The organism is Klebsiella oxytoca NBRC 105695 (genome assembly GCF_001598695.1).
GTDB classification, from domain to species: Bacteria; Pseudomonadota; Gammaproteobacteria; order Enterobacterales; family Enterobacteriaceae; genus Klebsiella; species Klebsiella oxytoca.
Genome location: NZ_BCZK01000013.1, coordinates 1 through 115,343 on the forward strand (window position 1 = coordinate 1; position 115,343 = coordinate 115,343).

Consider the following 115,343-nt stretch of genomic DNA (forward strand, 5'->3'; position numbering starts at 1 on the left):
GGACAGGCGCGTCAAGCGCCGCCTCCGGGAAAAACCTACCGCCCCACAGTTCAGTCCCCCGCCCTTCGGGGAGAGGGGGACCAGCAAAATTAACTCACCTTCTCTTCGCTCCCGACCGCCACCCGCGCGCCGTGGCGATAGCCTGCACCCGGATGCGGCGCAGCCAGCCGCGGGCCGGCGCCGAACAGCTTCTCGCGCAGGGTTCCTTCGCGATACTCCTGCTTAAACACGCCGCGCTTTTGCAGCTCCGGGACCAGTAAATCCACCACGTCGCGGAAGGTTTCGTGGGTCACCGCATAGGCGAGATTAAACCCATCGACGTCGGTCTCTTCGACCCAGGACTGCAGCTCATCGGCGACCGTCTGTGGACTGCCGACCACCAGCGGCCCGAAGCCGCCAATCCCCGCCCAGTCCGCCAGCTTCTGCACGGTCCACTGGCTGTTCGGATCGGCAGTGGAAAACGCCTCCACCATCGACTGAATCGCATTGGTATGCAGATACTCCAGCACCTGGTCCGGCTGATACTGGCCAAGGTCGATACCGGTCCAGCCGGAGAGCAGCGCCAGCGCCCCTTCGTAGCTGACGTACGGTTTATACTCCTGCCATTTAGCCTGGGCTTCACGGTCGGTTTCGCCGACGATGACCGTCTGCATATTGAAGATCAGGATGCTGCGCGGATCGCGCCCGGCTTCCTCGGCGCGACGGCGAATATCCGCCACCGTCTTTTTCAGCAGTACCTTCGACGGCGCGCCGACAAATACGCACTCCGCGTGGCCGGCGGCGAACTGCTTGCCGCGGCTGGAGGCGCCCGCCTGATAGAGCACCGGCGTACGCTGCGGCGACGGCTCACAAAGGTGGATCCCCGGTACCGAGAAGAAGTTCCCCTGATGGTTGATCGGATGAATTTTTCGCGGATCGCTGAAGATCTTGCGCTCCCTGTCGCGCAGCACCGCGCCGTCTTCCCAGCTGCCTTCCAGCAGTTTATAGACCACCTCCAGGTATTCATCGGCGTAGTCGTAGCGGGCGTCATGGTCGGTCTGCGCTTTTTGCCCAATGTTCCGCGCCCCGCTCTCCAGATAGGAGGTCACGATATTCCAGCCCACCCGCCCCTTCGTCAGATGGTCGAGGGTCGAAAGACGGCGGGCGAACGGATAGGGATGCTCAAAGGAGAGCGAAGCGGTCAGGCCGAATCCCAGATGCTCCGTCACCAGCGCCATCGGCGTAATCAGCGCCAGCGGATCGTTGACGGGCACCTGCGCCGCCTGGCGGATCGCCGCATCGCCGTTGCCGTTCAGTACATCATAGACGCCCAGCACATCGGCGATAAACAGCCCGTCAAACTTGCCGCGCTCCAGCAGACGCGCCAGGTCGACCCAATATTCGAGGTCTTTATACTGCCAGGAGCGGTCGCGCGGATGGGCCCACAGCCCCGGCGACTGATGGCCGACGCAGTTCATATCAAAAGCGTTCAGACGAATTTCACGTTGTGATGACATAGCGCTTCTCCACGGCGCGCCCCGCTGTCGGGCCGCGCGCATAATCAGTTAAGGGAATCAGGGGATAAAAGGCGTTCAGAACGCCGGACATCGGACGGATTGTTTGACGCCCAGAGTCTGCAGCGCTTCGGCGGCCACGTCAGCGGCATGGTCAGCCACCTGCGGTAGCCCCATCAGCTCTCCGAAGCGGGCCCGCGCGGCAGGGCCGGAAACCAGTAGTTTGGGATTAGCTTGCCCTTCCCGGCCAATGGCTCGCGAGCGAAGATCGACGTCCAGGCCGAGGCCGAACGCGTCGGCGCGAATCAGCCCATCCTGGCTTAGCTGGCGCAGCAGCGGCTGGCTATCGGTCAGCGCCCCGTGCGCCGGGCCGGTGGTTAAAATAACGTGGTCAGCGCTCACCCGCTGTGCTTCACCGTACCGGAGCGCCAGGGTTAACGTCAGCCTTTGCGCATCGCCTTCCAGCGCCGTCAGCCGGGCCGCCAGCACCCGCAGGCTGCCGTCGCGCTGGCGCTGCTCAATAACCCCGGCGACCTGCGGAGCGATACGGTAGCGGTGAACGTCCCAGTAGCTGCGCAAATGACGCAAGAAGCGCTGGCGATCGGCGACCGTCAGCCCCTGCCAGATGCGTTGTCCCTGATTACGTACCGCGTCCATCACCACCTGCCAGGCCAGCCCCTGCTGCTCCGCGCGAGCGATATCCTCGCGGATCTGCCGCAGCCGCTGGCGCAGCGATCCGCGATCGTATTCGCCTGGCCAGGGGTCACCGCTGCCGCTCAGGTTGCTGCGGGACAGCAGCCCGCGGCGTGAAAATGCGGTTATCGGCCCCCGATGGCCCAGCCGCGTCAGGGTGGCAACGGTATCCGCCATCGTCAGGCCGGTGCCCACGATCGCGACGCTCGCTTCCGGTGCGATAGCTTCAAGCACGCCCGCTCGCCAGGGATTAGCAATGAGCGCCGGATGAGTCGCAAACGGCATCGTCAGCGTCGGCAGAGAGGGGGGCGGATGGCTAATGGCCAGCACCAGTAGATCGGCCGACAGTCGCCGACCGCTGTCGGTAACGACCTCGCCATGATGAATGCTCAGCGCCTGCTCGCGCAGATGCGTCAGCCGCCCTGCGCTGGCGCGCGCCTCCTCGGCGAAACGCTGGGCGACGTAGCGGCCAAACTGACCGCGCTGCGGATAAACCGCGCCATCCTCCAGCAGCGCCTGCGGATCTTCTGCAAAAGCAGGCTGGCTGCGGTACCAGCGATCGAACGCGCCCTCCTCTTCACCGGCAAGCTGCATTCGCGCGGCGGGAACGTTGATTCTGTGACTCGGTTCGGTCGTGGAGTAGGCCACGCCCGCGCCGGGCACCTCTCGCGGCTCCAGCAGCGTGACCCGCACGCCAACCGGCGCCAGGCGCAGGAGATGAATCGCCACCGCCGCGCCGCTAAATCCGCCGCCGACAATCACCACGTGCGGTTCAGTTTGCATAGCCCACCGCCTTCAGAAACCTGTGCAACATACGGTCCCCCTCAGCTTGCGCTCACCTGTTTCACCGGACGTTTATCGCCGCCGATAGTTTCGCCGAACGGGCCGGTATTGACGCTACGCGCCTTCGGCTGCTCATGGCCTGCCAGCGGCAATAACGGCATGACCAGGTCGGCAAAGCGATGGGCCTCTTCCAGATGCGGATAGCCGGAGAAGATAAAGTTGGTGATACCGAGTGCCTGATATTCACGGATGCGTTCTGCTACCTGCTGCGGATTGCCAACCAGCGCCGTTCCGGCCCCGCCGCGCACCAGCCCCACGCCCGCCCACAGATTCGGGGCAATACGCAGATTGTCGCGCGATCCTTTATGCAGCGAACTCATTCGCGCCTGGCCGGTAGAGTCCATACGGGCAAAAATTTTCTGCGCCTGGGCGATAGTCTCGTCGTCAAGATGAGAAATCAGCCGATCGGCGGCGGCCCACGCCTCTTCTTCGGTTTCGCGGACAATCACGTGCAAACGAATCCCGTACTGCAGCGTACGGCCCCGGGCGGCGGCGCGCTCGCGCACCACAGCCAGCTTTTCGGCCACCAGCGCCGGCGGCTCGCCCCAGGTCAGGTAGGTATCAATTTGATCGGCGGCGACGTCGATGGCCTCCTCGGACGATCCGCCAAAGTAAAGCGGCGGGCCGTTTTCCTGCACCGGTGGAAACAGCACTTCAGCGCCTTCCACGTGGATATGCTCACCGCGATAGTCCACCTTTTCACCTTGCAGCAGGCGCGAGTAGACGTCGAGAAATTCGCGGGTCACCTGATAGCGTTCGCCGTGGCTGAGGAAAATGCCGTCGCCTTTGTTCTCCACCGGATCGCCACCGGTAACGACGTTAATCAGCAGCCGGCCGCCCGACAGGCGATCAAGCGTCGCCGCCATTCTCGCCGCCAGCGTTGGCGGCTGCAGGCCAGGACGAACGGCCACCAGATAGCGCAGGCGGCGGGTCAGCGGCGCCAGGGCCGATGCCACCAGCCATGAGTCTTCACAGCTTTTCCCCGTCGGGATCAGCACCCCGTAGTAGCCGAGACTGTCGGCCGCCAGCGCCACCTGCTGCAGGTAAGGCAGGTCAACCGGGCGGCCGCCTTCTGCGGTACCCAGATAGCGGCCATCGCCGTGGGTAGGCAGAAACCAGAACACATTTATTTTATCGTCGGTTTTTTGCGTCATTATCCATTTCCTATATAACCATATCCGATATTTATCGAAGAGATGTTTTAATTTGGTTATATGAGTGTTAGCGATAATCATGCCAATGGTGAATAAAAAATTTACATATTTAAATCATGGAGTTAAATAAAAGTTAGTTTTATAACGCTGTCGCAAATGCAGCAGCCAATGCGTTCAGGCTGCCGCCTTTGCAGCAGCACGACAGGTTTGCCCTCTGGTTTCCGTCTCCGGCACAGGATAAGTTCAAGACATCACATACCGGAGGTCACCCATGCTGAATCCGCAAACCCCAGCCGCCACGCCCGCGCTCATCGATCCGGCGTCAAAAGCCTTTCAGAGCCTGCTGGATAAACTGGCCCCCACCGAAGCGACCGTGCTGATCGTCGGCGAAACCGGTACTGGTAAAGAGGTTGTCGCCCGCTATCTGCATCATCATAGTCCGCGTCGTCAGCGGCCGTTTCTCGCCGTTAACTGCGGCGCGCTCAGCGAAAGCCTGGCGGAAGCGGAGCTGTTCGGCCATGAAAAAGGCGCGTTTACCGGCGCGGTGCAAAGCCATCCCGGCTGGTTCGAAGCGGCAGACGGCGGCACGCTGCTGCTGGATGAAATCGGCGAACTTAGCCTGGCGCTCCAGGTGAAGCTCTTGCGCGTCCTGCAGGAACGCGAAATTACCCGCGTCGGCTCGCGTAAAGCGATTAAGGTCGATGTCCGGGTGATCGCCGCCACCCACGTAGACCTGATGCAGGCTATCCGCGAGCGTCGTTTCCGCGAAGACCTCTACTATCGCCTGAATATCGCCATCGTCCCGCTGCCGCCGCTGCGCCAGCGCCGCCAGGATATTCCCGTTCTGGCGGACCATTTCCTTACGCTCTACGCCCGCCGCCTGGGTCGGCCGGTTCGTCGTCTGGCCCCGGAGACGCTGGCAAGGCTGATGGAGTACCCCTGGCCGGGCAATATTCGCGAACTTGAGAACACTCTGCATAATGCGGTATTGCTGAGTAAAGAAGAGGAGATCGCCCCCGCTCAGCTCCGGTTAACCACCCTAAGCGACGCCTCACCGGCGGTAAGCGATAACGAACTGGACGACTTTATTCGTCATCAACTCTCCCTGCCGGGCGAGCCGCTGTGGGAAAGGGTCACCGGGGCGTTGATTCGCGGCGCGATGGCGCAATGCGACGATAACCAAAGCCAGGCCGCAGCGCTGCTCGGCATTAGCCGCCACACGCTGCGCACGCAGCTGGCCAATTTTGGCATCATTAAAAGCCGCCGCCGCCAGGAACCCCTCTTCGGAGCGGCGGTCAATAACGTTTCTCGCGATCGGGAACTGCGCATCGGCTTCCAGCGTTTTGGCAATCTTGGCATTCTGAAGGCGCGGCAAAGTCTGGAGAAAGCCTTTGCCAGCCGCGGCGTCAGCGTGCTGTGGAGCGAGTTTCCCGCCGGGCCGCAGCTCCTGCACGCGCTGGCCTGCGATGAAATCGACTTTGGCACCACCGGCGAAGCACCGCCGGTTTTCGCTCAGGCCAATAATAGCGAGCTGGTCTACGTCGCCTGGGAACCGCCCGCGCCGCAAAGCGTGGCCATGGTCGTCCCACAGCACAGCGACATTCGCACCATTGCCGACCTGCGCGGCAAGCGTATCGCGCTGAATAAAGGTTCGAACGTGCACTGGCTGCTGCTGCATATTCTGGAAGAGGCTGGGCTGGGATTAAACGACGTTAAAGTGGTCTATATTCCGCCAAAATATCCGCTGACCGCCAGCGACTACCTGGCGGTAGACGCCTGGATGATGTGGGATCCGCTGCTTAGCGACGCGGAAGATAGCGGCGAATTACGGGTAGTAGCCAGCGGCGAGGGGCGCGTCAACAACCATCAGTTCTATCTGTCGCGCCGCGACTACGCCAGCCGCAATAGCGATATTATGCAGCGGCTATTCGCCGAGCTGGCGCAGACCGGGCAGTTTATCGACCAGCATCGGGAAAAAGCCGCGGAGCTGCTCTCCGCCGAGCTGGGTCTTAACGCCGCTTCTCTGACCCGAGCCCTGGCGCGCCGCAGCCATCGCCCGCGCACAATGGACCTTAAAGTGATTCGCGCCCAGCAAAGTATCGCCGATCGGTTTTACGCGCTGGGCCTTATCAACAAACCGGTTTCAGTGCGCGAAGCCGTGTGGTACGGCGAAGCCACCAATAGCGATCTCGGCCTGCTGATGCACGTCGATTAGCCGGAAACTGCGAGTCATCTTCCTGATTTTACAGGCGCCAATAGCCTCATCGGCGCGGCGATGTTACCCTAAAAAGCATTGAGAACAGGAACCTAACCCACCAGGCATCATCGTTGCAGACAGTTTGGCCCGAAGAGCGTGCAGAAGCCGGAGCGTAGAGGTAGTACGTGAGGCTTTTGCGCACTGCCCGGCGTCAAACCAGCAAATAAAATAGCCTGATGGGCCAGGCTTTAAGGGGAGAATCGTGGCCGTTCATTTACTCATCGTCGACGCACTTAATCTGATTCGCCGCATCCACGCGGTGCAGGGTTCACCCTGCGTCGATACCTGCTTACATGCCCTCGAGCAGCTGGTGCTCCATAGCCAGCCGACCCACGTGGTGGCGGTATTTGATGACGAAGATCGCGGCCACGGCTGGCGGCACCAGCGCCTGCCCGATTATAAAGCCGGGCGCGCGCCGATGCCGGAAACCCTCGAGGCGGAAATGCCGGCGCTGCGGGCGGCATTTGAGCAGCGCGGGTTTCGTTGCTGGGCGCTCAGCGGCAGCGAAGCCGACGATCTTGCCGCGACTCTGGCGGTTAAGGTGGCGCAGGCCGGGCACCAGGCGACCATCGTTTCAACCGACAAAGGCTACTGCCAGCTGCTGTCGCCGACGATCCGCATCCGCGACTATTTCCAGAAACGCTGGCTCGACGCGCCGTTTATCGCCAAAGAGTTCGGCGTGACGCCGGAGCAGCTACCCGACTACTGGGGGCTGGCGGGCATCAGCAGCTCCAGGGTTCCCGGCGTGGCGGGCATTGGGCCCAAAAGCGCAGCCCAGTTATTAACCGATTTTCAGGATCTGGAAGGGATCTACGCCCGGCTGGCGGACGTGCCGGAGAAGTGGCGTAAAAAGCTGGAAGAACACAAAGAGATGGCCTTCACCTGCCGGGAAATCGCGCGCCTGCAAACCGATTTACAGCTGGATGGCAACCTGCAGCAGCTGCGGCTGGCACGATAGCATCAGGCTACGGAGCACACAGCTTCCCGGAGGCGATGCTGCGCATCTGTCCGGGCTACCCAATCGCAGACGGCGGTGAATGGTGGGGACTATCGGCCCGCAGACGGCGGAGTACCTGTAGCCCGGGCAAGGCGCGTCAAGCGCCGCCCCCGGGACCAAAGTGCACTGTGGCTGAATTTCCCGGAGGCGATGCTGCGCATCTGTCCGGGCTACCCAACCGCAGACGGCGGTGAACCGTGGGGGCTACCGGCCCGCAGACGGCGGAGTACCTGTTGCCCGGGCAAGGCGCGTCAAGCGCCGCCCCCGGGACCAAAGTGCACCGTGGCTGAATTTCCCGGAGGCGATGCTACGCCTCTGTCCGGGCCCCCCAACCGCAGACGGCGGTGAATCTGTACACCGCAGCCGGCAGAAACGTTCGCTTACGAGATCACTCTTCGATACGCAATCCGTAGGTTTTGAATTTCTCCAGCACGATGGCGATAGCCTCATCATCAAGCACCGGAACCGGGTCGATGATGGCCAGGGTGCTGAGATAGAGCTGCGCCAGTACCTCAACTTCATGCGCCAGCCACAGGGCCTTTTCCAGATTATCTTCACAAGCGATCAGGCCATGGTGCTGCAGCAGGGTCGCTTTGCGATTTTTCAACGCCACGGCCACATGTTCAGACAGCTCACGAGTACCAAAAGTGGCATAGGGTGCGCAAGGAATGGAGTTACCACCGGCCGCCGCAATCATATAGTGAATGGCGGGAATGGGACGATTGAGGATCGATACCGCCGTGCAGTGAACCGCATGATTATGCACCACCGCGTGAGCATCAGGACGCGTCTGATAAGCCGCCATATGAAAACGCCACTCGCTGGACGGCAGTTTGCCCTGTTCATGCTGACCTTCGGCATCGATATAAACAATGTGCGCTTCCGTCAGCTTTTCATAAGGTATACCGGTTGGTGTGATCAGCATCCCCCCCTGGTACCGCACGCTTACGTTGCCTGCCGTCCCCTGATTTAACCCCAGGCGGGTCATCTCCAGGCAGGTATCAATAATCTGCCGGGCCAGTCTATTACGTTCCATTCTTTACCTCTCTTAATAATGCGCAATACGACAACAGACCGCTCGCCGGGCATGGCGCGCCGACGCTGTTGAATAACTCAAATAATTGCTCACCATCATCATCCCGAATAATCAGAAAGGAATTTACATCCACTGGTTCTGTGATACCCCTCACTTATTTCAGCTTAAAAAAACCGTTTGCTCATTTTTACGTTGTGAAAAAATGCCCGTTATCATCAATAGATTTAAAAACGGTCATTTTACCGATAATGTTAACAACTGACCGTTTTCCACATTATAAATTAAATCGGGCATTCGTTCTGTGGGTTTTAGAATTATCTTTCTCAAACGGTCATGTTTTCCTGATTATAAAAGTGATGATAATCACATAAAATCACTCACCGCATACTTAGTGTGACCGCCATCATATTAAAAGGCATTTTTTATTTGAAAATGAATTCATGAGTTCATCCCGCGATGTTTATTTCATCATCGTTCTCGTCACAGGAACTCACCTGATTTTTGCGGTCTGGTGGGCAAAGCCGGCTGCTGAATACGCTTCTGAACCAATGAGGATGCTATGGGAAACACAACGATACAAACGCAGAGTTTTCATGCGGTCGAGACAGGGCAAAGCAAGCGCTACATTATTCCCTTTGCCCTGCTGTGCTCGCTATTTTTTCTTTGGGCGGTCGCTAATAATCTTAACGATATTTTATTACCACAATTTCAACAAGCCTTTACCTTAACTAACTTCCAGGCTGGTTTGATTCAATCCGCTTTTTATTTTGGCTATTTTGTTATTCCGATCCCGGCCGGGATCTTGATGAAAAAACTCAGTTACAAAGCCGGCATTATTACCGGGCTATTCTTATACGCTTTTGGCGCCGCGCTATTCTGGCCCGCCGCCGAGGTCATGAATTATACCTTATTCCTGATCGGCCTGTTTATTATTGCGGCGGGGTTAGGCTGTTTAGAAACTGCAGCAAACCCTTTTGTTACCGTGTTAGGGCCAGAAAGCGGCGGCCACTTCCGGCTTAATCTGGCGCAGACCTTTAACTCTTTTGGCGCCATTATTGCGGTGGTCTTTGGGCAAAGCCTTATTTTGTCTAACGTGCCGCATCAATCGCAGGATGTACTCGATAAAATGGCTCCGGAGCAGCTTAGCGCTTATAAGCACAGCCTGGTGCTCTCGGTGCAAACCCCCTATATGATCATCGTCGCGGTTGTCTTACTGGTCGCTCTGTTGATTATGTTGACCAAATTTCCGGCCCTGCAGAGCGACGACCACAGTGATGCCAACCAGAGTTCCTTCTCCGCTTCTCTTGCCCGCCTGGTGCGCGTTCGCCACTGGCGCTGGGCGGTGCTGGCGCAGTTTTGCTACGTCGGCGCACAAACCGCCTGCTGGAGCTATCTGATTCGCTACGCCATCGAAGAGATCCCCGGCATGACGCCCGGTTTCGCCGCCAACTATTTGACCGGCACTATGGTGTGCTTCTTTATCGGCCGTTTCTCCGGCACCTGGCTCATCAGCCGCTTCGCGCCGCATAAAGTGCTGGCGGCCTATGCCCTGCTCGCCATGCTCCTGTGCCTGATCTCCGCTTTCAGCGGCGGCCATGTGGGCCTGCTGGCCTTGACGCTGTGCAGCGCCTTTATGTCGATTCAGTATCCGACCATCTTCTCGCTGGGCATCAAGAATCTGGGGCAGGACACCAAATACGGCTCCTCGTTTATCGTCATGACCATTATTGGTGGCGGCATCGTCACTCCGGTTATGGGCTTTGTCAGCGACGCCGCCGGCAACATCCCTACCGCCGAGCTGGTACCGGCGCTGTGCTTTGCCGTCATCTTCATCTTTGCCCGTTTCCGTTCGCAAACGGCAGCTAACTAAACATTTATCCGCATAACGTGAGGGATCTGGAATGAAAAAAATCAGTTTACCGAAAATTGGCATTCGCCCGGTGATCGATGGACGCCGCATGGGGGTACGCGAGTCGCTGGAAGAGCAAACCATGAATATGGCGAAGGCTACCGCTGCGCTGATTACGGAAAAGCTGCGCCACGCCTGCGGCGCGCAGATCGAGTGCGTCATCGCCGATAGCTGCATTGCGGGGATGGCGGAATCCGCCGCCTGCGAAGAGAAATTCAGCAGCCAGAACGTCGGCGTCACCATCACCATCACCCCCTGCTGGTGCTACGGCAGCGAAACTATCGATATGGACCCGATGCGGCCAAAAGCTATCTGGGGCTTTAACGGCACCGAGCGACCAGGCGCGGTTTACCTTGCGGCAGCGCTGGCGGCCCACAGCCAGAAGGGCATCCCGGCGTTCTCCATATACGGCCACGACGTACAGGACGCCGACGACACCTCCATTCCGTCTGATGTTGAAGAAAAACTGCTGCGCTTTGCCCGCGCCGGTTTAGCGGTCGCCAGCATGAAGGGCAAAAGCTATCTTTCCGTCGGCGGTGTATCGATGGGAATCGCCGGTTCTATCGTCGATCACAACTTCTTCGAGTCCTGGCTCGGTATGAAGGTACAGGCGGTGGATATGACCGAACTGCGCCGCCGTATCGATCAGAAAATCTATGATGAAAGCGAGCTGGAAATGGCGCTGGCGTGGGCGGATAAAACCTTCCGCTACGGCGAAGACCAGAACGCGCAGCAGTATAAACGTAATGCCGAGCAGAGCCGCGCGGTACTCAAAGAGAGCCTGCTGATGGCGATGTGCATTCGCGACATGATGCAGGGCAACAAGAAGCTGGCGGAAAAAGGACTGGTCGAAGAGTCGCTGGGCTACAACGCCATTGCCGCAGGCTTCCAGGGCCAGCGTCACTGGACCGATCAATACCCTAACGGCGACACCGCCGAAGCGCTGCTTAACAGCTCGTTCGACTGGAATGGCGTACGCGAACCCTTCGTTGTCGCCACGGAAAACGACAGCCTCAACGGCGTGGCGATGCTGATGGGCCATCAGCTGACCGGCACCGCCCAGGTGTTTGCCGACGTGCGTACCTACTGGTCGCCGGAAGCGGTAGAACGCGTCACCGGCCAGCCGCTCACCGGGCTGGCGGAACACGGCATTATCCATCTGATCAACTCCGGTTCGGCGGCGCTGGACGGCGCCTGCAAACAGCGCGATGCGGATGGCAAGCCAACCATGAAGCCGCACTGGGAAATCAGCCAGCAGGAGGCCGACGCCTGCCTCGCCGCCACCGAATGGTGCCCGGCGATTCATGAATATTTCCGCGGCGGCGGCTTCTCCTCTCGCTTTCTGACCGAAGGCGGCGTGCCCTTTACCATGACTCGCGTGAATATCATTAAAGGCCTTGGCCCGGTTCTGCAAATCGCCGAAGGCTGGAGCGTGGAACTACCGAAAGAGATGCACGATCGGCTGGATGCCCGCACCAACTCCACCTGGCCCACCACCTGGTTTGCGCCGCGCCTGACCGGTAAGGGCCCGTTCTCCGACGTCTACTCGGTGATGGCGAACTGGGGCGCTAACCACGGCGTGCTGACCATCGGCCACGTTGGCGCCGACTTTATCACTCTGGCGTCTATGCTGCGGATCCCGGTATGCATGCATAACGTAGAAGAGGCGAAAATTTACCGCCCGTCCAGCTGGGCTGCGCACGGGATGGATAGCGAAGGCCAGGATTACCGCGCCTGCCAGAACTACGGCCCGCTGTATAAACGTTAAAAATGCCTGATGGCGCTGCGCTTATTCGGCCTACGGATGATAACGTCTCCGTAGGCTGGATGAGGCGTTTACGCCGCCATCCGGCAACGTCTCGGGAGAGATTATGAAGAATGAAGTCATCCTGGTTCTCGACTGCGGCGCCACCAACGTCAGGGCGATTGCCGTTGATCGCCAGGGGAATATTATCGCCCGCGCCGCAACGGCTAACGCCAGCGATATCGCCGTGGAGAACAGCGCATGGCACCAGTGGTCGCTGGAGGCCATCCTGCAACGCTTCGCCGAGTGCTGTCGGCAGATTGGCGATGCGCTCTCATCCTGCACGGTTCGCGGCATCACGGTCACCACCTTCGGCGTGGACGGCGCGCTGGTGGATGAACAGGGCAAGCTGCTCTATCCGGTCATCAGCTGGAAATGCCCGCGAACCGCAGCGGTGATGGACAATATCGGCCGCTTTATGCCCGCGCAGCAGCTCCAGCAGATCGCCGGCGTCGGCGCATTTGGTTTTAACACCCTCTATAAGCTGATATGGCTGCAAGAAAACCACCCGCAGCTGCTGGAGCAGGCCCATGCCTGGCTATTCATCTCCTCGCTGATCAACCAGCGCCTGACCGGGGAATTCACGACCGATATCACCATGGCGGGTACCAGCCAGATGCTGGATATCCACCAGCGAGATTTCAGCGCGCAGATTCTGCAGGCAACGGGATTGCCGCGCCGCCTGTTTCCCCGGCTGGTGGAGGCGGGCCAGCAGATTGGTACCCTGCAAAACGATGCCGCGAAGATGCTGGGATTACCCGCCGGGATCCCGGTTATCTCCGCCGGGCACGATACCCAGTTCGCGCTGTTTGGCGCCGGCGCGGAGCAGGATGAACCGGTGCTCTCTTCCGGTACGTGGGAAATTTTGATGGTGCGTAGCGTTCAGGTGAATACGCCGCTGCTCAGCCACTATGCGGGATCGACCTGCGAACTGGATAGCCAGCCGGGATGCTATAACCCCGGTATGCAGTGGCTGGCTTCAGGCGTGCTGGAGTGGGTACGCCAGCTGCTGTGGACGGCAGAAACGCCGTGGCGCACGCTGATTGAAGAAGCGCGCGTCATTCCCGCCGGTTCTGAGGGGGTAAGGATGCAGTGCGATCTGCTCTCCTGCCGGAATGCGGGCTGGCAGGGCGTCACGCTGAATACCACTCGCGGCCATTTCTATCGCGCCGCGCTGGAAGGATTAGCCGAACAGCTGGCGCGTAACCTGCAAACGCTACAAAAAATCGGCCATTTTAACGCCAGCGAACTGCTGCTGGTCGGCGGCGGTAGCCGCAACGCGCTGTGGAATCAGATCAAAGCCAATACGCTCGATATGCCTGTCAAAGTACTGGATGACGCCGAAACCACCGTGGCTGGCGCCGCCATGTTTGGCTGGTACGGCGTCGGTGAATTCCACAGCCCTGAACAGGCCAGAGCGCAGGTGAGCTATCAGTATCGCTATTTTTACCCGCAAACCGAACCCGAACTGATTGAGGGAGTATGAGATGCTAAAAACGATTTCCCCGTTAATATCGCCGGAGCTACTGAAAGTCCTGGCGGAAATGGGGCACGGAGATGAGATCGTCTTTTCCGATGCCCACTTCCCGGCGCACAGCATGGGTCCACAGGTCATTCGCGCCGACGGTCTGCGGGTAAGCGACCTGCTGCAGGCGATTATTCCGCTGTTTGAGTTAGACAGCTACGCTCCGCCGTTGGTGATGATGGCCGCCGTGGAAGGCGACACCCTCGACCCGCAGGTCGAAACGCGCTATCGCGAGGCGCTTTCCGCCGCCGCGCCCTGCCCTGAGATCGCCCGCATTGACCGCTTTGCTTTCTACGAGCGGGCGCAAAAAGCCTTTGCGATCGTTATCACAGGTGAGCGCGCTAAGTACGGGAATATTCTTTTAAAAAAAGGAGTAACGCCGTAATCTCATGCCGCAGCGCCCGTCTGGTGCGGGCGCTCAGCGAACGCCAGGGTGAGAAAAATGAAAGCGGCACGACAGCAAGCGATACTAGACCTGCTCATAAACCATAATAGTCTGACCACCGAAGCCTTATCGCTACAGCTTAACGTCAGCAGAGAAACCATCCGCCGCGATCTCAGCGAGCTTCAGTCCCAGGGAAAAGTACTGCGTAACCACGGTCGGGCAAAAGTCATTCACCGGCAAAGCCAGGACAGCGGCGACCCTTTTCATATTCGTTTAAAAAGCCACTATGCGCACAAAGCGGATATCGCCCGCGAGGCGCTGGCCTGGATAGACGAAGGGATGGTTATCGCCCTCGATGCCAGTTCCACCTGCTGGTACCTGGCTCGCCAGCTACCTGATCTCAACCTTCACGTTTTTACCAACAGTCAGCCGATATGCCAGGAGCTAAGTAAGCGAGAGAATATTCAGCTCACCTGCTCCGGGGGGACGCTTCAGCGTAAATACGGCTGTTACGTGAGTTCATCGCTTATCTCCCAGCTCAAATCGCTGGAGATCGATCTGTTCATTTTTTCCTGTGAAGGTATCGACAGCGGCGGCGCGCTCTGGGATTCAAATACGGTCAACGCCGAGTTCAAATCGCTGCTGCTTAAGCGCGCCTCGCAATCGCTTTTGCTGATTGATAAGAGCAAGTTTAATCGTTCAGGGGAGGCCCGAATTGGCCATCTGGATGATGTGACGCATATTGTTTCGGACGTGTCGCAGTCGTAACGGCTATTGCAGCGCCGGATAGCGGCTTAGAGCCTATCCCAATAGGCGTTATTGGTGCAGTCAGTTTGAACACGGACAGCGCGGAAGAACCGGAGCGTACACGTAGTACGTGAGGATTCTGAGCACTGCCCAGGTTCAAAATGGCAAACAAAATAGCCCTAATGGGATAGGCTCTTAGTGCCTTATCCGGCCTACAAAAGCGGCTAAACTAGCGTTCGTCGCGGCGACCGCCGACGGCAGCCCACAGGCGACGAACGTGAACCGTCACCTCTTCGCGATCGTGATACAGCTGGCGCGCCTGGATTTGCGCGTTGATGCCGTGCTCATCCAGCTGCTCCTGGATATAGGCCAGGTTGCGCGACAGCTCTTCATAGCGCTTTTTCATCGGCAGCTTAAGGTTAAAGATGGTTTCACGGCACCAGCCGTTCACCAGCCACTGCGCCATCAGCGCAGCCACTTTCGCCGGCTTCTCCACCATATCGCACACCATCCACGAGATGTTGTTGCGCGTTGGGCGGTACTTGAAGCCATCTTCGCGCAGCCAGGTCACCTGGCCGGTATCCATCAGGCTTTGCGCCATCGGGCCGTTATCCACCGAGGAGACCCACATATTGCGTTTCACCAGCTGATAGGTCCAGCCGCCGGGGCAGGCACCGAGATCCACGGCGTACATACCGTTCGCCAGGCGCTCGTCCCACTCATCCGCCGGAATAAAGACGTGAAACGCCTCTTCCAGCTTGAGAGTCGAGCGGCTCGGCGCATCGGCCGGAAACTTGAGGCGCGGAATGCCCATATAGAACGGTGAGTTGTTGTTAGACAACGAATAGCCGGTGTAGCAGCAGCCCGGCGCGATAAAGAAAACGTGCACCACCGGACGTTTTGTCGTTTCATAGCTGGTCAGCACGCCCGCTTCGCGCAGCGCAGCGCGCAGCGGTACCGTAAACTTGCGGCAGAACTTCATCAGCTCTTTGCTTTCGTTGGTATCGGCGACCTCTACGCGCAGCTCGCCGCCCTTTTCCACAACGCCCTGCAGCATACCGACGATTGGGGAAATCCTGTCCTCCGGCGGCAGATCGCGCAGCAGTTCGCCGACCACAAACATCTGGCGGGCAAATACCAGCGAGCTGAACGGCAGTTCGCGCACCAGCTTTTCGCCATCTTCAGCCTGATAGCACTCAAAAATCACATAGCCGGAGTCATCTTTGACCCGGGCAAAACCAAATACTTCAAGGCGCGAGGCCTTATCGGTAATTTCTGCTGCGCACTCTTTCTCAAACCCAGGGCGACAATAGAGGACAACTTTATTCATGAACAACGCCCTTACGTTTCAGACGAATTGCACCAATTAACATTAATACCCAACCGGCGAGGAAGCAGACGCCCCCTACCGGCGTAACGAACGCCCACAGGCGTAAATGCGATAGCGCCAGGCAGTAGAGGCTGCCGCTAAAAAGAACGGTACCAAGCGCCATAAAGACGCTGCTCCAGTAAAACCAGATGCTGATGCGGCGCTGCATCGCCACCGCCAGGCCAAAAATAGCCAGCGTATGGAAAGCCTGATACTGCAGGCCGGTGTGGATCCAGCCCATTTCCGCAACGCCCATCGTTTTACTTAAAACGTGCGCGCCAAACGCGCCCAAAGCCACAAAGATAAAACCGCTTATCGCGGCGAATATCAGCATAAAACGGCTGGTCATGTGTTTATCCTACGATGATTTATTGTTCATAACGAAAGCGAAATTTTTCTTGTTCATTAGCCGCTTTTGCCAGAATCCACTGGCGGAAGGCGGCTATTTTACCCAGTTCTGCCTGACTGTCATGACAAACGAGATAAAACGCATTCTTACTGACCAGAACATCATTAAACGGGCAGACCAGTCGGCCTGCCTCAATCTCGGACTGCGCCATCACATTGTTGGCCAGCGCGACCCCCTGTCCATGGATTGCCGCCTGCAGCACCATTGCGCTGTGGCTAAAAATAGGTCCCTGTTGAACATTGATATGGTTTAGACCCAGCTGACGGGTATAAGTTTGCCAGTCGCGGCGGGAAGCGTCGTGCAGCAGGGTATGTTGCGCCAGATCGGCAGGCGTTTTCAACGCTTTATCACCGGTAAGTAAGAGTGGGGAACATACCGGAAGCAGATATTCGGCGTACAGTTTTTCCACGCGCAGCCCCGGCCAGTTGCCGCGGCCATAAAAAATCGCCACGTCGACATCGTCGGCCAGCTTATCTTCCTGGCGGTCCACCGCCTGGATTCTGACATCGATTCCCGGATAAGCTGAATTAAAGCTTGTCAGCCTCGGCACCAGCCACTGGATGGCAAAACTGGGGAGCATACTGACGGTTAAGGCCCCTTTTGCGCTTCGGGCCTGAAGCTTGCGGGTCGCTTCGGTGAGCTGCGAAAAAATCTCTTTGATATCCTGAAAATAGCTCTGCCCCTCCTCCGTTAAAAGAAGAGAACGATTGCGTCGACGGAACAGCTTGAGGCCGAGGAAATCCTCCAGGGACTTGATTTGGTGGCTGACTGCGGCCTGCGTCACAAAAAGCTCATCGGCGGCGCGAGTGAAGCTAAGGTGGCGGGCGGCTGCATCAAAAACACGTAATGCATTCAGAGGTGGCAAACGCTTGGACATAGTTATTCTGGCTTAGATGTTAAGGCAATTTAACAAACAGGAAACAACAGTTAACCTATTAGTTTTTTTTATCTGAGCTATTATAATTTGTCCGTTGAGCTTCTACCAGCAAATACCTATAGTGGCGGCACTTCCTGAGCCGGAACGAAGAGCTTTTTTTGGAATGCGTGTTCCAACAAGCTTTTGGCTTACGGTTGTGATGTTGTGTTGTTGTGTTTGCAATTGGTCCGGGTTTGCGGACCATGGTAGCGAAGCTACCCCTTTTCACTTCCTGTACATTTACCCTGTCTGTCCATAGTGATTTAATGTAGCACCGCACTGCGCGGTGCTTTTTTTTGCCTGCTATACCTGAATCAGTTATCCAGCTCGCCCAGCTGTTTGACGTCAGAACGGTTAATCTGCTGCTTGTTACCCCAGGCATCTTTGTACGAAATCATGCCAGTATCATTGTCCGTTTGCGGTTTACCGTCGGTGACGATGGTGCGCCCATCGTTAGTGTGCATCACGTAGTTAGAGGAACAGGCGCTCAGGCCAAAGGTCAGCACACAGGCAGAAATAATGGCGGCAGTCTTATTCATTTTCATCTTTCTCTCCTTACGACTATTTATACTGTTTATGATTCGTTCTGTACCAGGTTAAAACACAAACCCAACACTATTTAGCATAACCATCTTTCACGCCGGCGAATTCATATTCAGAAAATTCCAGTAGTTAGCAGAAAACTTGTATCACCCGCTGATTTGCGCGACGATCCTGGTATCGATACGAGGAGTCTCATGAACGCATTCAACCCCGCCCAATTTCGCGCTCAGTTTCCGGCGCTGGCCGACGCTGGCGTCTATCTTGATAGCGCAGCGACGGCGCTCAAGCCGCTGGCGGTCATTGAGGCCAGCGACCAGTTCTATCGCCTCAGCGGCGGTAACGTCCACCGTAGCCAGTTTGCTGCCGCCCGGCAGCTAACCGACCGCTATGAAAACGCGCGCGAACGCGTGGCGGCGCTGCTCAACGCCCCTTCCGGCCAGGATATCGTCTGGACGCGCGGCACCACTGAAGCCATTAACATGGTGGCGCAATGCTACGTGCGCCCGCGCCTGAAGCCCGGCGATGAGATTATCGTCAGCGAAGCGGAACATCATGCCAATCTGGTGCCGTGGTTAATGGTTGCAGAGCAAACCGGCGCGAGGATAGTGAAGCTACCGATCGCTCCCGATCGCCTGCCGGACGTGGCCGCGCTTGGCGCGCTCATCACGCCGCGCAGCCGGGTGCTGGCGATTGGCCAGATGTCCAACGTCACCGGCGGTTGTCCGGATTTGGCGCAGGCGATTCGCCTGGCCCACGATGCCGGGATGGTGGTAATGGTCGACGGCGCGCAGGGGGCGGTGCATTTCCCGGCGGACGTTCAGACGCTGGATATCGACTTTTATGCTTTTTCGGGCCATAAGCTCTACGGGCCGACCGGCATCGGCGCGCTGTATGGCAAAAGCGAACGGCTGGCGAAAATGTCGCCGTGGCTCGGCGGCGGTAAAATGATCGCCGAAGTCACTTTCGACGGCTTTAAAACCCAGCCCGCGCCCTGGCGCTTCGAAGCGGGAACGCCCAATATCGCCGGGGTGATTGGCCTGAGCGCAGCGCTGGAGTGGCTGGACGAGACGGATATCGCACAGGCGGAAAACTGGAGCCGTGGGCTGGCGACGCTGGCGGAAGAGGAACTGGCGAAACGTCCGGGATTCCGTTCATTCCGCTGCCAGGACGCCAGCCTGCTGGCGTTTGATTTTGACGGCGTTCACCATAGCGATATGGTGACGCTGCTGGCGGAATCGGGGATTGCGCTGCGCGCCGGTCAGCACTGCGCTCAGCCGCTGCTGGCGGCGCTTGGCGTCAGCGGTACCCTGCGGGCCTCATTCGCGCCTTATAACACGCAGGACGATGTTTACGCGCTGGTGCACGCCGTGGACCGCGCTCTGGAAATACTGGTGGATTAATGACGACTTCTCACCCTTTTGGTACCCGCGTCACCGAAGCGACCCTTCTCCAGACGTTTACCCCGCTCAGCCAGTGGGAGGATAAATACCGCCAGCTAATTTTACTGGGTAAGCAGCTCCCTGCGCTGCCGGACGACCTCAAAGCGCGGGCCAAAGAGATTGCCGGTTGTGAAAACCGCGTCTGGCTGGGACACTTCATTGACGTCGACGGCAAGCTGCATTTCTTCGGCGATAGCGAAGGCCGTATCGTACGCGGCATGCTGGCGGTGCTGTTGACCGCCATTGAAGGCAAAAGCGCCGCTGATCTGCTGGCGCAGGATCCGCTGGCGCTATTTGATGCGCTGGGGCTGCGCGGCCAGCTGAGCGCCTCGCGCAGCCAGGGGCTCAACGCCCTGAGTGAGGCGGTGCTCGCCGCCGCCCGCGAGGTTGAGGTTTAAGCTCATCCCGGGGGCGGCGCTTGACGCGCCTTGTCCGGGCTACGGGTTCGTGCGGTTTTGTCGCCCGGACAGGTGCGCAGCACCGCCTCCGGGGAATTGTCTTGTAGCCCGGGTAAGGCGCCTGCGCCGCGCCCCGGGAATTTACGCCGTCTGCCGCTCCGCCTTCGCCAGCATTTTCTTCAGCGCATGGGAGACGGCGACAAAGCCAAAGGTTGCGGTCACCATCGTCGCGGCGCCAAACCCGGATGCGCAATCCATTCGCTTCGGCCCCTCAGCGGTGCTTTTCATCGCACAAACGCTGCCGTCCGCCTGCGGATAAACCAGCGCTTCGGTGGAAAACACGCAATCCACGCCGAGCTTACCTTTGCTGTTCTTCACCACCCCAAACTGGCTCTTCAAACGCTCACGCAGCTTTGCCGCCAGCGGATCCTGGATGGTTTTCGCCAGATCGGCGACCTGGATTTGCGTCGGATCGATTTGTCCGCCCGCGCCGCCGGTGGTGACCAGCGGCACCTTATGGCGACGACAGTAAGCGATTAACGCCGCTTTCGGGCGCACGCTGTCGATGGCATCGATCACATAGCTAAAGCCAACGCCCAGATACTCGGCGACGTTTTCCGGCGTGATAAAATCGTCCACCACCGTCACCCGGCACTCGGGGTTAATCAGGCGAATGCGTTCCGCCATCACCTCGGCTTTCGCCAGACCTACGTTGCCGCCAAGGGCGTGGATCTGGCGATTGGTGTTGGTCACGCAGACATCATCCATATCGATGAGGGTAATCGCGCCAATTCCGGTTCTCGCCAGCGCTTCCGCCGCCCATGAGCCTACGCCGCCGATGCCGACCACGCAGACGTGCGCGTCGGCAAAACATTGCAGCGCCTTTTCACCATATAAACGCGCCGTGCCGCCAAAGCGCTGGCGCCAGGCATCGCTAATTACAACAGACATATAACCTCAAAATAAGTGGACATTCCCGGGTCGCGAGGCAAGGGCCTTACCCGGGCAACAAAATCAGCCGTCGCTCCGGGAAATATTCCCGGATTACGTCGTCAATGGCTTATCCAGGCGACCGTAGCCCCGGTAAGCGCAGCGCGACCGGGGAAAATGTGAGAACTAGCCGCTAAAGACGTTGCCTGCGCCCGGGGCGTTTTTCAGCACCCATACGCGGCCATAGTGGTTATACCAGCCGGCACGGTGCCCGGCATCCGGGCCAATGCCCTGGTAAATATCGAAGTGCTGGCCTTTAATCGCCCCGCCAACATCAAGTGCCACCATTAAACGCAGCTCGTACTGGCCGTTAAACTTACCGTTATTATCCAGCAGCGGCACCTCCGCCAGAAGCGTGGTGCCTGCAGGAACAATGGAACGGTCGGAGGCCACCGACGCGCGACCGATCAGCGGCACCGCGCTGGCGCCTTTCACCGGCGCGAAGGACTGCGGTTTAAAGAAGACGAACGACGGGTTCTGCTCCAGCAGCTCGCGGACTTCCGCCTCGCTGTGCTTTTCGCCCCATTCGCGAATTGCCTGCATCGACATATCTTCGCGCTTTACTTCCCCGCGGTCGATCAGCACTTTACCGATGCTGTAATAGGGCCAGCCGTTTTTCCCGGCATAGCTAAAGAAGTTCAGCGGCGAGCCGTCGCCAAAATCAATGTAGCCGCTGCCCTGCACGTCCATGATGAAGTTATCCATCAGCGAGTTGCTGTAGGCCAGGATGTAGTTGTCGCTCAGAGCCCCGGCGTAGATGCTGGCGCGGGACGGCAGCTTGCCGCGCTTCGGCGGCATCCGGTAAATCGGATACTGGAACTCGCCCTGGCGAGTATGGCGCGCCTGAACCACCGGCGTGTAGTAGCCGGTAAACTGGACGTTACCGTAGTTATCCGTTCCCTGCATCTGCCAGGCGTCGATACCAAACTGGCTCAGCGTACGGGTATCGCCGCCGGAACGCAGCCACTCCTGAACCGCATTGTAGACGTTGCTCTGGCTGGTATAGAGGCGCGGAGAGGCGCTACGAATCTGTCTCACCTGCTCGGAGAAATCGCCGGCGTTGATCGGCGAACCTACCGCATCAGGTTGGTTAACCAATGAAAACGGCTGGGTGAGTTTACCTTCATTATACTGCTGACCGCGATCGGTCGGTTTTGAGGAACAGGCGGCCAGCATTGCCAGCATTGCGCCTGTTACTGCATATTTTGCCCAACGTCCTTTCATGGTATCTCTTCTTTATGCTGCTAAGCCCGGGTGCGTGATGAAGATAACAAACCCCCAGGGCTAATGAAATGCGCTTAGGTACCGCAAAGGCAATTTTGCGCAAAAAATAGGCTGGAAGTGATTCTATATGCACCATTTTTTACAAAATTGATGATTTCTGCCAAAAAGGGTTGCATCAAAACGTTAGCGGAGTATAGTGCGCTTCCACGGACGCGGGGTGGAGCAGCCTGGTAGCTCGTCGGGCTCATAACCCGAAGGTCGTCAGTTCAAATCTGGCCCCCGCAACCAATTAAAATTTGATGAAGTACAAGCAGTACGGTGACGCGGGGTGGAGCAGCCTGGTAGCTCGTCGGGCTCATAACCCGAAGGTCGTCGGTTCAAATCCGGCCCCCGCAACCAATCAAAATTTAAGACAATATAAGCAGTACGGTGACGCGGGGTGGAGCAGCCTGGTAGCTCGTCGGGCTCATAACCCGAAGGTCGTCGGTTCAAATCCGGCCCCCGCAACCAACATCATAAACACCCTCAAGGGTGTTTTTTTGTTTCTGCGATTCGCAAAATCTTATACCTGATTCAGGGAACGGCTAAGCGCCGCTCCCTCACCTTCTCAGCCCTTCGGCAACACAATATTGCTCGCCGCCAGCATCCCCATTTCGTGATACATCGCGCAGGCCGCTTCAACGATCGGCATCGCCAGCGCCGCGCCGCTGCCTTCTCCCAAACGCATTCCCATATTCAGATAGGGCTCCAGCTCGAGATGCATCAGCGCCGTACGCGCCCCCTTCTCCGCCGAATAGTGCGACGGGATAAGATAGGGTTTCACCTGCGGCGCAATTCGGCACGCCGCCAGCGCCGCTGCGTAGGAGAGGAAGCCATCGAGCACCACCGGCAGACCGCAGGAGGCCGCGCCCAGCATCACACCCGTCATCCCCAATAAATCAAAACCGCCCACTTTTGCCAGCACGTCCAGACCATCATGCGGATCGGGGCGGTTAACGGCGATGGCCCGTCGTACCACCTCAACTTTATTGCCGACCTTCGCCAACGGCAGATTAGCGCCAATTCCCACCACCTCCTGGGCATCGCTGCCGGTCAGGACGCTGACGATTGCCGCCGCCGGGGTGGTATTGGCCATTCCGAGCTCCCCGACGCCAAACAGCGTGACGCCATCCTCCGCCAGCCCCCGGGTATAGCGCATCACCTCCAGCAGCAGTTCTTCCGCCTGGCTGCGGCGCATTGCCGGACCAACGGCGATATTGCCGCAGCCGCGCGCCACGCGCATGTTGATGACGCCCGGTATCAGCTCGGCATCGATTCCAACATCAATCACGTGCATCTTCGCGCCCGCCTGCGCCGCCAGTACGCAAACGCCGGTTTTGCCCAGCGTCATATTCGCCGCCTGAATCGCGGTCACCGCTTTTGGCGAAATGGCGACCCCTTCGTCCCACACGCCGTGGTCGGCGCACATCACCAGCAGCGCCTTTTTTTTCACCTGCGGCACACCTTCAAGACCGGGCATACCCGCCAGCTGCACGGCAAGATCTTCAAGGCGTCCAAGGCTTCCGGGCGGTTTCAGCAGACCATCAATATGAAGCCGGGCGCGCGCCATCGCGTTTTCATCAGGCGCAGGGATCGCGCCCAGTAGAGAGGTTAAGCTTTGCATAGAGGTTCTCGTCTTGTTGGCTGACTCATAGCAGAGCCAGCAGGAAGAATAACGCCCGTTACGGCGCGCCTGGCCTATTTGATTTTTACGCCAATGCCCGACACCACCAGCCACACCTCGTCTGCCGCCGCCGCAAGGCGCTGGTTGACGCGTCCGGCGATATCGCGGAAATGGCGGGCAAGACGGTTCTCCGGCACAATCCCCATCCCTACCTCGTTGGTCACCAGCACCACGCGGGCCGGGCAGCGCTGGCAGGCGGCAATCAGTACCGCGATTTCGGCGTCGATCGCCCGCTCCATCGCCGCATAATCCCAGCCGTCCGGCGAGCTGTCGCCCCCCAGCGCAAACAGCAGGTTGGTCACCATGGTGGTGATGCATTCCAGCAAAATCGCCTCCTCTGGGGCGATATCCGGGGTGATCAGCTCATCAAGCTGCTGCCAGCGCTCGGCGGTGCGCCAGTGCGCGGGCCTGCCGTCGCGGTGGTGCTGGATCCTCGCCGCCATCTCGTCATCAAAGACCTGCGAGGTGGCGATATACAGTACCTGCGGCGCATGGGCGATCAGCGCTTCGGCATGGCGGCTTTTACCGCTGCGCGCCCCGCCGGTCACTAAAGTCAGCATACGGGCTCCTGATGTTGGCGCATGATGGCGTAGATTTTTTCGATATCAATATGCTGACGCATCGTATCCGCCAGCAGATCGAACTGGCGCGATTTATACTGCGCATACTCGAAATCGCTATCCAGCGCCGCCAGCCCTTTACGCTGGCGCAGGCCGTTAACCAGCGCGCGGGTAAATGCATCGCTATCGAACAGGCCGTGCAGATAGGTGCCAAACGCCAGGCCGTCATCGCTGACCGCGCCGTCCGCCACGCTCAGGCTGCCTTTATGTAATTGCATCAGCGAACGGCAGCCGTCGCGCAGCTCGGTTTCGCCCATATGAATTTCGTAGCCGCTTACGGTCAGCCCCGCCGTCGCCGCCAGCCACGCCGGCAGCGCTGTTGCCAGGGTCGCCGTTACCTGGGTCGTCGTCTTGCTTTGCGCAAAGTGGGTGACGGTATTTAGCAACCCCAGCCCCGGCTGCGTGCCAAGCCCCGACTCTACCTCATCGATAATGGTTTCGCCGAGCATCTGATAGCCGCCGCAGATCCCCAGCACCGGTACGCCCTGACGCCGGGCCTGCACTACCGCATGCGCCATGCCGCTCTCGCGCAGCCAGCCGAGGTCGCCGAGCGTATTTTTACTGCCCGGCAGGATCACCATATCCACGCCCGCCAGCTCCTGCGGCTGGCGAACATAGCGGACGCGGACGTCCGGCTGCGCCGCCAGCGCGTTGAAATCGGTAAAATTGGAGATGTGCGGCACCTGAATCACGGCAATCTCAATATCGCGCCTGTCGGTGCGCAGATATTTCCCTTTTTGCAGCGCGACGCCGTCCTCATCTTCAAGATCGACGTCCAGCCACGGCATGACGCCGAGCACCGGGACGCCGGTGAGCGTTTCTATCTGCTCGATCCCGGAATACAGCAGCGCCACGTCGCCGCGAAATTTATTAATAATCACGCCCTTGACCCGCGCGCGCTCGCGATCGTGCAGCAGCGCGAGCGTGCCGTAGATAGAGGCGAATACGCCGCCGCGATCGATATCCGCCACGAGGATCACCGGGCACTGGGCCATCTCGGCCATGCCCATATTGACGATGTCGCGATCGCGCAGATTGATCTCCGCCGGACTTCCTGCCCCTTCCAGCACCAGCACATCATGTTCGGCGGCCAGGCTGTTATAAACCGCGAGGATCTGTTCCCGCAGGCGCGGTTTATATTCGTGATAGCTCACCGCGTCCATATCGGTCGCCACCTTGCCCATCAGCACCACCTGCGCTTTGCGGTCGCTGGTTGGCTTAAGCAGCACCGGGTTCATGCGCACATCCGGGATAATACCCGCCGCTTCGGCCTGGAAAATCTGCGCGCGGCCCATCTCTTTGCCATCCGGCGTGATACCGGAATTAAGCGCCATATTCTGCGATTTAAACGGCGCGGTGCGCTGCCCGTCCTGATAAAAGATGCGGCACAGCCCCGCGACCAGCACGCTTTTGCCGACGTCAGAAGCGGTGCCCTGTAACATAATTGCCAGCGTCATGACGCCTCCTTCATCGCGTTGCTTCGCATCCGCGTAAAAAATTCTTCTTCGGTTTTACACAGCGGCAGCCCGAGCTGCGCGTGCAGTTTCACCAGCCACGGCTGGGTGAGCCCGGCCTGGGCCATCAGTTCGCTGCGGGCAAACACCTCCCCGGGTTCGCCGTGCGCCAGCACTTCGCCGCGGCGTAACACGTAAACCGCATCGCTGATTTCATAGATCAGATCGATATCGTGGCTGGAGATCGCCACGTGGTTGCCCCGATCGGCAATACGCTTAATGATGTCGATCATCTGCGCGCGTCCCGAAGGATCGAGACCCGCCGTCGGCTCGTCGAGCAGTAAATAGCGCGCCTGCAGCACCAGCGCGCCGGCTATCGCCACGCGCTTTTTCTGCCCGTGGCTCAGGCACTGAATCGGCTGGTGACGAAACCCCTGGGCATCGACGAGAGTCAGGGCATCGTCCACCCGGCGGGCAATTTCCTCTTCCGCTACGCCCAGGTTCCGCAGGCTAAAGGCGATATCGCTGTCGATATCGGTATAGAAAATCTGCTGGTCCGGGTCCTGGAAAACGGTCGCCACCTGCTGACGCAGCGCCAGCAGGCCGCGCTTGCTGTAGTCCAGCGGTTTTCCTTGCCATAGCACCGCCCCGCTCTGCGGGCGCAGCAGACCGCTCAGGTTCATAAACAGCGTGGATTTTCCGCAGCCGTTCGCCCCTACCAGTCCGGTCACGGCGTGATGGGAAAAATCCAGCGTCAGCCCCTTCAGCACCGGCTCGTCCTGATAGCGAAACCAGAGATCGGTCGTGGCAAGCATACTTATCCTTAAAGGTGAAAATCACCCTGATACAGTTTGATATCCAGCGTGGTGCTCATCTGCTGGTAGCGAATCATCACCCGGGTAAACAGCAGTCCTACCAGCATCGCCAGCGAACGATAGCCCTTCGGCACGCTACGGTAGCCAAAACGTAATGTTTGCGCACGGTGAATCGCCAGCGCTTCGTCTAAAAGAATAAAAATAAAACGCCAGGTCAGCAGGATTTGCTCGGTCAGCAGCCGCGGTACCCGTCCGCGCTTGAGCAGCAAAATAAGCTGCGGGAACGGCAGATTCAGCACCAGCCAGAAGGTGGACGCCAGCGCCGCCAGGCTGCGCCAGAAGGTCTGATTGGCGGTCGTCAACCCCTCCGACGTCATGCCCAGCCAGACGCTGCCCAGCGGCAGGCTCACCAGCAGATCCTGCGGATTGCGGCTAACGCTGAACAGAATAGTCAGCACACCGATCAGCAGGAAGCCAAACGGCAGCGCCATCCAACGGCACCAGCGCCACGGCGAGACCCGCAGCAGCCAGCAGGTTAAGGCGGCAATCAGCGCCATTTCGATACCCTGCCCCAGCGGAGGCAGGGTAAAAGCCAGCACCATCAGCAGCAGCCAGAACAGGAACTTGCGCTCCGGTGCGACGTGAAACCAGCGGCTCTGATAGCTGAGTCGGTCAAACCCGGTCATCACGGCGCTGTCTGCCTTTGCTGTAGCCCAGAATATAGAAAATTACCGCCGCGCCGAGAGAGCCCTGGAGCGTAAACAGCAGGCTCTCAATTTCTCCGCTAGCCGGTTCGTACAGCGGCTGGAACCACGGCTCATAATGCGGCGCGACCACCTGAATCTGGCTCTCCGCCTCGCCGTCTGAACCGCCGAATTCGCCGCCGTGATCGACAAAGAACGGCAGGATCACCAGCGCCACCACCATGGCGAACAATATCAGCGTCTTTTTCATGTTAATGCCCCTGTGCGGTAATCAGCTGACGTTTGGTCAACTGGTCGTAGATCATGACGGTTAACAGTCCTTCAGCAATGGCGATCGGGATCTGCGTCAGGCAGAAGATCCCCATAAACTTGACGATCGATCCGGTCGCGCCGGCGGCGGGATCCGGAAAGGCCACGCCGAGCTGTACGGAGGTGACAAAGTAGGTCACCAGATCCGCCAGCATCGCGCAGAGAAACACCCCGACGTCGCGGCGAATGCCCGCGCGGCAGGCCATTTTCCACACCATGTAGCCGACCACCGGCCCGATGACCGCCATCGACATCCCGTTCGCGCCGAGCGTCGTCAGCCCGCCGTGCGCCAGCAGCAGCGCCTGGAACAGCAGTACGATGGCGCCAAGGATCGCCACCACGCCAGGCCCGAAGAGAATCACCGCCAGGCCGACGCCGGTCGGGTGGGAACAGCTGCCGGTTACGGAAGGAATTTTCAGCGCCGAGAGGACAAAAATAAACGCCCCGCACAGCGCCAGCAGCACCTTCTGATTGTTATCTTCCTGCACAATGCGGCGCAGGCGCACCAGCCCGTACCACAGGCAGGGTAAAAACAGCAGCCACCATGCCAGGGCCCACATCGGCGGTAAAAACCCCTCCATGATGTGCATCGCGAAAGCCTTTTCGGGAACCACTATCAGCAATAGCGCCGCAGCTAACCCGCTGAAAGACAGCTGTTTTAGCTGTTGTTCAAGTTTCATTCTGCATACTCCCACTGTTTATTGACCAGAATGGTCGAGAAATAGGGCAGCGGCTGGTCGTCGCTGACGTCATTGAGATGGCGCCAGCACTGCTCGCCCGGCAGCGTGGCTTCAGACATCATCAGCGCGGCATCCAGCAGACCGTTTTTCGCCAGCAGCGCTTTGATGCGGGGAAACCGCCCGTACACTTTCATCAGCACCAGGCTTTCATGCTGGCGCAGCGCCTGCTCGATTTCCGTTTCCGGCGCGGTGCAGGAGATCACTGCCAGCGATTGCTGCTCCATGGCCAGCGGCGTTTTTGAACGCGCGGCAATGGCGGCAAAAGAGGTGACGCCGGGAACAATCTCCAGCCACTCCGGGCAGCCGATACGCTGGAGTAAGAACACCCAGGTGCTGAACAGCATGGCGTCGCCGAGGGTAATAAAGCCGACCTGCTTGCCCGCTTCCACTTCCTGAACCAGCGCGGCGGCAACCTCATCCCACACCGCCTCTTTTTCCGCGCTGTCGGCGCTCATCGGGAAATGGCAGCAGCGTACTTCGGTCCGTTCGCCGATATACTCGCGCACGATGGAGAGCGCGAGGCTGTCGCCGCCTTTACGTCCGGCGGGCGCGTAGAGAATGTCCAGCGTGCCCAGCACCCGCGCCGCGCGCACGGTGATCAGGTCGGCGGCGCCAGGGCCGGTACTTAAGGCATATAGTTTGCCGCTCATGCCGCCTCCTCCATTGCAAGGCTCAGCGCCTGCTGCAGGTGAGCGACGAACATTGCGCGCACCGCCGGATTCTCTCCCAGCCCGTTCAGCCAGGGCGTCGCCGTGATACCGGCGGCGTTGAACAGCGTTTTCCAGGAGTCCTCTTCGTCCGAGGCCATATCGTTAATGGCGTGATCGCCGGCCACCAGCATCAGCGGCATCAGGTGTACGCCCTTCACCCCCTGCTGGCGCAGGCTATCGATAAGAATATCGACTTCCGGATAGCTCTCGACCGCGCCGACCCGCGCCGGAAATCCCTTCGCCGTCATCATATGATCCAGACAGGCGTAGGCGGCGAAAGCGTGATGGCTGGCGCCGTGGCCCATAAAGACCACCGTTTCATCGGCGGCAAGCGGCGGCATCTGCTGGCGCAGCGCCTGCATCAGCTGGACATAATCGTTATGGCTGCTCAGCAGCGGCGCCCCCAGCGTCAGGCGGAGGAACAGCGGGCGCAGGCTTTGCACTTCGCGGACGATCTTTTCATACTCATCGCCGTTGATAATGTGCAGCGACTGAATCGCCACATCCTGGTAGCCCTGCTCGGCCAGCTTCTGCAATGCCTGCAGCGGCGTATCAATCTCAATACCGTCGCGCTGTTTGAGCTTGCGGATAATCATCCCGGAGGTGAAGGCGCGAAACGTGTCGCGGTCCGGACAGCTGGCCGCCAGCTCGCGCTCGCAGGCGACGATGTTCTTTTCACAGGTGTCGGGATAGCTGGTGCCAAAACTGACCACCAGAAGCGCTTTTTTCATTTCTGACTCCTTAAGCAGCGGCCAGCCAGCGCGATAAGCGCCGGGCAAAGGCAGCCTGACTTTCCAGTAACTCTTCACCCGTCACCAGCGGCGCCGGGCGCGTAATCACGATGCAGGGGATACCGGCATCCAGACAGGGTTGTACTTTTTCCTGATAGCCGCCTTCGGCCCCGGAGGCTTTGGTGATCACCACGTCGGCCCGGCACTGGCGGTAGAAAGCGGCGTTGAACGCGGCGCTGAACGGCCCGCACAGGGCGAAAATCTCGCCTACGCCAAACCCCAGCGCGGCGCATTGCGCGATGACATCGGCGACCGGCAACACCCGGGCCAGCAGCGTTTTGTCACCTAATCCCGCCCGCCAGCGCGCCAGATCTTTACTTCCCGTGGTGAGCAGCACGCGCTGGCCGAAACGCCGCGCCACCTCGCAGGCTTGTTCAATGCTCTCCACGGTATAGAGCAGCGGATGCGTCAGGCCGCTCAGCTGCTCTGGGCGCTGATAGCGGCTCAGCAGCACGCCGGCGGTTTCACAGGCCCGGACGATATTGCGGCTTACCGCTTCGGCGTAGGGGTGCGAAGCATCGATCACCCAGCGGGTCCGGTTAGCCTTCAGCCAGGCGATCATCTCCTCCAGCTCGAGGCGCCCGCAGCGCACCTGGCCGCGAATATCCCCCGCCAGCTGCTGACCGGTGGGCGTCGCCACCGACAGGGTGTAGGGGACCTGCGCCGCGTCAAGCTGCTGACACAGCGCCCTCGCGTCGCTGGTTCCGCCCATCACCAGCACCTCGCCGTGGCTCACAGCACGTAGCCTCGCGGCGTGATCATCAGGCCATCCTGGATATACGTCGCTTTGTTGCCGACGATCACCAGGCTGGTCATATCGACCGGTGCAAAATCCATCTCCCCCAGGGTAGTCAGCCATTTCTCCTGTTTTTTACGTCCGGCGGATTTCACGACTCCCACCGGGGTCTGCGCGCTTTTACTGGCCGACAGCAGCTCAAAGGCGCGCGCCAGATGGCCCTCGCGGCCGCGGCTGCGCGGATTGTAAAAACAGATGACGAAGTCGGCTTCCCCGGCGGCGACAATGCGTTTTTCAATCACCGGCCACGGGGTCAGCAGGTCGCTGAGGCTGATATGGCAGAAGTCGTGCATCAGCGGCGCGCCCAGCAGCGAGGCGGCGGCAATGCTGGCGGTCATCCCCGGGATCAGGCGGACTTCCACATCCAGCTTCTGCTTGCTGACCAGTTCAAGCACCAGTCCGGCCATGCCGTAAATACCGGCATCGCCGCTGCTGATCAGCGCCACGTTATGTCCGGCCTGCGCCAGCTCAATCGCCGCCTGGCAGCGCTCAATCTCTTTGCACATTCCGGTTTTAATCACCTGCTTATCGCCGGTAAAGGCTTTCACCAGGTGCGTGTAGGTCTTATAGCCAACGACGATTTCCGCCGCCTGCAGCGCTTCAATGGCCTCCATGGTCATCATGGACTGCGAGCCAGGGCCGATTCCGATTACGCTTAACATCAGTGTGAAACTCCCAAAGTAATAGTGACGCCCTGTTCGCGCAGGGTTTCGCCTAACAGTTGCCCATGGCTCAGCAGCCAGGCCGCCGGACCGGATACGCTCCCCACGCCGACGGTTTTTCTGACGAACGATGAAGCGGGAAAGTGATGCTCATGCTCGCGCAGGGCATCAGCGGGAAAGGTTTCGAACGGTACGCGACAGCAGGAAGCCAGCTGAATCAGCCCCTGCTCGTGCTTCTTCAACGTGACGCTGCCGATAGCTTTCAGCGCCAGCGGATCCAGGCGCTGCGCCTCAAGCTGGCGCGCCAGCAGCGCCGCTAATAGCGGGAATGGCGTATCGCGGCGGCAGCCAATTCCGGCGACCACCCGCTGCGGCACCAGCTTCCAGTGCGGCACGGCGATCGGCGGCAGTTCGTTGCGCAGCGTGACGCAGACCAGCGCATCCAGCTCGGGAAGCTGGTGCAGATCGGCCACGGTGATAAACCCCCGCCGGTCGCAGTGGCGGACGTCTTCATCCAGCTCTTCGTCCCACCACAGACCGACGCGCTGATGGCTGACCAGCATCTGGTTGACGGTTTTCACCGCCGCGCGGAAGTCGCTCATCCGGGCATTAAGCTGGAATGCCAGCGTATCCAGGGCCGCCAACTCGTTGACGTCGGTGGCGGTGGTGATCACCGGGTCGGCGCCGAGCATCCCGGCCAGATAGCGGCTGAGGGCATTCGCGCCCCCCGCATGGCCGGAAAGCAGGCTAATGACGTGCTGGCCACGTTCGTCGATCACCACCACGGCCGGATCGCTGAACTTATCATTGACCAGCGGGGCCAGCACGCGTACCGCGATCCCGGTGGCGCCGATGAAAATCAGCGCCGAATAGCTGCTGAAGGCCTCCCGCGCGGCGCTGGCAAAACCGTTTTCAAAAGGGAGAAAACCCTCTTCCAGCAGCTTCTCGCTGGTAAAGCAGGTTAACGGCAGCATCGTCGCCAGCCGTTTCGCCAGCCGAACGCCCCCTGGCGTCAGGCAGAAAAGTGCGATTGATTCAGGCTTTACGGTATTCATGGCTAAAGTCCGCCGCGTAGAGTTTTGAGTAGTGATACTCAGAGCCCAGGAAATTCCCGACCAGAATGAGCGCCGTTTTGCGGATCCCCGCCTCGCGTACCTTGTCGCCGATATCCGCCAGCGTACCGCGTACGGTCTGGCTTTCCGGCCAGGTCGCTTTATAGATCACCGCCACCGGCGTGGTTGCCGGATAGCCGCCTTCAATCAGGCGCTCCGCTACCCGGTGAATGCGCTGCACGGAAAGGTAAATCGCCATTGAAGTCTGGTGGCTGGCAAATGATTCAAGCTGCTCGCGCGCCGGCACCGGCGTGCGCCCTTCAAGGCGGGTGATGATCAGGCTCTGGGAGACTTCCGGCACGGTGTACTCGACGCCCAGCTCCGCCGCCGCGCCCAGAAACGCGCTGACGCCCGGCACCACCTGCCAGTCGATACCGCGTTTGGTCAGCTCTTCACCCTGCTCGCGGACCGAGCCATACAGCGACACGTCCCCGGTCTGTAAACGCACTACCGTTTTCCCGGCTTTAACGCCGGCTTCCATCAGGTCGAGAATTTGCTCCAGATGCAGTTCGGCGCTGTCGTGACACTCGGCGCCGGGCGGACAATACTCCAGCAGCTCGGTGTTTATCAGCGACCCGGCGTAGATCACCACCTGGGCCTGCTGCAGCAAGCGGTAGCCCTTGAGGGTAATCAGCTCACGGTCGCCCGGCCCTGCGCCAACGAACCACACACTACGGGGGTCAAATGTCTCAGCCATGGTTTTCTTCCTTCTGACAGGCGATAACAAAAACGGGATTATTCGGTTTGAAATAGTGGCCGCTGCCCAGCGCGGTCAGCGATGAAACGTTCAGCAGCAGGCAATCAATCTGTGTAATCCCCCGCTGCTGCAGATAGTCGAGAGCCGCGTTCAGGTTCTCCTGCAGGATAAAAGTCATCACCAGACGGCCGCCGGGATAGAGCTGCTGCCACGACCAGTCAATCAGTTCGTCGAGACGGCCGCCGCTGCCGCCCATAAAAATGGCGTCGGCCCGCTCGGTAATCACCATCGGCGCTTCACCGGGCAGGATCTCAATATTGCCGCAGGTGAAATGCTGGCGATTTTCGTCCAGCAGCCGGAGAGCCGCGGGGTTGCGTTCGATGGCGGTTACCTGCAAAGAGGGATACTGCAGCGCCGCCTCAATCGACACGCTGCCGGTACCGGCGCCGATATCAATCAGGTGGCTTGCCCGGTGCAGTTCAAGTTTGGCCAGCGCCAGCGCGCGAACCGCTTCTTTGGTCATCGGCACCTTCTCGCCGCGCAGAAAAAGCTCATCTTTCATCGAGGATCACCACCGCGTTCATCTCATATTCGGCATCGACCTCACTGACCGGTAGCCAGTGGATCCGCTCGTTATCCATCGCCAGATTTTCGCCAATCACCATCCAGCGATACCCTTTACCCCGCGCCGCCAGCTGGGCGGCGATTTCCCGCGGCCCGCAGCACCCGTCGGTCACCATCGCCACCTTGCGCTGACGCGCCAGCTCATCAAAACAGACGTCTCGCCCGTGGCTGCTGGTCAGCCAGATATCGTTCATATCGATACCGGCCTTCGCGCAGAGATACTGCACCGCGCTGATGCCGGGAATAATGCGCACGCGATCGATGCCAAAGTGGGCTATCAGCCGCGTGCCGATCCCGTAAAAGAGCGGGTCGCCTGAGGCCAGCACCACCACCTTCTGCGCTGCGCGTTCGCCGAGCCAGACCAGCAGTTCGGCAATATTGGCGCCCAGCGCAAACCGTTCGCCGCGAAATCCGGGGAACTGCTGCAAATGCCGCTTACCGCCTACCAGCGCATCCGCACTGGCGACCGCATCTTGCGCCGCCGGCGTCATCAAATGCAGGCCTGACGGCCCCATGCCAACCACCGTTAACATGACATCTCCCGCGCAATCTCGGCCACCGGGCGATTGCTGCCGAGGACCTTGTTATCAAAGGAGAACATGATGGCGTCGCAGACGGGCGGCGTTTTGGTAAAACGCAGCATCTGCATCACCCGCAGGCAGATGCGTTCAGCAAGATGGTTATAGATAGGCTGAAAACCGTACGCGTCAATGTGCTCCATCGCCGCTTCGGTGGTATCGCATTCGCTCACCAGTTGCAGCAGCGCCAGCGGCGCCCCCAACAGCGCCAGATGCGCGACCAGCGTTTCCATGCGCGCATCGGCGATATGGCTGTGGGTATGGAAGATCCCGGCGGCGACTTTAATCAGCTTGCCGGGATGGCCAATCAGCACAATCTGACGGAACCCGAGGCGGACGGCCTCTTCAATCATGTAGCCGACGAAGTTGCTCATGGTGACCACCACCTGCGAGTCGATGCCCATCTGCTCGCGTACGAAGCGTTCACCGTGGTTGCCCGGCACCAGCACCACCCGCTCCAGCCCCGCCGCGCGCTTAATTTCCAGCTCCAGCGACAGCGAACGCTTCCAGCTCTCTTCCGACATCGGCGTCACGATACCGGTGGTGCCGATAATCGAGATACCACCCAGGATCCCCAGCCGCGAGTTATAGGTTTTCTGCGCCCGCTCCTCGCCCTCCGGGGCGAAAATCTCTACCGTCGCCCCGCGCGACGGGCCTATCGCTTCGCGCACCGCCGACTCAATGGTGTGGCGCGGGGTGCGGTTTATCGCCGGGCTGCCGATAGGCAGGCCGATTCCTTTACGGGTGATGGTGCCGATACCTTCGCCGCCGCGCAGGGTTATCTCGCCGGAGTCGTCGAGCGTCACGCGAGCGAAAATCAGCATGCCGTGGGTGGCGTCAACGTCATCGCCGCCGTCTTTACGAATCGCGGCGATCGCCTGCTGCCCTTCGACGTGCGGCGATTCGACGTTAAGACACAGGGTGACGCCGGAAGGAGTCACGATGGAGATCTGATGAATGAGGTGCTGGCGCATCACCATCAGCGCCGCGACCTTTGCCGCCGCCGTCGCGCAGGATCCGGTGGTATAGCCTTTACGCAGCGCCTTGCCGTTGTGCCACACCGGGGCGTCGAAGGATTGCTCGCTCATCTCGCCCCCTGTAAGTGGTATAAAATGGCGTTGACGATAGCGGCAGCGACGTTGCTGCCGCCTTTACGACCCAGCGCGGCAATGCCCGGCAGGCCGCTCTGCGTCAGGGCGTCTTTCGACTCCGCCGCGCCGACGAAGCCGACCGGCACGCCAATCACGCCGTTGACCGCGACATCATGCTCCAGCAGACGAAACAGCGCGGTGGGCGCATTGCCGAAAACAAACACCTTCTCGCCCTCTTCGGCAACCGCAATATCGACCGCCGCCATCGAGCGGGTCATCCCCTGCGCTTTGGCCTCCGCCACCACGCGCGGATCGCTGATATAGCAGCGGCACTCGCCGCCGAATTTCGCCAGCAGAGTTTTATTGATCCCGGAAAGGGCCATGGTGGTATCGGTATAAAGCGTGCAGGGCTGGCTCAGGGCGGCGCTTAAGCGAGGAAGCACGTCGGGAGAGAACCACAGGATATCCAGCCAGTCAAAATCGGCGGTGGTGTGGATCACCCGCTTGATAATGGCTTCGTGTAGCGGGCTGGCAAAGCGGTAGTCCGGGCGGGTCTGCGCAATAATGTCGCCAATAATGTCGAAGCTTTTCGCCTCAATCGCCTGCGGTTGCTGGATATAGTGCATTCATTTGTCCTCAGGCTGCGCCGACCAGCCAGAACCGGATCGCCATAAACAGCGCCAGCGCCAGGGTCGAAGACACCCACATCAGTCGAATCGTTCGGGAAATATCGTCTACGGAAACGTCGCGCGTCGCCTCGCCAATCCACGGCTTCTCCACGCGCTGACCAAAGTAATCGTTAGGGCCGCCAAGCCGAATGCCGAGCGCCCCGGCGACGGCGGCCTCCGACCATCCGCAGTTTGGGCTGCTGTGGTTGTAGCGATCGCGCCAGCCGATGCGCAACGCGCGGCCACTCGCTTCACCACAGAGGAGAGCGGCGAGGCTGATAAGCAGCCAGCTCAGGCGAGCGGGGATAAAGTTGGCGACATCATCAAGGCGGGCGCTAACCATGCCGATGGCGCGGTATTTTTCGTGCTTATAGCCGACCATCGAATCCAGGGTGTTGACCGCTTTATAGGCCATCGCCAGCGGCGCGCCGCCGAGCAGCAGGAAGAAGAGCGGCGCGATAATCCCGTCAACGGTGTTTTCCGCCACCGTCTCAACAACCGCGCGATTAATCTGCTGCGGCGCAAGCTGCGACGTGTCGCGCCCGACAATCCATGACAGCTTGCTACGGCTTTCCGCCAGATCCCCCGCGCGCAGCGGTCGCTCGACGTCCCGCGCCGACTGCGCCAGACAGCGTCCGGCCAGCACGGTGAAAATCATCCAGACCTCAACCAGCCAGCCAAGCCACGGATGAATCCTCTGCGCCAGCGTCAGCACGCCCCAGCAGACGCCCCACGTCAGTCCGACTACAACTATCCACATCACCCCGCCGCCGATGCGCAAGGCAACCTCGCTACGGCAATAGCGGCGCACGCCGCGCTGAACGGCGGCGATCAGGTTGCCAATCCAGCGCACCGGATGCGGCCAGCTTTGCGGATCGCCGATGATAAAATCGAGAAGCCAGGCAACGCCCCATGCCAGTAGCGTCATAGCGCGCTCCTTGCCGCAGCCAGCCAGTGTTTGAGCATGGTGGGGCGCTGCGCAAAGTGCAGGTGCAGATAGCTGGCGAACGCGTTGCCCACCTGCCAGCCGCCGGACCACTGCTGAAGGGTCATACCGTCGCGGACCTTGCGGCAGGCCAGAACCGCCGGGGACTCGGGAGTAAAATCCGAGTAGTGAAATTCATGTCCGCGCAGGGTTTCGCCCGGCGCCGCCAGCAGCGTTTTGCGCATAGCTCGCGCCTCGCAGTAGCCAAAGCGGGTAAGCCGTTTGCCCATTTTGCTATGGCCGGGAATAAGGTTGGCCATCGGGTAGATATCACCGTTGGCGTCTTCCAGGGAGCTGCCGAGATACATCAGACCGCCGCATTCAGCGTAAATCGCCACCCCGCGCCGGTGCGCCTCCTGCAGCTGCGCCAGCATCGGCGTATTGGCCGCCAGCGCGGCAGCATGAATTTCCGGATAGCCGCCGCCGAGCCAAATCATCTGGCACGGTGGAAGCTCGCTATCGTGCAGCGGGCTGAAGCGCACGATATTCACTCCGCAGCGTTCAAGCAGCGAGAGGTTATCCGGGTAGTAAAAGTTGAAGGCCTCGTCGTCGGCCAGCGCCAGCGTCAGGCCCGCGCCAGCATCAGGGGACGGCAGCGTCGGCCACTCCCCGGCGGGTAGGATGGAGAGCTGGCTGAGGGTAAGAAGCTGTTCAATATCCAGCGTTTGCGCCAGCGTTTGGGCAAAATCGCGCCACGGCTGCTGGTTAACCAGCGACTCGCGGGCGGTAACCAGTCCCAGATGGCGTTCGGGTAGCGCCACCCCTTCCACTCGCGGTACGTAGCCGAGCACCGGCAGCTCGCAGTAGCGTTCAATGGCGCCTTTGAGAAGCTGATAATGGCTTTCGCTGTTGACGCGATTGACGATAACGCCGGCAATGTTAAGACTGGGGTCGAAGTGTTGAAATCCCATCACCGTGGCGGCGATGGAGGTGGAAACCGCTTTGCCATCTACCAGCAAAATGACCGGACAGCCGAGCTGTTTAGCCATCGCGGCGGTGCTGCAGTAGCCTGGGTCGGTACCGAAGCCGTCATACAGCCCCATCACGCCCTCAATGACCGCGATATCCGCCCGCTGCATCTGTTCGCAAAATAGCGCGTTAAGCACCGGTTCCGGGAGCATAAAGCTGTCGAGGTTGCGGGAAGCGACGCCGCTGACGGCGGTGTGCCAGCCGGTGTCGAGGTAGTCCGGGCCGACTTTGCAGGGCTGAACCCGCATGCCGCGCTGCTTCAACAGGCTGAGCAGGCCAAGCGTGACCGTAGTTTTACCACAACCGCTGCCGGTACCTGCAAGAATGAATGCGTGCTGCCTGGCTGCCATACCCCGATCCTGTGCCGGGTGGTAGGGCTGCGTGCATTCCCAGTCTTTCGACTGTACGCATCTGAGCAACCCACTTCCCACCGAAGTTGTTGATTATTACCGACAGGCAGGTCTTCTGGCTTAGCGTCGTCCTCCCCCATCCTTCCCAATCCGGTAAGCAGATCAGTGGCTAAATATGGGTTCGTCAGCATCACAGCAGCGGGGGCTGCGGGGGATTCACACCCCCTTCCCTGGCGCCTGTCGGTTTTATCGAGCGGGATGAAACCCACTCGAATGATTCCCGGAACATCTTACGGAAGCAGGATGGCTCCCGTCGTGTTTAATTTTTAATTACCAAAGCCGTTTCATTACGCCGATGGCGCGCTGAAAGCCATTTCGGATATCACTCTATCTCATCAAATAAATAAAAACTGGTGCAGCTTATCGTTCTCTCATTATTAATTTGTTGCGCTATGACAATTTATTGCTCTGAATGAGATATTTTCATTTTATAATGAGCCAGATACGCGGATATAACAAAAATCGGCAATAACAAATTATTGTCATTTAAAATGGCTCAGTTTGTGATCTGGCGTTAATTTGCTGGCGATAGGCCTGCGGAGTCACCTGATAGGCCTGGCGAAAAACTTTGCAAAAATAACTGGTTTGCGAAAATCCTAAATTCCGCGCAATGCTGGCGATGCTCCAGTCGCTGTGGCAAAGCAGCTCTTTGGCGCTCACCATCCGCTGATGGTTCACCCAGGCATTAAAGCCAATACCCTGATATTTTTTGAACAGCTTACTGAAGTAATAGGGGCTGAGATAAACGTGAGCGGCGACGTCTTCCAGGCGAAGCTCGTCGGATAAATGGGCATCAATGTAGCGCAGCGCCTTCTTCATTTTGCTGTCATGAGGGCTGGCAACGCGGCTGGCGCGCGCAGGTTCCGGCTGCTGGGGATTATCTTTAATCACCACAAAGTTGAGCTGTTTTTTAAGGCAGTTTTCGACGATGAGCTTCAGTAAATCAGCAGAAGCAATCACTCTGGAGTAGTCCATTTCCGGCACGTCGCGAAACGCTTTAAGCAGCTCAGGGTCGGCCTGCCAGCGGTCATCCACGTTGAGGATATCGACCAGTTCAACATCGTTGCTTAAGCGCACCTGGCCGCAAAGCACAAAGCCCACAAGGTGCCCGGCAATGACCAGAGGAATGGAGAAATCGGTTAACCCGGCGTGGCAGCGGTAGATACAGAGCTGATCGGTTTTAGACGCCTCAAGCCCGCCGCAGCGGTCGCTCATTCGACAGCGGGTGCTGTGCTGGGGATGCTGGCGCATCAGCTGGCAAAAAGGTGTGAAGTTAAACAGTTCAGATATTTCATCACCATGAATATTGACGACCACCACCGCCAGACTGGTGGCCTGCGCAAAATCCTGTGCGATTTTATTAATGAGTTCTGAGTTCAGTGTGCTCGCAGAAATCATGATAAAACCTCTCAGTTAATTTTTTGTTATAAATAAAACATTTCTTTAATATTTACTTCCTTTCATCATCAATTGCCGCCAACGATAAAAGAATAATACGATAGCAAAAGTCTCCCATCCGTGGGAGACGTTTTTGGCGAGTTCGTGATACCGGTTCATGAAAATTTTTGGCTATTTCAGCCGTGACCTTAATCCTCTAATTTACAGGTATTACACGGTAGATTATTACCAATCAGATAACGATAGATGGCCGCGCCGAGACAAGCGCCGATCAGTGGCGCAATAATCGGCACAATAAAGTACGGAATATCCCTTCCGCCGGTCATCGCGATATCGCCCCAACCCGCCATCCACGTAAACAGCTTCGGCCCAAAATCACGCGCCGGATTCATCGCAAAGCCGGTCAGCGGCCCGGTTGAAGCGCCAATTACCGCCACCAGCAGGCCGATCAGCAGCGGGGCCAGCGGCCCTTTCGGTACGCCGTTGCCGTCGTCGGTCAGCGCCATAATCATCCCCATCAGCATGGAGGTGATCACCACTTCAACCAGCGCCGCATGCCAGATGCTCAGCGATGTCGCCGGGTAGGTGCTGAAAATACTCGCCAGCTGCAGGCTCTCTACGCTGCCGCGCGCGATATGGTGGGCGGATTCAAACTCGGTAAACATCGTGCTGTACAGCACATAGGCCAGCACCGCGCCGCCAAAGGCGCCGGCAACTTGTGAAACGATATAGGGGAAAACTTTTCGTCCGGGAAAGCAGGCAAACAGCCATAAAGCGACGGTCACCGCCGGGTTGAGATGCCCGCCGGAGATCCCCGAAGTCAGATACACGGCAAGCGAGATCCCCAACCCCCAGATAATGCATATCTCCCACAGTCCGAGGCTGGCTCCCGCCACCTTTAACGCGCTCAGGCAGCCGATGCCGAAAAACAAAAATAGCCCGGTGCCCAAAAACTCGGCGGTACATTGCGCTTTTAACGAATCATTCATTATGACACCTTCTTAGCAGAGTTCGTGTCCTGACCAGCCAACATCCTGCTGGCAGTAGAGTACAACGGGCACCACTATATGAACTCCCGTCCGCAAATTGTTGGCAACCTGCTGACGGCAGCCTCCGGAAAATTCGGGCATCAATAACAAATTATTGTCATTAAATAACTCAGAATTGCATTGCTCACGCGCGGCTTTCGCAATTATGCCAGCGCCATGGCATGCAAAAATATTGCTAAAACCAACTCATCGTTTTCCAACAAACATCACAAATCAGTTTCTCGCGCATAGCAGATAAAATTAAAATCGTCATGAACAAATTTGTAAATATGGAATAAACAAAACAAGATAATCACATCAGCACAAATAAAAATAACAAATAACATCAAACAGTTAAATAAATAAACGACAATTTTATATTATCCAATACCCACTATTTTTTCACCATCAAATTGAAGTCAGCCATTCTTTTTCCTCGCATCTTCTTATAGTCCCAACTATCGGAACACTCCATGCGAGGTCTTTATGCAACAAGAAGCACTAGGAATGGTAGAAACCAAAGGCTTAACCGCAGCCATAGAGGCCGCTGATGCAATGGTTAAGTCAGCCAATGTGATGTTAGTGGGCTATGAAAAGATTGGCTCCGGGCTGGTAACCGTCATCGTGCGCGGCGATGTTGGCGCGGTAAAAGCGGCCACCGATGCGGGTGCCGCCGCCGCACGTAACGTGGGTGAAGTGAAAGCCGTACACGTCATCCCACGCCCTCACACCGATGTAGAAAAAATCTTACCGAAGGGAATTAGCCAATGAGCAGCAATGAGCTGGTTGAACAGATCATGGCTCAGGTGATTGCCCGCGTGGCAACGCCGGAACAGCAGGCCATCCCTACTGAAAACCATCCAATACGAGAGACGGCTATGGCAGAAAAAAGCTGCAGTTTAACGGAATTTGTCGGGACCGCCATTGGCGACACCCTGGGCCTGGTTATCGCCAACGTCGATACCGCCCTGCTGGACGCGATGAAGCTTGAAAAGCGCTATCGCTCCATCGGCATTCTCGGCGCCCGTACCGGCGCAGGCCCGCACATTATGGCGGCGGACGAAGCGGTGAAAGCCACCAACACCGAAGTGGTCAGCATTGAGCTTCCGCGCGATACCAAAGGCGGTGCAGGCCACGGTTCGTTGATTATTTTAGGCGGCAACGACGTTTCCGACGTTAAGCGCGGGATTGAAGTTGCGCTGAAAGAGCTCGACCGCACCTTCGGCGATGTTTACGGCAATGAAGCCGGACATATCGAGCTGCAGTACACCGCCCGCGCCAGCTACGCCCTGGAAAAAGCCTTCGGCGCGCCGATTGGCCGCGCCTGCGGCATTATCGTCGGCGCACCGGCCTCCGTTGGCGTGCTGATGGCCGATACCGCCCTGAAGTCAGCCAACGTAGAAGTCGTGGCGTATAGCTCTCCGGCGCACGGCACCAGCTTCAGTAACGAAGCCATCCTGGTGATTTCCGGCGACTCTGGCGCGGTCCGCCAGGCAGTCACCTCCGCGCGCGAAATCGGTAAAACCGTCCTTGCGACCCTCGGTTCTGAACCGAAAAACGATCGCCCGTCCTACATCTGATACCTACGAGGCTGATTCATGAGATCGAAAAGATTTGAAGCACTGGCGAAACGCCCTGTGAATCAGGACGGCTTCGTTAAGGAATGGATCGAAGAAGGCTTTATCGCGATGGAAAGCCCGAACGATCCGAAACCGTCGATAAAAATCGTTAACGGCGCGGTGACCGAGCTGGACGGGAAACCGGTGAGCGATTTTGACCTGATCGACCACTTTATCGCCCGCTACGGCATTAACCTGAACCGCGCCGAAGAAGTGATGGCGATGGATTCGGTTAAGCTGGCCAACATGCTGTGCGATCCGAACGTTAAACGCAGCGAAATCGTCCCGCTGACCACCGCGATGACGCCGGCAAAAATTGTCGAAGTGGTTTCGCATATGAACGTCGTTGAGATGATGATGGCGATGCAGAAAATGCGCGCCCGCCGCACCCCATCCCAGCAGGCGCACGTCACCAACGTCAAAGATAATCCGGTACAGATTGCCGCCGACGCCGCCGAAGGCGCATGGCGTGGATTTGACGAACAGGAAACCACCGTTGCGGTAGCGCGCTACGCGCCGTTCAACGCCATCGCGCTGCTGGTCGGCTCGCAGGTAGGCCGTCCGGGCGTACTGACTCAGTGCTCGCTGGAAGAAGCCACCGAGCTGAAGCTCGGCATGCTGGGCCACACCTGCTACGCCGAAACCATCTCCGTCTACGGTACCGAACCGGTCTTTACCGACGGCGACGACACGCCGTGGTCGAAAGGTTTCTTAGCCTCCTCCTACGCCTCTCGCGGTCTGAAAATGCGCTTCACCTCCGGCTCCGGCTCCGAAGTGCAGATGGGCTACGCCGAAGGCAAATCCATGCTTTACCTGGAAGCGCGCTGCATCTACATCACCAAAGCCGCGGGCGTACAGGGGCTGCAAAACGGTTCCGTTAGCTGCATCGGCGTGCCGTCTGCGGTACCTTCCGGCATTCGCGCGGTGCTGGCGGAAAACCTGATCTGTTCGTCGCTGGATCTGGAGTGCGCCTCCAGTAACGACCAGACCTTCACCCACTCCGATATGCGTCGTACCGCGCGCCTGCTGATGCAGTTTCTGCCGGGGACCGACTTTATCTCTTCCGGTTATTCCGCGGTGCCGAACTACGACAACATGTTCGCCGGTTCCAACGAAGATGCCGAAGACTTTGACGACTACAACGTCATCCAGCGCGACCTGAAGGTGGACGGTGGTCTGCGTCCGGTTCGCGAAGAAGATGTTATCGCCATCCGTAATAAGGCTGCCCGCGCGCTGCAGGCCGTTTTTGCCGGAATGGGGCTGCCGCCGATTACCGATGAAGAAGTTGAAGCCGCGACCTACGCCCACGGTTCGAAAGATATGCCGGAACGCAACATCGTCGAAGACATCAAGTTCGCCCAGGAAATCATCAATAAAAACCGCAACGGCCTGGAAGTAGTGAAAGCGCTGGCGCAGGGCGGGTTCACCGACGTTGCCCAGGACATGCTCAACATCCAGAAAGCCAAGCTGACCGGAGACTATCTGCATACCTCCGCAATTATCGTCGGCGATGGGCAGGTGCTGTCAGCCGTCAACGACGTTAACGACTATGCCGGTCCGGCAACGGGCTATCGCCTGCAGGGCGAACGCTGGGAAGAGATTAAAAACATCCCTGGCGCTCTTGATCCCAACGAGATTGATTAAGGGGTGAGAAATGGAAATTAATGAAAAATTGCTGCGCCAGATAATTGAAGAAGTGCTCAGCGAGATGAAGGGCAGCGATAAACCCGTCTCGTTTACTGCGCCAGCGGCCTCCGCGGCGCCCCAGGCCACGCCGCCCGCCGGCGACGGCTTCCTGACGGAAGTGGGCGAAGCGCGTCAGGGAACCCAGCAGGACGAAGTGATTATCGCCGTCGGCCCGGCTTTCGGCCTGGCGCAGACCGTCAATATCGTCGGCATACCGCATAAGAGCATTTTGCGCGAAGTCATTGCCGGTATTGAAGAAGAAGGCATTAAGGCGCGCGTGATTCGCTGCTTTAAATCCTCCGACGTGGCCTTCGTCGCCGTTGAAGGCAATCGCCTGAGCGGTTCCGGCATCTCTATCGGCATCCAGTCAAAAGGCACCACGGTGATTCACCAGCAGGGGCTGCCGCCGCTCTCTAACCTGGAGCTGTTCCCCCAGGCGCCGCTGCTGACCCTGGAAACCTATCGCCAGATTGGTAAAAACGCCGCCCGCTATGCGAAACGCGAATCGCCGCAACCGGTCCCGACGCTGAACGACCAGATGGCGCGGCCAAAATACCAGGCGAAATCGGCCATTTTGCACATTAAAGAGACCAAGTACGTGGTAACGGGCAAAAACCCGCAGGAACTGCGCGTGGCGCTTTGATAAAGGATAACTCCATGAATACCGACGCAATTGAATCGATGGTGCGCGACGTATTAAGCCGCATGAACAGCCTGCAGGGCGAGGCGCCGACGGCGGCTCCGGCGGCAGACGGCGCGTCCCGTAGCGCAAAGGTCAGCGACTACCCGCTGGCGAACAAACACCCGGAATGGGTGAAAACCGCCACCAATAAAACGCTGGACGACTTTACGCTGGAAAACGTGCTGAGCAACAAAGTTACCGCCCAGGATATGCGTATTACCCCGGAAACGCTGCGCTTACAGGCTTCTATCGCCAGGGACGCGGGCCGCGACCGGCTGGCGATGAACTTCGAACGCGCCGCCGAACTGACCGCGGTACCGGACGATCGCATTCTTGAAATCTACAACGCCCTCCGCCCCTATCGCTCGACGAAAGAGGAGCTGCTGGCGATCGCCGACGATCTCGAAAGCCGCTATCAGGCGAAGATTTGCGCCGCTTTCGTTCGCGAAGCGGCAACGCTGTACGTCGAGCGTAAAAAACTCAAAGGCGACGATTAATTACAGGGGTATGTGATGCGATATATAGCTGGCATTGATATCGGCAACTCATCGACGGAAGTCGCCCTGGCGACTCTGAATGAGGCTGGCACGCTGACAATCACCCACAGCGCGCTGGCGGAAACCACCGGGATCAAAGGCACGTTGCGTAACGTGTTCGGTATTCAGGAGGCGCTCGCCCTCGTCGCCAGAGGCGCCGGGATCGCTGTCAGCGATATTTCGCTCATCCGCATTAATGAAGCTACGCCGGTGATTGGCGATGTGGCGATGGAAACCATTACCGAGACCATCATCACCGAATCGACCATGATCGGCCATAACCCGAAAACGCCCGGCGGCGCGGGGCTTGGCGTGGGCATCACCATTACGCCGCAGGAGCTGTTAACCCGCCCGGCGGACGCGCCCTATATCCTGGTGGTGTCGTCGGCGTTCGATTTTGCCGATATCGCCAGCGTGATTAACGCTTCTCTGCGCGCCGGATATCAGATTACCGGCGTCATTTTGCAACGCGACGATGGCGTGCTGGTCAGCAACCGGCTGGAAAAACCGCTGCCGATTGTTGACGAAGTGCTGTACATCGACCGCATTCCGCTGGGAATGCTGGCGGCAATTGAGGTCGCCGTCCCGGGGAAGGTCATCGAAACGCTCTCTAACCCCTACGGCATCGCCACCGTATTCAACCTCAACGCCGAGGAGACGAAAAACATCGTCCCGATGGCTCGCGCGCTGATTGGCAACCGTTCCGCCGTGGTGGTCAAAACGCCATCCGGTGACGTCAAAGCGCGCGCGATACCCGCCGGTAACCTTGAGCTGCTGGCCCAGGGCCGGAGCGTACGCGTAGACGTTGCCGCTGGCGCCGAAGCCATCATGAAAGCGGTCGACGGCTGCGGCAAGCTCGATAACGTCACCGGCGAGTCGGGGACCAATATCGGCGGCATGCTGGAACACGTGCGCCAGACCATGGCCGAGCTGACCAACAAGCCCAGCAGCGAAATATTCATTCAGGACCTGCTGGCCGTCGATACCTCGGTGCCGGTGAGCGTCACCGGCGGTCTTGCCGGGGAGTTCTCGCTGGAGCAGGCCGTGGGCATCGCCTCAATGGTGAAATCGGATCGTCTGCAGATGGCGATGATTGCCCGCGAAATCGAGCAGAAGCTCAATATCGACGTGCAGATCGGCGGCGCCGAGGCCGAAGCCGCCATTCTGGGCGCGCTGACCACGCCGGGTACCACCCGACCGCTGGCGATCCTCGACCTCGGCGCAGGCTCCACCGATGCCTCCATCATCAACCCCAAAGGCGAAATCATCGCCACTCACCTCGCCGGAGCTGGCGATATGGTGACGATGATTATTGCCCGCGAGCTGGGGCTGGAAGACCGCTATCTGGCGGAAGAGATCAAGAAGTATCCGCTGGCCAAGGTGGAAAGTCTGTTCCATTTACGCCACGAGGACGGCAGCGTGCAGTTCTTCTCCACGCCGCTGCCCCCCGCCGTATTCGCCCGCGTCTGCGTGGTGAAACCGGACGAACTGGTGCCACTACCCGGCGACTTAGCGCTGGAAAAAGTACGCGCCATTCGCCGCAGCGCCAAAGAGCGGGTCTTTGTCACCAACGCCCTGCGCGCACTGCGTCAGGTCAGCCCCACCGGCAACATTCGCGATATTCCGTTCGTGGTGCTGGTCGGCGGTTCGTCGCTGGATTTCGAGGTCCCGCAGCTGGTCACCGATGCGCTGGCGCACTACCGCCTGGTTGCCGGGCGGGGAAATATTCGCGGCAGCGAGGGCCCCAGAAACGCGGTGGCCACCGGCCTGATTCTCTCCTGGCATAAGGAGTTCGCACATGGACAGTAATCACAGCGCTCCGGCTATTGTGATCGCCGCCATCGACGGCTGCGACGGCCTGTGGCGCGAAGTGCTGCTGGGTATCGAAGAGGAAGGCATTCCTTTCCTGCTCCAGCATCACCCGGCCGGGGATGTCGTGGACAGCGCCTGGCAGGCGGCGCGCAGCTCGCCGCTACTGGTGGGCATCGCCTGCGATCGCCATACGCTGGTCGTGCACTACAAGAATTTACCCGCATCGGCGCCGCTTTTTACGCTGATGCATCATCAGGACAGTCAGGCCCAACGTAACACCGGTAATAACGCGGCACGGCTGGTCAAAGGGATCCCGTTCCGGGATCTGAATAGCTAAGCAACAGGAGAACAGCAGTATGAATAACGCACTGGGACTGGTTGAAACAAAAGGGTTAGTAGGCGCCATTGAGGCCGCCGATGCGATGGTGAAATCGGCCAACGTGCAGCTGGTCGGCTACGAAAAAATTGGCTCGGGTCTGGTGACCGTAATGGTTCGCGGCGATGTCGGCGCGGTCAAAGCGGCGGTAGATGCGGGCAGCGCGGCGGCAAGCGTCGTAGGCGAAGTGAAATCCTGCCACGTGATCCCGCGTCCGCACAGCGACGTTGAGGCCATTTTACCGAAATCAGCCTGATTGATGGCGAATAAGGAGCACCGCGTGAAGCAATCACTGGGATTACTTGAAGTTTGTGGTCTGGCACTGGCTATTAGCTGCGCCGATATCATGGCGAAATCCGCTTCTATCACGCTGGTCGCCCTCGAAAAGACCAATGGTTCAGGCTGGACGGTCATTAAAATTACCGGTGATGTGGCCTCAGTACAGGCGGCCATCACCACCGGTGCACAGTTTGCCGAACAGCGAAACGGTCTGGTGGCTCATAAAGTCATCGCCAGACCCGGAGAAGGGATCCTGCCCGCAGAGGCTCCCCCACCCTCCGTCATGGAACCTGAGCCTGAAGAGTCAGAGACGGCTAATGTCGTTTCTGAAGCGCCAGCAGAAGAGCCCCTCCAGCAACAAGGCGTGGTCAGCTGCAACCTGTGCCTGGATCCAAAATGTCCGCGCCAGAAGGGCGAACCGCGCACCCTTTGCATTCATCCCGGCAAGCGAGGTGAAGCGTAATGGATAAACAGCTTCTCGAATCAACGGTCAGTAAAGTCCTCGACGAGATGCGTCTGCGGCCCATTCCGCTGGGGGTTTCAAATCGTCATATCCACCTGTCGGCGTCGGATTATGAACGCCTGTTTCCTGGCCATCCCATCAGCGAGAAAAAAGCGCTGCTGCAGCCGGGACAGTACGCTGCGGAGCAAACCGTCACCCTGGTAGGGCCGAAGGGGCAGCTTAAAAATGTGCGCCTGCTCGGCCCACTGCGTTCGGTAAGCCAGGTGGAAATATCGCGTACCGATGCCAGAACCCTGGGGGTTGCGGCGCCGCTGAGAATGTCCGGCGATCTGAAAGGGACGCCGGGCATCCGTCTGGTCAGCCCCTATGGCGAACTGACGCTGTCGTCAGGGGTTATCGTCGCGCAGCGGCATATTCATATGTCGCCGCTCGATGCGCTGATCCTGCGGGTTTCCCACGGCGATAGGGTCTCCGTGGCCATTGAAGGCGACGAGCGCGGGGTGATTTTCAACAACGTGGCGATTCGCGTTTCACCGGATATGCGTCTCGAAATGCACATTGATACCGATGAAGCCAACGCCGCCGGCGCCGATAATCCGCAGGCCTTTGCCCGGCTGGTAGGCCCGCGATGAACAGCGAAGTTCTGCAGCGCATCGTGGAGGAAATCGTCTCCAGGCTGCAGCGTCGCGCCCACAGCACGGCGACGCTGAGCGTTGCGCAGCTGCGCGATGCCGACTGCCCCGGGCTGTTCAGCCAGCACGCCTCGCTGCGCATCCTGCTTGTCGACCTGCCGCTGCTGGGCCAGCTGACGGAGGCGGAAACCGACGATCCTGCGGCCCGGAAAATTCACGACGCGCTGGCTTTCGGCATCCGCGTGCAGCTCACCCTGCACAGCCAGCTGCTGCCGGTTATCCCGGTCAAAAAACTGGCGCGCCTGCCGACGATCTTCACCGACGAGCGCGGGCTGCCGCTGATCCTGCACGCAGGATCGGTGCTGAGCTATCGCGACGTCGCGCAGCTGGGCCAGGGTCGCCTGGTTATCCACCGCAAATGCATCGTGACCGCGCTGGCGCGCGAAGCGGCACAGGCGCGGCATATTCAATTAATTAAGCAGGAGTAAATCATGCATCTGGCACGAGTCACGGGCGCGGTTGTCTCCACGCAAAAATCGCCTTCCCTGATCGGCAAAAAGCTGCTGCTGGTGCGGCGGGTCAGCGCCGATGGCGAGCTTCCCGCCTCGCCGACCTCCGGTGATGAAGTCGCCGTGGATTCCGTCGGCGCGGGGATCGGCGAGCTGGTTCTGCTCAGCGGCGGCTCCAGCGCCAGGCACGTTTTTTCCGGGCCAAACGAGGCCATCGACCTCGCCGTTGTCGGCATTGTCGATACGCTTTCACGTTAAGGAGCGAATATGGCGATTTATACCCGAACGGGCGACGCTGGCACCACCTCACTCTTTACCGGCCAGCGGGTGAGTAAAACCCACCCGCGGGTTGAAGCCTACGGCACGCTGGATGAGCTGAACGCCGCGCTGAGCCTGTGCGCCTGCGCCGCCGCGGATGAAAATCACCGCGCCTTACTTGAGGCCATCCAGCAGCAGCTTTTTTGGTTTAGCGCAGAACTGGCCAGCGACAGCGAACGGCCGTCACCGAAACAGCGCTACATCAGCAGCGAAGAGATTTCCGCTCTGGAAGCCGCCATCGATCGGGCCATGGCCCGCGTCGAACCGCTGCACAGTTTTATTTTACCCGGCCGCTGCGAAGCCGCGAGCCGCCTGCATTTTGCCCGCACGCTGGCCCGCCGGGCCGAACGGCGACTGGTTGAGCTGGCGGCGGAAGTCAACGTGCGCCAGGTGCTGATGCGCTACATCAATCGCTTGTCAGACTGCCTGTACGCCCTGGCGCGCGCGGAAGATAGCGATGCGCACCAGAACAACATCATTCGTGAAGTGAGCCGGCGCTATCTGGCCGCCACTCTACCGAGCCGCAGCAAGGAGAAGACGCCCCTGGACCTTTCATTCCACGATCTGCACCAGCTCACCCGCGCCGCCGTTGAGCGCGCGCAGCAGCTTCAGGTGCCGGTGGTGATCAGCATCGTTGACGCACACGGCACCGAAACCGTGACCTGGCGGATGCCGGACGCCCTGCTGGTCAGCAGCGAACTGGCGCCGAAAAAAGCCTGGACCGCGGTGGCGATGAAAACGGCAACCCATGAGCTGAGCGAGGCCGTTCAGCCGGGCGCCGCGCTTTATGGCCTCGAAACGCATTTGCAGGGAAAAGTGGTTACCTTTGGCGGCGGTTACGCCCTGTGGCGCGACGGCTCATTAATTGGGGGTCTTGGCATCAGCGGCGGCAGCGTTGAACAGGACATGGATATAGCACAGACCGCCATCGCGGCCATTAACGTGGGAACTCATCAATGAATACTTCTGAACTCGAAACGCTTATTCGCACCATTCTTAGCGAACAGTTAACCCCAGCCCAAACGCCGAACCCGGCGCAGGGCAAAGGGATTTTTCAGTCCGTGAGCGAGGCCATTGATGCCGCGCATCAGGCGTTCTTACGTTATCAGCAGTGCCCGCTAAAAACCCGCAGCGCCATCATTAGCGCAATGCGTCAGGAGCTGACGCCGCATCTGGCCGCCCTGGCGGAAGAGAGCGCCAATGAAACGGGGATGGGCAACAAAGAAGATAAATTTTTGAAAAACAAAGCTGCGCTGGACAACACGCCGGGCGTGGAAGATCTCACCACCACGGCACTGACCGGCGACGGCGGCATGGTGCTGTTTGAGTATTCGCCATTTGGCGTTATCGGGTCGGTCGCACCGAGCACCAACCCGACGGAAACCATCATTAATAACAGCATCAGCATGCTGGCGGCGGGCAATAGCGTCTACTTCAGCCCGCATCCGGGAGCAAAAAAGGTCTCACTGAAGCTGATTAGCATGATTGAAGAGATTGTTTTCCGCTGCTGCGGCATCCGCAATCTGGTGGTTACCGTAGCAGAACCCACTTTCGAAGCTACCCAGCAGATGATGGCCCATCCGCGCATTGCGGTTCTGGCCATTACCGGCGGCCCGGGTATTGTGGCGATGGGCATGAAGAGCGGTAAGAAAGTCATTGGCGCTGGCGCGGGTAACCCGCCCTGCATCGTTGATGAAACGGCGGATCTGGTTAAAGCGGCGGAAGATATCATCAACGGCGCCTCGTTCGATTACAACCTGCCCTGCATTGCCGAGAAGAGCCTGATTGTGGTGGAGAGCGTCGCCGAACGTCTGGTGCAGCAAATGCAAACCTTCGGCGCGCTGCTGCTGAGCCCTGCCGACACTGACAAACTCCGGGCCGCCTGCCTGCCTGAAGGCCAGGCGAATAAAAAACTGGTCGGCAAAAGCCCATCAGCCATGCTCGAAGCGGCCGGGATCGCCGTTCCGGCGAAAGCGCCGCGTCTGCTGATAGCGCTGGTTAACGCCGACGATCCGTGGGTCACCAGCGAGCAGCTGATGCCGATGCTGCCGATAGTGAAAGTTAGCGATTTCGATAGCGCGCTGGCCCTGGCGCTGAAGGTTGAAGAAGGACTGCATCATACCGCCATTATGCACTCGCAGAACGTGTCGCGCCTGAACCTCGCGGCCCGCACCCTGCAAACCTCGATATTCGTCAAGAACGGCCCCTCTTATGCCGGGATCGGCGTCGGCGGCGAAGGCTTTACCACCTTTACTATCGCCACGCCGACCGGTGAAGGGACAACCTCGGCGCGCACGTTTGCCCGATCCCGTCGCTGCGTGCTGACCAACGGCTTTTCCATTCGCTAACCGAGGTCGCGATGAAAACTTTCTCACTACAAACGCGGTTGTACAGCGGTCAGGGTAGCCTGGCGGTGCTCAAGCGCTTTACCAACAAGCACATCTGGATTATCTGCGATGGCTTTCTTGCGCGCTCGCCGCTGCTGGAAACCCTGCGTCAGGCGTTGCCCGCAGATAACCGCATTAGCGTCTTTAGCGAGATAACCCCGGACCCCACTATCCACACCGTGGTACAGGGCATTGCGCAAATGCAGGCCCTGCAGCCGCAGGTGGTCATCGGCTTCGGCGGCGGATCGGCAATGGATGCGGCGAAAGCTATCGTCTGGTTCAGTCAGCAGAGCGGCATCAGCATCGAAACCTGCGTGGCTATACCGACCACCAGCGGTACCGGTTCAGAAGTAACCAGCGCCTGCGTAATTAGCGATCCGGATAAAGGCATCAAGTACCCGCTGTTCAACAATGCGCTCTATCCCGATATGGCGATCCTTGACCCGGAGCTGGTGGTCAGCGTGCCGCCGCAGATTACGGCCAACACCGGCATGGACGTGCTGACCCACGCGCTGGAGGCGTGGGTCTCTCCGCACGCCAGCGACTTTACCGACGCGCTGGCGGAAAAAGCCGCCAAACTGGTGTTCCAGTATCTGCCCACCGCGGTGGAAAAAGGCGACTGCGTGGCGACGCGCGGGAAAATGCACAATGCCTCAACGCTTGCCGGGATGGCGTTCAGCCAGGCGGGGCTGGGGCTTAACCATGCTATCGCCCACCAGCTTGGCGGGCAGTTTCATCTCCCGCACGGACTGGCCAACGCGCTGCTGTTAACCGCGGTTATCCGCTTTAACGCCGGTCATCCGCGCGCCGGAAAACGCTACGCGCGGCTGGCCAAAGCCTGCGGCTTTTGTCCGGCAGACGCCAGCGATAGTACGGCGATCAATGCGCTGATCCAGCAAATCGAACGGCTCAAGCAGCGCTGTGCGCTGCCGTCACTGGCGGTCGCGCTGAAAGAGGGACGTGCCGAGTACTCAGCGCGCATTCCGGCCATGGTGCAGGCCGCACTGGCTGACGTGACCTTGCGCACGAATCCTCGCCCGGCCAGCGCCGGGGAAATTCAGGAACTGCTGGAGGAACTGCTATGAGTACCGCCGTCAACGCTGTTGAAATGGCCAGAAGCGCCGAGGAGATCCGCGAGCGCGTGCGCGCTGCGGGCGTAGTCGGCGCGGGTGGAGCGGGTTTTCCCGCCCACGTGAAGCTGCAGGCGCAGGTGGAGATCTTTCTGGTTAACGCCGCCGAGTGCGAACCGATGCTCAAGGTCGACCAGCAGCTAATGTGGCAGCAGGCTGCACGTCTGGTCCGCGGCGTGCAGTACGCGATGACGGCAACCGGCGCGCGCGAAGGGGTGATTGCCCTGAAAGAGAAGTACCGCCGGGCTATCGACGCCCTCACCCCGCTGCTGCCTGCCGGTATTCGCCTGCATATTCTGCCGGATGTCTATCCCGCAGGCGATGAGGTGCTGACTATCTGGTTAGCTACCGGTCGACGGGTCGCACCCGCCGCGCTGCCAGCCAGCGTTGGGGTCGTGGTGAATAACGTACAAACGGTGCTCAATATTGCCCGTGCGGTTGAGCAGCAGTTTCCGGTGACCCGCCGCACGCTAACCGTTAACGGCGCGGTCGCCCGACCGCTGACCGTCACCGTCCCCATCGGCATGTCGCTGCGCGAAGTGCTGGCGCTGGCGGGCGGCGCGACGGTCGACGACCCCGGTTTTATTAACGGTGGCCCGATGATGGGCGGCCTGATGACTGCTCTCGATAGCCCAGTAACCAAAACTACCGGCGGCCTGCTGGTGCTGCCCAAAAGCCATCCGCTTATCCAGCGGCGGATGCAGGACGAGCGCACGGTGCTTTCCGTGGCCCGTACCGTCTGCGAACAGTGTCGCCTGTGTACCGATCTCTGCCCACGGCATCTGATCGGCCACGAACTCTCCCCGCACCTGCTGGTGCGGGCGGTGAACTTTCATCAGGCCGCCACGCCCCAGCTGCTGCTGAGCGCGCTCACCTGTTCGGAATGCAACGTCTGCGAAAGCGTGGCCTGTCCGGTGGGGATCTCGCCGATGCGCATCAACCGCATGCTGAAACGCGAGCTGCGCGCGCAAAACCAGCGCTATGAAGGACCGCTCTATCCGGCCGACGAAATGGCGAAATATCGCCTCGTGCCGGTGAAGCGACTGATCGCCAAACTGGGGCTGAGCCCCTGGTATCAGGAGGCGCCGCTGGTGGAAGACGAACCGGCAGTAGAAACAGTGACTTTACAGTTGCGCCAGCATATCGGCGCCAGCGCGGTAGCGAACGTTGCAGTGGGAGAACGCGTTACCCGCGGGCAATGCGTTGCCGATATCCCGGCAGGCGCATTAGGCGCGCCGGTTCACGCCAGCATCGACGGCGTGGTTGCGGCCATCAGCGAACAGGCCATCACGGTTGTAAGAGGTTAACCATGTCTCAGGCTATAGGAATTTTAGAACTCACCAGCATTGCCAAAGGAATGGAACTCGGCGATGCGATGCTGAAAAGCGCCAACGTCAATCTGCTGGTCAGCAAGACTATCTGCCCGGGTAAGTTTCTGTTGATGCTCGGCGGGGATATCGGCGCTATCCAGCAGGCCATTGAAACCGGCACTTCGCAGGCCGGCGAAATGCTCGTCGACAGCCTGGTGCTGGCGAATATCCATCCCAGCGTACTCCCGGCCATCAGCGGCCTGAACAGCGTAGACAAACGCCAGGCGGTCGGCATCGTTGAAACCTGGAGCGTTGCGGCCTGCATCAGCGCCGCGGACCGGGCGGTGAAAGGCTCCAACGTCACCCTGGTACGGGTGCATATGGCCTTCGGCATCGGCGGTAAATGCTACATGGTGGTGGCGGGCGACGTTTCCGACGTCAACAACGCGGTTACGGTAGCCAGCGAAAGCGCGGGTGAAAAAGGGCTGCTGGTTTATCGTTCGGTGATCCCGCGACCGCATGAAGCCATGTGGCGACAGATGGTGGAGGGATAATGGAAAGACAGCCAACAACGGATCGCATGATTCAGGAATACGTTCCCGGGAAACAGGTAACCCTCGCGCACCTGATTGCCAATCCCGGGAAAGATCTCTTTAAGAAACTCGGCCTACAGGATGCGGTGTCCGCCATCGGCATCCTCACCATTACGCCCAGCGAAGCGTCGATTATCGCCTGCGATATCGCCACCAAATCCGGCGCGGTGGAGATCGGTTTTCTTGACCGCTTTACCGGCGCCGTGGTGCTGACCGGCGACGTTTCCGCCGTCGAGTACGCCCTCAAGCAGGTGACGCGCACCCTGGGCGAGATGATGCAGTTTACTACCTGCTCAATAACCCGGACGTAGCGCGATGAAACGTCTGATGTTGATCGGCCCCAGCCAGTGCGGCAAAACCTCGCTGACCCAGGGCCTGCGCGGCGAAGCGCTCCATTATAAGAAAACCCAGGCGATTGAATGGTCGCCGATGGCCATCGACACGCCGGGCGAATATCTGGAGAACCGCTGCCTATATAGCGCTCTGTTGACCAGCGCCTGCGAGGCCGACGTTATCGCTCTGGTGCTGAACGCCGACGCCCAGTGGTCGCCGTTTTCTCCGGGTTTTACCGCTCCGATGAACCGCCCGACGATTGGTCTGGTCACTAAAGCCGACCTTGCCGATGCGCAGCGGATATCGCTAATCGGCGAGTGGCTCAGGCAGGCTGGCGCCCAGCAGATTTTTATCACCAGCGCGCTGAATAATCTGGGTCTTGATGCCGTGCTGGATTTTCTGAATTCGAAGGAACCTTTATGTCTTACAAAATAATGGCCATTAATGCCGGCAGTTCATCGTTAAAATTCCAGCTGCTGGAGATGCCTCAGGGCGATATGCTCTGCCAGGGATTGATCGAGCGTATCGGCATGGCAAACGCCCAGGTGACCCTCAAAACGCCGGCGCAAAAATGGCAGGAAACGGCGCCCGTAGCCGATCACCGTGAAGCCGTCACCCTGCTGCTGGAAAAGCTCCTCGACCATCGGATTATCCAGAGTTTGCAGGATATCGATGGCGTCGGCCACCGCGTGGCGCACGGCGGGGAGCGCTTTAAAGATTCGACGCCGGTGACCGATGAGACCTTAGCGGAAATCGAGCGCCTGGCGGAGCTGGCCCCGCTGCATAATCCGGTCAACGCGTTGGGCATTAAAGTTTTCCGCCAGTTGCTGCCCGACGCGCCGTCGGTGGCGGTGTTTGATACCGCTTTTCACCAGACGCTGGACGAGCGCGCGTTTATCTATCCGCTGCCCTGGCGCTACTACAGCGAGTTGGGCATTCGCCGTTACGGCTTCCACGGCACCAGCCACAAGTACGTTAGCGCGACGCTGGCGGAAAAGCTGGGCGTACCGTTGAGCGCTCTGCGCGTGGTGTGCTGCCATCTCGGCAACGGCAGCAGCGTTTGTGCAATCAAAGGCGGGCGCTCGGTTAACACGTCAATGGGCTTTACGCCGCAGTCCGGCGTGATGATGGGCACCCGCAGCGGCGATATCGATCCGTCGATTCTACCGTGGCTGGCGCTGCATGAGGGAAAAACGCCGGAGCAGCTTAATCAGCTGCTGAATAACGAGTCCGGCCTGCTGGGGGTTTCCGGCATCTCGCACGATTATCGCGATGTCGAGCAGGCGGCGGACAGCGGTAATCGTCAGGCAGCCCTGGCGCTCTCGCTGTTTGCCGAGCGCATTCGCGCCACCATCGGCAGTTATATTATGCAGATGGGCGGCCTGGACGCGCTGATCTTTACCGGCGGCATCGGCGAAAACTCCGCCCGCGCCAGGAGCGCCATCTGCCATAACCTGAATTTCCTCGGGCTCTCGGTCGATGAAGAGAAAAACCAGCACAACGCTACCTTTATTCAGGCCGAAAATGCGATGGTCAAAGTGGCGGTCATCAATACCAATGAAGAGCTGATGATTGCCCGCGATGTGATGCGCCTGGCGCTTCCCGAAGCGCAGACATTAACCGTTTCAGCCTGAGCTCGCCGCCAGGCAAATTGCGGTGAATCATGGAAATAGCGGGATCGGCATGACACTATGCGCTTAAAATTCTGAAAACTTTACCCTAAATAATTCAGGTCACAGGACAAAGCACTGGTGCTTTGTCCCGTAGCTTGAAGTATAACGGGTAAAAAGGTGAATACGTGGCCGTAGCGCAATGCCCCGCCTCCTGTGGGGAACTCATCCAGGGCTGGATCCTCGGCAGCGAGAAGCTGGTCTCCTGCCCCGTTGACTGGTACAGCACCGTCGAGGTGGACTACGGTTCGCCTCGGGCGGATGAACGTCCGCTGGCGCGGGCGATGGTCGACCAGTTGCTGAGCTACTGGCGTTATCCGCCGGCGCTGAGCAAGGAGATTCGGATCGATATCTGCTCCACGATTCCGGTTGCCAAAGGTATGGCCAGCAGCACCGCGGACATCGCCGCGACGGCGGTAGCCGCCGCGCATCATCTCGGCCATCCGCTGGATGAACCCACCCTCGCCCGGCTCTGCGTCTCCCTGGAGCCCACCGACAGCACTCTGTTTCGTCAGCTCACCCTGTTCGACCACAACACCGCCGCCACGCAGATTGCCTGTGACAGCCAGCCTCAGCTCGATCTGCTGGTGCTGGAAAGCCCCGCTACGCTGCTGACCACCGATTACCACCGACTTCCCCGGCTTGAAAAGCTGCACGCCCACTCCGCGTCTCTGCAGCTAGCCTGGGAGAAAGTTCAGCTGGCCTGCGAGACGGATAATCCCCGGCGGATGGGAGAGGCCGCGACGCTTAGCGCCGTCGCCAGTCAGCATCTGTTACCAAAGCCGGGGTTTGATACGCTGCGGGGGCTGGTGGAAGAGTGCGATTTATACGGTATTAACGTGGCGCACAGCGGCAGCGTGGTCGGCCTGATGCTCGACCGTCAACGTCACGACATTGAGTATTTACAGCGACGGCTGGAAGAGACGCGACTTAGCGAGCTCTGGCCCAGGCAGCACCTGCTGCGCATGGTGCAGGGCGGCGTCGAACTGCGCTAACGCTGCCGCAGCTATGCCCCGGACAGGCGCTACGCGCCTGTCCGGGCTACCGGACCACAGACGGCTATGAACCCGTAGCCCTGCTAAGCGCAGCGCGAGCCGGGAAGAAGCCGCACCGATGCATTAATCCCGGCGCATTCCCCGGAGGCGGCGCTGCGCGCCTTATCCGGGCTACCGGACCACAGACGACTATGAACCCGTAGCCCGGTCATACAGCAGCGCCACCGGGAAGAACCGCAGACGAACAATAGCGGCAGACATCTACTCGTTAAATACCCGCCTGAAGGCCGTCAGCAGTCGGGTATTTTCCTGCTGGCTGCGGATCGCGACGCGAAAGTAGCGCCCGTCGAGCCCTGGATAATTGGCACAGCTGCGGATCAGGATGTGCTGCTGCAGCATCGCGTATTGCAGATCCAGATCCGCAACGTCGCAGCGCAGAAACAGATAGTTTGCCTGTCCGGGATAGACCGTCAGGCCGGGAATATGGCGCAGTTGATGATAAAAGCGCTGCCCTTCCTCCGCCAGCCACTGCCAGGTTTTCTGCTGGTAGGCGCTATCCTGGAGAATGATCTCCCCCGCCAGGGCGGCAAAAGCATTTATCGACCACGGCATCTGGCGCTCGCGCATTCTTGCCACCGCCCGCGCATCGCCATTGACCAGATACCCCAGGCGCAGGCCGGGTATGGCATAAAATTTGGTGAGCGAACGCAGCACCCACACGTGCGGATTGTGGGCCAGAAGCGGAATAAATCCCGGCTCATCGGGGATAAAATCGATAAACGCCTCATCGAGGATCAGGGCGATGTCCAGCGACTGACAGCGTTCAGCAATCAGCGCCAGCAGTCGACGATCGGGCAGCAGGCCGGTTGGATTGTTCGGCGTGCAGAGAAATAAGCAGTCCAGATCCGGCGTCAGGGCGTCAAGAATCGCTCCGGTGAGCTGCCAGCCATCCTCCTCGCGCAGCAGAAATTCCCGCACCGCGCACTCCACCGACTGCAGCGCCCGGCGATATTCGGCAAAACCCGGAGTGACGATCATCGCCTGGCGCGGTTTCAGCCCCTGAACCAGGGTAAAAATCGCTTCAGTTTCGCCGTTTCCTGCAAGGATCGACGACGCAGGAATATGATGATGTTCCGCCAGCGCAAGGTGCAGCTGCTGATACTCAACGTCGGGATAGCGTTCAGCGCAGTCCATATTGTTGAGGATTGCGCGCTTTAAACTTTCCGGCATCCCCAGCGGGTTGATGTTGGCGCTAAAATCCAGCAACTGCTCCCCAGAGATGCCCATAAGCGCGGCGGCCTCGCGAATATTGCCGCCGTGCGCGCTCTTTAATAGAGCCATTTCACTTTCCTGTTGCGTTATCCTCGCCTTGCCAGCGTCGCGCCGTCGGCGAAGTAGGCTTTAATCCCTGCCAGAATCGACTCTGCAACCTGCTGCTGGAATTTCGCCGTTTTCAGTTTACGCTCTTCTTCGATGTTGCTGATAAACGCGGTTTCCACCAGGATCGATGGAATATCCGGCGCTTTCAGCACCGCGAAGCCCGCCTGCTCAACCTGATTCTTGTGCAGGTTATTAATATTTCCCATCTTTTCCAGCACCGCCTTGCCAAACTTCAGGCTGTCGGCAATGGTCAACGACTGCACCATGTCGAACATCGTGTGGTCGACGTAGCGATCGCCGCTTTTGCTGACGCCGCCGATCAGATCCGAGGCGTTCTGGGTCTGAGCCAGATATTTAGCCGCAGTACTGGTAGCCCCTTTGGTTGACAGGGCAAATACCGACGAGCCGCTCGGCTGACGGCTTGTAAACGCATCGGCGTGAATAGAGACAAACAGGTCGGCGCGCTGCTTCTGCGCTTTGGCGACGCGAACCTTCAGCGGGATAAAGACATCCTCGTTGCGGGTCATATAGACCTTCATGTTGCCCTCTTTCTCGATCAGCGCGCGCAGCCGTCGGGCTATCTGCAGCACCACGTCTTTCTCGCGGGTGCGGTATTTACCCACGGCGCCGGAATCCTCGCCGCCGTGTCCGGGATCGAGCATGATAACGATAGGCCGATCGCGCCCGGCTTTACCCGGTTTCGGCCCGCTCTCCGCAGGCGGAACCTGCCGCTGCAGATCGCCTTTATTGTAATCCTCGAGCAGCGCCAGCAGCGGATCCTGCACGTCGGTCGCGTTGGAAGGGTAGAGATCCATGACCAGACGCTCTTTAAAACCGGCGACCGGAGCGAGCGCGAACAGCTGCGGTTTTACGTTCTGTTTCAGCTCGAACACCATGCGTACGGTTTGCGGGTCGAATTGTCCCACGCGGGCGGACTGAATATAGGGATCGTCGCTGCGAATCTGGTTACCCATGCCTTTAAGGACGGAGTTGAGGTTAACGCCTTCCAGATCCACAACCACACGTTCAGGATTACTGAGCGCAAACTGCCGATATTTCAGGATATGGTTGGACTCCACGGTGACGCGCGTGTAGGTCGATGATGGCCAGACGCGTACGGCAACCACCTGCGCCGCGGCAGCCAACCCAACCGGACTCACACTCATTAACCACATGGCGCCCGCCCCCTGTAAAAATCGGCGGCGGCTTAATCCTGACTTGTATCCCGACATGCCACTCCCAAGCAGTAAGAAATCATTCGTATTTAAAACAAACAGATTGACCAGAAACTTTAACGAAAGGCGCATAACCTGTCATCTATAAAAGGGTAAACAATCTTTGACACCCTGATTTGGCTCACACTGTTTTCTCGGTTGCGCGAGAAATTGGGGCTTGCGTTTGCCGGCAAAACAGAATAAAAATACATAAATTACGAATAATCATGCATTGAGGTTGTGTCATGGTGAAGGAACGTCGCACCGAACTGGTAGAGGGATTCCGCCATTCTGTCCCCTATATTAACGCCCATAGAGGTAAAACGTTTGTCATCATGCTGGGCGGGGAAGCCATCGAGCATGATAATTTCTCTAGCATAGTCAACGACATTGGCCTGCTTCACAGCCTGGGAATTCGTCTGGTAGTGGTCTATGGCGCCCGTCCACAGATCGACGCCAACCTGGCGGAGCACCGTCACGAACCGGTCTATCACAAACAAACCCGAGTGACTGACGCCAAAACGCTCGAGCTGGTTAAGCAGGCGGCGGGTATGCTGCAGCTGGAAATTACCGCTCGCCTGTCGATGAGCCTCAACAACACCCCGCTGCAGGGCGCCCACATCAACGTGGTCAGCGGCAATTTCATTATCGCGCAGCCGTTAGGCGTGGATGACGGCGTGGATTACTGCCATAGCGGGCGCATTCGGCGCATCGATGAAGAAGCCATTCACCGTCAGTTGGATAACGGCGCGATTGTGCTGATGGGCCCGGTTGCGGTGTCGGTCACCGGCGAAAGCTTTAACCTGACCTCCGAAGAGATTGCAACCCAGCTGGCGATTAAGCTCAAAGCCGAAAAGATGATTGGCTTCTGCTCGTCACAGGGGGTGTACAACCAGGATGGCGAGATCGTCCCCGAGCTATTCCCTAACGAAGCCCAGGCGCGGGTTGAAGAGATGGAAGCGGACGAAGACTACAGCTCCGGTACCGTGCGCTTCCTGCGCGGCGCGGTAAAAGCCTGCCGCAGCGGCGTGCGCCGCTGCCACCTGATTAGCTATCAGGAAAACGGCACTCTGCTGCAGGAGCTGTTCTCACGCGACGGTATCGGCACTCAGATAGTGATGGAGAGCGCCGAGCAGATCCGCCGCGCCACCATTAACGACATCGGCGGCATCCTTGAGCTGATAAGCCCGCTGGAGCAGCAGGGCATTCTGGTCAGGCGTTCTCGCGAACAGCTGGAGATGGAAATCGATAAGTTCACCATTATTCAGCGCGACAACACCACCATCGCCTGCGCCGCGCTCTATCCTTTCCCGGAAGAGAAGATCGGCGAAATGGCCTGCGTGGCGGTGCATCCGGACTACCGCAGCTCATCGCGCGGCGAAGTGCTGCTCGAACGAATTGCCGCGCAGGCGAAGCAAATGGGCCTCAGCAAACTGTTTGTTCTGACAACCCGCAGCATTCACTGGTTCCAGGAGCGCGGATTTACGCCGGTAGACGTTGACCTGCTGCCGGAGAGCAAAAAAGAGATGTACAACTACCAGCGCCGCTCCAAGGTGTTGATGGCAGACCTGGCCTGATTATCTCCCCGGAAAGCGCATGGCTGACCGGGGAAAACATCACTGAGCGGAAAAAATATCCGCCAGGCCGCTGCGTCGTTCGGTACGCGCGACAACCGCCTGGGTCAGTACCTGCTCATCGGCATAGATCGACAGCTGCCGTTTCGCGCGAGTTATAGCGGTATAAACCAGCTCGCGGGTCACCAGCGGCACGCTGCGCGAAGGCAGGATCAGCGCCGCGTGATCGAACTCCGACCCCTGCGATTTATGCACCGTCATCGCCCAGGCGGTATCATGCTCCGGCAGACGACTCGGCTGTACCGACTTGATGCTGCCATCAGGCATCGGGAACCAGACGCGCAGGCCACCCCCTCTTTCCAGCGCGATACCGATATCGCCGTTAAACAGCCCCAGCGCGCTGTCGTTGCGCGAGATCATCACCGGCCGACCTTCATACCAGCGCGAATGGCGCGGTAACGTAATCGCCCGCTTGCGGTTGAGCATCTGCTCCAGCTGTTCATTAACTCCACTGACGCCATACGGGCCCTCGCGCAGCGCGCACAGCAGCTGGAATTCGCCAAAAGCGGCGATCATCTCTTCGGGCTCTGCCCGAGCGCGCAGCAGTTGCAGGAAGCGGCCGTAGCCCGCCTGCGCCTGATTCAGCATCGCTTCATACTCTTCGGTGGCGCTCAGCGGATACAGAGCGATATCGTCAAATGACTGGCGCAGCGTTGCGCGTACCGCGCTACGATCGCCGCTGTTCACCGCCCAGGCCAGCTGGCCGATACCGGAATGGCGACCGAAACGGTAGCTTTTCTGCAGCAGGCACAGGCTATCGCGGAGCGAACCGGCCATATTACCCTCGCCTGCCGGAACCGACTGGCCGGTTAACCGGGCGAGCTGCGTCGCCCGCTCCGGGGTATAGCCTGCATTAACCCACGCGCAGATATCGCCGAGCACGGCCCCGGCCTCGACCGAAGCCAGCTGATCGCGGTCGCCAAGGAAAATCACCCTTCCGTGCTCAGGCAGCGCATCGATCAGGCGCGACATCATCGGCAGGTCAATCATTGAGGCTTCATCGACCACCAGCACATCAAGATGCAGCGGGTTTCCGCTGTGATAGCGCATCCGCTGGCTTCCCGGCTGCGCGCCCAGCAGGCGATGGAGGGTACTGGCTTCGGTGGGCACCAGCGCCTTTTGTTCGTCGGTGAGAGGAAGACGGCGCAGCGCAGCGCCAAGGGACTCGGTCAGGCGCGCCGCGGCTTTACCGGTCGGCGCAGCCAGGCGAATACGGCAGCGCGGGCTGGAGAAGGTCTGGATCAGCGCGGCCAGGAGTTTAGCGACGGTCGTGGTTTTACCGGTGCCCGGTCCGCCGGAAATTACCGAAATCCGCCGGGTCAGGGCGACAGCAGCCGCCACTTTTTGCCAGTCAGTTTCCTCTGCGGGCGGAAACAGCGCGTCGAGCGTCGCTGCCAGCCGGGCTTCATCCACCTCCAGCACCTGATTGGCTTCATTGAAAAAGCGCGCGACGGTTAATTCGTTGCGCCACATGCGGTTAAGGTAAAGCCGATCGCCGCAGAGAATCATCGGCGCTGGCCGCTCTCCGCAGCTGACGGCCTCGGAATCATTGAGCAGCGGCAGCCAGCCGTCCGGCGCGCCGGTCAGTTCAAGAATTTGCTCGCTCAGGCCACCTGCTTTAGCCTTCAACAGTTCATCATCGACAAGACGCGAAATCGGCAGGCAGACGTGCCCTTCACCAGCATCGCGACTGAGGATCGCCGCGACCAGCTTCACCGCCGGATGCGCTTCTTGCGCCACCATTAGCGCAAACTGAACGTCCAGCGGGCGCAGCAGTCGCTGCTCAACCGCCTGCAGCAATAGTTCATCCAGGTTCATAGCGCCACCTCCTGAGTTTCTCCAGCAAACAGCGCATCAAGGCCGTCAATCAGCGGTCGCGCCGGACGGGTGGTAAAAATACCCTGCCCGCCGTCCTGTCCATCCATACCGCGTAAAAAGAGATAAATGACGCCGCCAAAGTGGCGTTCGTAATCATAATCGGCAATACGGTGGCGCAGATAACGGTGCAGCGCCAGGCTGTAGAGCTGATACTGCAAATCGTAACGATGGGTGCGCATAGCCTGCATCATCGCTTCCTGGGTATAGGCCTCGCGATCTTTCCCCAGCCAGTTGGATTTGTAATCCAGCAGGTAATAACGGCCGTTATGGCGAAATACCAGGTCAATAAAGCCTTTCAGCATACCGCGCACCTGGCGGAAATCGAGCATGGGGGTATCGACGGAGAGCGGATCGTACTGACGAATCAGCGCATCCAGGCGCAGCGGATCCAGAGGCTGCTCGATGGGCAGATAAAAAGCCATCTCCACCTGTTTATCACGCTCGCTAAGCTGATTCAGCGCGATCTCCGCGCCAGGGAGACGGGTACGCAGCACGCTGTCGAGCCATTCGGTCAGTACTGGGGCCCATTTCTCCTCGAAGCCGCTAAGCTGGAGCTTTTCCGCCATCCAGTCGGCTAGGACCGGCTGGGTGAAATCAATATCTTCAAACAGGCTGTGCAGAAACGTGCCTGGCGATGCTCCGCGCGGGAAGTGGTGCGGCGTAAGCTGCGGTTCTTCCGCCACATCGCCGACGCCTGCGGCATCGATATCCAGACGCGGTAAAAGGTCCTGCGCCGCGCTGTGTCCGTTTTGCTGCAGGCCGGAGTAGCTGGTGACGCGCCAGTCATCGCTCACCGAACGCTCAAGCAGACGCGCGGAGAGCGGCGGCAGCGCCGACTGTGGAGCCTGCCAGGGCGTCTGCGTCGTCGTCGCGGGGAGCTGCAGGGCGATATCCCCGCTGCAAAACGCCTGCAGTCGCGCCGTTAGCCCTGCGGCGTCCATCGCTTCTCCGCCCTGCAGCAGCCGCCCCAGCGCGCTGTGGTGAAAATCGCTGGCGCCGGGCTTGTCGCTGCGGCGGGGGCTAAGCGGCGCAACGCCCAGGCTGCAGTGCCAGACCGCCCGGGTCAGCGCAACGTACAGCAGACGTAAGTCTTCGGCCAAACGTTCGGCCTCAGCCAGCTCCATGCTGCCCTCATCCTGGCCCAGATCGAGCACGGCGGCAAAGGAGGTTCTGTCGTGATAAAACGCCTGATCCTGTTTGCGAAAACGCGCGATAAACGGCAGCCAGACCAGCGGATACTCCAGCCCTTTCGATTTATGGATGGTGACGATCTGCACCAGATGCTTGTCGCTTTCCAGGCGCATCTGCTGGCTGGAGGCGTTGCTATCCGGCTCGGCGATATGCTGCGCCAGCCAGCGCACCAGCGCATGTTCGCTCTCCAGCTGGTTCGCCGCCTCCTGAAGCAGCTCGCTGATATGCAGGATATCGGTCAGGCGCCGCTCGCCGCCGTTGGTTGCGAGAAGGTTTTCTGCAATGCGCCGCGCGGTCATCAGCGCGCGCAGCATCGGCATAACGCCGCGCTGCCGCCAGACTTGCCGGTAGCTGCTAAACTCTTCTACCAGCTCATCCCACGCCCGTTCGTTCTGATTGAGGTTTTCGATATCCTGCGCGTTAAGACCGAACATTGAGGTCGCCAGCGCGCTGCGCAGGGTATTCTCGCGCTCGGGGGCCAGCACCGCCTGCAGCAGCCACAGCAGCTCCTGCGCCTCCGGCGTTTCAAACACGCTATCGCGGTTGGAGAGATAGACGGAAGGAATCGACAGCAGCTGGAGGGCATCGCGAATTAACGACGCCTCCTGACGATTGCGCACCAGCACCGTGATGTCTGAAGCCCGCACGGGTTCAGCTTTTTCACCGCGCCACAGCAGCGCCTTGCCCTGCTGGCCCGCGCTTAGCCAGTCACGAATTTGCGCCGCGCACAGCTGGGCCATAAACGTCTGGTAATCCCCTGCGCCCACGGCCTCGCCCGGCATCAGCCAGATATTCATCGCCGGAACCGCCGTATCATCAACGGTAAAGCGCAGCCCCTGATTTTTCTCGGCCGATTTCACCGGCAGGAACGGGATTTCGCGAAACATAAAAGGGTTATCGCTGAGGCTAAACAGGCGATTGACGCTGTCAACCATCCCCGGGGCGGAGCGCCAGTTGGTATCGAGCGTATAGTGAGCGGTGACGTCTCCACGCGCTTTCATGTAGGTAAAGATATCCGCGCCGCGGAAGGCGTAAATAGCCTGTTTAGGGTCGCCAATCAGCAGCAGCGCGGTATCCGCCTGGCGCCGCCAGATGCGGCGAAAGATTCGGTACTGCTGCGGGTCGGTATCCTGAAACTCATCGATCATCGCCACCGGGAAGCGCTGACGAATCGCGCTGGCCAGCGCTTCTCCGCTCTCTCCGCGCAGGGCGTCATCCAGGCGGCTAAGCATATCGTCAAATCCCAGCTCGCCGCGGCGGCGTTTTTCCCGCGCGACCGCCTCGCGGATTTCAACCATCGCCCTGGCGATCACCAGATCGGTCAGGGTTAACGGTGTCGCCAGCAGCGCTTCTATCGCGCTGAACAGCGGGTGTACCGCCGGTGCGCCGTCCGCTTTGGTGCGCTCAAGCAAGAAGGGCTGAGAGAACTTCTCCAGCGCATCCGGCAGCTGGTAGCTCAAAGTCTCTTCCTGGGCCCAGGCGGTCACTTTTTCCAGCCATTTGCCCTGATTACCGCGATTGAACTTGCGCCGGTCGAGACCGGAGGTTTCCAGTACCGCCTCAATCTCGCTCGCCTGTTCCAGCCACTGCTGTTTGAGCACGTTAATGCGTTCAATAATTTGCTGGTGGCGTTCGGCCAGCGTTTCTTCAGCAGGGGGCGGAGATTTTAGCTGCGGCGCCTCTCCTTGCAGCCAGCGATCGATGGATTTCAACAGGTCGCGCGGCCCTTTCCACGCCTCGTGGATAACCGCAGCAATTTCGCGCGGCAGCGGATAGCAGTGGCGACGCCAGAAGTCGGCGCAGGCCTGATAGCGCAGGCGGGATTCATCTTCAATCAGCTGCAGTTCGAACAGCATGCCGGACTCAAAGGCGTTAAGGCTCAGCATCCGCTGGCAGAACCCGTGAATGGTAAATACCGCTGCTTCATCCATCTGGCGTTCGGCCAGCAGCAGCGTTTGCGCCGCCTGGGCTTTATCGTCAATTTCCGCCAGCAGCCCGGCATAAAGAGGATTGTCGGTGCTTTCGCGCAGGCAGGCGATCCGCAGCTCGTGGATATTGCTGCGGATACGTCCGCGCAGCTCTTCGGTCGCCGCTTCGGTAAAGGTCACCACCAGCAGCTCTTCGACGCTGATCTGCCGGGGGAAAGCGGATTCACCGCCCAGCCCCAGCAACAGCCGCAGATAGAGCGCGGCGATGGTAAACGTTTTTCCGGTGCCCGCAGAGGCTTCTATCAGGCGCTCGCCCGTCAGGGGCAAGCGCAGTGGGTCAAGAGACTCGGCGGTGTCGGTCATTCATTCTCTCGCATCAGGGGTAAGGATTTCTGCAACGCGCTGACGTTCTCCCAGACTTTGCCATCCTGCGGATGCGCGTATTCCGCCTTGCCATTCTGGCTACCGGAAACCTGGGAGAGAATTGCCATGCCCTGCGGATCCACCACCGTCTGATGGAAGAAGTCGGCAAGCTTTTGCGGCGTCAGCAGTTTAATCTGAGCCACTACTTTATCACGTGAATCGAAGCGCATATTACCGCGATCGAAATCTTTGCTCAGCTTCGATGCTTCATCGCCCAGCGTTTGCGGCGCCTCCAGCATCTGACTGATGACCGTCTGCTGAATCTGCGCAAACTCTTCCGGCTTCATCGCCCGCAGTTTGGCTTCCGCTGTGGGGAAGAAGGCCTGGAAGCGCTGCCAGAGGAAAGCCGGCTGCTTATCGTTGCTTTGCAGCAGGAAGCCCATTCCCCACTGGCGGCCCACGTTCATCGAGAAGGCGAAGACCGCGTATCCCAGCTGCTCTTCCGTACGCAGCTGGTTGTAGAACCACGGCTGGACGATCTGCCCGAGAAGCGAGCTGGCAGCTGAGCTGGCGTATTCGTCCAGGTTCGGCGGCGCGAAGACAGCGGCAAGGGCGGAGTCGGTGCTGTTACCCGCTTTCTCAAAAATCGCCAGCTGCTTGCGATCAACCAGTACGTCTTTGTTGCGGCACCATTCGTTGCCGTCCGCCCCCAGCTGTTTTTGGATCTGGCGGGCCATCGCCGTTGACCGTTCGGCGGTAAGGTTACCGATGACCAGCAGCTCCGGTCGCCCTTTCGCCTTGAGGTTATCGCGATACTCCAGCACCTCTTTCAGCGTAATCGACGGCAGCAGCGCCCGGCGATCTTCACGCTGAAAGTACGGCACCTGTGAAACCATCTGAATCGGCATGATCGCCTGATCGTAGGCTTTGCCTTTGTCCGCCGAATCCATCATCTGCGCGTACCAGGATTTGGCCTGCTCCAGCTGCTCTTCGGTTGGCGTATAGCTAAAGTAACCGTCCAGCAGGGCGTTAAACAGCTCTGGCAGATGCTGCGTATAGCCGTTGGCGTTAACCATCAGCCCGTTATTTGCACCGGTAGAGAAGCTGATGCCCCCAACCGCAGCCTGGTTGCTGAGCTGATCGAGCGCGATACCCGCCAGATAATCATTGAGGGCAAACATCACCTGACGGCGGGCGCTGTCCATCGCCTGCGGGTTACGCAGCACCAGCGATATATCCGCTTTTGGTTCGCTGGCGAAGTACTGACTCGGCGCGTAGATCACCCGCAGCGTCGGTTCATCGACAATCAGCTGCGGATGAGGGTAAGCCTTATCGCTTTTGATTAAGCTAAAATCGTCCGGAATATAGGGGTTCAGCACCGGCAGCCTGAGATCGATAGCACTGGACTTCTGCTGCCAGTCGGCAAAAGTCTGCTCGCTAATTTTATCCACCTGATAGGGCGCATTAACGAAGTAGGCGGTCTTGTTATGCGGCTCTTTCGGGCTGATGTACCAGATACGGGCATTTTGCGGCGTCATCATCGCCAGACGGTCTTTGATCGCCTGCGGATCGTAGCGATCGGCGATGTTAACTACGTCCAGGGTATGTTCGACCGGCACGCGGATCATGGTGTCCGCCAGCCATTCGACGTAATCCATATTGCGGTTGATGGACGGGTAGCGGAAGTCGAGCGCCAGCACGTGGGCCAGTTCATCAAAATAGCGTTTATCAATTCCCTGGCTACGCAGCAGATTGAGGTAGCTGAAGATGGCCGCGGTGACTTCATCGCGGTGCGCCAGGCCTTTGTCCGTCAGAGTAGCAGAAATAGCCAGCACCCCGCTGTTGCCGTTGACAACCGGGTCGGAGTCCGCGCGAATACCCTCAGCCAGCCCCTGCTTTTGCAGCCAATCAGAGAGCGTGCCGGGGCTGCGATTACCGATCATATAGGTCACCAGCTCGTCGGTTTTGCTGCGGAACTGGTCGCTATTGTTATCAATGCGGAACTCCACGCGCAGGACTTTACGCGGCATCGCCGGGACATAGTGAATGATGATGCCCTTCTGCGCATCGGTCACCACCGGGACGGTTATTTCCGGTTTGCTGATATCGTGGTTCGGCACGCGACCGTAGGTGGCCGCCGCGATACTTGCCAGCTCCGGCAGAGGCTTGTTGCTGTAGATCACCGCCTTCATCAGGTTGGCGGAATACCAGCTATCGCGAAAGGCGTGCAGGGCATCAAGCACCGGCTTGCCGGGCTTGTCGCTCAGCGTTTCAAGGTTACCGCCGGAAAACTGCGAGCCGGGGTGCGCCGGGTTAATGGTTTCTGCGCTGACCTGCGCCATCCGCATCCCGTCGCGGCTGCGCGCCATCGTCAGCTCGGCGTTGACCGCATTACGCTCGCGGTCGGCATATTTTTTATCCAGCAGCGGAGCGGCGATGGCGTCGGCCAGGCGATCGACCGCGCCGTCCAGAGCATCGTTTTCTACTTCAAGATAGAAGGCAGTGCGGTACGGAGCGGTACTGGCGTTATGGCTGCCGCCGTGCATTTTGAGATATTCGGCGAGGCTATCCGGCTGCGGGTACTTTTTCGACCCCATCAGCGTCATATGCTCCAGGAAGTGGGCCAGTCCCTGATGCTCAGCGGGGTCCTGCAGCGACCCCACGGGAACGACCAGCGCCGACAGCGATTTTACCGCCTGGGGATCGGAAACCAGCAGCACCACCATGCCGTTATCGAGGCGGATCGCCTGATATTGACGGGTATCTTTGTCGCTTTTACGGATGGTTTCCTGAATCGGTTGCCATCCGGTGTCTGCCTGACTTAACGGCGCCCAGAGGGCGGCCAGTAAAACAATAACCTTGAACCATAAACTGCGGGGCATTCACGGACCTCATCATTAACAAACCTGGCGCTGCACGCTATGCAGCCTTTATAAAACATCAGTCCGTGATTGGTTGCGCATCATAAATGAAGTGCCATCTATTGCGCAATTTTTATACTATTACAATGTTATTCGGACTGATGAAAACGAAACACCGGTAGCAAATAACGCTGCGTTTGCGTAAGGATCTCTTCATAGTATTCCGGCTCCAGGGTGCGCCACAGGCGCTGATACCAGACGTCGGCACCTTCGCCTCTGACCACCATGTTCCCTTCATAAGCCTGAAGAAATTTACTGCGCGCTTTTTGCTGCGTCTCTTCGTCCATTAACATGACATTCTTTTCGGCGTCATAACAGACTTTTAGCCATGCGCCGCCGCTTTCCGGCAGCAACAGCAGCGGTTTTGACATTCCCTGTAGGTAACCGTCAACGAGCTCATTCAGGTATTCCTGGGCCTGTTCCTGCGCCAGCGGGGGAAAGCGCCACTCGCCTTCTTTGCGCACAAACAGCCGACTTTCGCCGCGACCGCCGCTAGCACAATAGACAAGATGCTCCAGCCAAAGTTGCATTCCCTGCGCCACGCTTAATAACGATGGCCGCCAGCGCAGCAAACCGTCGGATTGTACCTGCTGTAGCCAGCCAGTAATGTTGACTCCGTTACATTGCAGATCGATTTCCATGCTCTGCCCCGGTTGACGGCAGGCTATCACCCGCTCTGCCAGGTTCTGCATCTCCTGACGCTGCGTTTCCCAGGCCAGTTCGCCGAATGCGCCATAGGGTAGCTCCCCGGCGGCACGAAAACGGCGATACATTGCCGAGGCGTCCTGCTGCTCAATCAGCGTATTAAGCAACTGCTGGTTCAGCTGATAGCGACTCAGCCCTTCGAGGGTAAAAGGTTCATCGTCAGGGATCTCGCTCTCTTCCGAGCGGAAATTCACCCGCAGCCGCTGCTGAAAGAAGGCGCGTACCGGATGCTGCCAGAAGCGCAGCAGCTGTTCCAGAGGCAGGTGATCGAGTTCAGGGACCGGTAGCGGCTGGATAAACTCACCGTGGGCTTCCCCCTGCTGGCTGGCAGCCGCCAGCCATTCCCGGGCATAGCTTTGATCTTCGTTCGCCAGAAAATTCGCGGCATCAAAAGGCATGCGGGTATGCAGATGAGTAATATGTTCTTTAACGCGACGCTCGCTGGCATCGCAATCCAGATCTTCGTCTCCTTCCAGGCAGTGGCTCTGACCGATATAGTCCGCCAGCTCCTGAACCAGAACCGAGGGATAGCGTTCGCTGTTATCCTGAATAGAACGGCCGATATAGCTGATATAGAGTTTCTGCTCGGCGGACATCAGGGCTTCAAGGAACAGATAGCGGTCGTCATCGCGACGGCTACGGTCGCCGCGCTGCGGCTTCTGACTCATCAGGTCAAAGCCCAGCGGCGCAAGCGTGCGCGGATAAACACCGTCGTTCATCCCCAGCAGGCAGACCACCTTGAAAGGAATCGAACGCATCGGCATCAGGGTGCAAATATTAACCGGCCCGGCGAGAAAGCGCTGGCTGATACGCTGCTGATCGAGGCGCTGGGACAGCTCATCGCGCAGCAAGGAGAGCGGTACCGTTTCGCCATACTGGGCGTCGACGCCGCCGTCAATCACCGCCTGCCACTGCTGTTCTATCAGCGCGAGGGCGGCTTCCGTTTCGCTATCCGGGAGGAAAAAGTCGTTCAGCAGATCGCGGCATACCGGTAGCCACTCGGCCAGTGGCCGCTCCTGGGCCAGCCCGCGACGCCAGAGATTAAGCTGCATCAGCAGCGATGCCAGGTTGCCCACCAGCTCGGCAATCAGCCCGCTCGACTCATCATAAGGCAGCACCGAGCGCCACTCACCCTCGCTGCTGTCCATGGCATAGCCCAATAACATGCGCGTCAGGCCAAAGCGCCAGGTATGCTGGCCGGTTGCCGGGAGGTCGAGTTCACGCACGTTGTCATCATCCATCCCCCAGCGTACGCCGGATTCGTTCACCCACTGTCGCAGGTAGCGCAGCCCCTCTTCGTCAATGTTAAAGCGCGCCGCCAGCACCGGCACGTCAAGCAGCGCCAGCACATCTTCGCTGGCAAAGCGGCTATCGGGCAGCGAAAGGAGCGTGAGAAAGGCCTGCAGTGCCGGATGCGATTCACGGGCGCGTCGATCGGAAATCGCCCACGGCAGCCAGCGTTCGCCGCTGGCGCTGCCGAAAACCGCCTGAATATACGGGCTATAGCTATCGATATCCGCCACCATGACGATAATATCGCGCGGCGTGAGCTCGGGATTCTCTTCGAGCATCGCCAGCAGCCGATCGTGCAGCACCTCAACTTCTCGCTGTGGGCTATGACAAACATGAATCGTCAGGCTGCGATCGTCCGCTGCCAATGGCCGCTTGCTGCCGCTATTGGCAAACTCTTCGGCGCTGCGCCCGGCCACGGCTTCATTGCGCAGTTCGAGAATGTCCGCCTGAAGATTATGCAGCAGGTTATCCGGCACAATATCGACAAAAGCGTCCAGCTCTTCATAGCGTTCAAGACCCGCCAGCAGGTAGATATAGTCGCGCCCCAGCTTACCCCAGGAGGCCAGTAGCGGGTTGCCGACATCCTGCTCACCGGCGTCGTTGAACAGCCCCGGCGCCTGTTCCGCATCGCGGAACAGTGGCAGCTCTCGCGCCGTTTCGCGGTGGTGGCGCCGCTGGCGGGACAGCAGTTTGGCCAGAAATGCCGGATCTTTGATGTCGCCCCAATAGTAGCGGCACGGGTTAGTGAAGAGGACATATACATCAACATGTTTACCCAGCGCCTGGAGCGCCTGCAGATACACCGGCGGCAGCGCCGATATTCCGCAAATAAAGACCCGCGATGGCAGCCCGGCGGGCGGCTGTTCGGCGTCTTCAAGCGCGCTGATAAAACGTTGGTACAAGTTGGCGCGATGCCACAGCGGCTGGCCCAGCTCAGCGGTATATTCCACCAGCGCTTTCCACAGCGGCGCCTGCCACTCCTGCGCCTCTCCCAGCCCGTCAACGCGCTGGTCAGCCTCCCAGCGCATCAGCCACTCCGGGCGATAAACCAGATACTGGTCGTAGAGATCCGCCACTCTGGCGGCCAGCTGAAACAGTTTACGCTTGTCGCTATCGTCATGCAGGTAGTGGCGCAGTAGCGTAAAAGATTCATCATTAAGCCGCTCTGGTAACAGAGTCATAAGTTTCCAGCTCATGTTTTGCTTGCTGAACGCGCTTTCTCCGGGAATATCTTTCAGCACCCGCACGAACATGTCCCAGATAAAACTGGCGGGTAGCGGGAACTCAATGTTGGCCGCAATCCCGAAGCGCTTCGCCAGCGTCATCTGCAGCCACTGCGCCATCCCGGTACTCTGCACCAGCACCATTTCCGGCATAAAAGGGTCATCCAGCCGCTTGCGCTCGACGATAAACTCCATCAAGGCTTCAAGCACATCCAGACGGTTTGAGTGGTACACCCTTAACATATTCGCTCCTGGCTACTGACTGACCGGGCAATGGAGCCGGGTCATCTGCGCCCGCCTGGCTGCGGGCATCGTGATCGTTACCGTGATGCTGACACATCTTTGCATCGATGTCTGCATACGGGATATCTGGTGGCCCCCGGCAATCGCCGGAGGGCTAAGCTGACCAAATCGCCACGCATCGCGCCACAGCTGACGGTACTGGGTGAGCTGTATAGAACTGCTGGCCAGCCCGCGTTGATAGCCCGCCAGCGCGGTAACGGTGACGATCAGCAAGACTAAAGCCAGGAGCGTTTCCGGTAGGCTAAACCCTCTCTGCCGGCTCAGGGCATCTGGCATAGGCTCGTCTCCTTTAACGGGCAAAAATCGCTCCAGCCGTGTGGTGAAAAATGGACGCGGTTTTGTTCCACAGCGCCCGACTGCCACAGCAGCATTCTGCCACCGCCGCTGCTGCCAATGAGCAATACCGAGGCGTCGCTAAAGATCCTCAGACAGGCGCGCCAGTCGAGTGCAGCCTTCTGCTGGCAGCTAACCGCTTCTTGCAACGGCCAGGTCAGCGTTTTTCCCCACTGCAGCGCGGAATGCGCATCAGCAGCGTCGCGAAGCGCCCGCGTTTCGCTGGCCGTCTGCGCTAACAGCGAACGCTGCTGCTGGTGCAGCCCCTGGAGTAACAGTGTGCCAAGCGCTAAAAGCAGTAGCACCATCAGCAGCGAAGAGAGCCCGCGCTGGCGATTCACAGGTTATACCCCGTTACGCCATATTCCGCTCGCGCGCGGATTTGCGGGTCGGCAACGGAATGCGCCGCCAGCGTTATCGACAACTCAGGCGAAAAATCCGTTTTATTCTGCCGGGTAACCTGAAAAACGGTGACCTGAATCGCCGCTGGATTGGTCATTTTCTCCCAGCCCTTGCCGCTACACTCCTCCGCCCCTCTCAGGGTTTCCAGCGCCCCGTCGCGCAGGCGAAATCCGGTAGTATCAGATTCTGATGACGGAGAGCGATTCCAGACGCCATCGCTGTTGCCATCCCAACGAACAAGCAGGCAATCGCCGCTCTCTGCGATATACAGCGGTTGCCCGCTACAGCGGCCACGGCAATAACCTGCGCGCTGCAGATGCTTCGCTACGGTGTAGATTCGCTGCCATAGTTCATTTTCCAGCGCCTGCTGCCGGGTCTGGCGAAGCGCGGCCCACTGCAGCGCCGGGAGAAAACGCGCGCTGCCGAGCAATAGCACGGAGCTAATAGCCATCGCGATCAGCGTTTCCGGCAGCGAAAAACCGCGACGTTTTACAGACATGATGCCGTCTCCTCGCCGCGGCACAGGCGGATTCGACCCCAGTTGGAAACGATAATATTCCAGCCGCCCGCCGCGCTTTGCAGGCGGATATGTCCCGCCCAGGCGGTATTTCGCAGGCCGTAAAATCCTAGCCCCGGCGTCATCGCGCTGAGCGAAACCTCCGGCCATAGCGGCTGCAGCGTGAAAGCGTTGCTGACGCTACAGTCGTTCGTCGCTCCGCTGACGCTCAGGCACCAGCCCTCCGCGCTTCGGTCGACGCTTAATACCCTGTCGCGGTTGTGCCAGTTGGCGTCATCGCGTAGCAGCACCAGATAATCGCGAACCTGGCAGGCGGTTTGCCACAGACGCTGCTGCTGTTGCCAGCTCTGCCAGCCATAAAGTCCGCTGGCGCCAAGAATGACGACGACGACCATGGTGACCAGGGTTTCAATCAGGGTATAGCCATGTTCTCTGTTCATGGGCCGAGTATGCGTAGCATTGAGGCTTTATACGAACGGGAAAATGGCGCTTTGCGTCGCGCCTCGGAGAGTATTCAAGGCGTTGCAACGGATTACAAAAGTACAGGAAATCTGCTCGCAAAAAATCCGTACGACCAGCGGCTTACAGCCGCGGCTCGGCCGGGCTGGCGCATAAAAAAACCGGCGCTCGCAGGCGCCGGTTTTCATCATGACTTCGGGGTTAAATCGCGACCGGTGCTTTTATCCCCGGATGCGGGTCGTAGCCTTCGATTTCGAAATCTTCAAAACGGTAGTCGAAAATCGACGCTGGCTTGCGTTTGATCACCAGCTTCGGCAGCGCCCGCGGTTCGCGGCTTAGCTGCAGGTGCGTCTGCTCCATGTGGTTGCTGTACAGGTGCGTGTCGCCGCCGGTCCAGACAAAATCGCCCACTTCGAGGTCGCACTGCTGGGCTACCATATGCACCAGCAGCGCGTAGCTGGCGATATTGAACGGCAGGCCGAGGAACACGTCGCAAGAGCGCTGATAGAGCTGGCAGGAGAGCTTGCCGTCGGCGACATAGAACTGGAAGAACGCATGGCACGGCGCCAGCGCCATTTTGTTCAGTTCGCCGACGTTCCAGGCCGAGACGATAATCCGACGAGAGTCCGGATCGTTTTTCAGCTGTTCCATCACCGTGCTAATCTGGTCGATGTGACGGCCGTCCGGCGCGGGCCAGGAACGCCACTGCTTGCCATAAACCGGACCCAGGTCGCCGTTTTCATCCGCCCATTCATCCCAGATAGTGACGTTGTTTTCGTGCAGATACGCGACGTTGGTGTCACCCTTCAGGAACCACAGCAGTTCATGGATGATGGAGCGTAAATGACAGCGCTTGGTCGTCACCAACGGGAATCCTTCCTGCAGGTTAAAACGCATCTGGTGGCCGAAAATAGAGACGGTGCCGGTACCGGTGCGGTCATTTTTTTGCGTGCCCTCGTCGAGCACTTTCTGCATCAAATCAAGATACTGTTTCATGGTTCCTCAAGAATTTTGTTGCTGCGGACGAGAACGGTACGCCCAGACCATCATTATGATACCCGCAAGCACCATCGGAATCGAAAGAATCTGCCCCATGCTGATGTACTGTACCCAGCCGCCGGTAAACTGCGCATCAGGCTGGCGGAAGAATTCCACGATGATGCGGAACAAGCCATAGCCGATAAGGAACAGCCCGGAAACCGAACCGGCCGGACGCGGCTTACGGATAAAGAGGTTCAGGATCAGGAACAGCACCACACCTTCCAGCGCCAGTTCATAGAGCTGCGAAGCATGACGCGGCAGCGCGCCGTAGGTATCGAACAGCGATTGCCACTCCGGATGCGATGGCAGCAGCGCCAGATCTTCCGCCCGAGAGCCGGGGAAAATCATGCTGTAGTGGAAGTTCGGATCGACGCGCCCCCACAGTTCACCGTTGATAAAGTTACCCAGACGCCCGGCGCCGAGGCCAAACGGAATCAGCGGCGCAATGAAGTCAGAAACCTGGAAGAAGGTACGCTTGGTGCGTTTGGCGAAAATGATCATCACCAGAATCACGCCGATCAGGCCGCCGTGGAAGGACATACCGCCGTCCCAGACGCGGAACAGATAGAGCGGATCGTCGAGGAACACCGGCAGGTTGTAGAAGAAGACATAGCCAAGACGCCCGCCGAGGAAAACCCCAAGGAATCCGGCGTACAGCAGGTTTTCAACTTCGTTTTTTGTCCAACCGCTGCCTGGACGATTGGCCCGACGGGTGGCCAACCACATCGCAAAAACAAACCCAACCAGGTACATCAGGCCGTACCAGTGGAGGGAGACCGGTCCAATGGAAAAAATTACCGGATCAAACTCCGGAAAATGCAGGTAGCCACTATTCATCTGTCACCATAAAGACTTGTTATTCCGCCGAAAGTGGACAGCGGGGATCGTTCACGCGCGTCAGAAACGGGCGCTCCAAAGGCTGCGAATGATAGCATAAGCGCCAGGGGCGATCCCCGTTGGACATGTAAAAGATATGTATACGAATGCGAATTCGCGGCTGAGCATTCCCGGAGGCGGCGCGCTGCGCCTGTCCGGGCTACCCAACCCTCAGGCCGCTCGAACCTCGTCAGCGTTGTCCCGGGCCACGGCTAACGCCTTACCCGGGCTACAAATTCTTGAACCGTAGCCCGCGCTAACGGCCGCCGCGAATCAGGCCGCCGAGTCCTCGTCGTTCCATAAATGCCGCGACCTGATGGCGCACTTCGGCGGTCATCTGCGCTTCCAGGCTTCGCTGTGAAAGCTCCTGAGCTTCATTGATATCGATGCGCCGCAGCAGGTACTTCACTCTCGCCACCGAACGGCCGTTCATCGACAGATGACGATAACCCATGCCAATCAGGATCGTCACGCACATCGGATCGCCCGCCATTTCTCCGCACAGGCGCAGATCGATACCAAAACGCTCGGCGTCGCGGGCGATCATCGCCAGCGCCCGCAGAACCCCAGGATGCAGGCTGTCATACATACTGGCGACCCGGGTATTATTGCGATCCACCGCCAGAATGTACTGGGTCAGATCGTTGGTGCCGACGGAAATAAAATCGACGCGGTTCGCCAGCTGCGGCAGCATAAAGACCATCGACGGCACTTCCAGCATCACGCCAAGACGCGGGCGGGGAATGGCGTAGCCGATCATCTCTTCCACTTCGCGGCTGGCGCGATCGATCAGGCGACGAGCCTCATCCACTTCATCGAGGCTGGTAACCATCGGCAGCAGGATGCTGAGGTTTCCGGTCGCCGCGTTGGCACGCAGCATCGCGCGGACCTGAACCAGAAAGATCTCCGGCTGATCGAGCGTGATCCGAATCCCACGCCAGCCAAGGCACGGGTTCTCTTCGCTGATCGGCATGTACGGCAGCTGTTTGTCCGCGCCGATGTCCAGCGTGCGCAGCGTCACCGATTTATCGTTGAACATCTGCAGCATGCCCTGATATTGGGCAACCTGCTCCTCTTCAGAGGGGAAGCCGCTTTGCAGCATAAAGGGGATTTCGGTACGGTAAAGTCCAATCCCGTCGACGAAATTGCCGAGCTTTTCTTCATGCTCGGGGCTCAGGCCCGCGTTGAGCATCACTTTTACCCGCTCGCCGCTTTTCAGTTCCGAAGCGCGTTCAAGATCGTCCTCAGCCAGGCGGCTAAGCTCGTTTTCTTCGCTGATCAGGCGCTGATACTCTTGCAGCAGCACCGGCTCCGGGTCGACCAGCAGCTCGCCGCGATAGCCATCGACAATCAGCGTATGGCCGTGCAGCAACGAAGGCTGGATATCCGCCCCCATCACCGTCGGAATGCCCAACGCGCGGACCATAATCGCGGCATGGGAGTTCGCCGCGCCATCGCGCACCACCACGCCGGCTAAACGATCCTGAGGAACCTCCGCTAAGGTGGTGGCCGACAGTTCATCCGCCACCAGCACGATGCGCTCCGGCCAGGTATTTGGCCCCTGAATACTGTCGTCGAGATGGAAAAGCAGCCGCTGGCCCAGCGTGCGCAGATCGCCCGCGCGCTCTTTCAGATAGCCATCGCTGAGCGCGGCAAACTGTTCGGCGAATTTCTCGATGATCTTTTTCACCGCCCATTCGGCCACCGCGCCTTTATCCACTTCGGCAAACAGCTCGCGGCGCAGGCGCGCGTCAGAGAGCAGGTGTGAATAGAGGTCAAAAATGGCCGCCGTCTCTTTCTGCGCGCCGGCAGAGTAGCGTTTGCTGTAGCGGCGAAACTCATTCGCCGCCTCTTCCAGCGCGCCGGTCAGCCGCTCGCGCTCGGAAGCGGTATCGAGGGTTGAGGCTTCATAAACCTGCTCCATCAGCGGCAGGCTGACGTCCATCCAGCCTTCGGCAATTGCTACGCCGGACGATGCGGGCAGCGCGCGGATGCGGGTCTGACGATACTGACCAAATAGCGCGTTTAGCTGGGACTGGGAGAGAATGCCGGCGATTTGCGTGGCCAGCGTGACAAGAAAAGACTCTTCGCTTTCGTCAAACTGGCGCAGCTCGCGCTGCTGTACCACCAGCACGCCGAGCAGCTGACGCCGCTGGATAATCGGCACCCCGAGGAAAGCGCGAAAGCGGCCCTCTTTTACGGCAGGAATATATTTAAAGCTGGGGTGCTTTTGCGCGTCGGCGAGGTTGATGGGTTCCGCCAGGCGGCCGACCAGGCCGACCAGGCCTTCATCAAAAGCAAGCGCAACGATGCGCCCGCGGGGCTTTTTCAACCCGCGCGTCGCCATCAGGTAATAACAGCGTCGGTCATGATCAGCCAGATAAACCGAACAAACTTCCGTCTCCATCGCAGCGCAGATATCGGTTACCAGGATATCCAGCGCCTCGTTTAAACGTGGCGCACTCGCGACCTTCTCGACTATTTCTCGCAACCGAGTGAGCATAATGTGCGTGGCTTAACCTCTTTTACGTCGATATGCAGGCGCGCTTTGCGGCTTAGGCGTGTTTTCCGCCAGCGCCATTGTGACGCTGGCAAACTCTTTCATCACCCTGCGGTATACGTCGCGCTTAAACGACACCACCTGACGCACCGGGTACCAGTAGCTTACCCATCGCCAGCCATCAAACTCAGGTGTACTGCTGGTTTGCATATTGACATCTGCATCACTGCCTATCAATTGCAGGAGAAACCACTTCTGTTTCTGGCCGATACATACCGGCTTTGTGTCCCAACGCACCAAACGTTTAGGCAATTTGTAACGCAACCAGTTACGGGTTGAAGCGAGGATCCGCACATCTTTGCGGCTAAGCCCGACTTCTTCGAACAATTCCCGATACATCGCCTGCTCTGCTGATTCTCCTGGATTTATGCCCCCTTGCGGGAACTGCCACGAGTGCTGACCATAGCGCCTGGCCCACATAACCTGGCCCTGGCGATTACAGATTACAATACCGACATTTGGGCGGTAGCCATCGTCATCAATCACCGGACTACCTCAAAATAAGCTTCAATGTGAATGATTGTTTCACACTCGCTGGAAACGGTAAACCACTCTGTGAGGGCGATGAGATCGAATAACATTTGAATAACTCACAGTAATACCCGGAGTTATAAACAGCGAAAGCCGTACCCGGACGATTTTATTCACTTTTTCTGTGGATAGAGTTGTGAAGAAGTACGGAATTAACCAGGGAAAACCCGGAATCATCCGAACGGCGTAGTCATAACCCTCGATAATAATGACCTAATTTTCATTAAGTTAGCATGGTAAAATTTCATAATCCATTGCATAACGTGACGATCATCACATAAGCGATCCTGGAACTGATGAAAGATCGAGCAATGTTGGTTTTATCCACAGATTACGCAAGCGCTCTGGGCATATTTTGTCTAAAAACTCGATTTTCCTCTCACGTCAAGGCTGTAAATGGAAACAGTAGTGGGGCTTTTCCCCAGTTATCCCATTTTTCTGTGGATAACATGGTGTAAGATCCTGTTCATTGTCGGTGACCAGTTCTGGAAAACCCGGTTTTACAAATTTCATCGCGGCAAAAAATCGCAAAAAAAGCTATATGAATCATCAAATTGTCATACTTACCCAAGAAAAGGTAAACTCTATCCACAACGGATGAAATTACCGCTCATTTTTTAGCCAGAGGTTTTACGTTATGTCGACCATCGCGCCGCTGTTATCCCCCCCGCAAAGCCAGGCGCAGCTGCTGGCCCAGGCGCAGCAGCTGGCAGGCTATTCGCTGGGAGAGCTGGCGATGCTTGCCGGAATTCCCATTCCGCGCGATTTAAAACGTGATAAAGGCTGGATCGGTATTCTGCTGGAAATATGGCTGGGGGCGAGCGCAGGCAGCAAGCCAGAGCAGGATTTCGCCGCCCTCGGCGTTGAGCTGAAAACAATTCCCATCGATGCTTTTGGCCGGCCGCTGGAAACCACCTTCGTCTGCGTCGCGCCGCTAACCGGCAACAGCGGCGTTACCTGGGAGAGCAGCCACGTTCGTCACAAGCTTAAGCGCGTGCTGTGGGTACCGGTAGAGGGCGATCGTGCGATCCCTTTAGCCGACCGCCGCGTTGGGGCTCCGCTGCTGTGGAGCCCCAGCGAAGAAGAAGAGCGACAGCTACGTATGGATTGGGAAGAGCTGATGGACCTGATCGTCCTTGGCCAGGTCGAACGTATCACCGCTCGCCACGGCGAAGTTCTGCAGCTGCGCCCGAAAGCGGCCAACAGCAAAGCGCTGACCGAGGCCGTAGGCGCCCGCGGCGAACCGATCCTCACCTTACCGCGCGGTTTCTATCTGAAGAAAAATTTTACCGCCGCCCTGCTCGCCCGCCATTTTCTTCTTTACCCTAAATAAATCGGCTTGCTTCACGGCGGTCATTAAACGCCTGCCGAAGCGTAGAAACCTTACGCGACCTGGGTCAGCGCAATCGGCTAACAATAAGGGAAACCGAAGCTGAACGGCCTGGATGATGATTAATTTTTTGTTCTGCCATGACGGTTGCATATAATTGCTTCTTTCTATTTTGCAGGACTTTGAACGATGTTATTTGCATGGGTAACCGATCCTAACGCCTGGCTGGCGCTTGGTACGCTGACGCTGCTGGAGATAGTGCTCGGGATCGATAATATTATTTTCCTCTCTCTGGTGGTCGCTAAGCTGCCCACGGCGCAACGGGCACATGCCCGCCGCATTGGGCTGATGGGCGCGATGATCATGCGTCTGGCGCTGCTGGCGTCAATCGCATGGGTCGTCAAGCTCACTAACCCTCTCTTTACCGTATTAGGTCAGGAGATCTCTTTTCGCGATCTGATCCTGCTGCTCGGCGGGCTGTTTCTGATCTGGAAAGCGAGTAAAGAGATCCACGAATCCATCGAAGGCGAAGAAGAAGGGCTGAAAACCAACGTCCATTCATTTATGGGCGCTATCGTGCAGATTATGCTGCTGGATATTATTTTCAGCCTCGATTCGGTCATTACCGCCGTTGGGCTGTCGGATCATCTGTTTATAATGATGGCGGCAGTAGTTATCGCGGTGCTGGTGATGATGGTTGCCGCCCGCTCGATAGGCGATTTTGTCGATCGCCACCCTTCGGTAAAAATGCTGGCGCTGTCGTTTTTGATCCTTGTCGGCTTTACGCTGATGCTCGAAAGTTTCGACGTGCACGTGCCGAAAGGTTACATCTATTTCGCCATGTTCTTCTCGATTGCGGTTGAGAGCCTCAACCTGCTGCGAAATAAAAAAAATCCGCTGTAGAGCGCTAAAATGCAGCCCTGAAACGGGCTGCAATCTTTTTTTAAGACTTAACTGCTTTTTATGTCTCACAAATCAGGCTATTAATATACTGGTACGAGGTGCGGCTATAATAGGGGTGATAACGATGAAAAAATGGGCAGTATTGATTTCCGCCGTAGGACTGGCGTTCTCGGTTTCAGGTTGCAGCAGCGATTACGTCATGGCAACCAAAGATGGTCGCATGATTCTGACTGACGGCAAACCCGCTATAGACGACGATACCGGCCTTATCAGCTACGAAGATCAGCAGGGTAATAAAATGCAGATCAATCGTGATGACGTTTCGCAGATTATTAAACGTTAAGACTCGCCGCTACGCAGCGATGGCTCCTTTATCGCTCGCCTGAGCAGGTTTCAATATTCTTCAGCATTAAAATAAAAGTCGGGATACACCTGATCTGTCCGTGAGGATTCGTCAGGCCTGATTCCGCCAGCCCGGCTTTTTTGATTTTTTTACTTCCCCTTTTTCTTCCCCTCTGCCATTTTTATATTCCTTTGTCGGGGAACGCCTGACCTTGTTGATAAAAAAAGGAAGCCGGCTATGCAGTATCACCGTATCCCACACAGTTCTCTTGAAATCAGCACGCTGGGGCTGGGCACAATGACGTTTGGTGAGCAGAATAGCGAGGCAGACGCCCATGAGCAGCTCGATTACGCCGTGAGCCAGGGCATAAACCTGATCGATGTCGCTGAAATGTATCCCGTCCCGCCGCGCCCGGAAACCCAGGGTCTGACGGAAACCTACGTCGGCAACTGGCTGGCGAAGCGCGGTAACCGCGAGAAGCTGGTTATCGCCTCTAAAGTCAGCGGCCCTGCCCGCAATAACGACAGCAGCATCCGTCCTGACCACAAACTGGATCGTAAAAATATCCGCGAGGCGCTTCACGACAGCCTGAAGCGCCTGCAGACCGATTATCTCGATCTCTATCAGGTACACTGGCCGCAGCGCCCAACCAACTGTTTCGGCAAACTGGGCTACACCTGGGCCGATTCCGCGCCGGTCGTCACTCTCCTGGATACGCTGGATGCTCTGGCTGAATTCCAGCGTGCCGGCAAAATTCGCTATATCGGCGTTTCCAACGAAACAGCATTTGGCGTCATGCGTTACCTTCATCTTGCGGATAAACACGACCTGCCGCGCATTGTGACGATCCAGAACCCGTACAGCCTGGTGAACCGCAGCTATGAAGTGGGCCTGGCGGAAGTTAGCCAGTACGAAGGCGTTGAACTGCTGGCCTATTCCTGCCTCGCGTTCGGTACGCTGACCGGGAAGTACCTCAATGGCGCAAAACCGGCCGGCGCGCGCAATACGCTGTTCAGCCGTTTTACGCGCTATAGCGGCGAGCAAACGCAAAAAGCGGTGGCGGCCTATGTCGATATCGCGAAGCGGCATAACCTTGACCCGGCACAAATGGCGCTGGCCTTCGTGCGTCGTCAGCCGTTTGTCGCCAGTACCCTGCTGGGCGCGACGACCATGGAACAGCTGAAAACCAACGTCGAAAGCCTCCATCTGGAGCTGAGCGCAGAGGTGTTAGCGGAGATTGAAGCGGTGCATCAGGTTTATACCTACCCGGCGCCGTAAGAGCGTAAAGTCCCGGTCGCGGCGTGAACGCCTTGTCCGGGCGACAAAATGGCGCAACCATGCAGGCCTCTTTCCCGGAGGCGATGCTAAGCATCTTTTCGGGCTACAAGTTCTAAAAGCTCCCGGATTGCGGCTGACGCCTTATCCGGGCTACAACATCGCCGCAGGCACGGAACGGCAGCCTGGCTAAGCGCTGCGCATGCGGGGGGATATTCCCGGATTGCGGCTGACGCCTTATCCGGGCTACAGCGTCACCGCATAGGCGGAACGGTAGCCTGGCTAAGCGCAGCGCGAGCCGGGGATGTTATTTGCGCCGTCCCCAGATCCACAGGGCGGTAATTGCCAGCGCGAACACTACGCCAAAACCCATCCCCACGCCGACCACCGGAATGCCGATGCTCACCGCCAGCGAATAGAGCCCCAGCATCAGCAGCATCGCCACGTTTTCGCCCAGGTTCTGCACCGCGATAGCGTTGCCCGCGCCGACCGTATGCTTGCCGCGCTCCTGGAGCAGCGCATTGAGCGGCACGATAAAGAAGCCGCCAAACGCGCCGAGCAGCAGCAGCAGAGCAAACGCCGGCAGCAGCGCCTGCTGAATGGCGAAAAAGATGACCGCCACGCCAATTAATATCCCGGCAGGCATACAGCGCGACACCGTTTCCAGCGTCACCAGCTTCGCCGCCGCGCCAGCTCCCAGCACGATCCCCACCGCCACCATCGCGTTAAGGTAGGTCGGCATCGCGTTGCTGGTAATGCCCAGCGCTACCGGGACCCACAGCACCAGCAGAAAGCGCAGCGTCACGCCCGCTCCCCAGAACAAGCTGGTGCCGACTAATGAAAAGCGGGTTTCGCCGTTGCGCCATAGGGTCGTACAGGCGCTGAAAAAGCTGTGGGTCATCGGCCTGAAGCGCCAGGATTGCCCCGGACGCGCCGCGGGCAACTTCGGGATCCACAGGTTGGCAACGACCGCCCCGGCGTACACCACCGCGCAGACGCTGAGCGCCGCCACAACGTGCCAGTCGGCGAGAATACCGCCCGCCATCGAGCCGAGCAGGATCGCCGCAATGGTGGATGACTCCATCAGGCCATTCGCTTTCACTAACTTATCGCCGGTGGTCAGCTCGCCAAGGATGCCGTATTTAGCCGGAGAATAGGCGGCGGCGCCGATACCGACCAGGGTATAGCCGAGAAACGGATTCACGCCGAAGCAGATGCAGCCCGCGCCGATAAGCTTCAGGCCGTTGGCTACCATCATCACTCGTCCCTTAGCGAAGCTATCAGCAAATTGCCCGACAAACGGCGCAAAAAGAATGTAAGCGCCCACAAACAACATCTGTAATACCGGCTGGCTCCACTCCGGGTAGAACAGCTGCTTCATCAGCGCCAGGGTAGCGAACAGCAGCGCGTTGTCGCCGAATGCTGAGAGAAACTGGGCGCAGATAACCGCTATCATTCCTTTCGAGTACAGCGAATTGTTAGTGTGTACTGACTCACTCATCCGAATCTTCCGTCCGATCAACCATACTTTTAAGAGTAACAAAGTCCGGCTTGCCGCTGCCCAATACCGGGAGCTGCTTCAGCCAGCGAATGTCGCGCGGTACCGCCAGCTCCGGTACGCCGTGTTCGCGGGCATAGCGCAGCAGTTTTTCACGATTCAGTTCATTATCGGTGGTAAATAGCACCAGCGCCTCGCCTTTGCTGGCGTCCTGTTTAATCGCCGTGGCGTGCATTTTGTCCGGCGAAACCGCCAGCGCCACCTGCTCGACCATCTCCAGCGACACCATCTCGCCGGCGATTTTGGCAAAGCGCTTCGCGCGGCCCTGTATCCGCACGTAGCCCTGCTCGTCAAAGCTGACGATATCTCCGGTGTCGTACCAGCCGTTTTCCACTTCTCCGTGCTGATTCTCCGCCGCGGGCGCTTCCAGTACGCCCGGATTTTCCACCCGCAGATAGCCGTTCATGATGTTCGGCCCTTTAAGCTGCAGCCGGCCTCCCTCTTCAATTCCGGGCATCGCCAACAAACGCGCATCCATTCCAGGCAGAATTCGGCCAACGGTGCCCACTTTTGCCGCCATCGGCACGTTAATCGACACCACCGGCGCGCATTCGGTGACGCCGTAGCCTTCAAGAATGCGCAGACCAAACTTGTCCTGCCAGATCTGCTTCGTGCTCTCCTGCAGCTTCTCTGCGCCGGCGACAACGTAACGCAGGCGATAGAAATCATAGGGATTTGCAAAGCGGGCGTAGTTGCCGAGGAAGGTGGAGGTGCCGAACAGCACGGTACAGTTACGGTCATATACCAGTTCCGGCACCACGCGGTAGTGTAACGGACTGGGATAGAGGAAAACTTCCGCGCCGGTAAACAGCGGGGTCAGCAGGCCGACCGTCAGGCCAAAGGAGTGGAACAGCGGCAACGCCGACATAAAGCGGTCGTTAGCGGTAAAGTCGGCAATTGTTTTAATCTGTTCGACGTTGGCCAGCAGGCTCTTGTGGCTATGTACCACTCCTTTCGGATTGCCTTCCGAGCCGGAGGTAAACAGGATCATCGCCGCATCTTCCGGCTCCTGCTTCACCTGCGCCAGCTTCGGCATCAGCAGATGGCCAAAAATCCACAGCTTATCGGCGGCGGTAACGTCGCCTTTTAAATCTTCGAGAAACACCCAGCGTACCTGAGTCAACTGCTCCGGCAGGTGCCAGAGCTTGCCTTTATCGAGAAAGGTGCGTGAGGTAAAGATGGTTTTGATTTCCGCCGCGGTAATGGCGCTGCTCAGGCCTTTCACTCCGGCGGTATAGTTCATCATCGCCGGGATCCGTCCACGGGCGATCGCGCCGAAAATCACCGCCGCGCTAATTCCCGCATTCGGCAGCATCAGGCCGATTTTTTCGCCCTGAGCGCTGTATTTTTCCAGAATACGCGCCACGAACAGGGTTTTGGTCAGCAGCTTGCGGTAGGTGTCCGGCTGAAAGTTGATATCCTCCACGCAGTTTTTACGCGCGCCGAAGCGATCCTGGGCCGCCAGCAGCGACTCGTACAGCGTTTCGCGCGGGCGCACCGCCATCCGCGCCTCCATCATGATCTGATGCAGCATCTCACCGGCAATTTTTCGCCGGTCGCGGGCGCGCGGCGCCTCGGGCATCGGCAAATGAGTCGGCGGCAGCAGGTGCAGCTGAATGCGCGGGAACAGGCGGCGTCTGACCAGCCCCTTCAGACGGCTAAAATGGGTTAATTCGGCGCCTTCGATTCTCAGCGGCACTATGGTTGCCTGCGACTTCGCCGCCACAAAGGCCGCGCCGTCGTAAATCTTCATCAGCGAACCGCTCACCGAAATGCGCCCTTCCGGAAAAATCACCACCGGGCGACCCTGCTCAATGAGGCGTACCAGATGCTTTATCGACATCGGTTTGGTGGGATCCAGCGGGACAAAATCAATCAGCGGCTTTAGCGCGCGCATAAACCAGCGCTCGCTAATCGAGGAATAGACCGCAAAGACCGGGCGCACCGGCAGGAAAAGCGCCAGCAGAACGCCGTCAATAAAAGAGACATGGTTTGGGGTGATCAGTACCTTTTGCTGGTACAGCGCCTGCGTGTCACCGGTAAGCCTTACCCGATACAATCCTTTGAATAGCAGTCTAAAAAATCCCAAAAGCATAACAACTCCGTTTGACCGGTTAATCAGTCAAAGCAGGTTACACGAGAAGCGGCGGGAAATGCAGTGTGGGGAGCGGAATTCAGGACAAAAAAAACCTGCGCATCCGCGCAGGTCGGTGCAAGATAATCAGTACGAAGAGCGTACGTAAAAAACTCACCAATCAATACCTCTGGGATCCTGATTGTCTCGTTTTTTCCTCCACCGGTGCCAGCCATAAAACGCAAGGGAATAAGCCTAAGTGCAACCAGTTATTGCTATTTTCGCTAACTGTAACAACGGCAGCGGCAGGCAAAAAAAAACCTGCGCATCTGCGCAGGCTGGTGTAATTAGAGTGGTCAACCTGAAGTCGACTCCACCTATCAATACCTCTGGGATAGCCAGAGTATCAATGCACTGAATGGGTTAACCAGCGAACATTCGCAACAGCTAATCGCAAAGTGTAAGCAAAGGTGTGAATTATCGTTTCCCGGTATCATTCTCCGTTCCCCTGTGGGTAACTATTTCACCGGCAACGCTAATCTGCATCACAATTACATTAACCTGAAACGACCAGGCCTTGAATCTGCCGCGCTTTCCCGTACCATAACCGGTATGTAAACGCTTACCCTGGGAAAGGTCTGGTATGGCGACCATTAAGGATGTAGCCCGACTCGCAGGCGTTTCTGTCGCTACCGTCTCCCGCGTGATTAACAATTCACCGAAAGCCAGTGAAGCCTCGCGCCAGTCAGTAGGCGCGGCGATGGAAACGCTAAATTATCACCCCAACGCCAACGCCCGCGCGCTGGCGCAGCAGTCAACGGAAACCGTCGGCCTGGTGGTGGGTGATGTCTCCGACCCCTTCTTCGGCGCGATGGTCAAAGCCGTCGAGCAGGTTGCCTACAATACCGGCAATTTTTTGCTGATCGGCAACGGCTATCACAGCCTTCACAAAGAGTGTCAGGCGATTGAACAGCTGATCCGCCACCGCTGCGCTGCGCTGGTGGTTCATGCCAAAATTATCCCCGACGACGAGCTGGCCTCGCTGATGAAGCAAATCCCCGGCATGGTGCTGATTAACCGCATCCTGCCCGGCTTCGAGCAGCGCTGCGTGGCGCTGGATGACCGCTACGGCGCGTGGCTCGCTACCCGCCACCTGATTCAGCAGGGGCACACCCGTATCGGCTATCTCTGCTCAAACCACGCCATTTCCGATGCCGAAGATCGGCTGCAGGGCTACTATTCGGCGTTAAAAGAGAGCAACCTGCCGTGCAACGATCGGCTGGTGACCTTTGCCGAACCCGATGAGAGCGGCGGCGAACTGGCTATGACCGAGCTGCTGGGCCGCGGCAGAAATTTTACCGCCGTCGCCTGCTATAACGACTCAATGGCCGCCGGCGCGATGGGCGTCCTGAACGATAACGGGATTGATGTGCCGCGCGAGATTTCGCTGATTGGTTTTGATGACGTGCTGATTTCACGCTACGTGCGGCCGCGGCTGACTACCGTGCGCTATCCGATTATCACCATGGCGACTCAGGCCGCTGAGCTGGCATTAGCGCTGGCGGAACATCGGCCTCCGCCGGAGATAACGCATCTTTTCAGCCCTACGCTGGTCCGCCGTCACTCGGTGATTGCGCCTCTCGATAGCGACAAATCGTAGCGGTATAAACTGACGGCGGCGGCCGGATAATCCAGGCCTTCGCCGATGTACTGCCAGCCGAAACGTTCATAAAAATCGCGGCAGGCGGAGTAGAGAAACAGCTCGCCATAGCCCTGCTTTCGGGCATAGTCGATAACGTGCTGCTGTAGTTTCCCGGCCAGCCCCTGCCCGCGCGCTTCAGGAGCCACGTAGAGCGCCGCCATCCATGGATAAAGGTCCTGACGGCTGATTAAATCGCAGCGCCACAGGCCGACGGTGCCTAACAGCGTCTCCCCCTCAGCGGCAATAAAGGTCATAGGCAGCGCCCCTGGCGTCTGGCTATGCCCGACAATACTGGCGAAGAACGCCTGCGGCAGCGTTTCACCGCCAAAAGCCCGCCATAGCCATTCCGTCACGCGTGAAGCGTGCTGCGGCGCGGCGTAGAGGGGTTGGATCATCACACCAGCTTCCCCTGAAAAATAGGCACCGATTCAAAGAGGTAGCCATCAAAGTCCGGCGCGTCTTCATCGGACAGCTCCAGCAGACTGTTTTTAACGTTTTCGAGATGCTGCCACATAGCCTGCCAGGCCCCCATCACATCGCGACGACGCAGGGCGGCGAGAAGCGTTTGCCGATCGCCGAGCCACTTCAGGCGATACGCCCGGCTGGCAATATGCACGTTGAACTGCTGCCACAGCGGGCTGCTGTCCATCTGCAGCCAGATGCGCTCGACCGTCGCCAGCAGCATCTGATTTTGCGTCGCGCCGGCCAGCACCAGGTGAAACAGCCGGGCGTTGTCCTGGCTGGTATCGTTAGCGGCAATGGCCCGCTGCTCCTGCTCGATAATGCGCTTCAGGTTATCGATATCGGCGCGGGTGGCCATTTTGGCGGCAAAGGCGGCGATGTTGCTCTCCAGCAGCTGGCGGGCCTGCAGGATTTCGAAGGGCCCGACGTCGCTGCTCAGCATCTGTTCTTCCTCACTATCGTCCTCGTGCGGGATGCGCATCACATACACCCCTGAGCCCTGGCGGATATCAACCGTCCCCTGCAGCTCCAGCATCAACAGCGCTTCACGGACGATGGTACGGCTCACGCCGTAGGTCTCGGCGATATTGCGTTCCGGCGGCAGGCGCGACCCGATAGGATAGCGCCCCTGCGCAATCTGTGCGCGTAAATCATCACCTATTTCCTGGTAGGGTTTCTTTTCCGGCGGAATGATAGCCTTCTCCACAATATCACCTGTGCGTTATGAGCCTGCGAGTCAATATCGGCCGCTATCTTAGCAAAATTTCAGCCCGGCTAGCGCCACTCATCATCAATATCCAGCGTCAATTCGCGACTCTCGCCAAGCTTACGGAACCAGCTGGCGGACGCCTTGGGCCGCCGGGCACGATTATTTTGCAGATCGATTTCAATCAGCCCGTAGCGGTTTTTAAAGGCGTTCATTGGCGAAACGTTATCGGTAAATGCCCATAGCATGTAACCCTGGCAGTTGGCTCCCGCTTCCCGCGCGCGCAGCGTCTGCCAAAGATGCTCGCTGATAAAACGGATCCGGTAGTCGTCGGCGATAGTGCCTTCGCTATTGCGAAACTGCCCTTCGTTTTCCACACCCATGCCGCTTTCCGCCACGAACCACGGAATATTGCGATAGTCCCGTTTGATCCGCATCGCCATATCAAAAATGATTTGCGGATAAATTTCCCAGCCGCGGGAGTGATTCATCCGTCGTCCCGGTAGTTCAAAGGGCTCATAGTAGTAAGCCGGATGGAACGGCGTCTGCGGGTGCCAGGCGCGCGATGGCGCTTTAACGCGATGCGGATAGTAAAGGTTAATCCCCAGCTCATCGACGGTGTTTTCGCGGATAATCGCCAGCTCTTCCGCTCGATAATCCCATGCAACCTCGTGCTGTTCGAGCAGGGCCAGCAGCTCGGGCGGGTATTCGCCGTGGACCAGCGGGTCGAGAAAAATCCGGTTATAGAACAGATCGTAGCGCTCGGCGGCGCGCACGTCATGCGGCGCTGTTGAGCGCGGGTACGTTACCTCCGGGTTAAGAATACAGCCTACCGTGCCGCGATAGCCTTTCTCGCGGAACAGCTGGACCACTTTTGCCGTCGCCAGCACCTTGTGGTGGTTCCACTGCATCCAGATGCCGGTATTCTGCTCGTAGGGCCAGCGCAGCGCGTCCAGGTAAACGCGGGTCTGCACGACGATCGGCTCATTGAAAGTAAACCAGCGCGTAACCTTGCGGTGATAGCGGGCGAAAACTTTCTCTGCATACTGCGTAAACAGCGCAACCACCTTTTTTGACGCCCAACCGCCGTACTGCTCCAGCAGATAGCCGGGGAGTTCATAGTGCTCAAGGCAGATCATCGGCTCGATGCCGTTGGCCAGCAGTTCATCGAACAACTGGTCGTAGTACGTCGCATAGGCTTCATCGACCGTGACGTTTTCATAATCGGTGAGAAAGCGCGACCAGTTTATCGACGTACGGTAGTGGGTGAGCCCGGCCAGCTTCATCAACTGCACATCTTCGCGGAAGCGGTTGATAAAATCCGTCGCCACAGCCGGACCGTAGCCGTTATGCCAGACGTGACGGTCGTTCTTGTACCAGAGATCGGGCCAGGAATCCTGACCCTCTTGCTTGCCGCTCCAGCCCTCGGTTTGCCACGCCGAAGCGGCGGCGCCGAGGATAAAGTCGCGGGGAATGGCCATCTTTACTGTCGTCATGGTGTCCTCATGCATTTTCGCTGGCTTGCGCGTTGTCCGCCTGACGCTGGGCGTTTGCCGCGCGACGGGAAGCAATTTTGACAAACGGCAGGTAGATAAGCACCGCGGTCAGGATGCAGATAAGCTGCGTCACCACCGCGCCCATCGAGCCCGCCGTTGACAGCCAGGCGTTGATCAGCGGCGGCGTGGTCCAGGGCACCATCACCACCGCTTTACCGGCAAAACCGGCGGCAGTCGCGAAGTAGCCGATGCTGCCGGTTACCAGCGGCGTAATAATAAAGGGGATCGCGAGGATCGGATTGAGCATGATCGGCATCCCGAAAATGACCGGTTCGTTGATATTGAACAGGCCCGGTCCAATCGACAGCTTGGCGATCTCTTTCATCTCTTTGCGTTTAGTGGCAATCATCACCGCAATCAGCAGACCAATCGTCAGTCCCGATCCGCCAATGCTCATATAGACATCCCAGAACGGCATGGTGATGATATTCGGCACTTCTTTGCCCTGCTCAAAGGCGCTCATATTGACGGTAATGGCTCCCAGCAGCAGCGGTTCGCGGATCGGTTTGATCATCTGATTACCGTGAATGCCGATAACCCAGAACAGCTGCGCGACAAACATCAGCAGCAGGATCCCCGGCAGGCTTTGCACCACCCGCTCCAGCGGCTGCTGCACCACCTGATAGACCGCGTCATACAGATACATGCCGGTCGCCTGATGAAAAATAAAGCCAAAGGTGGCAATCACCGTGGTGGTGATAATGGCCGGGATCAGCGCGGAAAATGATGCCGATACGTTGGGCGGCACGGTATCCGGCATCTTAATCTTCAGCCCCTTACGGCCCTCCAGCCAGCAGTAGATCTCCACCGACAGAATAGCGATAAACATGCCAAGGAACAGGCTGCGGGTATCGGAGAACTGGCGCAGCAGGACATCCTTCACTTCATGCATTTGCCCGTCGACCATCATCTCGACGGTGGTCGGCGTGACGCAGATAAAGCAGATCACCGCCAGCAGTCCGGGGAACAGGCTCTTAATGCCGTTAATCCGCCCCAGCTCAATGCCAATAAGGAACACCGCGCCAATATTGAGAAAGTTAAGGGTGGCGTAGTTGATCGCGCTGGTAATAGGTTTGAGCGCCGCCAGAAAAGAGAGCGCCTGAAAGCTGGCGAGGCCGTTTTTTGGATCCAGCACCATATTGGAGATCAGCACCGAAAAGGCGCCAACGATGATCACCGGCATCAGGGTAATAAAGGCGGATTTTATCGCCATGATGTAGCGGTAGCTGTTGAATTTCGTGGCGAAACTCCCCAGTGAGTCGATCAGTTTGTCCTGCAATGCCATAGAGGATACCTCAGTTTTAAGGGCTTTTAGCGCACCAGGTGTACAGCCAAACACCTATTGGCATACCAAAAAATAGCCACTGGTGAGAATAAGTTCTGTGATTAAGCTCCCAACTCGTTTATTGGTATTCCAGAAAGGCGGAAATTGGCATACCGCATTTGCAGTTTTATTTTCCGCGCGATCAATTCCTGTAAAAGCGTGATCGCGATAGTTTTTTGCGCCGCCATCAAGCCATATCCCCCTGAATGTCTGTGATAAACTGCGGGTTACCACGTGATATCAGGAATCGGATGAATGGCTACAATGCTGGATGTCTCAATTCGCGCAGGCGTCTCTAAAGCGACGGTTTCCCGCGTGTTGAACGGCACGGGTCAGGTGAAAGAGAGCACCCGCCAACAGGTTTTTAAGGCGATGGAAGAGCTGGGCTATCGGCCTAATTTTCTCGCCCGCTCGCTGGCGAACCGCACCAGCAACAGTATCGGACTGGTGGTTTCTACCTTTGACGGCTTCTATTTTGGCCGCCTGCTGCAGCAGGCTTCCCGCCAGACGGAAGCCTGGGGTAAACAGCTGATCGTTACCGACGGCCACGATGCGCCGGAACGTGAAGAAGAGGCGGTGCAGATGCTGGCCGACCGCCAGTGCGATGCTATCGTGCTTTACACCCGCCATATGAGCGAAAAGAAAATCATGTCGCTGATTGAATCCATCGACATGCCGCTGGTGGTGATTAACCGTGATGTAAGCCAGGCGAGAGAGCGCTGCGTGTTTTTCGAACAGCAAGATGCAGCGTTTCAGGCGGTGGAATATCTGATAACCCAGGGCCATCGCGATATCGCCTGTATTACCGTACCGATGCACACGCCGACGGGTAAAGCTCGCCTGGAAGGCTATCGTAACGCGTTGAAAAAGCACGGCATTAAGTGGGATCCGGCGAAAGTGAAATACGGCGACTCCACCATGAGCCGCGGCTATGAACTCTGCTGCGAGCTGCTGGAAGAGAAAACGCCGTTTAGCGCGCTGTTTTCCTGTAACGATGATATGGCGCTGGGCGCTTCGAAGGCGCTGCACCAGGCAGGGCTGCGGATCCCGCAGGATATTTCGCTGTTTGGCTTTGATGACGCGCCGAGCGCTAAATGGCTGGAACCTGGGCTATCGACGGTCTATCTGCCGATCGATAACATGATCACCACCGCTATCGATCAGGCGATCAAGCTGGCTAACGGTCAGCCGATCGAAACCATACCGCCGTTTACCGGCAAACTGGTGCTGCGCGAGTCGGTCACCACCGGGCCGTATTACGCATAATTAGCGGGCCCGATAAGCAAAGCGCCATCGGGCAGCGCCTTACAGCTGCTCGAGCGCCAGCAGCTCTTCGATAGTCTGACGGCGGCGGATCAGCCGCGCTTTACCGTTGTCGAACAGCACTTCCGGCAGTAGCGGACGACTATTGTAGTTTGAGGACATCGACGCGCCGTAAGCGCCGGTATCGTGCAGCACCAGATAATCGCCCGGCACCACCGCAGGCAGCAGGCGGGTTTCCACTTTCCCTCCCTCCTGCTGGGTAAAGACATCGCCCGATTCGCACAGCGGCCCGGCCACCACGGTTTCTATCTCCGCTGCGGCGCTCAGATCGCGGCCGTCCGCGGCCAGAGCGGTAATATGGTGATAGCTGCCGTACATCGCCGGACGCATCAAATCATTAAAACCGGCGTCAATCAGCACGAAGTGGCGGCTGCCCATCTCTTTTACGCTGCGAACCTGAGAAACCAGCACGCCGGATTCCGCCACCAGGAAGCGACCCGGTTCGATCTCAAGCGCGACCGGATGGCCCAAGTGTTTAGCGACCTGTTCACGCGCCGCGTTCCACAGGCCGAAATAGTGATCGGTATCGATCGCCTCTTCGCCTTCGCGGTAAGGGATCGACAGCCCGCCGCCGGCGGAGATCGCCTGCAGATCCTGACCGAATTCGACAACCTGACGCACCATCGCGCCGCAGACCTGCTCCAGGTGGCCGTAGTCTACGCCGGAGCCGATATGCATATGAATTCCCACCAGCTGTAGCTGATAACGACGCATCACTTCCAGCGCCGCCGTTAAATGACTGTGCCAGATGCCGTGCTTGCTGTTTTCGCCGCCGGTATTGGTTTTTTGGCTATGACCGTGACCGAACCCCGGGTTAACCCGCAACCAGACGCGATGGCCCGGTGAAACTTCGCCCAGCTGGCTCAGCATATCAATTGAGCCGGCGTTGACCGGGATCTGCAGTTCTTTCACCCGCGCCAGGGTTGCATCGTCGATCAGATCAGCGGTAAAGACGATATCTTCCGGATGCTGATGCGGATCGTATCCGGCAGCCAGCGCGCGCTCGATCTCGCCCAACGACACCGAATCCACCTTCACGCCCTGCTCGCGCATCAGGCGAAGGATGTGGATATTCGAGCAGGCCTTCTGCGCAAAACGCACTACGTCGAACTTGCTCAACTGAGCAATCTGGCGGCGGATAATTTGCGCGTCGTAGACCCAAACCGGGCAGCCGAACTCGGCGGGCAAACGCAGCAGATTGTCTGCGTTCAGGTCGGTATTGGTGGCGTAAAGCGAGTGTGGCATAAAGAACTCCGGTGCTGTGTGTGCGTTATCTCTGTTTTTTTACGATTACGCCACAGCGCGTGGGGAATAAAAAATATCGTTTTATTGCCAGTCTATGCAAAAATGATATGGCTTGCGTTACTTAAGGAACACTCATGCCCGCCGTTAATCTGCGTCATATTGAAATCTTCCATGCCGTCATGACCACCGGCAATCTGACCGAGGCCGCAAGAATGCTGCATACCTCGCAGCCGACCGTCAGCCGCGAGCTGGCGCGTTTTGAAAAGGTGCTGGGATTAACGCTGTTCGCCCGCGCCCGCGGCCGTCTGCAGCCAACGGTTCAGGGTTTACGCCTGTTTGAAGAGGTGCAGCGCTCCTGGTACGGCCTGGACAGAATCGTCAGCGCTGCGGAAAGCCTGCGCGAGTTCCGCCAGGGCGAACTGTCGGTCGCCTGTCTGCCGGTATTTTCCCAATCATTCCTGCCGCTACTGCTGGAGCCTTTTTTGACGCGCTACCCGGAGGTCAGCCTGCAAATCGTCCCGCAGGAGTCACCGCTGCTGGAGGAGTGGCTTTCCGCCCAGCGCCACGATCTGGGATTGACGGAGACCCTGCATACTCCCGCCGGAACCGAGCGTACGCCCCTGTTGACCCTGAATGAAGTGTGCGTATTGCCGCAGGGCCATCCGCTTGCCGCTAAGCAAGTATTAACGCCTGCAGACTTTAATGGTGAAAACTATATTAGCCTGTCGCGCACCGACAGCTACCGTCAGCTGCTCGATGCGCTGTTTCATGAACATCAGGTGAAACGGCGGATGGTGGTGGAAACGCACAGCGCCGCCTCCATTTGCGCTATGGTGCGCGCCGGAGTCGGCATTTCAGTGGTTAACCCGCTCACCGCGCTCGATTATGCCGGGAACGGCGTGGTGGTCCGACGCTTTAGCGTTGAAGTGCCTTTTACCGTAAGCCTGGTTCGCCCGCTCCACCGACCGGGATCCGCGCTGGTCGATGCGTTTGCACTGCATTTGCAAAACAGCATGTCTCGCATCCTGACCCCGCTCGAAGCGGTACTTACGAAAGCATAAACTCCACCGCGTCCGCCGCATGAATCGCTGTGGTATCAAACACCGGCAGCGGACTGCTCTCTTCCGGTACCAGCAGGCCGATTTCGGTGCAGCCAAAAATGACCCCTTCCGCCCCCTGCTCCGCCAGAGCGTCAATGACCTGCAGATAGTAGTCGCGTGAATGCGCGTTAAAGACGCCGAGGCACAGTTCATCAAAAATGATCTGGTTAATCCGCGTGCGATCTTCAGCTTCCGGAATCAGCGTATCAATAGCAAACTGCTGCTGCAGGCGGCCGCGATAAAAATCCTGTTCCATGGTATAGCGCGTGCCTAATAGCGCAACGCGGCGCTGGCCCTTTGCGATAATCGCTCGTCCGGTAGCGTCGGCAATATGCAAAAACGGCACGTCGCAGCGCGTTTCTATCGCCTGCGCGACTTTATGCATGGTGTTGGTACACAGGACGATCCCTTCGGCGCCCGCCTGCTGCAGGCCGAAGGCCGCCTGCGCGAGGATCTCGCCCGCGCGTTCCCAGTCGCCGTTTGACTGACAGGCTTCAATTTCGTGGAAATCGACGCTGTGCAACAGCAGGCTGGCGGAGTGCAGACCGCCGAGGCGTGATTTAATACCTTCATTTATCAACCGGTAGTAAGGAATCGTTGATTCCCAGCTCATACCGCCTAACAGACCAATCGTTTTCATCATCCCTCCTTGTGTGAGTTTTTCAGTAGAACAAAGTTGTGATCGACTTTCCACTTCTCCCGACGATCGTTTCCTTTTTCAGGATTATGGGATAGATTAAATGAAACATTGTTTCATTTAATCACAGGACCATCGGATGTTTATTTTTCATAAAGAGACCACCCTTGAAGATCTGGGTAATGGCGTCACGCGCCGCATTCTTGCGCACGATGGCAAAATGATGGCGGTTGAAGTGAACTTCGAACAAGGCGCCATTGGGCCGATGCATAACCACCCCCATGAACAGCTTACCTACGTGCTCTCAGGCGAGTTCGAGTTCACCATCGGTGATGAAAAGCACGTGGTCAGCGCCGGCGATACGCTCTACAAGAAACCGGAAATTATGCACGGCTGCGTTTGCCTCAAGGCGGGAACGCTGCTGGATACCTTCACCCCTGTTCGTCAGGATTTTCTGCAAAAGTAGCTCTTCATCTCCAGGGCATGCCGCGCATGCCCACCATTTTCTGAACTTTTCCGCTACAAATAATTGTCATAAAGTATGTCGCACCGCAATGATTAGCAGCGCAAGCAATTTCGCCTGACCAGCCTCTCTCCGTCGGACTCTCATCCGTATCTCTGACCTCTCATCTCTGCAAAATGCGCGCTCCAGCACCTTTTTGAAACATCGTTTCGACTTTGATCACATTTCCGCGATCAACCGAATGACTCCGTAATAAATAGCAATAAAATAAAATTAAAACGGCGTTTTACAAAATCAGGACACCGGGTAAGACAAAATCAAAAAACACATGTTCTTCAGGGATAAGAAGAAAGAAAAGTTTTAACCAATCAACCATCGCCAGGGAAGGATTTACCGCTGACATACCAGGAACGCATTAACTTTCCGGCGGCACGGGCCGCGGGAAAGGCAGTAACCCCGAATCCGTATTACAAACTCGTAAGCCAGGTAGGTATGTATGAATGAAAACAAAATGCTGGGATTGGCATGGATATCGCCCTACATCATAGGGTTGATAGTCTTTACCGCCTTTCCCTTTGTTTCATCTTTCTTCCTCAGTTTCACTGAGTACGATTTGATGAGTCCACCGGTGTTTAACGGCATCGAAAACTATCGCTACATGCTGACCGAAGATGGCCTCTTCTGGAAATCCATGGGCGTGACGTTCGCGTATGTCTTTTTAACCATCCCGTTAAAACTGGCTTTCGCTCTGGGGATCGCGTTTGTCCTCAACTTTAAGCTGCGCGGCATCGGTTTTTTCCGTACCGCCTACTACATCCCGTCGATACTGGGTAGCTCGGTGGCGATTGCCGTATTGTGGCGCGCGCTGTTTGCTATCGACGGCCTGCTGAACAGCTTTATCGGCGTGCTCGGCTTCGACCCGGTCAACTGGCTCGGCGAGCCTTCGCTGGCCCTGATGTCCGTTACCCTGCTGCGCGTCTGGCAGTTTGGCTCAGCGATGGTCATCTTCCTTGCGGCGCTGCAGAACGTTCCACAATCACAATATGAAGCGGCGATGATCGATGGCGCTTCAAAATGGCAGATGTTTATGAAGGTCACGGTGCCGCTAATCACACCAGTGATTTTCTTCAACTTCATCATGCAGACTACCCAGGCGTTCCAGGAGTTTACCGGCCCGTACGTCATCACCGGAGGCGGCCCAACCTACTCCACCTATCTGTTCTCGCTCTATATCTACGACACCGCCTTTAAGTACTTCGATATGGGCTACGGTGCAGCGCTGGCATGGGTGCTGTTCCTGGTGGTCGCGGTGTTTGCCGCCATTGCGTTTAAGTCTTCGAAATATTGGGTGTTCTACTCCGCCGATAAGGGAGGCAAAAATGGCTGATATCCAACAAATCACTGAAGCAAGGGACGTCGCTGAACGTGAAGTCGCGCGGACGCTGCGCCGTGAAAAAATAAGCCGCTCGATTCGCTATGTGATCCTGCTGTTCGTCGGCCTGCTGATGCTCTACCCGCTGGTATGGATGTTCTCGGCGTCGTTCAAACCGAACCATGAGATCTTCACCACCCTGAGTCTGTGGCCTGCCCACGCGACCTGGGATGGCTTTATCAACGGCTGGAAAACCGGCACCGAGTACAACTTCGGCCACTACATGCTGAACACCTTTAAGTATGTGATCCCGAAAGTGCTGCTGACCATTATCTCCTCCACCATCGTGGCCTACGGCTTTGCCCGCTTCGAAATCCCGTGGAAGAAATTCTGGTTCGCTACGCTGATCACCACCATGCTCCTGCCGAGCACCGTACTGCTGATCCCGCAGTATCTGATGTTCCGCGAAATGGGCATGCTGAACAGCTATCTGCCGCTGTACCTGCCGCTGGCCTTCGCCACTCAGGGGTTCTTCGTCTTCATGCTGATTCAGTTCCTGCGCGGCGTTCCGCGCGACATGGAAGAAGCGGCGCAGATTGACGGCTGCAACTCCATTCAGGTGCTGTGGTACGTGGTGGTGCCAATTCTGAAACCGGCGATTATCTCGGTGGCGCTGTTCCAGTTCATGTGGTCCATGAACGACTTTATCGGTCCGCTGATTTACGTCTACAGCGTGGATAAATACCCCATCGCGCTGGCGCTGAAAATGTCCATCGACGTCACGGAAGGCGCTCCGTGGAACGAAATTCTGGCAATGGCGAGTATCTCCATTCTGCCGTCCATCATCGTGTTCTTCCTGGCACAACGCTACTTCGTACAGGGCGTTACCAGCAGCGGAATTAAAGGTTAAGAGGGAAATATCATGGCTGAAGTTATTTTCAACAAACTGGAAAAGGTCTACTCCAACGGCTTCAAGGCGGTACATGGTATCGATCTGAAAATCGCGGACGGCGAGTTTATGGTTATCGTTGGGCCGTCCGGCTGCGCCAAATCGACCACCCTGCGCATGCTGGCTGGACTGGAAACTATCAGCGGCGGCGAAGTGCGGATCGGCGAAAAAATCGTGAATAATCTCGCGCCAAAAGCGCGCGGCATTGCGATGGTGTTCCAGAACTACGCGCTCTATCCGCATATGACGGTGCGCGAGAACCTCGCCTTCGGCCTGAAGCTGAGCAAGCTGCCAAAAGACCAGATTGAGGCCCAGGTAAACGAAGCGGCGAAAATCCTTGAGCTGGAAGAACTGCTGGATCGCCTGCCGCGTCAGCTCTCCGGCGGACAGGCACAGCGCGTAGCGGTTGGCCGCGCGATTGTGAAGAAACCGGATGTATTCCTGTTCGATGAACCGCTCTCTAACCTTGACGCCAAGCTGCGCGCCTCAATGCGTATTCGTATTTCCGACCTGCATAAGCAGCTGAAAAAATCCGGTAAACCGGCGACCACCGTCTACGTCACCCACGATCAGACCGAGGCGATGACCATGGGCGACCGCATCTGCGTGATGAAGCTGGGCCATATCATGCAGGTGGATACCCCGGACAACCTCTATCACAAGCCGAAAAACATGTTTGTGGCCGGGTTTATCGGCGCGCCGGAGATGAATATTCGTCCCAGCCAGCTGGTTGAGCAAGCGGGTCGCCTGCATCTGACCGTTGGCGACGGGCTGCTGCCGCTAAATGACCGACTGCAGAGCAAGGTCGACACCCATAAGAACCAGCAGGTGTTCTTTGGCGTGCGTCCGGAATTTGTCTCCATCTCCGATGAACCGTTTGCTGAAGGCTCCTGCCCCGGCGAGATGGTGCGCGTGGAAAACATGGGCCATGAATTCTTCGTCTACCTGAAGGTGGCCGATTATGAACTGACCGCCCGCGTGCCTTCAGATGAAGCGAAGCCAATGATTGAGAAAGGACTTCATCGCACGGTGCATTTCAAATTCGATCTCAACAAGTGTCATATCTTTGACGCCAAAACTGAACAGAACATCTCTCTGTGAACCCTGGAGTATTAAAATGAAAAAAGTGCTTTTAAGCGCCGCAATCTCCGCCACTTTGGGCCTTACCGCGTTGCCTTCTATGGCAAAGGATGTCGACCTGCGTATGTCATGGTGGGGCGGCAACGGCCGTCACCAGGTGACCCTCAAGGCGCTGGAAGAGTTTCATAAACAAAACCCGGATATCAACGTTAAAGCGGAATATACCGGCTGGGACGGCCATCTTTCGCGCCTGACCACGCAAATCGCCGGCGGTACCGAGCCGGACGTGATGCAAACTAACTGGAACTGGCTGCCAATCTTTTCGAAAAACGGCGAAGGCTTCTACGATCTCAACAAGATGAAGGACGTGATCGACCTGAGCCAGTTTGATGCCAAAGAGCTGCAAACCACCACGGTAGACGGCAAGCTTAACGGTATACCTATTTCCGTGACCGCGCGCGTCTTCTATTTTAACGATGAAACCTGGAAAAAAGCGGGCGTCGAGTACCCGAAAACCTGGGACGAGCTGATGGCGGCGGGTAAAACCTTTGAGAGCAAGCTGGGCAAACAGTATTACCCGGTCGTGCTGGAGCACCAGGACACTCTGGCGCTGCTCAATTCATATATGATTCAGAAGTACAACCAGCCGGCTATCGATGAAAAAACCAAGAAATTCTCCTACAGCAAAGAGCAGTGGGTCGAATTCTTCCAGATGTATAAAAAGCTTATCGACAGCCACGTGATGCCGGACACCAAGTACTATGCCTCGTTCGGTAAGAGCAACATGTATGAAATGAAGCCGTGGATTCAGGGCGAGTGGGCGGGGACCTATATGTGGAACTCCACTATTAACAAATACTCCGACAACCTGAAGCCGCCGGCGAAGCTGGAGCTGGGCAGCTATCCGATGCTGCCGGGCGCTACCGACGCAGGTCTGTTCTTTAAACCTGCGCAGATGCTCTCCATTGGTAAATCCACCAAAAATCCGGAAGCGGCGGCGAAGGTGATCAACTTCCTGCTGAACAGTAAAGAAGGGGTTGAGACGCTGGGTCTTGAGCGCGGCGTGCCGCTGAGCAAAGTGGCGGTGCAATACCTGACCGAAAACGGCGCGATCAAAGAGGACGATCCGGCGGTATCGGGCCTGCGCCTGGCGCAGTCCCTGCCGGCCAAACTCTCGGTGTCGCCGTACTTTGATGACCCGCAGATCGTCGCCCAGTTCGGCACCTCTCTGCAGTACATCGACTACGGGCAGAAAACCGTGGAAGAGACGGCAATTGACTTCCAGCGTCAGTCTGACCGCATCCTGCGCCGCGCGATGCGCTAATTGCCTGTTATCGGAACCTACCCCGCAGCTCCGGCTGCGGGGTATTTTTTTAGCAAGGAGTGAAGTGAATCATGAAAGGCAAAATCATCCCGCTGAGCTTTCTGCACACGCAGGACAGCGAAACCGGTCACCAGGTGATCCGGATGACGCCACCGCATGTTATCTGCCATCGCAACTATTTCTATCAAAAATGCTTTACCCGGGATGGCGGTAAGCTGATTTTCGGCGGCGCGTTTGAAGGCCACTGGAACTACTATTTACTCGATATCGCCGGCCAGCAGGCGACCCAGCTCACCGACGGGCCGGGCGATAACACCTTTGGCGGTTTCCTTTCCGCCGACGACCGGTCGCTGTGGTATGTGAAAAACAACCAGCAGCTGCGCCGCGTGGATCTGGCCTCGCTGGAGGAACAGGTCGTATATCAGGTGGATGACCAATGGGTAGCCTACGGAACCTGGGTCGCCAACAGCGATTGCAGTCAGATGGTCGGAATCGAAATCAAAAAAAGCGACTGGCAGCCGTTGACCGACTGGGGCAAGTTCCGCGCATTCTACTTCACCGAGCCGGAGTGCCGGTTGATTAATATCGATCTGCGCAGCGGCGAACAGCGCGTGGTATTGCAGGAAAAACGCTGGCTCGGCCACCCGATTTACCGCCCGTTTGACGACAGCACCATCGCCTTCTGCCATGAAGGTCCGCGCGATGCTATCGATGCCAGAATGTGGCTTATCAACGCTGACGGCAGCAACATGCGCAAGGTTCGCCAGCACCAGCCGGGTGAGAGCTTTACGCACGAATTCTGGGTACCGGATGGCTCCGCGCTTTACTATGTCGCGCATCAGGAAAACGATCCGCATCGCTATCTGTATCGCGCCGACCCGGCAACGCTGGAAAATCGCCAGTTGATGGCGATTCCTCCGTGTTCGCATCTGATGAGCAATCACGATGGCAGCCTGGTGGTCGGCGACGGCGCGCCGCACAGCACCGGCGATATCCAGCTTAACGATCCGTTTATTTGGGTGTTTGATATTGCCGCCGATAGGCAGACCGCCGTGTGCCGCCACGACTCTACGTGGAAAGTGATTGAGGGCGAGCGTCAGGCGACGCATCCGCATCCGTCGTTTTCACCGGATAACCGCTGGGTGCTGTTTACCTCCGATAAAGAGGGTATGCCCGCGCTGTATCTGGCGGAGGTGTAGTGATTCGGCAACGTCCCGGCTCGCGCGATGCTTAGCCGGGCTACCGCCGTCAGCGATCCCGCTGCCCGGATAGATGCACAAGCGTCGATTCCGGGAAATTATGCCACTCTGCGCGCTGCTCCCGGGGGCGGCGCAAAGCGCCTGCCCGGGCTACAGGTCAACAGCCGTCTGCGATCCCGTAGCCCGGACAGATGCGCAGCATCGCCTCCGGGAAACCTTATCCAGTACAGGCTCCGATTCTCTCCCCGGGGGCGGCGCAAAGCGCCTGCCCGGGCTACAGGTTAACAGCCCTCTGCGATCCCGTAGCCCGGGTAAGGCGTTTACGCCGCGACCCGGGAAGATGTCAGAAGAAATATTTAAATCGCACCCGCGCGCCGTAGCGTTCATCGGTATTACCGCTTTTCGCCGCCGATGAATCGAGCCATGACGCATAGGCCCCGAGATAAATATTAAAGTTCGGCATATCCATAATATTCGGCAGCTGCCAGGAAGTATGAATAGTATGGATGTCGTAGCGCCCCGGCGTCAGAATCGCGCAGTCGCCATCGCACTCCGCGCTCACGCCGGAAAGATTAAACTGGTCGATTTTGTTATGCGCATAGATATAGCCCAGCTCCACGCGATGCCATAAAGCGTTGATACCGGCGCTGAAATCCTTTTCATCCGCCGCGTCCAGATACGCGGTGCTCAGGTTCACCACCGCTCCGTCCTCGGCATCAGTCTTCAGCGTATTCCAGCTCATGGTCATACCGTAGCCGGTGCGGCTGGACTGATCGACCCAGCGCCCGTTCTGATTCTGATAGCCGTAAGCATTGTTAACGAGGTTACTCTCCATTGCTGCCGCCACCGACCAGGGGCCAGACTGCCAGGACGCCACCGGACGCACGTACACCACGTTTTTACGATTATCGAGCGCGTTGCCGTGATAGTTCTGATCGACAAACAGCGAGCTGCCGTCCTCCACCAGCGTATTCACCTCAAAATACCAGTTATCGATATTTTTACTCAGCAGGAAATTGCCGCCGCTGCTGCTGCGTCCGCGCCCCTCTTTCATCATATAAATATAGCCGTAGCCGTCGCTATATAGATCGTTGGCCGTGTTGCCGGAATATTCAATAAAGGTATCCTGATTAAGCGGGAACATATCGTAGGCTTCAAAACGACCGATTTTAATTTTCCAGTCATCCTGCTGACCGAAGAAAAATGCGGCATCATCAAGATTCATTTTGCCATTCATATCCGCCAGCGGCTGTACGCTGAATCCGGCATATTTACCGTTAGCCCCTTTGCGTAATCCATCAAAGCCCAAAAGAATGCGGCCGTTAATATCCCAGCGTTCCTTATCTCCCGGCGCCCAGTTTTTATTGGCACTGGTTTTCACCGACGTCAGGCTACCGGTACGACTGGCGCCGTCCATATTAAACTCAACGTCGCCATAGAATTTTAATTCACCATAATCATTAAGCTGTAAAGCAGGTTTAGCCGGTGCGGCGCTGGCCACCGTGGCCGCTGGCGTTTCCTGACCTTTCAGCGCGCGGATTTCTGCCTCCGCGCTGGCCGCCCGCTGCTCGGTCGCCTTTAGCCGTTGTTCCATTTGCGCCAGCCGTTCCTCAAGAGATAACGGCGCCTGTGCATTAGCCAGAGGGGTAAATAAAGACGTCAGAACACACCCGACCCAGATTTTATTCATCGGAAAACCCTTTATTATTTAGTTAAATGATATTTTTTATTTTATGGGTAAAGCACGATAATAATAACCCGTCCATCCTCGCAGACGGGTTATTAACGATCATTCAATAATTATTATTCCAGCTGCCACGCTCCTGCTTCAGTTAAATACGCCGAACCGCTCCAGGCAAATAGCGATAATTCACGGCGAGTGGCATCCGGATATATACGACTACTCAGACAGGCCTCGCCATCATTAACAAACACTTCGACGGAAGAGCTATCGAAAAATACCCTCAGCTTCAGATCGGCCCCCTCGGTCAATGGGACGCTGCGAGTGCCGCACAGGCCATACTGCGGATAATGCCGCTCCAGCACAAGGCGCTGCATCTGCGCATCCACGTAAACGCGCAGACCATCGCCTAAGCTCAGGCCATACTGCTCTGCGTTGCTGCTGGCGCAGTCCCAGTGGAGGATCGCTTCCATCGCCTCGCAGTTTTCCACCATCGTGGTCTGCTGGTTCTTCAGCGTCGTCACCGGCCATGGGAAGCTGGCGCCACGCATGCTCTCGACCTCTTTCGCCGGACGCATTTGTAGCCGATTATCCGCGCTCAGGCTCAGTTCACGCGGCAGCGAAAGCATGCCCGCCCATCCATCCTGCTGCTCCGGCAACGGCGATTCCCACATATCCAGCCAGCCGATGACAATGCGGCGGCCGTCGGGAGTGAGGAAGCTTTGCGGGGCATAAAAATCATGCCCGTGATCCATTTCCACAAACGCCCCCTCGCGCACAAACGCCTGTCCCGGCTGCCATTCACCGAGCAGATAACCGCTCTGGAACAGGTTGCGGTTTTGATAGCCTTTAGCCGCCAGCCCCTGCGGAGAGAACATCAGAATATGCTTGCCGTTGAGGGTGAAGAAGTCCGGGCATTCCCACATGTAGCCCATCTCTTTTTCCGCCTCGTCGAGGACGCCGGCATCCTGCCACTGGCGCAGGTCGGCTGAACGATACAGCCGCACCTGGCCGGTATCGCCATCGCGAGCGCCGACGATCATGTACCAGCTCTCCCCTTCTCGCCACACTTTCGGGTCGCGGAAATGGTGCATACCCGGCGGGGTGTCGACCACAATCCCCTGACGTTCGAAGTGAATGCCGTCGCGACTGGTCGCCAGACACTGCACCTGATAAAGATTGGCTTCGTCGCTCGGATCGCCGTGGAATTTGTGCCCGGTATAAATTAGCGCCAGCGTATCGCCATCCACCACCGCCGAGCCGGAGAAGCAGCCGTCTTTATCCTCCGGGCCTTCCGGGGCCAGCGCCACCGGCAGATGCTCCCAGTGCACCAGATCCTTGCTGCGCGCGTGGCCCCAGTGCATCGGCCCCCATTTGGTAGAGTACGGATGGTGCTGGTAAAACGCGTGATACCAGCCGTCAAACCAGACCAGGCCATTAGGATCGTTGATCCAGCCCGCGCGGGCGGCCAGGTGGTAGCGCGGATACCAGCGCAGGTTCAGCTTTTCATGTTTAGCCTGCAGTTCTTGCTCAGCCCGGGAAATGGAATAGGTCATATTCATTACTCTTTTGATTCAGATAGCGGAAGTTTGCGGCATCAGCGGGTCCGCAGAGGACTTGCTTGAACGCAACAAGAAGATGGAGATAAAGGTGGTGCAGAACACCAGCAGTCCCATAATCAGATAGGACTGGGCGAAGCCGTATTTCTCATAGCTATAACCCGCCAGCGGCGACAGGACGGTGGCGATAACCGAGCTGGTGCAGGCAAAGCCGACCAGGTAGAGCGTGGATGAAAGACGCTTATCGAAGTTTAAGCTGTTGTATTTAAAGATGGAGACCAGCAGCACCGGCAGTTCGACCGCGTGCAGCAGTTTCGTGATGGAGATTAGCAGCGGCCCTTCCACCAGTCCGGAAGCCACCATCCGCATGGCCATCACCATCCCGGCGAAGATCAGGCCGTTTTTCGCACCAATACGGTTAACCAGCCACGGCGCGCAGAACATACCGGCGGCCTCCAGGAACACCTGGAACGAGTTCAGATAGCCGTACATCTCATTACCTTCCTGCAGCGTCGGAAACTGGGAGGAGAAGTAGACCGGGAACTGCTGGTCATATACGCCGTAAATACAGGTACCAATCACGAAGAAGACCAGCGCCCAAAAGCGCGGCAGGGTCAGCAGACGCAGAGCATCTTCCAGCGTCACTTTACCGCCCGATACCGCTTCCTGCATGGCGTGCGGCGCAGAAGAGACCCGCAGGCGCGCCAGGAGAATGAAGAATACCAGGCCAGAGCAGCTGGCGACGGCGAAGTTTAAATGCGGGTTAATGTTGAACAGTAATCCGGCGAAGAACGTCGCCACCGCCCAGCCCAGCGATCCCCACATCCGTGCTTTACCAAATTCAAACTGGCTCTGGCGCGCGACGCGCTCGGTGTAGGACTCCAGCACGCCGATGCCGCCGTTGAAGGTCAATCCAATATAAATCCCGCCGAAAATACTGCCGAGTAACACGTTAATTTTCAGCAGATAGCCAAACACCATGTAGGCCGGCCCGGAGAGGATCAGCAGTACGGTAATGTACCAGAGCAGATTTTTCCGCAAGCCGAGCTTGTCCTGAATAAAGCCGTAACACACCTGCGCAAAAAGCGCGGAGACCGAAAGCACCGAAAAGATAATCCCGGTATCCCCCGGCTTAAGGCCCACTTCCTGGTGCAGCCAGATAGAGAGCAGCGAGCCTGAAGAGGACCAGGTCACGAAAAAGAAAAACAGTAACGCACTGAGTAACGGATAGCTGTGAGAGTGATGCGCTTTCATCATGACATTCTCATGTTGGAGTAATGTTATTATGGTAACGTTAACAAAAAGCGAAACTCACTTCGTTTTGCTGAGATTCATGATGTTAATCACAAAAGTTAACGTTAACATAATGGGAATGCGATCGCGATCAAATATTCATCGCCTGCGCCCGCGCCAGCGGTACGATAGAATATCGTATGATCCTTTTACATCAGTAACTTAGTAATACCCGCCGCCGACGGCAAGGGTGGAGCACTTAAATATGGCATCTCTGAAAGATGTGGCAAAGCTGGCGAATGTATCGCTGATGACGGTCTCCCGGGCGCTCAATAGCCCGGAAAGGCTCAAGCCGGAGACCCTGGCGCGCGTCCAGGCGGCAATCGAACAGACCAACTATGTCCCCGACCTGTCGGCGAAAAAAATCCGCGGCGCTCATGCGACGCCAAACACTATCGGAGTGCTGGCGCTGGATACCGTCACCACGCCATTTTCAGTAGAGATTACGCTCTCCATCGAAGAAACCGCGCGGGCGCACGGCTGGAACAGCTTCGTGGTCAATATGTTCTCTGATGATAGCCCGGAAACCATTGTCGACCTGCTGCTCTCCCATCGCCCGGATGGCATTATTTACACCACGATGGGCCTGCGTCAGGTGCCGCTTCCGGCCAAGCTGTTAACCCTCCCCTGCGTACTGGCCAACTGCGAAAGCCTGCACGATCCGGTCGCCAGCTATATTCCGGACGACGAACAGGGCCAGTATACGGCGGTACAGGCGCTGCTGGCCGCTGGCTATCGCCGCCCGCTGTGCCTGCATCTTCCGGCCAATCATCTGGCCACCGTCCGCCGCCGCGAGGGACTGGAGCGCGCCTGCCGGGAAGCGGGTATTGACCCCGATACGCTCGACCACAGCTATATGGCCTACGGCGATGAGCACTATCGCGATATTCCCGCCATCGTGCTGGCGCACATCGTTCGACAAACGCCGCAGTTCGATTCAGTGATTTGCGGCAACGACCGCATCGCGTTTATGGTTTATCAAACGCTGCTGGCGCAGGGGCTGCGCATTCCGCAGGATGTGGCGGTTGTGGGTTACGATAATATGGTGGGAATTGGCGATCTGTTTTTACCGCCGCTCTCAACGGTGCAGCTACCGCACTATGATATCGGGCGCCTGAGCGCCCTGCATATTATTAACGGCGACAGCCATCGGGAGACAGTTCGGGTTGCCAGCCCCTGGCTGCCGCGCGACTCATTATAATTAATTGCCGATATTGCGCAGTTTCTCGCCGGACATCAGCTTACGTTCAATATGTTCCAGAGTGACGTTTTTGGTTTCCGGGATCAGCCAGAAAGTCACGCCAATGAAGGCGACGTTCAGCGCGGTATAGAGCCAGAAGGTTCCCGCCGCGCCAATAGCATCCAACAGCGTCAGGAAGGTCGCGCCGATGATCATATTCGACACCCAGTTGGTGGTAGTGGAGCAGGTAATACCGAAATCGCGGCACTTCAGCGGCTGAATTTCCGAACACAGGATCCACACCACCGGCGCGGCGCTCATCGCATAGCCAGCGATGCACATCATGGTCATCCCCACCGACAGCCAGGAGAGGCCGCTGGAAGCGGTGCCGTTATCAAACTGCATCAGACAGTAGCCCAGCACCAGCGTGCCGATGGCCATCACGCTAAAGCCAATTTTCAGCGCCGGTTTACGTCCGGCCTTGTCGACGGTAAAGACGGCGATAAAGGTGGCGAACATAAAGGTCAGGCCTACCACCAGGGTCGCGACCATCTGCTGTTCCGTGGTGGTGAAACCCGCCATTTTAAAGATGCGCGGCGCGTAGTACATGATGATATTCATACCGGTAAACTGCTGCATCGCCTGCAACAGCATGCCGAGAAATACCGCCCGACGCACGTTGCGGTTGACCTTAAACAGCGCCCAGCCGCCCTGCTTCAGCTTCAGGCTTTCACGGATCTCATTCAGTTCGTCGCGGGCTTTCTCTGACGTGTCGCGCAGCATTCGCAGCACCTCTTCCGCTTCCACGTGACGCCCTTTTTCCGCCAGCCAGCGTGGGCTGTTTGGCAGAAAAATCACCAGGATAATCAGCACCACCGCAGGCAGCGCCAGCACGCCAAGCATGGCGCGCCAGTTGCCGCTGTAGCTAAACGCGGTATCTGAGAGAAACGCCATCACAATCCCGAGAGTCACCATCAGCTGATACATACTGATCATCTTCCCGCGCACGTTTTCGCTCGCCATTTCCGACAGATACAGCGGCGCGGTATACGAGGCGATCCCCACGGCAACGCCGAGAACGATCCTCGCCACCAGCAGCATTTCAACGCTGGTCGCAAATGCAGAGCCCACGGAGCCGGCGACGAACAGCACCGCGCCAACCATCAGACTGTATTTACGCCCGAGGCGGAAAGAGAGCCAGCCGTTGAATAGCGCGCCAATAGCGGCTCCCAGCATCATGCTGCTCACCACCCACTCCTGCAGGCGGCTGGATAAAACGAAATGATCGGTGATAAAGGGCAGCGCCCCGGCGATGACCCCGATATCGAGGCCAAACAGCAGACCCGCCACCGCGGCGGCAATGGAGACAAACTGATTCATACGTCGGGTATCGCGCTGCGAACGCGGCATGGTTGTAGAGTCGTGACTGATAGAGGTCATTTTTTTCCTGCCAGACGAAGTAAGACATACGATGAAACTACGGGATCGGCGGCTTAAAGTGTCAGGCTGGACAAGCCAAAGATATGGATTAAGTTGCTACAGGCAGTGGTTTTGTGATGGACATTCAACTTTGCAAAGAACAGAAAATAAGCATTTCAATCGCAGAAACCCCTGGCATACATAGATGATCACCGGAAAAACAAATAACCCATATGGACTATTCTCATTTAACGATATGGACAATACTCATTAAGACATAAAAAAACCCTGCCGAAGCAGGGTTTCTCATTGCGCGGATATCGCGGCAAAAATTAGCGCGCCAGCCAGCCGCCGTCCACCGCCACGGTATAGCCGTTGACGTAGTCAGACGCGCTGGAAGCCAGGAATACCACCGGCCCCATCAGGTCGCTCGGCAGGCCCCAGCGTCCCGCCGGGATACGGTCGAGGATTTCGCTGCTGCGCTGTTCGTCAGCGCGCAGCTGCTGGGTATTGTTGGTCGCCATATAGCCGGGCGCCAGCGCGTTAACGTTGATGCCGTGCTTAGCCCACTCGTTCGCCAGCAGACGAGTCACGCCCATCACCGCGCTTTTGGACGCCGTGTAAGACGGTACGCGGATACCGCCCTGGAAAGAGAGCATGGAAGCGATATTGATAATCTTGCCGCCGGTGCCCTGGGCAATAAAGTGTTTCGCCGCTGCCTGAGACATAAAGAACACGCTCTTAATATTCAGGTTCATGACGTCGTCCCAGTTTTTCTCGCTGAATTCGATCGCGTCTTCGCGACGAATCAGACCGGCGTTGTTAACCAGAATATCGATATGACCGAACTCAGCTACCGCGCGCTCCAGCAGCTGCGGGATGCCGTCAATCTGACGCAGGTCGGCGGTCAGGCTGAGAAAACGACGGCCCAGCGCCGTTACGCGCTCAATGGTTTCAGTCGGTTCAACAATATTGATACCGACGATGTCGCAGCCGGCTTCCGCCAGGCCGACCGCCATACCCTGGCCCAGACCGGTATCACAACCGCTCACAACGGCCACTTTGCCCTGCAGGGAGAATGCGTCAAGAATCATACTTGGTTCCTTAATCTTTCAGAGCCTGTGTAGGCACAGGCAAGGTTCTGATAGTTCAGCCTGCTGCTTACGCAGACCCTTATGGTTTGAAGAACTCTCAGGGATTTACCCTTCTAAAAATAAAACAGAGTTCCGTTTTACAGTGAGCACATCTTAGCCCCGGCTAAAGTCATTTTCAATTATTATTAAAACATCGTTTCAATTTTAAGACTGTTAAATGTTAAAAATGCAAAACAGATCACGAAGCGGTGATTGATAAACCGTGAAAACCCTATTTAACTCAATAAAATACAATGAGTTAGATGAACTTAAAAAAAAGACGAAGGATCGTAAAAAAACGGCAGGAAAACAAAGATCGTTCTGGCGAGAGCCAAAGCGGCGGCAAAAAAGTGCGATCCAGAGCAAATCGTTGTTGCGAATTGCGCCCGTCATCACAAATAATGAAACGATGTTTTGATAAATTAACACCCATCTTTTAAATCTACTTCCACTGGCCGGTCAACGCAGGCGGGCGATACCTCAGGAAGGAAAAGGAGCACATCATGGCTAAAGGCATGCGGGTTAAACTGAATTATGAAGTCAGCCGCGATCCGGACACCGGCGCGGAGATCACCCGTTTAACCCCACCGGAAGTGACATGTCATCGTAACTATTTCTATCAGAAGTGTTTTTTTAACGATGGCAGCCATTTGCTGTTTGCCGGCGAGTTCGACGGCAACTGGAACTACTATCTGCTGGATCTCGCCAAAGCCGAGGCGGTGCAGCTAACGGAAGGCGCCGGCGATAACACGTTTGGGGGCTTCCTTTCCCCGGATGATAAATCTCTTTATTACGTGAAGAACGACCGTACGCTGCTGGAGGTTAACCTCACCACCCTGCAAGAACGTGAAGTTTATCGCGTGGCCGATGACTGGGTGGGCTACGGCACCTGGGTGGCCAACAGCGATTGCACCAAACTGGTTGGCATTGAGATAGCCAAAAGCGACTGGACGCCGCTTAACGACTGGCAGATTTTCCACGATTTCTTCCACAAAGGCCCCCATTGCCGCCTGCTGCGCGTCGACCTGCAAACCGGCGAAAGCAGCGTGATCCACGAAGAGAAGAAATGGCTTGGCCATCCGATTTATCGTCCTTTCGATGACCATACCGTCGCCTTCTGCCATGAAGGGCCGCATGACCTGGTCGATGCGCGGATGTGGATGGTAAATGAAGACGGTAGCAACGTGCGTAAAGTTAAAGAGCATGCGGAAGGCGAAAGCTGCACCCATGAATTCTGGGTACCGAACGGCTCGGCGCTGGTGTACGTCTCATATCTGAAGGGGCAGCAGGGTCGCACGATCTATAGCTTCAACCCGGATACCGGCGTTAATGAAGCGGTAATGCAGATGCCGGCCTGTTCACATCTGATGAGTAACTTCGACGGCACGTTGCTGGTGGGCGATGGCTCCGGTACGCCGGTGGACGTCAAAGATACCAGCGGCTACACCATTGATAACGACCCGTATCTCTACGCTTTCGATGTCGCGAAGCAGGCTTATTTCCGCGTCGCGCGTCACGATACGTCCTGGGCAACCGTGGCTAATAGCCGCCAGGTTACCCACCCGCACCCGTCCTTTACCCCGGACGACAGCGCCATTTTGTTCAGTTCCGATAAAGACGGTAAACCCGCCGTATATATCGCGAAACTGCCGCCGCAGCCCGAAATGCTGAAGGCATAGCGTTAGCCACTGTTTGAGTTAGTGTTTCTGTAACTGGCCTTGCCCTCCTTTTGGAGGGCTTTTTTATGCCCGGCGTTTTCCCCGGATCGCGGTACCTGTCCCGGAGGCGGCGCAATGCGCCTGTCCGGGCTACATGACGTGCATATGGGGTAGCCCGGACAGGTGCGCAGCACCGCCTCCGGGAAGAGGAGTTAATACCAACAGAAAACCCCGGCTGACCGCTCCGGGGTAAACGATGAGGACATTTTTTAAGTTAGAACGAGTAGGCAACACCTACGCGGAAACGGGTCTGGCGATCGCTGCGATCGTTGACGCCGACGTTGCCGAGCTCACCGTACGGCGCCCAGTTTTTATCCAGCTTGTAGGCAACCTTGAGG

General features: G+C 58.0%; 106 protein-coding genes, 3 tRNA genes, 1 pseudogene and 1 riboswitch (1 of these 111 running past the window's edge). Of the genes and pseudogenes, 50 read left to right on the forward strand and 60 right to left on the reverse strand.

Features of this window, described 5'->3' with window-relative positions:
* Window positions 1-89: 89 nt before the first annotated feature.
* From KO1_RS20430 to ssuD, 3 genes are all read right to left on the reverse strand, one after another.
* Entirely contained in the window at window positions 90-1,496 is a 1,407-nt protein-coding gene (locus KO1_RS20430; RefSeq protein ID WP_004105053.1) for an LLM class flavin-dependent oxidoreductase, read from the reverse strand.
* 75 nt (window positions 1,497-1,571) lie between these two features.
* Window positions 1,572-2,969, reverse strand: coding sequence for an FAD/NAD(P)-binding protein (locus KO1_RS20435; protein WP_024274635.1), 1,398 nt, complete (start codon window positions 2,967-2,969; stop codon window positions 1,572-1,574).
* 41 nt (window positions 2,970-3,010) lie between these two features.
* Window positions 3,011-4,183 (reverse strand): FMNH2-dependent alkanesulfonate monooxygenase, encoded by a 1,173-nt coding sequence (gene ssuD / locus KO1_RS20440; protein ID WP_004105057.1) that lies wholly within the window; start codon window positions 4,181-4,183, stop codon window positions 3,011-3,013.
* 271 nt (window positions 4,184-4,454) lie between these two features.
* Between ssuD and KO1_RS20445 the strand changes: the two genes are divergently transcribed.
* Window positions 4,455-6,398, forward strand: a complete 1,944-nt coding sequence (locus KO1_RS20445) for a sigma-54-dependent Fis family transcriptional regulator (RefSeq protein ID WP_004105059.1) — start codon at window positions 4,455-4,457, stop codon at window positions 6,396-6,398.
* 244 nt (window positions 6,399-6,642) lie between these two features.
* Entirely contained in the window at window positions 6,643-7,398 is a 756-nt protein-coding gene (xni, locus tag KO1_RS20450) for a flap endonuclease Xni (RefSeq protein ID WP_004105061.1), read from the forward strand.
* A 427-nt stretch (window positions 7,399-7,825) separates the two neighbouring features.
* Here the strand turns inward: xni and fucA are convergent, their stop codons facing one another.
* Window positions 7,826-8,473, reverse strand: coding sequence for an L-fuculose-phosphate aldolase (gene fucA / locus KO1_RS20455; RefSeq protein ID WP_004105063.1), 648 nt, complete (start codon window positions 8,471-8,473; stop codon window positions 7,826-7,828).
* Between the two features lie 559 nt (window positions 8,474-9,032).
* On the opposite strand from fucA, the gene fucP reads away from it, so the two are divergent.
* From fucP to fucR, 5 genes are all read left to right on the forward strand, one after another.
* Window positions 9,033-10,343, forward strand: a complete 1,311-nt coding sequence (fucP, locus tag KO1_RS20460; RefSeq protein WP_004105064.1) for an L-fucose:H+ symporter permease — start codon at window positions 9,033-9,035, stop codon at window positions 10,341-10,343.
* A gap of 31 nt (window positions 10,344-10,374) precedes the next feature.
* Window positions 10,375-12,150, forward strand: coding sequence for an L-fucose isomerase (gene fucI, locus KO1_RS20465; protein ID WP_024274636.1), 1,776 nt, complete (start codon window positions 10,375-10,377; stop codon window positions 12,148-12,150).
* Between the two features lie 103 nt (window positions 12,151-12,253).
* The gene (gene fucK, locus KO1_RS20470; protein ID WP_024274637.1) at window positions 12,254-13,672 is read left to right on the forward strand and encodes an L-fuculokinase; all 1,419 of its coding nucleotides are present in this window, start codon (window positions 12,254-12,256) and stop codon (window positions 13,670-13,672) included.
* A gap of 1 nt (window position 13,673) precedes the next feature.
* Complete coding sequence (gene fucU / locus KO1_RS20475) at window positions 13,674-14,096, forward strand: L-fucose mutarotase (protein ID WP_004114960.1); 423 nt, start codon at window positions 13,674-13,676, stop codon at window positions 14,094-14,096.
* A 57-nt stretch (window positions 14,097-14,153) separates the two neighbouring features.
* Window positions 14,154-14,864 (forward strand): L-fucose operon activator, encoded by a 711-nt coding sequence (gene fucR, locus KO1_RS20480; RefSeq protein WP_004105071.1) that lies wholly within the window; start codon window positions 14,154-14,156, stop codon window positions 14,862-14,864.
* Window positions 14,865-15,072: 208 nt separating this feature from the next.
* Here fucR and rlmM read toward each other — a convergent pair whose 3' ends face one another.
* The 4 genes from rlmM to KO1_RS20500 form a co-directional block, all read right to left on the reverse strand.
* The gene (rlmM, locus tag KO1_RS20485) at window positions 15,073-16,173 is read right to left on the reverse strand and encodes a 23S rRNA (cytidine(2498)-2'-O)-methyltransferase RlmM (protein ID WP_004114964.1); all 1,101 of its coding nucleotides are present in this window, start codon (window positions 16,171-16,173) and stop codon (window positions 15,073-15,075) included.
* A complete protein-coding gene (locus KO1_RS20490; protein WP_004105073.1) occupies window positions 16,166-16,561 on the reverse strand; it encodes a DUF423 domain-containing protein in 396 nt (131 codons plus the stop codon). The genes rlmM and KO1_RS20490 overlap by 8 nt, the downstream gene beginning before the upstream one ends.
* 19 nt (window positions 16,562-16,580) lie before the next feature.
* Window positions 16,581-17,498 carry a glycine cleavage system transcriptional regulator GcvA gene (gene gcvA / locus KO1_RS20495; protein WP_004114967.1) on the reverse strand — a complete coding sequence of 306 codons (918 nt, stop codon included), beginning with the start codon at window positions 17,496-17,498 and terminating at the stop codon, window positions 16,581-16,583.
* Window positions 17,499-17,851: 353 nt separating this feature from the next.
* Window positions 17,852-18,076: a YgdI/YgdR family lipoprotein gene (locus KO1_RS20500; RefSeq protein WP_024274638.1), complete on the reverse strand. Its 225-nt coding sequence runs from the start codon at window positions 18,074-18,076 to the stop codon at window positions 17,852-17,854.
* 198 nt (window positions 18,077-18,274) lie between these two features.
* Here KO1_RS20500 and csdA point away from each other — a divergent pair, with 198 nt between their 5' ends.
* Window positions 18,275-19,480, forward strand: coding sequence for a cysteine desulfurase CsdA (gene csdA, locus KO1_RS20505; protein WP_004105078.1), 1,206 nt, complete (start codon window positions 18,275-18,277; stop codon window positions 19,478-19,480).
* Window positions 19,480-19,917 (forward strand): cysteine desulfurase sulfur acceptor subunit CsdE, encoded by a 438-nt coding sequence (gene csdE / locus KO1_RS20510; RefSeq protein WP_004105080.1) that lies wholly within the window; start codon window positions 19,480-19,482, stop codon window positions 19,915-19,917. The genes csdA and csdE overlap by 1 nt, the downstream gene beginning before the upstream one ends.
* A gap of 141 nt (window positions 19,918-20,058) precedes the next feature.
* Here csdE and tcdA read toward each other — a convergent pair whose 3' ends face one another.
* Window positions 20,059-20,868, reverse strand: coding sequence for a tRNA cyclic N6-threonylcarbamoyladenosine(37) synthase TcdA (gene tcdA, locus KO1_RS20515; RefSeq protein WP_004105082.1), 810 nt, complete (start codon window positions 20,866-20,868; stop codon window positions 20,059-20,061).
* 165 nt (window positions 20,869-21,033) lie between these two features.
* Window positions 21,034-22,131 (reverse strand): murein transglycosylase A, encoded by a 1,098-nt coding sequence (mltA, locus tag KO1_RS20520; protein ID WP_004105083.1) that lies wholly within the window; start codon window positions 22,129-22,131, stop codon window positions 21,034-21,036.
* A gap of 211 nt (window positions 22,132-22,342) precedes the next feature.
* Between mltA and KO1_RS20525 the strand changes: the two genes are divergently transcribed.
* The 3 genes from KO1_RS20525 to KO1_RS20535 all read left to right on the forward strand — a co-directional run bounded on the left by KO1_RS20525 (window position 22,343) and on the right by KO1_RS20535 (window position 22,641).
* Window positions 22,343-22,419, forward strand: a tRNA-Met gene (locus tag KO1_RS20525).
* Between the two features lie 34 nt (window positions 22,420-22,453).
* Window positions 22,454-22,530 (forward strand) — tRNA-Met (locus KO1_RS20530).
* 34 nt (window positions 22,531-22,564) lie between these two features.
* A tRNA-Met gene (locus tag KO1_RS20535) sits at window positions 22,565-22,641 on the forward strand.
* Window positions 22,642-22,738: 97 nt separating this feature from the next.
* On the opposite strand, the gene cobT is transcribed toward KO1_RS20535, so the two are convergent.
* The 21 genes from cobT to pduF form a co-directional block, all read right to left on the reverse strand.
* On the reverse strand, window positions 22,739-23,794 hold the full coding sequence (gene cobT / locus KO1_RS20540; RefSeq protein WP_016809884.1) for a nicotinate-nucleotide--dimethylbenzimidazole phosphoribosyltransferase: 1,056 nt from the start codon (window positions 23,792-23,794) through the stop codon (window positions 22,739-22,741).
* Between the two features lie 74 nt (window positions 23,795-23,868).
* Window positions 23,869-24,414: a bifunctional adenosylcobinamide kinase/adenosylcobinamide-phosphate guanylyltransferase gene (cobU, locus tag KO1_RS20545; RefSeq protein WP_004105085.1), complete on the reverse strand. Its 546-nt coding sequence runs from the start codon at window positions 24,412-24,414 to the stop codon at window positions 23,869-23,871.
* Window positions 24,408-25,931: a cobyric acid synthase gene (locus KO1_RS20550; RefSeq protein ID WP_047720720.1), complete on the reverse strand. Its 1,524-nt coding sequence runs from the start codon at window positions 25,929-25,931 to the stop codon at window positions 24,408-24,410. The genes cobU and KO1_RS20550 overlap by 7 nt, the downstream gene beginning before the upstream one ends.
* On the reverse strand, window positions 25,928-26,743 hold the full coding sequence (locus KO1_RS20555; protein WP_004105088.1) for an energy-coupling factor ABC transporter ATP-binding protein: 816 nt from the start codon (window positions 26,741-26,743) through the stop codon (window positions 25,928-25,930). Before KO1_RS20555 ends, KO1_RS20550 begins: the two co-directional genes overlap by 4 nt.
* 8 nt (window positions 26,744-26,751) lie before the next feature.
* Complete coding sequence (locus tag KO1_RS20560; protein ID WP_004105090.1) at window positions 26,752-27,429, reverse strand: energy-coupling factor ABC transporter transmembrane protein; 678 nt, start codon at window positions 27,427-27,429, stop codon at window positions 26,752-26,754.
* The gene (locus tag KO1_RS20565; RefSeq protein ID WP_004105092.1) at window positions 27,416-27,697 is read right to left on the reverse strand and encodes an energy-coupling factor ABC transporter substrate-binding protein; all 282 of its coding nucleotides are present in this window, start codon (window positions 27,695-27,697) and stop codon (window positions 27,416-27,418) included. Before KO1_RS20565 ends, KO1_RS20560 begins: the two co-directional genes overlap by 14 nt.
* Before the next feature lies 1 nt (window position 27,698).
* Entirely contained in the window at window positions 27,699-28,436 is a 738-nt protein-coding gene (gene cbiM / locus KO1_RS20570) for a cobalt ECF transporter S component CbiM (RefSeq protein ID WP_004105094.1), read from the reverse strand.
* Window positions 28,433-29,146, reverse strand: a complete 714-nt coding sequence (locus tag KO1_RS20575; RefSeq protein ID WP_004105097.1) for a cobalt-factor II C(20)-methyltransferase — start codon at window positions 29,144-29,146, stop codon at window positions 28,433-28,435. The genes cbiM and KO1_RS20575 overlap by 4 nt, the downstream gene beginning before the upstream one ends.
* Entirely contained in the window at window positions 29,143-29,937 is a 795-nt protein-coding gene (gene cbiK / locus KO1_RS20580) for a sirohydrochlorin cobaltochelatase (RefSeq protein WP_004105099.1), read from the reverse strand. Before cbiK ends, KO1_RS20575 begins: the two co-directional genes overlap by 4 nt.
* Window positions 29,938-29,947: 10 nt before the next feature.
* Window positions 29,948-30,733, reverse strand: a complete 786-nt coding sequence (locus KO1_RS20585) for a cobalt-precorrin-6A reductase (RefSeq protein ID WP_004105100.1) — start codon at window positions 30,731-30,733, stop codon at window positions 29,948-29,950.
* Window positions 30,730-31,455 carry a precorrin-3B C(17)-methyltransferase gene (locus tag KO1_RS20590; RefSeq protein ID WP_004105101.1) on the reverse strand — a complete coding sequence of 242 codons (726 nt, stop codon included), beginning with the start codon at window positions 31,453-31,455 and terminating at the stop codon, window positions 30,730-30,732. Before KO1_RS20590 ends, KO1_RS20585 begins: the two co-directional genes overlap by 4 nt.
* Window positions 31,455-32,510, reverse strand: coding sequence for a cobalt-precorrin 5A hydrolase (gene cbiG / locus KO1_RS20595; protein WP_004105102.1), 1,056 nt, complete (start codon window positions 32,508-32,510; stop codon window positions 31,455-31,457). The genes KO1_RS20590 and cbiG overlap by 1 nt, the downstream gene beginning before the upstream one ends.
* The gene (locus KO1_RS20600; RefSeq protein ID WP_004114994.1) at window positions 32,491-33,264 is read right to left on the reverse strand and encodes a cobalt-precorrin-4 methyltransferase; all 774 of its coding nucleotides are present in this window, start codon (window positions 33,262-33,264) and stop codon (window positions 32,491-32,493) included. The genes cbiG and KO1_RS20600 overlap by 20 nt, the downstream gene beginning before the upstream one ends.
* On the reverse strand, window positions 33,257-33,826 hold the full coding sequence (locus KO1_RS20605) for a decarboxylating cobalt-precorrin-6B (C(15))-methyltransferase (protein WP_004105104.1): 570 nt from the start codon (window positions 33,824-33,826) through the stop codon (window positions 33,257-33,259). The genes KO1_RS20600 and KO1_RS20605 overlap by 8 nt, the downstream gene beginning before the upstream one ends.
* On the reverse strand, window positions 33,816-34,421 hold the full coding sequence (locus tag KO1_RS20610) for a cobalt-precorrin-7 (C(5))-methyltransferase (protein WP_047720719.1): 606 nt from the start codon (window positions 34,419-34,421) through the stop codon (window positions 33,816-33,818). Before KO1_RS20610 ends, KO1_RS20605 begins: the two co-directional genes overlap by 11 nt.
* The gene (gene cbiD, locus KO1_RS20615; protein WP_047720718.1) at window positions 34,415-35,554 is read right to left on the reverse strand and encodes a cobalt-precorrin-5B (C(1))-methyltransferase CbiD; all 1,140 of its coding nucleotides are present in this window, start codon (window positions 35,552-35,554) and stop codon (window positions 34,415-34,417) included. Before cbiD ends, KO1_RS20610 begins: the two co-directional genes overlap by 7 nt.
* Window positions 35,551-36,183, reverse strand: coding sequence for a cobalt-precorrin-8 methylmutase (locus KO1_RS20620; protein ID WP_004105109.1), 633 nt, complete (start codon window positions 36,181-36,183; stop codon window positions 35,551-35,553). The genes cbiD and KO1_RS20620 overlap by 4 nt, the downstream gene beginning before the upstream one ends.
* Window positions 36,184-36,193: 10 nt before the next feature.
* On the reverse strand, window positions 36,194-37,153 hold the full coding sequence (gene cbiB / locus KO1_RS20625) for an adenosylcobinamide-phosphate synthase CbiB (RefSeq protein WP_047720717.1): 960 nt from the start codon (window positions 37,151-37,153) through the stop codon (window positions 36,194-36,196).
* Entirely contained in the window at window positions 37,150-38,529 is a 1,380-nt protein-coding gene (locus tag KO1_RS20630) for a cobyrinic acid a,c-diamide synthase CobB (RefSeq protein ID WP_016809887.1), read from the reverse strand. Before KO1_RS20630 ends, cbiB begins: the two co-directional genes overlap by 4 nt.
* A gap of 88 nt (window positions 38,530-38,617) precedes the next feature.
* Window positions 38,618-38,785, reverse strand: a riboswitch (cobalamin riboswitch).
* Between the two features lie 290 nt (window positions 38,786-39,075).
* Entirely contained in the window at window positions 39,076-39,987 is a 912-nt protein-coding gene (pocR, locus tag KO1_RS20635; RefSeq protein ID WP_004105115.1) for a transcriptional regulator PocR, read from the reverse strand.
* A gap of 188 nt (window positions 39,988-40,175) precedes the next feature.
* Window positions 40,176-40,976 carry a propanediol diffusion facilitator PduF gene (gene pduF, locus KO1_RS20640; protein ID WP_047720715.1) on the reverse strand — a complete coding sequence of 267 codons (801 nt, stop codon included), beginning with the start codon at window positions 40,974-40,976 and terminating at the stop codon, window positions 40,176-40,178.
* 525 nt (window positions 40,977-41,501) lie between these two features.
* Here pduF and pduA point away from each other — a divergent pair.
* From pduA to KO1_RS20745, 21 genes are all read left to right on the forward strand, one after another.
* Complete coding sequence (gene pduA / locus KO1_RS20645; protein WP_001183618.1) at window positions 41,502-41,786, forward strand: propanediol utilization microcompartment protein PduA; 285 nt, start codon at window positions 41,502-41,504, stop codon at window positions 41,784-41,786.
* Entirely contained in the window at window positions 41,783-42,595 is an 813-nt protein-coding gene (pduB, locus tag KO1_RS20650) for a propanediol utilization microcompartment protein PduB (protein ID WP_004105122.1), read from the forward strand. The genes pduA and pduB overlap by 4 nt, the downstream gene beginning before the upstream one ends.
* 18 nt (window positions 42,596-42,613) lie before the next feature.
* On the forward strand, window positions 42,614-44,278 hold the full coding sequence (pduC, locus tag KO1_RS20655) for a propanediol dehydratase large subunit PduC (RefSeq protein WP_004105132.1): 1,665 nt from the start codon (window positions 42,614-42,616) through the stop codon (window positions 44,276-44,278).
* Window positions 44,279-44,288: 10 nt separating this feature from the next.
* Entirely contained in the window at window positions 44,289-44,963 is a 675-nt protein-coding gene (pduD, locus tag KO1_RS20660) for a propanediol dehydratase medium subunit PduD (RefSeq protein WP_004105135.1), read from the forward strand.
* Window positions 44,964-44,977: 14 nt separating this feature from the next.
* The gene (pduE, locus tag KO1_RS20665; protein WP_016809888.1) at window positions 44,978-45,499 is read left to right on the forward strand and encodes a propanediol dehydratase small subunit PduE; all 522 of its coding nucleotides are present in this window, start codon (window positions 44,978-44,980) and stop codon (window positions 45,497-45,499) included.
* Between the two features lie 15 nt (window positions 45,500-45,514).
* Window positions 45,515-47,347 (forward strand): propanediol dehydratase reactivase alpha subunit PduG, encoded by a 1,833-nt coding sequence (gene pduG / locus KO1_RS20670; RefSeq protein ID WP_004105140.1) that lies wholly within the window; start codon window positions 45,515-45,517, stop codon window positions 47,345-47,347.
* The gene (gene pduH, locus KO1_RS20675) at window positions 47,337-47,687 is read left to right on the forward strand and encodes a propanediol dehydratase reactivase beta subunit PduH (RefSeq protein WP_004105142.1); all 351 of its coding nucleotides are present in this window, start codon (window positions 47,337-47,339) and stop codon (window positions 47,685-47,687) included. Before pduG ends, pduH begins: the two co-directional genes overlap by 11 nt.
* 19 nt (window positions 47,688-47,706) lie before the next feature.
* A complete protein-coding gene (gene pduJ / locus KO1_RS20680) occupies window positions 47,707-47,982 on the forward strand; it encodes a propanediol utilization microcompartment protein PduJ (protein WP_001057755.1) in 276 nt (91 codons plus the stop codon).
* 3 nt (window positions 47,983-47,985) lie between these two features.
* Window positions 47,986-48,468, forward strand: a complete 483-nt coding sequence (locus KO1_RS20685) for a BMC domain-containing protein (protein WP_086075064.1) — start codon at window positions 47,986-47,988, stop codon at window positions 48,466-48,468.
* On the forward strand, window positions 48,468-49,100 hold the full coding sequence (locus tag KO1_RS20690) for a phosphate propanoyltransferase (protein ID WP_047720714.1): 633 nt from the start codon (window positions 48,468-48,470) through the stop codon (window positions 49,098-49,100). Before KO1_RS20685 ends, KO1_RS20690 begins: the two co-directional genes overlap by 1 nt.
* Window positions 49,097-49,588 (forward strand): microcompartment protein PduM, encoded by a 492-nt coding sequence (gene pduM, locus KO1_RS20695; protein WP_047720713.1) that lies wholly within the window; start codon window positions 49,097-49,099, stop codon window positions 49,586-49,588. Before KO1_RS20690 ends, pduM begins: the two co-directional genes overlap by 4 nt.
* A 3-nt stretch (window positions 49,589-49,591) precedes the next feature.
* Window positions 49,592-49,867, forward strand: coding sequence for a propanediol utilization microcompartment protein PduN (gene pduN / locus KO1_RS20700; protein ID WP_000549823.1), 276 nt, complete (start codon window positions 49,592-49,594; stop codon window positions 49,865-49,867).
* A gap of 9 nt (window positions 49,868-49,876) precedes the next feature.
* Window positions 49,877-50,887 carry a two-domain cob(I)yrinic acid a,c-diamide adenosyltransferase PduO gene (gene pduO / locus KO1_RS20705; protein ID WP_004115028.1) on the forward strand — a complete coding sequence of 337 codons (1,011 nt, stop codon included), beginning with the start codon at window positions 49,877-49,879 and terminating at the stop codon, window positions 50,885-50,887.
* Window positions 50,884-52,275: a CoA-acylating propionaldehyde dehydrogenase PduP gene (pduP, locus tag KO1_RS20710; RefSeq protein WP_016809893.1), complete on the forward strand. Its 1,392-nt coding sequence runs from the start codon at window positions 50,884-50,886 to the stop codon at window positions 52,273-52,275. The genes pduO and pduP overlap by 4 nt, the downstream gene beginning before the upstream one ends.
* A gap of 11 nt (window positions 52,276-52,286) precedes the next feature.
* A complete protein-coding gene (gene pduQ, locus KO1_RS20715; protein ID WP_004105190.1) occupies window positions 52,287-53,399 on the forward strand; it encodes a 1-propanol dehydrogenase PduQ in 1,113 nt (370 codons plus the stop codon).
* The gene (gene pduS, locus KO1_RS20720; RefSeq protein WP_004105191.1) at window positions 53,396-54,751 is read left to right on the forward strand and encodes a cobalamin reductase PduS; all 1,356 of its coding nucleotides are present in this window, start codon (window positions 53,396-53,398) and stop codon (window positions 54,749-54,751) included. The genes pduQ and pduS overlap by 4 nt, the downstream gene beginning before the upstream one ends.
* Window positions 54,752-54,753: 2 nt before the next feature.
* Complete coding sequence (pduT, locus tag KO1_RS20725) at window positions 54,754-55,308, forward strand: propanediol utilization microcompartment protein PduT (RefSeq protein WP_000075777.1); 555 nt, start codon at window positions 54,754-54,756, stop codon at window positions 55,306-55,308.
* The gene (gene pduU / locus KO1_RS20730) at window positions 55,308-55,658 is read left to right on the forward strand and encodes a propanediol utilization microcompartment protein PduU (RefSeq protein WP_000441103.1); all 351 of its coding nucleotides are present in this window, start codon (window positions 55,308-55,310) and stop codon (window positions 55,656-55,658) included. The genes pduT and pduU overlap by 1 nt, the downstream gene beginning before the upstream one ends.
* A 4-nt stretch (window positions 55,659-55,662) precedes the next feature.
* Window positions 55,663-56,115: a propanediol utilization protein PduV gene (gene pduV, locus KO1_RS20735; protein WP_004105216.1), complete on the forward strand. Its 453-nt coding sequence runs from the start codon at window positions 55,663-55,665 to the stop codon at window positions 56,113-56,115.
* Window positions 56,100-57,314, forward strand: a complete 1,215-nt coding sequence (locus KO1_RS20740) for an acetate/propionate family kinase (RefSeq protein ID WP_004105218.1) — start codon at window positions 56,100-56,102, stop codon at window positions 57,312-57,314. The genes pduV and KO1_RS20740 overlap by 16 nt, the downstream gene beginning before the upstream one ends.
* A gap of 164 nt (window positions 57,315-57,478) precedes the next feature.
* Entirely contained in the window at window positions 57,479-58,345 is an 867-nt protein-coding gene (locus tag KO1_RS20745) for a GHMP family kinase ATP-binding protein (RefSeq protein WP_004105221.1), read from the forward strand.
* Between the two features lie 83 nt (window positions 58,346-58,428).
* Here the strand turns inward: KO1_RS20745 and KO1_RS28850 are convergent, their stop codons facing one another.
* Genes KO1_RS28850 through amiC form a run of 3 tightly spaced genes read right to left on the reverse strand, consistent with a single transcriptional unit; the run spans window position 58,429 to window position 60,957 of the window.
* Window positions 58,429-58,557, reverse strand: coding sequence for a hypothetical protein (locus KO1_RS28850; protein ID WP_263440524.1), 129 nt, complete (start codon window positions 58,555-58,557; stop codon window positions 58,429-58,431).
* A gap of 49 nt (window positions 58,558-58,606) precedes the next feature.
* A complete protein-coding gene (gene cobD, locus KO1_RS20750) occupies window positions 58,607-59,686 on the reverse strand; it encodes a threonine-phosphate decarboxylase CobD (protein WP_049094249.1) in 1,080 nt (359 codons plus the stop codon).
* Window positions 59,687-59,703: 17 nt separating this feature from the next.
* Window positions 59,704-60,957, reverse strand: coding sequence for an N-acetylmuramoyl-L-alanine amidase AmiC (gene amiC, locus KO1_RS20755; RefSeq protein WP_024274647.1), 1,254 nt, complete (start codon window positions 60,955-60,957; stop codon window positions 59,704-59,706).
* Between the two features lie 227 nt (window positions 60,958-61,184).
* On the opposite strand from amiC, the gene argA reads away from it, so the two are divergent.
* Entirely contained in the window at window positions 61,185-62,516 is a 1,332-nt protein-coding gene (argA, locus tag KO1_RS20760; RefSeq protein ID WP_004105227.1) for an amino-acid N-acetyltransferase, read from the forward strand.
* A 39-nt stretch (window positions 62,517-62,555) separates the two neighbouring features.
* Here the strand turns inward: argA and recD are convergent, their stop codons facing one another.
* The 12 genes from recD to rppH form a co-directional block, all read right to left on the reverse strand.
* Window positions 62,556-64,391 (reverse strand): exodeoxyribonuclease V subunit alpha, encoded by a 1,836-nt coding sequence (recD, locus tag KO1_RS20765; RefSeq protein ID WP_024274648.1) that lies wholly within the window; start codon window positions 64,389-64,391, stop codon window positions 62,556-62,558.
* The gene (gene recB, locus KO1_RS20770; protein WP_024274649.1) at window positions 64,388-67,933 is read right to left on the reverse strand and encodes an exodeoxyribonuclease V subunit beta; all 3,546 of its coding nucleotides are present in this window, start codon (window positions 67,931-67,933) and stop codon (window positions 64,388-64,390) included. The genes recD and recB overlap by 4 nt, the downstream gene beginning before the upstream one ends.
* A complete protein-coding gene (ptrA, locus tag KO1_RS20775; protein WP_024274650.1) occupies window positions 67,930-70,815 on the reverse strand; it encodes a pitrilysin in 2,886 nt (961 codons plus the stop codon). The genes recB and ptrA overlap by 4 nt, the downstream gene beginning before the upstream one ends.
* A gap of 128 nt (window positions 70,816-70,943) precedes the next feature.
* On the reverse strand, window positions 70,944-74,318 hold the full coding sequence (gene recC / locus KO1_RS20780; protein ID WP_024274651.1) for an exodeoxyribonuclease V subunit gamma: 3,375 nt from the start codon (window positions 74,316-74,318) through the stop codon (window positions 70,944-70,946).
* 12 nt (window positions 74,319-74,330) lie between these two features.
* Window positions 74,331-74,654 (reverse strand): prepilin-type N-terminal cleavage/methylation domain-containing protein, encoded by a 324-nt coding sequence (locus KO1_RS20785; RefSeq protein ID WP_024274652.1) that lies wholly within the window; start codon window positions 74,652-74,654, stop codon window positions 74,331-74,333.
* Window positions 74,639-75,052, reverse strand: coding sequence for a DUF2509 family protein (locus KO1_RS20790; protein ID WP_004105239.1), 414 nt, complete (start codon window positions 75,050-75,052; stop codon window positions 74,639-74,641). The genes KO1_RS20785 and KO1_RS20790 overlap by 16 nt, the downstream gene beginning before the upstream one ends.
* The gene (locus KO1_RS20795) at window positions 75,049-75,612 is read right to left on the reverse strand and encodes a prepilin peptidase-dependent protein (protein ID WP_004105241.1); all 564 of its coding nucleotides are present in this window, start codon (window positions 75,610-75,612) and stop codon (window positions 75,049-75,051) included. The genes KO1_RS20790 and KO1_RS20795 overlap by 4 nt, the downstream gene beginning before the upstream one ends.
* The gene (locus tag KO1_RS20800) at window positions 75,603-76,070 is read right to left on the reverse strand and encodes a prepilin peptidase-dependent protein (RefSeq protein WP_016809903.1); all 468 of its coding nucleotides are present in this window, start codon (window positions 76,068-76,070) and stop codon (window positions 75,603-75,605) included. Before KO1_RS20800 ends, KO1_RS20795 begins: the two co-directional genes overlap by 10 nt.
* A 220-nt stretch (window positions 76,071-76,290) precedes the next feature.
* Entirely contained in the window at window positions 76,291-77,085 is a 795-nt protein-coding gene (gene thyA / locus KO1_RS28320) for a thymidylate synthase (protein ID WP_004105244.1), read from the reverse strand.
* A gap of 6 nt (window positions 77,086-77,091) precedes the next feature.
* Complete coding sequence (gene lgt / locus KO1_RS28325; RefSeq protein ID WP_004115094.1) at window positions 77,092-77,967, reverse strand: prolipoprotein diacylglyceryl transferase; 876 nt, start codon at window positions 77,965-77,967, stop codon at window positions 77,092-77,094.
* Window positions 77,968-78,262: 295 nt separating this feature from the next.
* A complete protein-coding gene (ptsP, locus tag KO1_RS20820; RefSeq protein ID WP_004105247.1) occupies window positions 78,263-80,509 on the reverse strand; it encodes a phosphoenolpyruvate--protein phosphotransferase in 2,247 nt (748 codons plus the stop codon).
* 12 nt (window positions 80,510-80,521) lie between these two features.
* A complete protein-coding gene (gene rppH, locus KO1_RS20825; RefSeq protein WP_004105248.1) occupies window positions 80,522-81,052 on the reverse strand; it encodes an RNA pyrophosphohydrolase in 531 nt (176 codons plus the stop codon).
* Between the two features lie 453 nt (window positions 81,053-81,505).
* On the opposite strand from rppH, the pseudogene KO1_RS28810 reads away from it, so the two are divergent.
* The 5 genes and pseudogenes from KO1_RS28810 to KO1_RS20845 form a co-directional block, all read left to right on the forward strand.
* Window positions 81,506-81,646 (forward strand): annotated as a pseudogene (locus KO1_RS28810) (hypothetical protein); the annotation flags it as partial.
* An 88-nt stretch (window positions 81,647-81,734) separates the two neighbouring features.
* On the forward strand, window positions 81,735-82,430 hold the full coding sequence (gene mutH / locus KO1_RS20830) for a DNA mismatch repair endonuclease MutH (protein WP_004105252.1): 696 nt from the start codon (window positions 81,735-81,737) through the stop codon (window positions 82,428-82,430).
* 186 nt (window positions 82,431-82,616) lie between these two features.
* Window positions 82,617-83,330 (forward strand): TerC family protein, encoded by a 714-nt coding sequence (locus tag KO1_RS20835; RefSeq protein ID WP_004105253.1) that lies wholly within the window; start codon window positions 82,617-82,619, stop codon window positions 83,328-83,330.
* A 124-nt stretch (window positions 83,331-83,454) separates the two neighbouring features.
* Window positions 83,455-83,673: a YgdI/YgdR family lipoprotein gene (locus tag KO1_RS20840; RefSeq protein ID WP_004105255.1), complete on the forward strand. Its 219-nt coding sequence runs from the start codon at window positions 83,455-83,457 to the stop codon at window positions 83,671-83,673.
* A gap of 237 nt (window positions 83,674-83,910) precedes the next feature.
* Window positions 83,911-84,951: an NADP(H)-dependent aldo-keto reductase gene (locus tag KO1_RS20845; protein WP_004105257.1), complete on the forward strand. Its 1,041-nt coding sequence runs from the start codon at window positions 83,911-83,913 to the stop codon at window positions 84,949-84,951.
* A 304-nt stretch (window positions 84,952-85,255) separates the two neighbouring features.
* Here the strand turns inward: KO1_RS20845 and lplT are convergent, their stop codons facing one another.
* Window positions 85,256-86,449 carry a lysophospholipid transporter LplT gene (gene lplT / locus KO1_RS20850; RefSeq protein ID WP_016809906.1) on the reverse strand — a complete coding sequence of 398 codons (1,194 nt, stop codon included), beginning with the start codon at window positions 86,447-86,449 and terminating at the stop codon, window positions 85,256-85,258.
* Entirely contained in the window at window positions 86,442-88,601 is a 2,160-nt protein-coding gene (aas, locus tag KO1_RS20855) for a bifunctional acyl-ACP--phospholipid O-acyltransferase/long-chain-fatty-acid--ACP ligase (protein ID WP_023330017.1), read from the reverse strand. Before aas ends, lplT begins: the two co-directional genes overlap by 8 nt.
* Window positions 88,602-89,223: 622 nt before the next feature.
* Between aas and galR the strand changes: the two genes are divergently transcribed.
* Complete coding sequence (gene galR, locus KO1_RS20860) at window positions 89,224-90,240, forward strand: HTH-type transcriptional regulator GalR (protein WP_064407097.1); 1,017 nt, start codon at window positions 89,224-89,226, stop codon at window positions 90,238-90,240.
* On the opposite strand, the gene KO1_RS20865 is transcribed toward galR, so the two are convergent.
* The 4 genes from KO1_RS20865 to KO1_RS20880 form a co-directional block, all read right to left on the reverse strand.
* Window positions 90,201-90,680, reverse strand: coding sequence for a GNAT family N-acetyltransferase (locus KO1_RS20865; protein ID WP_016809909.1), 480 nt, complete (start codon window positions 90,678-90,680; stop codon window positions 90,201-90,203). The genes galR and KO1_RS20865 overlap by 40 nt on opposite strands.
* Window positions 90,677-91,450, reverse strand: coding sequence for a GntR family transcriptional regulator (locus KO1_RS20870; RefSeq protein ID WP_004105268.1), 774 nt, complete (start codon window positions 91,448-91,450; stop codon window positions 90,677-90,679). Before KO1_RS20870 ends, KO1_RS20865 begins: the two co-directional genes overlap by 4 nt.
* Window positions 91,451-91,518: 68 nt before the next feature.
* On the reverse strand, window positions 91,519-92,946 hold the full coding sequence (locus tag KO1_RS20875) for a glycoside hydrolase family 1 protein (RefSeq protein ID WP_024274654.1): 1,428 nt from the start codon (window positions 92,944-92,946) through the stop codon (window positions 91,519-91,521).
* Between the two features lie 7 nt (window positions 92,947-92,953).
* Window positions 92,954-94,291 carry a PTS sugar transporter subunit IIC gene (locus tag KO1_RS20880; RefSeq protein WP_024274655.1) on the reverse strand — a complete coding sequence of 446 codons (1,338 nt, stop codon included), beginning with the start codon at window positions 94,289-94,291 and terminating at the stop codon, window positions 92,954-92,956.
* 303 nt (window positions 94,292-94,594) lie between these two features.
* Here KO1_RS20880 and KO1_RS20885 point away from each other — a divergent pair, with 303 nt between their 5' ends.
* The gene (locus tag KO1_RS20885; protein WP_162098332.1) at window positions 94,595-95,596 is read left to right on the forward strand and encodes a LacI family DNA-binding transcriptional regulator; all 1,002 of its coding nucleotides are present in this window, start codon (window positions 94,595-94,597) and stop codon (window positions 95,594-95,596) included.
* A gap of 39 nt (window positions 95,597-95,635) precedes the next feature.
* On the opposite strand, the gene lysA is transcribed toward KO1_RS20885, so the two are convergent.
* A complete protein-coding gene (gene lysA / locus KO1_RS20890; RefSeq protein WP_023321566.1) occupies window positions 95,636-96,898 on the reverse strand; it encodes a diaminopimelate decarboxylase in 1,263 nt (420 codons plus the stop codon).
* A gap of 134 nt (window positions 96,899-97,032) precedes the next feature.
* On the opposite strand from lysA, the gene KO1_RS20895 reads away from it, so the two are divergent.
* A complete protein-coding gene (locus KO1_RS20895) occupies window positions 97,033-97,959 on the forward strand; it encodes a LysR family transcriptional regulator (RefSeq protein ID WP_024274656.1) in 927 nt (308 codons plus the stop codon).
* On the opposite strand, the gene KO1_RS20900 is transcribed toward KO1_RS20895, so the two are convergent.
* The gene (locus KO1_RS20900) at window positions 97,946-98,638 is read right to left on the reverse strand and encodes an aspartate/glutamate racemase (RefSeq protein ID WP_024274657.1); all 693 of its coding nucleotides are present in this window, start codon (window positions 98,636-98,638) and stop codon (window positions 97,946-97,948) included. The two genes, KO1_RS20895 and KO1_RS20900, sit on opposite strands and share 14 nt — an antisense overlap.
* A gap of 136 nt (window positions 98,639-98,774) precedes the next feature.
* Between KO1_RS20900 and KO1_RS20905 the strand changes: the two genes are divergently transcribed.
* From KO1_RS20905 to KO1_RS20930, 6 genes are all read left to right on the forward strand, one after another.
* Window positions 98,775-99,101 carry a cupin domain-containing protein gene (locus KO1_RS20905; protein WP_004105284.1) on the forward strand — a complete coding sequence of 109 codons (327 nt, stop codon included), beginning with the start codon at window positions 98,775-98,777 and terminating at the stop codon, window positions 99,099-99,101.
* Between the two features lie 493 nt (window positions 99,102-99,594).
* Complete coding sequence (locus tag KO1_RS20910) at window positions 99,595-100,485, forward strand: carbohydrate ABC transporter permease (RefSeq protein WP_004115132.1); 891 nt, start codon at window positions 99,595-99,597, stop codon at window positions 100,483-100,485.
* Window positions 100,478-101,380, forward strand: a complete 903-nt coding sequence (locus tag KO1_RS20915) for a carbohydrate ABC transporter permease (RefSeq protein WP_004105302.1) — start codon at window positions 100,478-100,480, stop codon at window positions 101,378-101,380. Before KO1_RS20910 ends, KO1_RS20915 begins: the two co-directional genes overlap by 8 nt.
* 12 nt (window positions 101,381-101,392) lie before the next feature.
* Window positions 101,393-102,520, forward strand: a complete 1,128-nt coding sequence (locus KO1_RS20920; protein WP_004105304.1) for an ABC transporter ATP-binding protein — start codon at window positions 101,393-101,395, stop codon at window positions 102,518-102,520.
* A 16-nt stretch (window positions 102,521-102,536) separates the two neighbouring features.
* Window positions 102,537-103,823 carry an ABC transporter substrate-binding protein gene (locus tag KO1_RS20925; RefSeq protein ID WP_004105307.1) on the forward strand — a complete coding sequence of 429 codons (1,287 nt, stop codon included), beginning with the start codon at window positions 102,537-102,539 and terminating at the stop codon, window positions 103,821-103,823.
* 68 nt (window positions 103,824-103,891) lie between these two features.
* Window positions 103,892-105,022: an oligogalacturonate lyase family protein gene (locus KO1_RS20930; RefSeq protein ID WP_032692184.1), complete on the forward strand. Its 1,131-nt coding sequence runs from the start codon at window positions 103,892-103,894 to the stop codon at window positions 105,020-105,022.
* 343 nt (window positions 105,023-105,365) lie between these two features.
* On the opposite strand, the gene KO1_RS20935 is transcribed toward KO1_RS20930, so the two are convergent.
* From KO1_RS20935 to KO1_RS20945, 3 genes are all read right to left on the reverse strand, one after another.
* The gene (locus KO1_RS20935) at window positions 105,366-106,712 is read right to left on the reverse strand and encodes a carbohydrate porin (RefSeq protein WP_004115141.1); all 1,347 of its coding nucleotides are present in this window, start codon (window positions 106,710-106,712) and stop codon (window positions 105,366-105,368) included.
* A 113-nt stretch (window positions 106,713-106,825) separates the two neighbouring features.
* Window positions 106,826-108,259, reverse strand: a complete 1,434-nt coding sequence (locus KO1_RS20940; protein WP_024274658.1) for a glycoside hydrolase family 32 protein — start codon at window positions 108,257-108,259, stop codon at window positions 106,826-106,828.
* Between the two features lie 18 nt (window positions 108,260-108,277).
* On the reverse strand, window positions 108,278-109,519 hold the full coding sequence (locus KO1_RS20945) for an MFS transporter (RefSeq protein WP_004105313.1): 1,242 nt from the start codon (window positions 109,517-109,519) through the stop codon (window positions 108,278-108,280).
* Window positions 109,520-109,760: 241 nt separating this feature from the next.
* On the opposite strand from KO1_RS20945, the gene KO1_RS20950 reads away from it, so the two are divergent.
* Complete coding sequence (locus tag KO1_RS20950; RefSeq protein ID WP_004105314.1) at window positions 109,761-110,756, forward strand: LacI family DNA-binding transcriptional regulator; 996 nt, start codon at window positions 109,761-109,763, stop codon at window positions 110,754-110,756.
* On the opposite strand, the gene araE is transcribed toward KO1_RS20950, so the two are convergent.
* Both araE and kduD read right to left on the reverse strand, forming a co-directional pair.
* On the reverse strand, window positions 110,757-112,175 hold the full coding sequence (araE, locus tag KO1_RS20955; protein WP_004105316.1) for an arabinose-proton symporter AraE: 1,419 nt from the start codon (window positions 112,173-112,175) through the stop codon (window positions 110,757-110,759).
* Window positions 112,176-112,486: 311 nt separating this feature from the next.
* A complete protein-coding gene (kduD, locus tag KO1_RS20960; RefSeq protein WP_004105319.1) occupies window positions 112,487-113,248 on the reverse strand; it encodes a 2-dehydro-3-deoxy-D-gluconate 5-dehydrogenase KduD in 762 nt (253 codons plus the stop codon).
* A 542-nt stretch (window positions 113,249-113,790) separates the two neighbouring features.
* Here kduD and KO1_RS20965 point away from each other — a divergent pair.
* Window positions 113,791-114,966: an oligogalacturonate lyase family protein gene (locus tag KO1_RS20965; protein WP_004105320.1), complete on the forward strand. Its 1,176-nt coding sequence runs from the start codon at window positions 113,791-113,793 to the stop codon at window positions 114,964-114,966.
* Window positions 114,967-115,219: 253 nt separating this feature from the next.
* Here the strand turns inward: KO1_RS20965 and KO1_RS20970 are convergent, their stop codons facing one another.
* Window positions 115,220-115,343, reverse strand: the 3' end of a protein-coding gene (locus tag KO1_RS20970; RefSeq protein ID WP_004105324.1) for a porin. 572 nt of this gene lie beyond the right edge of the window; the window shows 124 of its 696 coding nt (coding positions 573-696); the start codon falls outside the window, past its right edge; its stop codon occupies window positions 115,220-115,222.

Coding starts and splice junctions, on each gene's coding strand:
- lysA (WP_023321566.1), bottom strand. CDS start 96,898: ATGCCACACTCGCTTTACGCCACCAATACCGACCTGAACGCAGACAAT.
- cbiG (WP_004105102.1), bottom strand. CDS start 32,510: ATGAATACCGTAAAGCCTGAATCAATCGCACTTTTCTGCCTGACGCCA.
- KO1_RS20800 (WP_016809903.1), bottom strand. CDS start 76,070: ATGAACAGAGAACATGGCTATACCCTGATTGAAACCCTGGTCACCATG.
- thyA (WP_004105244.1), bottom strand. CDS start 77,085: ATGAAACAGTATCTTGATTTGATGCAGAAAGTGCTCGACGAGGGCACG.
- KO1_RS20565 (WP_004105092.1), bottom strand. CDS start 27,697: ATGAAAAAGACGCTGATATTGTTCGCCATGGTGGTGGCGCTGGTGATC.
- KO1_RS20620 (WP_004105109.1), bottom strand. CDS start 36,183: ATGCACTATATCCAGCAACCGCAGGCGATTGAGGCGAAAAGCTTCGAC.
- aas (WP_023330017.1), bottom strand. CDS start 88,601: ATGCTTTTGGGATTTTTTAGACTGCTATTCAAAGGATTGTATCGGGTA.
- KO1_RS20690 (WP_047720714.1), top strand. CDS start 48,468: ATGGATAAACAGCTTCTCGAATCAACGGTCAGTAAAGTCCTCGACGAG.
- KO1_RS20435 (WP_024274635.1), bottom strand. CDS start 2,969: ATGCAAACTGAACCGCACGTGGTGATTGTCGGCGGCGGATTTAGCGGC.
- KO1_RS20840 (WP_004105255.1), top strand. CDS start 83,455: ATGAAAAAATGGGCAGTATTGATTTCCGCCGTAGGACTGGCGTTCTCG.
- fucI (WP_024274636.1), top strand. CDS start 10,375: ATGAAAAAAATCAGTTTACCGAAAATTGGCATTCGCCCGGTGATCGAT.
- pduF (WP_047720715.1), bottom strand. CDS start 40,976: ATGAATGATTCGTTAAAAGCGCAATGTACCGCCGAGTTTTTGGGCACC.
- KO1_RS20555 (WP_004105088.1), bottom strand. CDS start 26,743: ATGCTTGCCACGACCGATCTCTGGTTTCGCTATCAGGACGAGCCGGTG.
- rlmM (WP_004114964.1), bottom strand. CDS start 16,173: ATGAATAAAGTTGTCCTCTATTGTCGCCCTGGGTTTGAGAAAGAGTGC.
- KO1_RS20600 (WP_004114994.1), bottom strand. CDS start 33,264: ATGGCTGAGACATTTGACCCCCGTAGTGTGTGGTTCGTTGGCGCAGGG.
- KO1_RS20950 (WP_004105314.1), top strand. CDS start 109,761: ATGGCATCTCTGAAAGATGTGGCAAAGCTGGCGAATGTATCGCTGATG.
- recB (WP_024274649.1), bottom strand. CDS start 67,933: ATGACCGACACCGCCGAGTCTCTTGACCCACTGCGCTTGCCCCTGACG.
- pduC (WP_004105132.1), top strand. CDS start 42,614: ATGAGATCGAAAAGATTTGAAGCACTGGCGAAACGCCCTGTGAATCAG.
- cbiK (WP_004105099.1), bottom strand. CDS start 29,937: ATGAAAAAAGCGCTTCTGGTGGTCAGTTTTGGCACCAGCTATCCCGAC.
- KO1_RS20490 (WP_004105073.1), bottom strand. CDS start 16,561: ATGACCAGCCGTTTTATGCTGATATTCGCCGCGATAAGCGGTTTTATC.
- KO1_RS20575 (WP_004105097.1), bottom strand. CDS start 29,146: ATGAGCGGCAAACTATATGCCTTAAGTACCGGCCCTGGCGCCGCCGAC.
- cbiD (WP_047720718.1), bottom strand. CDS start 35,554: ATGAGCGAGCAATCCTTCGACGCCCCGGTGTGGCACAACGGCAAGGCG.
- fucP (WP_004105064.1), top strand. CDS start 9,033: ATGGGAAACACAACGATACAAACGCAGAGTTTTCATGCGGTCGAGACA.
- KO1_RS20685 (WP_086075064.1), top strand. CDS start 47,986: ATGGCGAATAAGGAGCACCGCGTGAAGCAATCACTGGGATTACTTGAA.
- KO1_RS20845 (WP_004105257.1), top strand. CDS start 83,911: ATGCAGTATCACCGTATCCCACACAGTTCTCTTGAAATCAGCACGCTG.
- KO1_RS20550 (WP_047720720.1), bottom strand. CDS start 25,931: ATGACGCTGGCAATTATGTTACAGGGCACCGCTTCTGACGTCGGCAAA.
- KO1_RS20445 (WP_004105059.1), top strand. CDS start 4,455: ATGCTGAATCCGCAAACCCCAGCCGCCACGCCCGCGCTCATCGATCCG.
- KO1_RS20885 (WP_162098332.1), top strand. CDS start 94,595: ATGCTGGATGTCTCAATTCGCGCAGGCGTCTCTAAAGCGACGGTTTCC.
- pduQ (WP_004105190.1), top strand. CDS start 52,287: ATGAAAACTTTCTCACTACAAACGCGGTTGTACAGCGGTCAGGGTAGC.
- KO1_RS20785 (WP_024274652.1), bottom strand. CDS start 74,654: ATGCCAGATGCCCTGAGCCGGCAGAGAGGGTTTAGCCTACCGGAAACG.
- argA (WP_004105227.1), top strand. CDS start 61,185: ATGGTGAAGGAACGTCGCACCGAACTGGTAGAGGGATTCCGCCATTCT.
- pduG (WP_004105140.1), top strand. CDS start 45,515: ATGCGATATATAGCTGGCATTGATATCGGCAACTCATCGACGGAAGTC.
- KO1_RS20905 (WP_004105284.1), top strand. CDS start 98,775: ATGTTTATTTTTCATAAAGAGACCACCCTTGAAGATCTGGGTAATGGC.
- pduE (WP_016809888.1), top strand. CDS start 44,978: ATGAATACCGACGCAATTGAATCGATGGTGCGCGACGTATTAAGCCGC.
- ptsP (WP_004105247.1), bottom strand. CDS start 80,509: ATGCTCACTCGGTTGCGAGAAATAGTCGAGAAGGTCGCGAGTGCGCCA.
- KO1_RS20630 (WP_016809887.1), bottom strand. CDS start 38,529: ATGGCAGCCAGGCAGCACGCATTCATTCTTGCAGGTACCGGCAGCGGT.
- KO1_RS20560 (WP_004105090.1), bottom strand. CDS start 27,429: ATGACCGGGTTTGACCGACTCAGCTATCAGAGCCGCTGGTTTCACGTC.
- tcdA (WP_004105082.1), bottom strand. CDS start 20,868: ATGTCTGTTGTAATTAGCGATGCCTGGCGCCAGCGCTTTGGCGGCACG.
- pduO (WP_004115028.1), top strand. CDS start 49,877: ATGGCGATTTATACCCGAACGGGCGACGCTGGCACCACCTCACTCTTT.
- lplT (WP_016809906.1), bottom strand. CDS start 86,449: ATGAGTGAGTCAGTACACACTAACAATTCGCTGTACTCGAAAGGAATG.
- KO1_RS20610 (WP_047720719.1), bottom strand. CDS start 34,421: ATGTTAACGGTGGTTGGCATGGGGCCGTCAGGCCTGCATTTGATGACG.
- mutH (WP_004105252.1), top strand. CDS start 81,735: ATGTCGACCATCGCGCCGCTGTTATCCCCCCCGCAAAGCCAGGCGCAG.
- KO1_RS20915 (WP_004105302.1), top strand. CDS start 100,478: ATGGCTGATATCCAACAAATCACTGAAGCAAGGGACGTCGCTGAACGT.
- KO1_RS20945 (WP_004105313.1), bottom strand. CDS start 109,519: ATGATGAAAGCGCATCACTCTCACAGCTATCCGTTACTCAGTGCGTTA.
- cobT (WP_016809884.1), bottom strand. CDS start 23,794: ATGCAAAGCTTAACCTCTCTACTGGGCGCGATCCCTGCGCCTGATGAA.
- araE (WP_004105316.1), bottom strand. CDS start 112,175: ATGACCTCTATCAGTCACGACTCTACAACCATGCCGCGTTCGCAGCGC.
- recD (WP_024274648.1), bottom strand. CDS start 64,391: ATGAACCTGGATGAACTATTGCTGCAGGCGGTTGAGCAGCGACTGCTG.
- gcvA (WP_004114967.1), bottom strand. CDS start 17,498: ATGTCCAAGCGTTTGCCACCTCTGAATGCATTACGTGTTTTTGATGCA.
- pduJ (WP_001057755.1), top strand. CDS start 47,707: ATGAATAACGCACTGGGACTGGTTGAAACAAAAGGGTTAGTAGGCGCC.
- KO1_RS20605 (WP_004105104.1), bottom strand. CDS start 33,826: ATGAAAGATGAGCTTTTTCTGCGCGGCGAGAAGGTGCCGATGACCAAA.
- KO1_RS20590 (WP_004105101.1), bottom strand. CDS start 31,455: ATGTTAAGCGTAATCGGAATCGGCCCTGGCTCGCAGTCCATGATGACC.
- fucA (WP_004105063.1), bottom strand. CDS start 8,473: ATGGAACGTAATAGACTGGCCCGGCAGATTATTGATACCTGCCTGGAG.
- pduB (WP_004105122.1), top strand. CDS start 41,783: ATGAGCAGCAATGAGCTGGTTGAACAGATCATGGCTCAGGTGATTGCC.
- pduD (WP_004105135.1), top strand. CDS start 44,289: ATGGAAATTAATGAAAAATTGCTGCGCCAGATAATTGAAGAAGTGCTC.
- pduT (WP_000075777.1), top strand. CDS start 54,754: ATGTCTCAGGCTATAGGAATTTTAGAACTCACCAGCATTGCCAAAGGA.
- pduA (WP_001183618.1), top strand. CDS start 41,502: ATGCAACAAGAAGCACTAGGAATGGTAGAAACCAAAGGCTTAACCGCA.
- galR (WP_064407097.1), top strand. CDS start 89,224: ATGGCGACCATTAAGGATGTAGCCCGACTCGCAGGCGTTTCTGTCGCT.
- recC (WP_024274651.1), bottom strand. CDS start 74,318: ATGTTAAGGGTGTACCACTCAAACCGTCTGGATGTGCTTGAAGCCTTG.
- fucR (WP_004105071.1), top strand. CDS start 14,154: ATGAAAGCGGCACGACAGCAAGCGATACTAGACCTGCTCATAAACCAT.
- fucK (WP_024274637.1), top strand. CDS start 12,254: ATGAAGAATGAAGTCATCCTGGTTCTCGACTGCGGCGCCACCAACGTC.
- pduS (WP_004105191.1), top strand. CDS start 53,396: ATGAGTACCGCCGTCAACGCTGTTGAAATGGCCAGAAGCGCCGAGGAG.
- pduU (WP_000441103.1), top strand. CDS start 55,308: ATGGAAAGACAGCCAACAACGGATCGCATGATTCAGGAATACGTTCCC.
- cbiB (WP_047720717.1), bottom strand. CDS start 37,153: ATGACGCTACTGGCATGGGGCGTTGCCTGGCTTCTCGATTTTATCATC.
- lgt (WP_004115094.1), bottom strand. CDS start 77,967: ATGAATAGTGGCTACCTGCATTTTCCGGAGTTTGATCCGGTAATTTTT.
- KO1_RS20795 (WP_004105241.1), bottom strand. CDS start 75,612: ATGTCTGTAAAACGTCGCGGTTTTTCGCTGCCGGAAACGCTGATCGCG.
- mltA (WP_004105083.1), bottom strand. CDS start 22,131: ATGAAAGGACGTTGGGCAAAATATGCAGTAACAGGCGCAATGCTGGCA.
- cobU (WP_004105085.1), bottom strand. CDS start 24,414: ATGCTGACTTTAGTGACCGGCGGGGCGCGCAGCGGTAAAAGCCGCCAT.
- KO1_RS20935 (WP_004115141.1), bottom strand. CDS start 106,712: ATGAATAAAATCTGGGTCGGGTGTGTTCTGACGTCTTTATTTACCCCT.
- KO1_RS20835 (WP_004105253.1), top strand. CDS start 82,617: ATGTTATTTGCATGGGTAACCGATCCTAACGCCTGGCTGGCGCTTGGT.
- KO1_RS20500 (WP_024274638.1), bottom strand. CDS start 18,076: ATGAATAAGACTGCCGCCATTATTTCTGCCTGTGTGCTGACCTTTGGC.
- csdA (WP_004105078.1), top strand. CDS start 18,275: ATGAACGCATTCAACCCCGCCCAATTTCGCGCTCAGTTTCCGGCGCTG.
- KO1_RS20740 (WP_004105218.1), top strand. CDS start 56,100: ATGTCTTACAAAATAATGGCCATTAATGCCGGCAGTTCATCGTTAAAA.
- pduV (WP_004105216.1), top strand. CDS start 55,663: ATGAAACGTCTGATGTTGATCGGCCCCAGCCAGTGCGGCAAAACCTCG.
- ssuD (WP_004105057.1), bottom strand. CDS start 4,183: ATGACGCAAAAAACCGACGATAAAATAAATGTGTTCTGGTTTCTGCCT.
- KO1_RS20940 (WP_024274658.1), bottom strand. CDS start 108,259: ATGACCTATTCCATTTCCCGGGCTGAGCAAGAACTGCAGGCTAAACAT.
- pocR (WP_004105115.1), bottom strand. CDS start 39,987: ATGATTTCTGCGAGCACACTGAACTCAGAACTCATTAATAAAATCGCA.
- pduM (WP_047720713.1), top strand. CDS start 49,097: ATGAACAGCGAAGTTCTGCAGCGCATCGTGGAGGAAATCGTCTCCAGG.
- pduH (WP_004105142.1), top strand. CDS start 47,337: ATGGACAGTAATCACAGCGCTCCGGCTATTGTGATCGCCGCCATCGAC.
- KO1_RS20875 (WP_024274654.1), bottom strand. CDS start 92,946: ATGACGACAGTAAAGATGGCCATTCCCCGCGACTTTATCCTCGGCGCC.
- KO1_RS20895 (WP_024274656.1), top strand. CDS start 97,033: ATGCCCGCCGTTAATCTGCGTCATATTGAAATCTTCCATGCCGTCATG.
- pduN (WP_000549823.1), top strand. CDS start 49,592: ATGCATCTGGCACGAGTCACGGGCGCGGTTGTCTCCACGCAAAAATCG.
- pduP (WP_016809893.1), top strand. CDS start 50,884: ATGAATACTTCTGAACTCGAAACGCTTATTCGCACCATTCTTAGCGAA.
- kduD (WP_004105319.1), bottom strand. CDS start 113,248: ATGATTCTTGACGCATTCTCCCTGCAGGGCAAAGTGGCCGTTGTGAGC.
- KO1_RS20430 (WP_004105053.1), bottom strand. CDS start 1,496: ATGTCATCACAACGTGAAATTCGTCTGAACGCTTTTGATATGAACTGC.
- KO1_RS28850 (WP_263440524.1), bottom strand. CDS start 58,557: ATGACCGGGCTACGGGTTCATAGTCGTCTGTGGTCCGGTAGCCCGGAT.
- KO1_RS20910 (WP_004115132.1), top strand. CDS start 99,595: ATGAATGAAAACAAAATGCTGGGATTGGCATGGATATCGCCCTACATC.
- cbiM (WP_004105094.1), bottom strand. CDS start 28,436: ATGAAACTTGAACAACAGCTAAAACAGCTGTCTTTCAGCGGGTTAGCT.
- KO1_RS20900 (WP_024274657.1), bottom strand. CDS start 98,638: ATGAAAACGATTGGTCTGTTAGGCGGTATGAGCTGGGAATCAACGATT.
- KO1_RS20880 (WP_024274655.1), bottom strand. CDS start 94,291: ATGGCATTGCAGGACAAACTGATCGACTCACTGGGGAGTTTCGCCACG.
- KO1_RS20965 (WP_004105320.1), top strand. CDS start 113,791: ATGGCTAAAGGCATGCGGGTTAAACTGAATTATGAAGTCAGCCGCGAT.
- csdE (WP_004105080.1), top strand. CDS start 19,480: ATGACGACTTCTCACCCTTTTGGTACCCGCGTCACCGAAGCGACCCTT.
- cobD (WP_049094249.1), bottom strand. CDS start 59,686: ATGGCTCTATTAAAGAGCGCGCACGGCGGCAATATTCGCGAGGCCGCC.
- KO1_RS20920 (WP_004105304.1), top strand. CDS start 101,393: ATGGCTGAAGTTATTTTCAACAAACTGGAAAAGGTCTACTCCAACGGC.
- ptrA (WP_024274650.1), bottom strand. CDS start 70,815: ATGCCCCGCAGTTTATGGTTCAAGGTTATTGTTTTACTGGCCGCCCTC.
- fucU (WP_004114960.1), top strand. CDS start 13,674: ATGCTAAAAACGATTTCCCCGTTAATATCGCCGGAGCTACTGAAAGTC.
- amiC (WP_024274647.1), bottom strand. CDS start 60,957: ATGTCGGGATACAAGTCAGGATTAAGCCGCCGCCGATTTTTACAGGGG.
- KO1_RS20925 (WP_004105307.1), top strand. CDS start 102,537: ATGAAAAAAGTGCTTTTAAGCGCCGCAATCTCCGCCACTTTGGGCCTT.